The sequence below is a fragment of the Pedobacter duraquae genome (assembly GCF_004362245.1).
Classification (GTDB): Bacteria; Bacteroidota; Bacteroidia; order Sphingobacteriales; family Sphingobacteriaceae; genus Pedobacter; species Pedobacter duraquae.
Genome location: NZ_SNWM01000002.1, coordinates 980418 through 1095760, shown reverse-complemented (window position 1 = coordinate 1095760; position 115343 = coordinate 980418). Strand labels below are relative to the sequence as shown.

The window sequence follows — 115343 nt, the reverse complement described above, 5'->3', positions numbered from 1 at the left end:
ACTACCTTTTTGACGAGCGTGTTTTTGGCGGCTTCCAGGATGGCAATTCCTCCACCGCGACTGTGGCCGATTAGATAAATGGGTTGTTCGGTAAAGGTGTGGGCCGCATAGTCCATTATCGTTTCCACATCACGCAGTTCGTAGCTCAGGGTATTTGATGCGAAAGCTTCCATGTCGGAAACTTCCGAGGGTTTTTCTGAGGTTACGCCGCTGTGGGATAGGTTGAATTTGATAAAGCGGTAGCCTTTTTCAGCAAAAAATTGTGCTGTAAGGTGATGAGCGCCCCAATCTTTGAAACCTTTGAATCCATGTATGAAAATTATTGTGGCCAGGATTGTATGTGTATCGTCATATATAACATCGCCATTCAGCACTTTTCCTGCTACACCGGCTAAAATAAATTGTTTTTTCTGTATCATACCTTCTTTGAAATGCTTATTCGAAGTATAAACAAAATTTTAGTTTGCAAGGCAATAAAATAGAGCAATTTAAAATCTTTCTAAATTAGTCTTAATTACAGCATAATGACAGTGGGACAGGTTCCTGTTGTTACTTTTGTTACGCAAAAAAATAATACCCAACGCAACTTTGGAATACTTAAAGATTATTGCTTTTACGCACAAACAGATTGACCTTAAATCCTTGGGGAAATTGGTTATATGCGAGCAAACACTTGACGACAGACTAAAGAATATCCAATCGGAACTCCATATTAAAGAAATTTTCTATGTGGGTACCTGCAATAGGGTAGAGTTTATTTTCACTACGCCACAAGTAGTAGACAGAGAATTTACAGAACGGTTTTTAACGGTTCTTGATATGGGGCTTCCTGCTGCATACATGGAGAACTTTATTGATAATGTTTCTGTGTATGAGCAAGTAGAAGCTTTTAATCACCTCCTCAGAACTTCTTGTTCATTAGAAAGTTTAGTAGTTGGTGAGAAGGAAATTCTTGCACAGCTGCGCAGGGCTTATGAAGCTTGCCGCGTTGCTGGCTTTACAGGTGATTACATGCGTACAGTGATGAACCGTGTAGTGAAAACCGCTAAAGAAGTATATACACATACTAATATTTCAAAGAATCCTGTTTCTGTTGTTTCCCTCGCTTATCGCAAACTGCGTGATCTTAAGATCAGTGCTAATTCCAGATTGCTGATCATAGGTTCTGGAGAAACGAATAAAAACCTTGCTCAGTATCTTAAAAAACATAAATACTCTAATTTCTCTATCTTTAACAGGACTGTTGAAAACGCAGAGGACCTTGCCAGAGATTTGAACGGTAAGGCATATCCGCTCACTGAACTGGAGAATTTTGAAGGTGGCTTTGATGTGATTATCACTTGTACCGGTGCTACAGAGCCCGTAATTACAGAAGAGATCTATAAAAAGTTATTAAGTGGTGAAACCAACAAAAAGATAATTGTTGATTTAGCCATTCCGAATGATACAGCTCCTGAAGTTGTTAAAAATTACCCGATTCATTTTATCGAAGTAGAATCTCTTAAAGAAACTGCCCGCAAAAATATTCAGGAACGTTACGATGAGCTGGTTAATGCTGAAAAGATTATTGAAGACAACATCCGTGAATTTGACCAGGTGTTGCGTCAGCGTAAAATTGAAATCGCCATGAGTAGTGTTCCTCAGAAAATCAAAGAAATCAAGAATACTGCAGTAAATGGTATTTTTGCCGATGAGATCAGCATGATGGATGAGAACTCCAGACAAGTGCTGGAACGCGTGATGAATTACATGGAGAAAAAATATATCAGCGTGCCTATGGTAATGGCCAAAGAAATATTAGTCAACAATAGCTAAGCTAGCTTGTTATCGTCAGTGTAAATACATTATTTGCATATTATTTAACACTCTACATCTTTTAGGTTAAATTTGCGCAAAACCAATCTGAATGATTTGTTGATCTGCTAACTCTCCAACAGGAAAGTAGGTACGCAACAAACATTCCGGTCAAACATATCTAATCTGAATGAAAAGACTCATTATCGGCACAAGGGGCAGTGATCTTGCTTTATGGCAGGCAAACTACATCAAGGACAAACTCGCAGCAATCGGGGTTGAATCTGAATTAAAGATCATCAAAACGCAGGGCGATAAAATTCTTAACCTGAGGCTTGATAAGCTTGAAGGAAAAGGCTTTTTCACGAAAGAGCTGGAAGAGGAGCTCCTTGGCGGAACAATTGACCTTGCCGTGCATTCGCACAAAGATTTACCAACTACACATCCCGAAGGTTTGATTATTGCTGCTGTTCCTGAGCGTGAGGATGCTTCAGAACTACTCCTTATTCTGAAAGATTGTGTTGACGTAACCCAGAAGCTATCGCTTAAAACTGGCGCTATGGTTGGTACTTCTTCCAACCGCAGGAAGGCGCAACTGCTTGCCCTGCGTACAGATTTAAATATTGAAGATTTACGCGGCAATGTGCCTACGAGGATACAGAAATTGCGTGATGAGAATTATGATGCCATCATGCTGGCCAGTGCCGGCGTTAAAAGATTGGGGATCGACCTGAGCGAGTTTCATGTAGAGGTTTTAGAAACCACTGAATTTGTTCCTGCTCCGGCACAAGGAGCCCTGGCTATACAGATCAAAGATCAAAACACAGAATTGCTTAACCTGCTTCAGGCTTTACATCATCAACCAACGGCAGATGAGATCGGTGTAGAACGTAAAGTGCTTAATCTTTTTGAAGGTGGATGCCATATGCCTTTAGGCTGCTATTGCAAAAAGGAAGGCGAACAGTACGAAGTTTGGGTATCTAAAGCCGAAGATGCTGATGATTTTCCAGATCGCCTGTTTTTCAGGGTAGACCAATTGGATGGACTTGCTGAGCGTATCGTTGCTAAGCTAAATGCCGAAAGGAAGATGCCTGCTAAAGTATTTATCTCGAGAGAAATTGGCGAGAATAATTATTTCCGAAGAGCATTAAACAAACATAATATCGAGATTGAAGATCGTTCACTGATTCGTACATTCCCGATTGTAAATATCCTGGACCCTTTTTACCTCAAAAATATCGACTGGATATTTTTTAGCAGCAGAAACGGAGTAGAGTTCTTCTTTAAACTGAAACCAGCTTTATCCAAAAAAGTGAAGTTTGGTGTTGTAGGAAGGGGATCTGAAGATGCGCTACGTAAACATGGCCATCTGGCCGATTATGTAGGCGAAAGTGGAGATATCAAAGAGGTTGCTGATGATTTCGCTGCACTTGTTATTGGCGAAACAGTACTGTTTCCAAGAGCGCAGGATTCTTTGCAAACGATACAGAAATCGCTTTCTCCGGAAACGAAAGTAGTGGATCTTCCGATCTATGAAACGGTGATGGAGGATAATACAGATAAGACTTATGCCGACATACTTATCTTCACGAGTCCTTCAAATGTAGATGCTTATTTCGCGGAGAACCTCCTGGATCCTGAACAAAAAGTGATTGCCATTGGTAATTCAACAGGGAAGAAATTCGAGGAAATGGGCGTGACCTTTACGCTACCTTTTTCTCCCGATGAGATTGGTTTGGCAGAGGCCGTATTTGGCATTGATATTAAATAAAGAAAAGAGAGGTTGATATGTTGCACCGTCCACGTAGACTGAGAAAAAATCCTGTTGTCAGAGAAATGATTGCCGAAACCCGGTTATCCAAAGACATGTTTATTTATCCTTATTTTATTGTTCCTGGAAAGGGAGTGAAACATGCTATAGATGCTATGCCAGGGGTATTTCATTTCTCCATTGATACCTTGCTTGTTGATGTAGAGCATGGACTGAAACTTGGTATTAATAAGATCATGTTGTTTGGCGTGGGGGATGAGAAAAGCGCTGACGCAAAAAGTGCATACCATGACCACTCTCTGGTACCGGTTGCGGTAAGGGAGCTTAAGAAACGCTTTGGCGATGACTTGTATGTTGTTACCGATGTATGTGTATGTTCTTATACTACCCACGGACACTGCGGTATTCTGGAGAACGATTACGTACAAAATGATGCTACGGTAGATGTGATCGCTAAGATGGCCTTGACACATGCTCAGGCGGGTGCTGACCTGCTTGCCCCGTCAGATATGATGGACGGTAGAATTGCTGCGATCCGTAATCTTCTGGATAAGGAAAATTTTGTCAACGTAGCAATTATGTCTCACGCCACAAAGTTTGCTTCCGCATATTACGGACCTTTCAGGGAAGCAGCGGACTGCGCGCCAAGTAAGGGCGATCGTAAAGCCTACCAGATGGACTTTAGAAATGGGAAGGAAGCACTTCGTGAAGCTTTGCTTGATGAAGGTGAAGGAGCCGATATTCTGATGGTAAAGCCGGCGTTGGCCTACCTTGACGTGATCCAGAACCTAAAGCAAAATACGGACTTGCCTATTGCCTGCTATAACGTGTCAGGAGAATATGCGATGGTAAAAGCAGCCGCTCAAAGAGGCTGGATTGATGAACAAAAAGTTGTGATGGAAACAATGCATGCTTTCGCCCGTGCGGGAGCCAGCATCATTACCACCTATCACATTAAAGATATTGTAGAAAATAACTGGATGTAATGTTAGAATCATTAAAAAAAATGTTTTCAGGAAATGAAGGCGATTTACCTGTACACACAGGCAGTAAACCTGATATTTCCAGAGAGAAATCAGCAGAGTTGTATGAAAAGGCGAAGACTTTTTTTCCTGGCGGTGTTAACTCACCGGTAAGGGCTTTCAAATCTGTTTATGGTACACCACTTTTCATCCAGAAAGGTGACGGATGTTATGTTTGGGATGCGGATGGAAATCAATTCATAGATTTCTGTGGCAGCTGGGGTCCATTAATTTTAGGGCATAATCATCCCAAAATCCGTGAAAAGGTAACTGAAGTTATGCAGAATGGTATGAGTTTCGGTGCACCTACGGCATTGGAGAATGAACTTGCTGAACTTATCATCAAGAATAATAAATTTGTAGAGAAGATCAGATTTACAAGCTCAGGAACTGAAGCAGTAATGTCTGCAATTCGTCTCGCCAGAGGATATACCGGCAAAGATAAAATCATTAAATTTGAAGGCTGCTACCATGGGCACAGTGACTCACTGCTTGTTAAAGCGGGATCAGGTCTCGTAACTTTTGGTGAAACCTCTTCGCAAGGTGTTCCAAAATCTTTTGCACTTGAAACTATCGTTATTCCACTTAATGACAAAGACGCGATCAAAGCAGCTTTTGAGCAATTCAAAGATGAAGTTGCTGCGGTAATTATTGAGGGAATTCCTGCAAACAATGGCCTGCTGATTCAGGATCAGGACTATGTGGAGTTTTTACAGCAGATCTGTAAAGACAATAAGGCGCTATTGATTTTTGATGAGGTGATTACCGGGTTCAGACTTGGATTTGAAGGTGCAGCAGCACACTATGGTGTTAAACCTGATATTGTTACTTACGGCAAAATTATTGGCGGTGGACTTCCTGTAGGGATGTACGGTGCATCAGCAGAAATTATGGGACATATCTCTCCTGACGGTGGTGTTTACCAGGCAGGAACATTATCAGGCAATCCTGTTGCCATGGCTGCAGGAATCGCGCAGTTAACAGAATTGTCGCGCTCAGGTTTTTACAAAGACCTGAATGCTAAAACGACAGAATTTGCTGAGAGTATCCAGCGTTTTGCTACCGCCAGAAATTATAAGTTCAAAGTGTTTCATGTAGGATCAATATTCTGGTTTGCTTTTACGGATAAAGAAGCCATTAAAACGGCTGAAGATATTGATCCTCAAAGCATGGATAAATTTAAGGTGTTGCACCGTGAATTGCTGAACAGGGGTATTTACATCGGACCTTCTGGTTACGAAGTAGGATTTGTATCTGCTGCACATACAAAAATTGAACTGGAGAAAGCAAAACGTGCCATACTTGAAGGACTTGACGTTGTTTTCAGAAACAAGTAATAATTGGTACATTAGAAGAAAATAGACCCGAATTGAAAAAATCAATCATCATATTCTATTTCATTATGCTGTACTCGCTGGTACAGCTGATTTCCTGGGGTACTTTAGTTATCAAGCTCCAGCCATCGCGCATGGCAATGGTGATGGGGGAAGGATCAGTATTCCTTTTCCTGCTGTGCATGGGTGCTTTTTTTCTGCATCAATCTATTAAAAAAGAAGACAAGCTTCATGAGCAACAACAGAATTTCCTGCTGTCGGTAACGCACGAACTGAAGTCGCCGCTTGCCGCCATTAAACTATCTTTGCAGACAATCGTTAAGCGCGATCTGGATAAAGCGAGACAACTTTCATTACTTAACAATTCGTTAAAGGATATTGAAAGACTGGATGACCTGGTGGAAAATATGCTACTTGCGACCAAAATTGAGAACAGATCTTATTCTTTTCCTAAAGAACAATTCAACTTTTCTGAATTAATTACGAGAATTACGGACCGTTTACAGATCCATTCTTGTGGCTCGCAGCAGATGATCAGCCTAAACATAGAGCCTGATGTGATGATTACCGGCGATCCGTTTGCGTTGTCTTCGGTAGTGACCAATCTCATCGAAAATGCGGTAAAATACTCTGGGCCATGTGCTGAAGTTGCTGTTGACCTGAATACGGTGAACGGGCATCCTTTCTTAAAAGTTGCCGATAAAGGCCCGGGTATACCAGATCATGAAAAAATGCTCATCTTTGATAAGTTTTATCGGGTTGGAGACGAAAATGTGCGGAAGGCTAAGGGGACAGGGTTAGGCCTGTTTATTGTTAAAGAAGTATTACAAAATCACGACGCTGATATCAGTGTCAAAGACAATGCACCTCAGGGTGCCATTTTTGAAATCACATTTAGTTAAAAATATTATGCCTCAGAAATTAAGAATATTATTGGTCGAGGATGAAGACCATCTATTGGATGCCATAAAATTAAACCTTGAATTAGAAGGTTACAAAGTTCATGCAGTAAAAGACGGTAAAACAGCGCTTAAAGTGTTTAAGGAAGAGCGTTTCAATTTGCTCATTCTTGATGTGATGCTGCCGGAAATGGATGGCTTCCAGGTTTGCGAGACTATCCGTCTTGAAAACACTGAAGTGCCGATCTTATTTCTTACTGCCAAGAACACCAGCGAAGACCGCGTAATGGGTCTTAAAAAAGGAGCAGACGATTATTTGGTTAAGCCCTTCAACCTGGAAGAACTAATTCTTCGTGTAGGTATCCTCGTAAAACGTAGTTTGAAAGCGGACGACCTTAAAGAACTGAATTCTTATAAAATCGGTGAAAAAACAATTTACTTCAACTCTTTTGAACTAAAACAAGACGATGGCGTAGTTGTTCCTTTAACGAAGAAAGAGACTATGCTCCTGAAATTGTTAATCGAGCGTAAGAATGAAGCCGTTTCGCGCGAGCAGATACTGGAAACAGTTTGGAACTATGATGTATATCCAAGTACACGTACGATCGATAACTTTATCCTGACCTTCAGAAAATATTTTGAGCCTGATCAAAAAAATCCGGTTTATTTCCATTCAATCAGAGGCGTAGGATATAAATTCACTGATAGCCATTAATGTACAACGCTAGGGGCAGGTATATCCTGATGGCAATTATTGTTGCCACTGGAGTGATATGTCTGGTACAGAAAGAAGAACAGCTGGCGGCCCTTGCAGGCTTGATGTTGGCACTGCTGGTATGGAGTCACTTTAAACAGAGCTCTGTGGTGATAGCTTCCAAACAATTCAAAAATGGGGATTACGACCGTGCAGAGAAAAGTTTGCAGGAAGTTCCAAACCCTGACCGCCTGTCGAAAAGAAGACGCGGTTATTATGAATTTATGAAAGGAAGTATTGCCTTGAAGCGGGAGGAATACGATGAGGCGGAAAGGCATTTCCAGATTGCCAGTCGCTTTCCGATCGGTGGTAAAAATGATAAGGCCTTTGTGATGATCCATCTGGCTAACCTCGCTCTGCGGAAAAAAGATAAGACTCGAGTAATGGCTTATGTAGCCAAGGCTAAAGAATTGGTGACCACACCAAAAGCAACAGATATAATAAATAGAATAGAAAAAGAAGCGATTAGCTTATAAACAGTAAGATTTGATGAACACGTTATTTTTAGATGCCGCATTTTCGAAACCGACAGAACGTCCACCAGTTTGGATGATGCGCCAGGCAGGTCGTTTTATGCCACAATATTGGGAGATTAAAAACAAGTATTCTTTCCTCGAAATGTGCAAAACACCTGAGATTGCTGCTGATGTAACGATGTTACCTGTAGATTTATTGGGCATAGATGCAGCTATTCTTTTTTCAGATATTCTCGTTACTGCCGAGGCTATGGGGGGCGACCTGAGCTTTACTCAAGGTATAGGTCCTCGCTTTGCTAACCCGGTACGTAATCTTCAGGATGTAGACAACCTGCAGGTAGATGTGTTGGATAAGCTGCAATATGTGGCAGATGCCATTAAAGTTATTCAACAACGATTAAATGGCAGTATTCCTCTGATTGGATTCGCTGGTGCGCCGTTTACCGTAATGAGCTACCTTGTGGAAGGTGCCTCGTCAAAAGATTTTAAGACCACCAAGCTTTTGATGCACAACCATCCTGAGATTGCCCACAAGTTATTGGCTAAAATCGCTAAAGTGACGGCCGATTACCTGAATTTGCAGATCGCTGCGGGCGTTAATGCGATTCAGATCTTCGACAGCTGGGCGATGGCACTTTCCTGGAATGATTACCAGGAGTTTTCGCACAGGTATATCCAGGAGATTATTGCAAACCTGAATAGAAAAGACATCCCTGTAATTTCGTTCTGTAAAGGGAGCTCCGTGTTTGCACCGATTATGGCGGAAGCAAAACCAGATGTAATCTCTGTAGATTGGAATGCTGATCTGTTGAATATCAAAAACAGCCTGCCCATTGGCATTGCTGTGCAAGGTAACCTGGATCCACATATTTTATATGCTGATAAGCCAGTGATCAAAAAGACGATCTTACAATTATTCGAAAGAATGCGTGGTGAATCCGGGTTTATTTTCAACCTTGGTCATGGTATCATGCCAGATATTCCTTTCGACAACGTTAAATATGCAATTGAAGTAATCAAAGAATTCAAATACTAATGTCCGCTTACTATTACGTCCTGTCTGTTCATATTATCTTTGTTGTAAGCTGGATGGCGGGATTGTTCTATAGCGTACGCCTGTTTATATACCATACCGAGGCGAACGACAGACCGGAGGTAGAGAAAGTGATCTTACAGAAGGAATACGCCATCATCACGCGTAAACTCTGGAATATCATTGCTACGCCGGCAATGATATTGACTATCGCTGCAGGGATAACCATGCTCTATCTGCAACCAGGCTGGCTCAAGATGCCCTGGATGCATGTCAAACTTACGTTTGTACTGGGGCTGATCATCTATCATTTCATTTGTCAGCGGATCATGAACCAATTGAGAAGAGGCGTATTTAAAATGACTTCTTTTCAGTTGAGGCTATGGAATGAGCTCGCTACAATCTTTCTTGTGGCGATCGTATTTACGGTGGTGTTAAAAAGCGCTATCGACTGGCTTTACGGACTGGTAGGCTTAATCCTCTTCTCTGTAATAATCATGTCGGCCGTAAAATGGTACAAACACTACAGGCAAAAAAATGCTTCCTAACATGAAAAAATCGTTACTTTTTATAGTCCTTGTTTTTGCTGCAAATTTAGCGTCTGCACAATTTGATAATTCTGCGATTGAAAACAGAATCAGACCCGACAGTGCTGCAACTGGAGAAGTTCACTTTAACTTTTATAACTTAAACTTCGTCAGGAACTACGAGTATACGAATAAGTTTCATGACGGTTATACTTTGTACGGGACGCAGTTGCAACCTGAGCTGGTGTATTATGCACATCCCAATCTGGCAATTACCGCCGGCGCTTTTATCAGAAAGGATTATGGGCATAATGGGGTATATGACGCCAAACCGCTCTTCAACTTAAAATATCACAAACGTAATCTAACGTTGGTTTTTGGAAGTCTTGAAGGAAGCACACAGCACAACTATATTGAGCCGCTTTACGATTTTGAGCGGCAGCTAACCAACCCTGTGGAGTACGGTACGCAACTACTGGTAGAACGGGAGAAGTTTAAACTGGATGCCTGGATTGCCTGGCAACATCAAATTTATGTTGGTGACAATGCTAAGGAAGAAATTATCGGTGGTTTATCTACAGCAACCACTTTGAGTGATGTAAATGGATGGAAACTGAGTCTTCCTGCACAGTTTCTGGTTTTTCATCAGGGTGGACAAATTGATGTGCTTAAATCGATACCTATCAGCACCATGTTTAATGGGGCTACAGGGTTAAAGCTGCATAAAACTATTAACAGGAATGTTCGCGAGATTTATACTGATAACTACGTGGCTTTGTACAAGGACCTTTCTCCGGATAAACGCAGGGCTTTCAACGGAGGTTTTGGGCTATGGCTGAATGCAGGTGCCATTACTAAATTTGGGTCTATTGTGGCATCTTACTGGAAGGGTAATAATTTTATTTCTATTAAAGGAATGCCATTATATGAATCCGTTTCTTACAATTTGTATGATCAGGGTTATACCCAAAGCGCAAGAAATATCATATCTCTGCGTTATGCTTATCAAAAAGAATTAATACCTCACCTATATCTTGATGTGCGCTTTGAGCCACACGTGGATTTGGATAATACCGATAAACAACTTCAATTCAACCATTCTTTTTTCCTTACCTATAAAGAGAATTTCAGATTGTTTAGGGCGAAAAAATAAATATTTTCCTGCCCATGCAACCATCTTGTAACTTTCATCATCTTCTATGAACTAAACAAGCAATGAGGTTGACGCAAAATTATACGATAAACGATTTGATGGAAGGCTGCAAGGCCGGTGATCGCAAAATGCAGGAGCAGCTGTACAAGCTTACTTCAGCAAAGATGCTAGCCCTTTGCATGCGTTACGCCAAAGACCGTATGGAGGCTGAAGATTCACTGCAGATGGGTTACATCAAGATCTTTCAGAAAGTAAAGGAATACCGCGGCGATGGTTCATTTGAAGGGTGGATCAGGCGCATTATGGTAAATACAGCGATTGAAAGCTATAGAAAAAATATCAAAGCGATGAATGTGGTACCGATAGAGGATGCATACGAGCAGCCGTCGACCGGGTTTGACTTTAGCCGCCTTGGTATGCAGGATTTATTGAAGATCATTCAGAAACTGTCTGACGGTTACCGGATGGTGTTCAACATGTATGCAATTGAAGGGTATTCGCACAAAGAAATCGCTGAACTATTGGGTATCTCGGAAGGTGCAAGCAAATCGCAACTGTCCAGGGCAAGAGCAATTTTGAAAGAGGAGATTATTAAAATGGAGGGAATTAATTATGCAACATATGCAGGATAAGGAATTTGATCAGTTGTTCAAAGACCGCTTTGAAGAAGCGGAAATCCAGCCATCTCCCGCTTTATGGGGTGCTATACAGGCGGAAATTACGCCTGTATCCAAACGTCGGGCTTTCCCGGGCTGGTGGATGGCAGCGGCAGTAGTACTTGTAGGTGTAAGTGCGGGATTGCTTTTTAACAAGACTGAGAAGATTCAGCTTCAAGGTAAAGCTGTTGTTGCGACGGCAACAGAGCACACACCGATAACTGTCACTGCTGATCAATCGGGAAAAGAAGTCAGTACTGGAACAGATTTGTCGCTAGCAACAAAAAAGAATAATTCATTGGCTACTGATAATCAAATGGATAATAAAGTATTGGTTGTTTCTGAAGAAAAAAGTTTAATAACCGTGCAACCAAATGAAGGTTTATCTCATCCTCTACATATAGGAAATGAAACATTAGCTAAAGTAGATGTTGGTACTGTAAAAGAAAACACAAACACAGATATTGCAATAGCGAGTGCAGATATTCCAGCCACTACTGTGGATGCTGTAGTGAACGAGAATGACCAGGCAGAACATACCCGCATCAGAAATGTGGGGGACCTGATTAATTTCGTAGTGGATAAAGTAGATAAAAGAGAACAAAAGTTCCTGCAGTTTAAATCAGACGGTGATGACAACTCCTCACTGATAGCGATAAACATAGGTCCTTTTAAATTAAACCCAAGAAAACACAAATAAACCAATCATAATGAAACGTATCATCTTAACAGCACTCATGGTAAGCGGACTTGCAGGAGTGTTCACACAAAAAGTAAGTGCCCAGGAAGACAGCACTAAAACGAGAAAGTATAAATTTACGATGCGCTTTGGCGACGAGCCCGTGCGTAAACGTAAGGATACTGCAAGTACCACGCCGTCAAAAGGACGTTTTATGGGTGGTATTATCTTTAGCAGAATTGACCTTGGGTTTTCCAAGCTGGTTGATAACGGAAGTTACACTTTAACGCCACAGAATCAGTTTTTAGGTTATAAAGCAGGAAAGACCAGCACGTTCTCTTTTGATGTACTTCAGTTTGGTTATCGTTTTAACCAGAATTTCAAAATTTATGTAGCAGGTGGTTTCGACTGGACATTGATCAGGTTAAAACAGAATATTACTATCCAGCCAAACGGGCAAACGCTTACTTACATTAATGAGCCTATAAACTTTAGCAAAAACCGTTTTTCAAGCAGTTATGTCCACATGCCATTAAACTTTGAATTCCGTACTAAAGAAAATGACAATGGAAAACGTTTCTACTTCGTGGTAGGACCTGAGATTGGCTTCCTGCTGAACGGTAAAGTAAAACAGATCAGCGATGAACGTGGTAAACAAAAAGTTAAGGATGATTATCACTTCCAGCCGTTCAGATACGGAGGAACCGTACGAATGGGTTACGGAGGTATAGGTCTCTTCACCAAATATTACATGAACGATATGTTTGACACCCCTGCACAGGCCGGCTTGAAAAACATGTCATTCGGAATTACCTTCGGGATCAATTAGAAACACACAACACACAAATAAACCTGGTCCCGTAGCAAGCGCTGCGGGATTTTTTGTGTTAAAATCTTTTATCTTTACGGCGTGGATAATCAGATCATCAGTGTAAAGCATGTATCAAAACGGTATGCAACGGCACCCTATTCGGGTGTGAACGACATTAGTTTCGATATACAGGCGGGTCAAATTGTAGCCATCATCGGCGAAAGCGGGAGTGGCAAGTCTACACTGCTTAAATCTATTTTTGGATTGCTGAAATTAGACTCGGGTGAAGTCTTGTTTAATGGTAAACGGGTATTGGGACCTGATGAACAGCTCATCCCTGGTCATAAGGAAATGAAGATGGTTACCCAGGATTTCTCTTTGAATATCTACGCCAAAGTATACGATAATATTGCTTCGATGTTATCGAATACCGATATCAGTTCCAAGAATAGTAAAACGGTGGCGATGATGCAACATCTGCACATCGAACACCTAAGAGATAAAAAGATTATTGAATTAAGTGGGGGAGAGCAGCAGCGTGTAGCCATCGCAAAGGCGCTGGTGAGCGACACAAAAATGCTGTTGCTTGATGAACCATTTAGTCAGGTAGATGCGTTGTTGAAGAACCAATTGCGCGCAGATTTAAAGCGGATTGCTTCAGAAACCGGCGTAACAATAATTCTGGTATCACATGATCCTGCAGACGGATTGTTTCTTGCCGACCAGCTTATCCTGTTAAAAGATGGTAAATTGCTTCAACAGGGTAAACCTTCTGATATCTATAATGACCCAGCACATATCTATACGGCACAGATTCTTGGAAATGCAGTTGCTTTAACGCCTGCTGACGCAGAAAAACTTGGGATACATGCAAACCAGCAGGTCGTGTTTTATCCCGAATGGGTGGAGCTAAAAGCTTCCTGGGCCAGTCGCCGTTTCGAGGTAAAAGATGTTTATTATAAAGGTTTTTTTGAAGAACTCTTATTGGAAAGGAACGGCGTACAGATCAGGGCAATCCAGCTGAACCGTGAAGCGCATAAAAAAAACGACCACGTTCAGGCGAACATTGGTCGTTTCTTAACTTTTGATGTAGATGCAATCTAGGTTACGTTTCTTGAACTTAAAATTGTGAACTTAATCCTTACTGTTGTAGTTGGTCGCACAGGTATCGTAGATTGTGCATCAGAACTTTGGATCAATACATTTACGCCACCGCGGTATGCTTCGTAGCTATAAGCGCTCACGTTATATACAAAAGGCATTGGAATGTAGGTAGTATATGCGCCACCAGTACTTGGGTAAGCGATAGACATCACAGTACCTTCATTGCTTAAGCTGTAATCATCCAACTCAGGTAAATTGGTGTATTGGTAGGAATACGTTTTACCATCAGTACTTAGTACCCATTGTGTAGGTTGGATATCAAAAACCACCGTCTTGTTTTGTGTTTCTTGAATGATCGTGTCTTTCTTGCACGATGCCAGGCCCAGCGTGGCAATGCAAAGGAGGAGTAATAGTTTCGATTTCATATCTGTTTATATTGTGTGTACTTTTTAGATAGCAAAACTGCTGCCACATTACACGAAATATAAAATAATTCAAACAATTTATAAATCCTCCTTTGCCAGCAATTTAAACAAGATATTCAAATAGTGTTTGATCATTATTCAGCTCAATGATATCAAATTTGAATTCTTTCATCCTGACTACAAGAGATTCGTAATCTGAGGCTTCTTTCAACTCAATGCCAACAAGGGCAGGGCCATTTTCCCGGTTCGTTTTTTTAATAAATTCAAATCGTGTGATGTCATCATACGGGCCCAGCACGTTGTTCACAAATAGTTTCAGTGCACCCGGACGCTGCGGAAAACGGACGATGAAATAATGCTTCAAACCTTCAAAAAGTAAAGACTTCTCTTTAATCTCCTGCATTCTTTCGATATCATTGTTGCCACCGCTAACGATGCAGACTACAGTTTGACCTTCAATACCTTTAATCTGGTCCAGTGCGGCAACAGCAAGGGCACCCGCAGGCTCAACTACTATAGCATCCTCATTATAAAGTTTCAGAATTGTACTGCAAATTTTCCCTTCAGGGATCAACAACATCTGATCAAGCAACTCGTTACAATATTCGAAGGTCAATGCACCAACACGTTTTACTGCGGCACCGTCTACAAAACGATCAATGTAATCCAGTGTTACCGGACTGCCGTTCTTCATGGCATTGTCCATAGACGGAGCACCCTCAGGTTCCACACCAATCAGTTTCACATCTGGTTTTATACTTTTCAAGTAACTGCCCACACCAGAAGCGAGTCCGCCTCCACCAATGGGCATCACTACCATATCCAGATCTGGAAGATCTTCATAAATCTCCACGCCTACGGTACCCTGACCTTCGATAATTTTAATGTTATCAAACGGAGGCACGAAGGTCATCTGATGAGCAGTGGTGTAGATTAATGCTTCCTTCATGCAATCATCAAACGTATCGCCCACTAAAATAATTTCTATGTTAGATCCGCCAAACATCTCTGTTTGCTTAACTTTCTGTTTAGGCGTAATCTCGGGCATAAAAATCACCCCCCGGATATTCAATTTTTTGCACGAATAAGCTACGCCCTGCGCGTGATTACCAGCACTTGCGCAAACAACGCCTTGCTGGCGCTGCGTTTCAGAGAGCGTGCTGATCATATTAAATGCACCTCTCAGCTTGTAAGAACGCACTACTTGCAGGTCTTCACGCTTCAGGTAAATCTTAGCATTGTATTTTTCAGACAAGGCAGCATTGTATTCAAGCGGGGTACGCTTAACAGTATCTTTGATCCGCGCGGTGGCGGCAGTAAAATCTAATTCAACTCCTTGTTCAGTATCCATGTTATAAGAATTTATTGATGGCATCCAGATAGGCGTTTGCCGATGCTTTTACGATATCCGTGCTGAAACCATAGCCCATGTATGATTTTCCAGAATAAAAAACCTTCATATTTACCTTGCTTACGTCGTCACTTCCACCGTGCATGGCTTGAATAGTGAATTCTTTCAGCTGCACGTCTTTACCGATTACACTTTCAATAGCTTTGATCGTTGCATTTACGGGGCCGTTTCCGCTTGCGCTGGCTTCATGTTGTGTACCTTCATATTCCAGGCTGATTTGTGCTTCGGGATCTTGTATATCACCACAAACAACCTGGAGGTGACTTAGCTTATAGCCATTTTTCACAGAATCCTCGGTACCATCGCTCATCAGGAAAAGAATATCATCATCAGAAATAGACTTCTTTTGATCCGCCATAACCAGGAAACGTTCATAGACCTGATCCAGGTTAATGCGTTCCAGTTCGTAACCCAGGCGTACCAGGTGATGCTTCAAAGCATGACGGCCGCTTCTTGCCGTTAAGATAATGTCGGCCTGGTTGATACCTACATCCTCAGGATTCATGATCTCATAATTCTCTCTGTGTTTGAGGAAACCATCCTGATGAATACCAGAGCTATGTGCAAAAGCATTTTGGCCTACAATAGCTTTATTAGGCTGTACAGGCATGCGCATCATGCGACTTACCTGAGCACTGATGGCGCTAAAATGTTTGCTGTTAATGTTAGTATGTAGGTTGAGCGCATGGTGTGTTTTCAGGATCATGGTCACTTCTTCAAGTGCCGTATTTCCTGCGCGCTCACCAATTCCATTGATGGTACATTCGATCTGACGGGCACCGTTGATTATCCCGGCCAGCGTATTTGCTGTAGCCAATCCCAAATCGTTATGGCAATGTACTGAAATGATCGCCTGGTCAATATTTTTTACATTTTCTTTCAGGAACAGGATCTTTTGTCCATACTGATCGGGCAGGCAATAGCCATTGGTGTCTGGAATATTTACTACTGTTGCACCCGCAGCAATTACTGCTTCAACCATTTGTGCGAGGAAAATATTGTCTGCGCGGCCAGCATCTTCTGCATAGAACTCAATGTCTTCCACAAATTGCTTGGCATATTTAACAGCGTCAACTGCACGTTGCAAGATCTCCTCACGTGTGCTGTTGAACTTATATTTAATGTGCATATCTGATGAGCCGATACCCGTATGGATCCTCGGGCGTTTTGCATACTGCAGCGCTGCTACAGCTGAGTCGATATCGCCTTTATTTGCTCGCGTTAATGCGCAGATTATAGGCTCCGTTACTGCTTTGGATAATTCTACAACACTCTGGAAATCTCCCGGGCTGGATATTGGAAATCCGGCTTCGATCACGTCAACCCCCAATGCTTCCAGTGCTTTGGCGATCTCAATTTTTTCTGGGGTGGCCAATTGGCAGCCGGGTACCTGTTCCCCGTCGCGAAGGGTGGTATCAAATACATATACTCTATTAGGATCGTGTAGCATAATCTGGTTTTTAGCTGATAGTCTGTTGTGCGATGAATTTTAAAATTAGTTTGCCCATTTCCTGAGTGCCTAAAACCTGGTATGGATTTGTGGCATCACTGGCGATGTCATTTGTTCTGAAGCCTTCTTTTAATACCTGATCAATGACAGTCAGGATAAGCTGTGCTTCTTTTTTCAGGCCGAAGCTGATTTCGAGCATCAGGGCTACAGAAAGAATAGAGGCCAGTGGATTTGCGAGGTCTTTTCCTGCAATATCGTGTGCTGAACCATGGATAGGTTCGAAGAAACCCGTGCCATCACCTATAGAAGCTGATGCCAGCATACCCATAGAACCTGCAATCTGCGAGGCCTCATCTGTCAGGATATCGCCAAACAGGTTAGCCGTTAAAACGACATCAAAGCGTTTAGGATCCTTGATCAGCTGCATGGCCGCATTGTCAATGAACATATGTTCAGTTTCTACTTCAGGATATTCTTTAGCAATGCGCTGAACCGTTTCGCGCCATAATCTGGAGCTCTCTAACACATTTGCTTTGTCTACAGAACACAAGCGCTTGCTGCGCTGCATGGCGGCCGCAAAAGCTTTGTGTGCGATACGCTCGATTTCGTATCGGTGGTAAATCATCAGATCGGATGCGGTATTCGTGTCTTCAGAGCGGATTTTTTCTCCAAAATAAACATCCCCGGTAAGCTCCCTGAAAAACAGGATATCCGTTCCTTTAAGAATTGCCGGTTTGATACTTGAGGCATCCAATAACTCATCAAATAAAAGAATAGGACGCAGGTTCGCATACAGGCCCAGCTCTTTCCTGATTTTTAATAAACCCTGCTCTGGTCTTACTTTTAGCGAGGGGTCATTGTCATATTTAGCATGACCAACTGCTCCAAAAAGGATGGCGTCACTTTGCTTTGCTTTTTTCAGCGTCTCATCAGGGAGTGGATTTCCTGTAGCTTCAATAGCGACATGGCCCATCAGCGCCTCGTCAAATTCAAATTCATGCCCGAACAGCTCAGCTATTTTTTCAAGTACTGCTTTACCCCAGGTAGTTACTTCTGGTCCGATACCGTCGCCGGGAATTACTAATATCTTTTTCTTCATGTTAATTTTCGGTGTATAAGGCATGTTCCATCTCTACAGCGACACCCGCTTTAAGGGTTAGCCGGTGTGTGATACATGCGGGTAAACGATAGGCCAGGTGGCCAACATAAATCAGTGTCCGTGTTGGCGTACTCAATTGATCAACCAGTTTATTGAACATCCTGGTTTGTTGCTGATCGAGACCCTGACAAGGCTCATCAAGAATCAGCACCGGTGGATTTTTAACTACGGCACGTGCCAGTAATACGATCCGTTGTTTGCCCAGAGGCAATTGTTTAAGCAGGGTATGTTCTTCATCCTCGAGCTTAAAGAGGCTGAGCATCGTCCGCACTTTGTGGGCCTGCGCTGCAGTTACCGACCTGAAAAGGCCGGCGGTGTCAAAAAATCCAGAAGCAATAGCCTGGAATACCGTTGATGTAGGCTCAAAATACCATTGCAGTTCCGGAGATATAAAACCAATATTTTTTTTGATATCCCAGATACTTTCTCCGCTTCCGCGTTTCTTGCCAAATAGATAAATCTCATTGGCATAAGCCTGGGGATGATCTCCCGTTAATAAACTGAGCAGGGTAGATTTTCCAGATCCATTATGGCCACTCAATAACCACTTCTCTCCGGCATTTACCGTCCAGTTAAGTTGCTTTAACACGGCCTTGCCATTGTAACTTACGTTGATATTATTAGCATTAACGATTGTTGGAGATGGCACTTCTGGATCCAGCAAAAAATCCGGAATTGCCAGATCTGCAACTGCCGTTGTTTCCTCAGCAAAAGGTTGCATGGAAGTACTGAGTTTACCGTGCTCCATTTTGCCAAAACAATTGATACAAGACGGCAGGTCTCCATCATTGCTGATCAGGATCAGTTGCATACCTGAAGTACAGGCATCATTTAATAATCCGTTAAGATTTTTACGTGTTTGTACATCAAGTCCGGTGTATGGGTTATCAAGAATCAGCAACTGCGGTTTTAATAACAGCGCCTTGCTGAGCTGAATTTTCTTATGCTCACCCGAAGAAAGCTGAATCAGTGCGGCATCTTTTCTATGCAACAGGTTGAAGCTTTGGAGGAGTTCGTTAATCTGCTCAGGCCCTACATTAACTTTGGTTGTATAGGCCGACAGCTCCTCCCAAACGGTTGTGCTATTTTCGGCTTCGGTACTGTTATAGCGTTGTTGGTAATAGAAATTTGTGCCACCTTGCTTATCCTTAAAAGGAAACCATTGTGCTACATATAACGATCTGGCAGGCAATCGTACACTTGGATCGAACTTTACTTCTAACGTTCCCGAAACAGGAATCAATCCGCAGATTGCTTTTGCCAATACCGTCTTGCCAGTACCGCTCTCGCCAGTGATCAGCCATTGTTCGCCCTTGTGGATAGTCCACGAAAGGTTGTCCAGAATCACTTTTGTGCGAAACTGCAATTTTAGCTGATCGATATGGACGACGGGTTCCTGCATTATCCGGCTATTTTAGCTTCATAAATTTCTATGGCATCCCGTTGGTTCAGGATAAAATCGATATCGTCATAGCCATTGATCAGGCAAGACTTTTTGTATGGGTTGATCTCAAAAGTTTCCTGATCGCCGCTAGCTTCCAGGCGTACCAGTTGTGCATACAGGTCTACCAATACGCGCGTTTCAGGATCTTTAGCAACAGCTTCAAAAATCCGCTCCAGGAATCCATCAGAAACCTGTATAGGGAGTAAACCATTGTTCAGGGCATTACCCTTAAAAATATCAGCAAAAAAACTACTGATTACGACGTCGAATCCATAATCCTGGATTGCCCATGCGGCGTGCTCGCGACTGCTTCCGCAACCGAAATTTTTGCCGGCAACAAGGATCTGTCCTTTATACAACGGATTGTTCAATACAAAATCAGGTCTTTCTACTCTATTCACATCATAACGCCAGTCGCAAAACAAGTTTTCTCCAAAACCTTCCCTGGTGGTTGCTTTTAAGAACCTGGCGGGAATGATCTGGTCTGTGTCAATGTTTTCAATCGGCAGAGGCACGATGCGTGATGTTAATTCTACAAACTTCTTCATCTCTTTAATTAAGCGTAAACAGTCTCTTCTAACAATTCCCTTACATCTGTTACCCTGCCTGTTATGGCAGCAGCAGCAGCAGTGAGTGGGCTCGCTAAAAAGGTGCGTGAATTAGGGCCTTGACGACCTTCGAAATTCCTGTTGGATGTTGAAACGCAATATTTCCCTGCAGGAATTTTATCTTCATTCATGCCAAGGCATGCGCTGCAACCTGGTTCGCGGAGGTGAAACCCTGCAGCTTCAAAAATCTGATCAAGACCTTCAGCGATCGCCTGCTGCTCAATCTGTTTAGATCCCGGGACAATCCATACGGTAACATTTTCTGCTTTTTGGCGACCTTTTACAAACTCGGCCACTTCACGCAGATCTTCCATACGCGAGTTGGTACAGCTACCGATAAACACATAATCAATAGGCTTGCCTACCAATAAAGTATCACCCTCTATACCCATGTAATCCAATGCTTTTTGGAAAGAAGGCTGTTCAGAAACCGCCTGATCTGCAGTTGCAGGAATATGCTTACTGATGCCCATACCCATTCCAGGATTGGTACCATAGGTAATCATTGGTTCAATATCTTCTGCTCTGAAATTTAACGTTTGATCAAACTCAGCATCCTCATCGCTGTACAGAGTTTTCCATTTGGCAAAAGCTGTATCCCAGGCTTCACCTGTCGGCGCAAACTCGCGACCCTTCACATAGTCGAATGTAATATCATCAGGAGCAATCAATCCACCCCTGGCGCCCATTTCGATACTCATATTACAGATCGTCATCCTGGCTTCCATACTCAGTGCGCGGATGGCAGATCCAGTGTATTCAATAAAATAACCGGTACCACCGGCAGCAGAAATCTGTGCGATAATGTATAAGATAATATCTTTTGCCGTTACACCTTTTCCCAGGGTACCGTTCACTTCAATTTTCATGGTCTTCGGCTTTTGCTGCAACAGGCACTGTGTTGCCAAAACCTGCTCCACCTGGGACGTTCCGATACCAAAGGCAATACAGCCGAAGGCACCGTGGGTAGAGGTGTGACTATCGCCGCACACGATTGTTGCTCCGGGAAGGGTGATACCCAATTCCGGACCAATTACGTGCACAATTCCCTGGAAAGGATGACCCAAGCCATAAAGCTCTACACCGAATTCAGCGCAGTTTTTGGTCAGCATATCAACCTGGTAACGCGAAAGTTCTTCTTTAATCGGCAAGTGCTGATCTACTGTCGGTACATTATGATCTGCGGTAGCAATTGTTTGGGCAGGCCTGAAAACAGGCAAGCCACGGCTACGCAATCCGTCAAATGCCTGCGGACTCGTCACCTCATGTATAAAATGCGTATCAATGTATAAAATATCAGGAAAACCCGCATCGCTTTTCACGACGTGGGCATCCCAGATTTTTTCAACTAATGTTTTTCCCATAGGGGTATTTATTATTTAAGCTTCAATTTCTTTTTCTGCAGGCTGATTTTCAGGACGCAGGCTACGTACTGTTTTACCTGCACGCCACAATTCACTTTCTCTCAGTTCAGCTAGTTCTGCATCTAGTTTCTCGCGGTAGTCAGGCTGACTATTCGAGTCGATAGAGCGTTGAGATTCTTTACCTGTAGCAACACTGTTGTACAATTCTTCGAAAACAGGTTTAGTAGCATCACGGAATTTTTTCCACCAGTCTAACGCACCGCGTTGTGCCGTCGTAGAACAGTTTGCATACATCCAGTCCATACCGTTTTCAGCAACAAGTGGCATTAAACTTTGTGTAAGCTCTTCAACAGTCTCGTTGAATGCTTCAGAAGGGGAGTGTCCATTAGTACGCAACACATCATATTGTGCAGCGAAGATACCCTGAATACAGCCCATCAAAGTTCCACGCTCGCCGGTTAAATCACTATATACTTCTTTCTTGAAGTCTGTTTCGAACAGGTAACCACTACCAACAGCAATACCAAGGGCTACAACTCTGTCGTATGCTTTTCCTGTAGCATCCTGGAAAATAGCGTAGCTAGAGTTTAATCCACGACCTTGCAGGAACATACGACGTAACGAAGTACCAGATCCTTTTGGTGCAACTAAAAACACATCTACATCAGCAGGAGGAACGATACCCGTTTGCTCGTTGAACGTGATACCAAATCCATGAGAGAAGTATAATGCTTTACCTGGAGTAAGGTGTTTTTTTACAGTTGGCCACAATTCAATCTGTGCAGCATCGCTCAATAGATAGCAGATAATTGTTCCACGCTCTAATGCTTCTTCAATTTCAAATAAGGTTTCTCCGGGAACAAATCCGTCAGCAACAGCTTTATCCCAGGTTTTAGATGATTTACGTTGACCAACGATCACGTTAATCCCATTGTCTTTTTGATTCAACGCCTGACCAGGTCCCTGAACACCATATCCGATGATCGCTACGGTTTCATTTTTTAGAACTTCCTGTGCTTTTGATAACGGAAATTCATCACGTGTTACTACGTTTTCTACTGATCCGCCGAAATTTAATTGTGCCATAATTTGTATTGGTTTTTATTTTAGGTTCTTTATTTGTTAAGGTTGCAGAAATTCCTGCTATTTACATGGTGAAAATGTCTTTTGGTTTGTCGAGGAATTCGTTTTCTATCACTTCCTGTCCGGGTTCAATGCGCTCAAATTCTCTTAGCTTCGCATTAAAGCCTTCGCTGTCCTTGATGATTGCTACCCGTGCACTGCGCACAAATTCAATCAGCCCGTAAGGCTGCAATACTTCGATCAATTTATCTGTTTCCTCGCGGTGCCCCGTAGTTTCAAATACGGTGTAATCTTTACGGATCACTACTACTCTTGCGCCGTTTTCTCTTAACAGGCGCTCTACAAGTACTTTTTCAGCGATAGTATCGGTAGGGACTTTGTATAAAGCCATTTCCTGCCAGATGATGTCTTCGTTTGTGTTGAAATATACTTTAAGTACTTCCACCTGTTTCTCGATCTGGCGGGCAAGTTTCCTTACCACGTCTTCAGTTTCCTGAATTACAATATTGAAGCGGTGGATATGTTCGATCTCAGAAGGGGAAGTATTTAAACTTTCTATATTGATCTTCCTTCTTGAAAAGATAATCGCGATACGGTTTAATAGACCGATCTGATTCTCTGTATATACAGTAATGGTAAATTCCTGTTTGCCGTTTGGTTCTATATTCGAATTGCTCATTTGCTGTTTATTTAAGTCTGATTTCACTAACACTAGATCCCTGGGGTACCATCGGGAAGACATTATGTTCTTTTGTTACCATAATTTCCATCAGGTAAGAGCCTTTATGGTCCAGCATTTCTTTTAAAGAATCCACGAGTTCTTCACGTTCTGTTACTTTCTTCGCTTTGATATAATATGATTCAGCAAGTTTCACAAAATCGGGACTTTGAATGTCGACAAAGGAGTAGCGTTTATCGTTGAACAATTGCTGCCATTGACGAACCATTCCTAAAAACCTGTTGTTCAGGATCAAGATCTTTACGTCAACACCACTTTGCATAATGGTACCGAGTTCTTGCAAGGTCATCTGGAAGCCACCGTCGCCGATGATGGCCACTACCGTTTTATCGGGAGCACCAAATTTGGCACCTATCGCCGCTGGCAGGCCAAAGCCCATTGTTCCTAATCCACCACTTGTTACGTTACTGCGGGTATTGTTAAATTTAGCATAGCGACAAGCAACCATCTGATGTTGACCAACGTCAGAAACAATAATAGCTTCCCCTTTAGTCAGTTCATTAAGTTGTTGCACAACTTCACCCATGGTCAGTTCACCAGTTTCCGGGAAAAGCTCTTTATTGATCAATTCTTCACGTTCGATTTTATCAAAGGCTCTGAATTCTGCCAACCATTCCGGGTGTTCTTTTTTCTCAACAAGTGCAGTAAGCAAAGGCAATGTTTCCTTGCAGTCGCCCCAAACAGGAACATCTGCTTTCACATTTTTATCAATTTCAGCAGGATCAATATCCAGGTGGATAATTTTAGCCTGTTTCGCATATTTATCTAAGCGGCCGGTTACACGGTCGTCAAACCGCATTCCGATTGCGATCAACACATCGCAGGAGTTGGTCTGCACATTAGGGCCATAGTTTCCGTGCATGCCCAGCATACCCACGTTCAAAGGATGATCTGTAGGGATGGCGCCAGCACCTAAGATTGTCCAGGCAGCAGGAATACCGCTTTTTTCTACAAAAGCTTTAAATTCAGCCTCAGCACTACCAAGCAATACACCCTGGCCAAAAAGGATAAAAGGTTTTTTTGCTGCGTTAATGACTGCTGCGGCCTGTTCAATATATTCTTTACGGATATTTGGTTTCGGGCGGTAACTTCTGATGTGATTACAAGGTGTGTAACCCTCATAATCGAATAATTGCATTTGTGCGTTCTTAGTGATGTCTATCAACACTGGCCCTGGTCTTCCACTTCTGGCAATATAAAAAGCTTTGGCAAGAACAGCAGGGATCTCCGTCGCATCAGTTACCTGATAATTCCATTTGGTAACTGGAGTTGTAATATTAATTACATCAGTTTCTTGGAAAGCATCAGTTCCTAATAGATGCGCAAATACTTGTCCGGTGATGCACACTAAAGGTGTACTGTCTATCTGAGCATCTGCCAATCCTGTAACAAGGTTTGTAGCACCCGGACCGCTTGTGGCGAATACTACGCCTACTTTACCAGAGCTGCGGGCATAGCCTTGCCCGGCATGTGTGCCACCTTGCTCATGGCGTACTAAAATATGTTGTAATCTTTCTTTGTAGTCATACAGGGCATCATAGATGGGCATGATCGCTCCGCCCGGGTAACCGAAAACAACTTCGGTACCTTCTGCTATTAATCCTTCCAGTAAAGCAACAGAGCCTGTAACCCTCGTTGTGGTTTTGGTGGCTGTTTCCGGTTTTGCTTCTGCTTGTGCTAATTCCATTTTCTTAGTTCGTATAAGAGTTAAGATTCTTGTTTAATCTGTGTAGGCATCTGTGATACAGCCTTCACTGGCATCGCTTACCTGTTTCAGGTATTTGTAAAGCACCCCGCTTTTGACGGGTGGAGGAAGTTGTTTCCATACCGCACGGCGCTGTGCAAGTTCTTCGTCGGTAATATTGAGGTGGATGGTGTTATTTACTGCATCAATGGTAATGATATCATTGTCGTGCACCAAACCAATGTTGCCGCCGCTCCATGCTTCAGGCGTGATGTGTCCCACAACAAACCCGTGTGTTCCACCAGAAAAGCGGCCATCTGTAATCAGGGCAACAGATTTTCCTAATCCCGCACCAATAATCGCAGATGTAGGTTTCAACATTTCAGGCATGCCTGGGGCACCCTTAGGACCAACATGGGTAATTACAACAACATCGCCACGTTTTACTTTGCCACTTTGGATTCCGGCAATCAGTGATCGCTCGCCCTGAAATACCCGGGCAGGGCCTTCAAATTTTTCTCCTTCTTTTCCCGAGATTTTTGCTACAGCACCTCTTTCGGCTAGATTGCCATACAGCATCTGTAAGTGGCCTGTAGTTTTTAGCGCAGCTTCAACAGGGAAGATTATTTTTTGATCGTCAAAATCCAGATCTATAGCGTCTGCAATATTTTCTGCAAGTGTTTTACCTGTTACGGTTAAGCAGTCTCCATGAATCAAGCCTACCTTCAATAAATATTTCAGCACCGCTGGCACACCGCCGATGTTGTGCAGATCTTCCATTAGGTAAGTACCGCTTGGTTTTAAATCTGCCAGTACAGGAGTGGTGTCGCTGATACGCTGGAAGTCGGCAAGAGTTAATGACAGTCCAACAGATTTAGCCATTGCAATTAAATGCAATACAGCATTTGTTGACCCACCCAATACCATTACAGTAACGATGGCATTGTGGAAGGCCTTTTCTGTCATGATATCAGAAGGAAGAATATTTTTTTCGAGCAATAGACGGATTGCTTTACCTGCTTCCAAACATTCAGCCTGTTTCTCCGCACTTGTTGCAGGGTGTGAAGAGCTGTAAGGTAAACTCATGCCCAGCGCTTCAATGGCCGAAGCCATGGTATTTGCAGTATACATTCCTCCGCAGGCACCGGCACCAGGACAAGTGTGTTCAATAATTCCCTGATAGTCTTCTTCCGATAAGTTACCGGCCAATTTCTCACCCAGGGCTTCGAATGCAGAAACCATATTCAGGGATCTGCCTTTGTATTTGCCGGAATGGATACTTCCGCCATAAACCATGATGGCAGGACGATTTAATCTGCCCATAGCCATGATGGAACCAGGCATATTTTTATCACATCCAGGGATCGTGATTAAACCATCATAATATTGACCGCCACAAATAGTCTCAATGGAATCAGCAATAACATCTCTGGAAACCAGCGAGTAGCGCATGCCGTCTGTCCCGTTAGACATACCATCACTTACACCGATAGTTCCGAACGTAAGGCCTACCATATCATTTTGCCAAACACCTTCTTTAACAACTTTGGCAAGATCGTTCAGGTGCATATTACAGGTGTTACCATCGTAGCCCATGCTGGCGATTCCCACTTGTGCCTTACTCATATCAGCTTTTGTCAAGCCAATTCCGTACAACATAGCTTGTGCGCCAGGCTGTGTAGGATCTTGGGTAAAGGTTTTACTGTAGCGGTTCATTTCAGGAGTTTCTGACATGGCTTATATAATTACTTCGTAGTTTTGTTTTTCTAACACTAGACATTTATAGGTGCGCTGGATTGTAGCGCCGATGCTTTCCGTCCATTTTAATGGGAATACGGTATCATCTACAGATTTTAGTCCGACAATTTCTGCCGCTGTTCCACAGAAGAAAGCGCTATCTGCAGCTTTCAGATCTGCGACTGTTAATTCTTTCTCTACACATTCAAGGTCCAATTTCTTACAAAGCTGGATTACTGTTGCACGGGTGATACCCGGAAGGATATGGCCGAGGGGAGGTGTAAATAGTTTTCCGCCTTTTTCAACGAAGATGTTTGCTCCAGGGGCTTCTGCGATATTTTCATTCATATCCAACAGGATAGCTTCATCAAAACCACGCTTCTTGGCTTCAGTAGTTGCCAAGATAGAGTTTACATAGTGGCCGCTGATCTTAGCTTCCATATGTGTGGATTTTGGATTTGGACGTTGGTAACTTGAGATGCAACATTTTAACTGTTTATCGCCAAAGTAAGCTGCCCAATCCCAGGCACAGATCATGATGTTTGCCTTTTCAGGGGCGATCAACGACATGTTTGAATCGGAATATACTAAGGGGCGGATATAAGCGTCTTTCATGTTATTCATTTCCAGAAGCTTATAGGTTTGTTTAATCAGGTCATCAATATCCCATGGAAACGGAATGCTTACCAGATCGCAAGACTGTTTCAATCTGTTATAGTGTTTCTTTGCCTTAAAAATGCGGGTGCCATTGTGGGTGTTGTAGGCCCTTATGCCTTCGAATGCGGCAAACCCGTAGTGCAGGGATTGCCCGTACAAATCGATCTGGGCGGTTTCCGACTTCACGAAATCTCCGTTCAGGTAAAGTACAGTGTTTGAATTATAGTATTGCATCTGGTTTGGTTATGGTTAGTTTTGATGTTTCATTAAAAAAGCGCCTCTGGTTGGAGGCGCTCTGGATATCTTATTTGTTAAATACTCATTTACAGCGCCTTGTTCTCCTGAAGAATCAGGAGAAGAATGAAGTTAATAATGACATTAACTGAGCTTGTAATTGAAGTATACATATGCTTTATTTTCTTTGTCTTGTTTATAAAACCAATTTAGTTTTTGGTTCACATACTGTCAATAGCAGAATGAAAATAATTGAAATAAGAATATTATTTTGAGTTATTGAGGTAAAGCAGTTTTATGTATTGTTTGATGCTGGTATTTGGTACATTAAAAGGTCTGCTGTATACCAAATATGATATTGGTATTCGGTTCATATATTATGCTAGCATTGCAAATAGTGAACAATTCTGCCTAAAATTCAAGTTTGGTCTAAAAAACTGCTTTAAAATAACAGTTTTTTGGAGGCTATATATCTTGATGAAACATGCTATTTCAGAATAACATGGGTAGCGGTAAATGTTAAGGTCATAAGAATTACATGATTCAATCCATTCTTCGGCTAGTTCTAAAAATCTTTTAAATTTGGGTATTGATTAATCACACAAAAGAATCAAGTATATGAAAGGTTACCGTTTAAATATTTTAGCAGCGTTGCTGATTGGATCAGTGGCAGCGCATGCACAAAACAACAAGTCGGCAGATGGGATATACCATAACGCTGATGATTTTAAAAATCAAAAAGTGGCCGAGGAATTAGGAAGTGGCGATAAGCTGCAAACCAATAGATTTTTTGGTGGGTCACAGGTTAAAGTAGTTCGTGATGGACAGCGCAATACACTGGCGAAAGATGATTTGTTCGGCTACCGCCAAAACGGAAAAGACTACAGATTTTACAAAAATGGAGAATACCAGATCGCGGATACTGCAGGATTCTACTTATATAAGCGGAATGAGTTTACTGCTGGTCGGAAAGGGCAGGTGCCACAAACTGTATATTATTTTAGTAAGTCGGCCACAAGTCCATTATTGAAGCTTACCATTGGAAATTTAAACAAAGAATACCAGGAAGAGACAAATTTCCGCTATGCATTGATGGATTACTTCAAAACAGATGCACAGTTGGCTAACTATGATGCACAGTTGAAAACCTATCAGCTGAAATATATTTATGCCCAGCACAGCAAACCGGCAGTTGCAAAGTAAAATCATTAAGCATAAAAAAAGAGCCTGCAAAACTTTGCAGGCTCTTTTTTTATGCTTAATGATTTGGAATATTAGGCTACACCTTCGGCTAAAACAACGATTTTGTTTTTCAACACTTCTACAACGCCACCTTTAATAATAAAGGTTTGTTCTTCAGTTTTGCTTTTAATCACTACAGGTCCGTCTTCCAGGGTGGAAATAATCGGAGCATGGTCTTTCAGGATTTGAAAAGAACCCATTGTTCCGGGAACAGTAACAGCTGTTACTTCGCCTTCGTAAACCTTTTTATCTGGTGTTAATATTTCTAAATTCATAACTATGCGTTAGCTTCAGCTAATAATTTTTTACCTTTTTCAACAGCTTCTTCGATGCTACCTACAAGGTTAAATGCTGCTTCAGGATACTCATCAACTTCTCCGTCCATGATCATGTTGAAAGCTTTGATGGTATCTTTAATATCTACAAGAACTCCTTTTAATCCCGTAAACTGTTCAGCTACGTGGAAAGGCTGAGATAAGAAACGTTGAACACGACGTGCGCGGTGAACGGTAATTTTATCTTCTTCAGATAACTCATCCATACCAAGGATGGCGATGATATCCTGAAGTTCTTTATAACGTTGTAAAATTTCTTTCACACGTTGTGCAGTATTGTAGTGCTCATCACCTAAGATTGCTGGAGAAAGGATTCTTGATGTAGAATCCAGAGGATCCACAGCAGGATAGATACCAAGCTCAGAGATTTTACGTGAAAGTACAGTAGTAGCATCTAAGTGGGCAAATGTTGTTGCCGGTGCAGGGTCAGTTAAATCATCCGCAGGTACATATACCGCCTGAACGGAAGTAATAGATCCACGTTTAGTTGAAGTAATACGCTCTTGCATCAGACCCATCTCAGTAGCCAATGTTGGTTGGTAACCTACTGCTGAAGGCATACGACCTAGAAGTGCAGATACCTCAGAACCAGCCTGAGTGAAACGGAAGATGTTGTCAACGAAGAAAAGGATATCTTTTCCAGCGCCTTCACCATCACCATCACGGAAATATTCAGCAACGGTCAGTCCTGATAAAGCCACACGTGCACGTGCACCTGGGGGCTCATTCATCTGTCCGAATACCAATGTTGCTTTAGATTCTTTTAATTTTTCAGTGTCAACTTTACTTAAGTCCCAACCACCTTTTTCCATAGAATGAAGGAAGTCGTCGCCATAGTTGATTACGCCTGACTCGATGAACTCACGTAAAAGGTCATTACCTTCACGAGTACGCTCACCAACACCAGCAAATACAGAAAGACCAGCGTAAGCTTTGGCAATGTTATTCACCAGCTCCATAATCAATACTGTTTTACCTACTCCGGCACCACCGAACAAACCAATTTTACCACCTTTAACATAAGGCTCTAACAAATCGATTACTTTAATACCAGTATACAGCACTTCAGATTCAGTAGACAATTCGTCGAAACGCGGAGGTGCATTGTGAATTGGTCTGCTACCTGTTTTATCAACGGCGTTGATTCCATCGATCGCATCTCCAACCACATTAAACAGACGGCCTTTAATTTGATCACCAACAGGCATTTTGATAGGAGCACCTGTGTCCAATGCTTTCATTCCACGAACTAATCCGTCGGTAGAATCCATTGCAATTGCACGCACGCGGTCTTCACCAAGGTGTTGTTGAACTTCTAAAACGACTTTCTGTCCGTTTTCTTTTTCAATCTCTAATGCAGAGAAAATCTGAGGTAAATGAGCATCGTCAGCAAAACTCACGTCAACTACCGGTCCTATAATCTGCGCTATCTTTCCAATGTTAGGCATATATTGTTTTGGGTAAAATTATAAATATCAATTTGTTAAAGACCCTTTAAAGGCCCTGCAATTTGGTCTGCAAAGTTAAGAGATTTCCGGTCAAATTGTATATATAAATAAAAAGTTTTTCCACAGTTTTTTAATCCATATTTTAGCTAGCGTAAAGCAAGGCTTATAGGGGCTTAAAAAGGGCATTTACTATGTTTTGATCGCTTTTCAATTGTTAAAAAAAACAAAGTTGCGTTGTATGAAAAGAATATTGGTTACCGGGAGTAACGGGTTGCTGGGACAAAAAATTACGGAGAAGATTATAGCCGAAGGACAGTTTGATCTGATTGCGACTTCAGTTGGACCCAATCGTTATCCTGTAACTGAAGGATACACCTATGCAGAAATGGATATCTTAAATCCTGAAAATGTAATACGGGTAGTGGAACTCCATCAGCCCGATGCGATTATACATACTGCGGCGATGACTAATGTAGATACTGCCGAAGTACAGCAGGAACTGGCTTATGCTTTGAATGTAGCAGCTGTGAAAACGTTGGTCGATGTTTGTTTAGCGCACAATATCCAGCTGGTGCATTTGTCGACCGACTTTATTTTTGATGGGGCGGAAGGCCCTTATGATGAAATGGCTGCGCCAAATCCTTTAAGTTATTATGGTAAAACTAAACTCGAGGCAGAAGAAGTTATCAAGAATTCGCAATGCCGCTGGGCTATCTTGCGTACGATTATCGTATACGGCATCGTGAATGATATGAGCAGGAGTAACATTGTGCTCTGGGCTAAGGGGGCACTCGAAAAAGGAGATCCAATCAATGTGGTAAACGATCAATGGCGTATGCCAACTTTAGCCGAGGATCTTGCAGATTGTTGTTTGTTGGCTGTAGAGAAAGATGCTTACGGCGTTTACAACGCTTCGGGTAAAGATATGATGAGCATTGCTGAACTCGTGGGTCGTGTTGCTGATTTTTGGGGCCTGGATAAAAGCCTGATTAACGAAGTGAGTGGCGCAACGCTGAATCAATCTGCCCAACGACCTGCACGTACAGGATTTATTCTTGACAAGACCATTAACGACCTCGGTTATCAACCACATAGTTTTGAAGAAGGTCTGGCGATATTAGACCAGCAAATGACAAAATCCTAAACAGACAGATCTATATTTACCGAAAACTAAAACATCACATTATGGCATTAAAAGCTGGCGACAAAGCCCCCGATTTTAAATTATACAGTTCAGAACTCAAAGAAGTTAGTTTAAGTGATTATCAGGGTAAGAAGCTGATCATTCAATTTTTCCCAATGGCGTTTACTGGCGTGTGTACTACGCAACTCTGCACTATGCGCGATAGCTTTGGTTATTATGAAGGTATGAATGCTGCCGTGGTGGGTATCTCTGTAGATTCGCCTTTTACACTAGCAAAGTTTAAAGAAGAGCAGTTTTATCAGTTCCCGTTGCTTTCGGATTTTAATAAAGAGGTATCTACATCATATGGGGCCTTATACGAACAATTCGCTTTCGATTTGAAAGGTGTCTCTAAAAGGGCTGCTTTTGTGATCGATGAAGCCGGAATTGTAATTTATGCTGAGGTATTGGAAGATGCAGGTAAACTTCCTGATTTTGATGCTATTAAGCAATTGATAGAAGGATAAGCCATTAACAAGGATTAAAAATTGATAATTTTTTTCAATAAAAATTGGGAAATTCAATTTCAAATCTTACTTTTGCAGTCCGATAACAATACGGAAATGCATTCGTAGCTTAATTGGATAGAGCACCTGACTACGGATCAGGAGGTTAGGGGTTCGACTCCCTTCGAGTGCACAACAAAATAAAAGCCTTAGAGAAATCTGAGGCTTTTTTTATTGTGTTTTTTGTCTCGAGGGGGTCTAACGTAACCGGGTTCAATTCAAGCGTGGTTAGGGATACGAAAAATGTTGCGTTAACTAGTTTTCAGAGTGATTCAAAAATCATTCAGCTTAAATCCTATCCTTGTCTGTGGCGGAGCGGGCTTTTGATGTTTATCTAGTAACTCATCGAGATATCGGAAAACAATCTCCATATTCTTATCTTGATTGTCAAGCTTGTTCTTGATCTTTTCAATTTCTAAACGAATCTCCGTATTGTCAGCGAGCATCAGTCTCAATTTGGAGAAGATGCGTATGATTTGAATATTAACAAGAATTGCGCGTTCGCTATTTAATATACTTGATTAGCATGGCAACTCCCTGCTCTGTGAATGCGAAGGGTGTTGCTGGACTATATTTGGCCGTTTCCGTAAGGTTATCACAATTTGTGATAACCTCTTTCCATTCCTGTTTCGTTAGTTGGAACATAAAATCGTCTGGAAATCTCAACTGATTCCGTTTCACCGCCTGCTTCAATGCTCTCGTTTCAACTTGGTACATTATAGCTAGATCTATATCTAACATTATTTTTTGCGCTCTGATAAGGTAGATTTTTTCTAATACAACCTGATCAGACACTAAAATTTTATGAATTGATGTACTCATATATTGTTATACTACTTGTCACATACCCGTTCTTTATAAAGCTATAACGAATTGTTATACAAGTGGTAACTTATTTCTAAATATTGCGGTGTTTGCTCTTGATAACCAGTTTTTTCATATAACACTTTCGGGTTCTGATCTCAGCATGTCAGGGAATATTTTCTTTGTGACATATTTGATATGACGGGATTATTTTAAATTCCGTTCTTTCAGCAATGCTTCCAGTTCTTCATTTTTCTTGGAACTGTTGAAAAATTTATACGCCAAAAACAAAGGGATCAACGTTAAAAAGCTTAAGCTGTGTTTCACGATACTATAAACGACAATCCCAATCATAAATCCAATCAGCACAGCATTGATTATGGAGTTTGATTTCATCTTCTTCGCTTCGTCTAACAGTTCTTGATCTGTAAATTCTGATAGTTTTTTTTGCATTGTCTGTGATCAGTTGTTGTAGTATATAAAATATTAGCGAGTCTTGTATAAAGCTCAACTCAAATGTACAAATTATCTAATCTCAGTAATAGAGATCAAAATGAAATGATGCAAGAATGCGACTGTGAGTTTTTGTCTGAATTAGAACTGTTGTTTCGGGAAATTAATCAGCATAGGTTACCGGGCTACACTGCGCAAACTTTACCGGAGCATTGAGTTTAAACTGATAATTCTTTACGAAAGCATTTAGTAACTCATCAAACGCAGCTCTTTTTTCATCCGAAATCGGATGTAAATCCCCAGGTTTCTGGATGAAATTATAAAGGAAATAATCAATTTTACCATTGGGCTGAAAGTAAATCCTATTAAAGCATTTTGTTGGATGCTCCCATTTAAAATTATTTTCATGAAGGTATTTTCCCAGGTCCTGAAGCAATGTGGTATATGCCGATATCAGTTTTTTCTGCTCCTCCGGACTTACAAATACAGCTTTTTCAGGATTCGTATCCACGGCACTTTTATAAATACTGTCCAATTTTCCAATCGTTAAACCTTGCTTTTCGGCTTTTTGAAAGGTAATGGCTAAAGGTCGTTTTTGTGCCGATGCAGCCGAAAGACACAACAATAAGAAACACAGAATAACACTTGACTTCATAAAACTAAATTAATAGTTAATGAGGTGAATTCAAAATTCTAAATTGAATTTTATTACTTATCTCAAAACTCCCCGGCAATTTGTTTTGACGGCCGGGGAGCTGTTAAAATTAATGCTGGTCAATCCAGTCGAGGATTTCAGCTACTGTATCTGTGAAAAAAATCCTGTAGGTGTCTTCTGTTCCATAACCTATATGCGGGGTAGCTAGTACGTTGTTTAATGTTCTGAAAGGATGATCAGCAAGCAGGGGTTCCGTATCGTAAACATCTAATGCCGCACCGGCAATTCTTTCTGTTTGCAGTGCTTTGATCAGGTCACCTTCGTTAATCAGCGGTCCCCGTGACGTATTGATGAGGTATGCTGAGGGTTTCATCATGTTAATATCGGTACTTGTAACCATGTCTTTAGACCGCGGGCTAAGGACAACATGTAGCGTTATAAAATCTGATTCGTTGAATAATACTTCTTTAGTAGCTAGTTTTGCACCTGCTTCAGCCGCTTTTTCTTCAGTTAGATTGGGACTCCAGGCTAGGACATGCATACCAAAGGCGTTGGCGTAGTTGGCGATCTTGATCCCAATATTTCCAAGACCAACGATGCCTATCGTCTTTCCAAAAAGATCTGTGCCTACTGTTTGTTGCCAATTACCGCTACGGAGACTCTGATTTTCCTGAGGGATTTTTCTGGCAATCGCCATCAGTAATGCCCAGGTAACTTCTGGGGCACCTGTCCAGTGATAGCCAGTATTCCGTATCTCTACTCCAGCTTCTTTGGCGGCTTCTAAGTCGATAGATGCATTCCGGATTCCTGTAGAAATTACCAGTTTGAGATTTGGCAATCTTTGAAAAATGCTTTTTGTAAGGGGAGTTCTTTCCCGCATGACAGAGATGATGTCAAACGGCCAGAGCCTTTCAATCAAATCTTCCTGATCACTAATATGATCGTTGAAGACTGTAATGTCTGCGTTTTGTGTGATTGCCGACCAATCAGCCATAGCGAGGGCTATATTTTGGTAATCATCTAAGATGGCTATTTTAAGTTTAGAGTCCATTTTCTGCGTTTAGATTTAGCTGTCAAACTATTGCTTACGCTCCTGTTAAACGTGCTATAATACAAAGAACACCGAATTTTAGGAGATAGTTGGCTAACAGCTCCAATTTTATAATCAAATGACATCAAGGACAAGGGCGGCTTTACTCAGTTTAAGGAGATCGTATAAGCCATAATGCCGACATACGAGGGGTCTAAACTTGACAGACACGGCATCCATGCGGCCTTAACGCGCCCAACAGCCGGGTTAATGCCGCGTCAAGGGCGCGTTAACCCCCCGTTTGTGCCCCGTTTGCCTATAATTTGTCGATAACGTTTTATAAGCTTTCTAATACTTTGTCTTATACTGGTTTTACTTGACGTATTTAGCGTGTTATTTTTTTATTTTACTGCTTTTACTTGTCAACTGGGATTAGTTTACAGTAAAAAAGTAGATTACTGAATAGGGTTTACGCTATTTTACCTGAAAGTTTTTTTGTCTTTATCAGCTCGTTGCTGAGTTCGCCGATATATGATCCGGTGTTTTTCCGTAATTTCCTGGATGCCTTCAACGTCATTTTTAGAATGTTATTCTGTCGGATTAAATCTTTTTGAGATATTGAGCAGGGGTAAGTACTTGACCTAAGTTAAAACGTACGCAATTAGAGCCCGTAGAACTACTTTATCAGCCTCAGTTCTCTGTATTTAAATTAATAATTATATATTTGCAGCCGCTGAAAAGATTGCCTTGTTAGGAGATGAGCGCAAAATTCTAAGTAATTTGAATTATTGATTGGGTTATTAAACGATAACACAAAAAAACGGTTTGCAATAACGAAGGCTTTGTATGGCAAACTACTAAATCAACTGAAAAGGCCTTTCTGCCTCCGGGCAAAAAAGGCTTTTAATTTTTAAAGACAACCCGAATGCTGAATTTTGTTCTCTTTGGCCCACCGGGTGCAGGCAAAGGCACCCAATCTGAAAAATTGATCGAGAAATATCAATTGATCCACATCTCTACAGGTGACCTGTTCAGGGCACATATCAAAAATCAAACACCACTAGGGCAAAAAGTAAGTCAGTTTATCGCTGACGGGCAACTGGTTCCTGATGGGATTACGATTGATATGCTGGAAGAGGAAGTAGATAAAAATCCAGATGCTAAGGGTTTTATCTTTGACGGGTTCCCAAGAACAATTCCACAGGCGGAAGTTTTGGATGAGTTCTTAGCGAGTAAAGGAAGCGGCATTGCAGGAGTTATTGCATTTGACGTAGACCAGGAAGAGCTTACAAAAAGGGTAGCTATCCGTCAGAAAGAAAGCGGCAGGGTTGATGACCAGGCAGATAAAATACAGAAACGCATTGATGAGTACTTCAACAAGATTATTCATGTTTTGCCTTACTATGATGCACAAAATAAATTGACGAGAGTAAACGGTATTGGTAATATCGACGAAATCTTCAATACAATCTGCGCAGTTGTAGATAAATACTAATTACACTTAACATGTAAATAGCGGGACGATTTTTTTCTTCCCGCTATTTGTATGTAATACACATTGATCAAAAGGTTATGTCACAAGGTTCCAATTTTGTAGATTACGTTAAAATTTGCTGTCGCTCCGGAAAAGGAGGGCCAGGTTCTGCACACTTGCACCGTGATAAATTAACCTCTACGGGTGGACCCGATGGGGGAGATGGCGGTCGCGGTGGTCACATCATCCTTAAAGGAAACCCACAGTTCTGGACTTTGCTCCACCTGAAGTACCGTAAGCATATTATTGCCGAAGATGGCCTTAGTGGCTCGAGTTCCACCAGCACCGGTAAGTCTGGTAAAGATGAAATTCTCGAAGTTCCCCTGGGTACCATTGCCAAGGATGCTGAAACGGGCGAAGTCTTATTTGAAATCACTGCTGAAGGAGAAACAAAAACATTGACTCCGGGTGGTCGCGGTGGTTTAGGGAACTGGCATTTCAAAACATCTACCCAACAGACGCCACGCTTTGCCCAGCCAGGTGAAGCAGGTATTGAGAAGTGGATTGTATTAGAACTTAAGGTTCTTGCCGATGTTGGCTTAGTAGGTTTTCCAAATGCTGGTAAATCAACATTGCTGTCAGTCGTTTCCGCAGCAAAACCTGAAATTGCCGATTACCCTTTTACTACACTTGTTCCAAATCTTGGTATAGTCGCTTACCGTGGTGGTAAATCTTTTGTGATGGCCGATATCCCGGGGATTATTGAGGGCGCATCTAAAGGTAAAGGTTTAGGATACCGCTTCCTGCGCCATATCGAGCGAAATTCTGTATTATTATTTATGGTGCCTGCTGATACCAGCCGTACCATCTCTGAAGAGTACGCCATCCTGAAATCAGAATTGCAGCAATACAATCCTGAGCTTATGCAGAAGCCACACGTCCTTGCAATTACAAAGTCTGATATGCTGGACGATGAATTAATGGCCGAAATGAAAAAAGAACTTCCTGCTCATTTGCCGTCGATCTTTATTTCTTCAGTTGCTCAGAAGAATCTTGCTGAGCTGAAAGATATGCTCTGGAAAGCGATTGGTGCTTAATTAGTAACTTTTTTTCTCCTGTTTTGATATGCCCCCTTTTCATTTTGGAAAGGTCAGGCAGGGTCATGGGTTTTCTCTAAAAATTTATTTCGGCTTCCAGAGTGCTTTTAAGTGTGTTTTTCTGGTTATTGCTTAAGGTAGGCATTCCTTGTGCTCGGTGCTGGCAAAGAATATCAGAACCATGGAAAATCAATTGATCTTCATTCGTATCGCTACTTTGAGAGATTATAAATATGTTAATGAAATCATAAAAGAAACCGCAGCCTCAGCGTTAGTTAGAGGATCTGGAATTGCGCACCGTACACCTGAATCCATCATTCAGAAGATGAAAGAAGGAAGAGCTGTAGTTGCCGTCACAAGTACTGAACAATGGGTAGGCTTTGCATACTACGAAAGCTGGGATAACGGCCGTTTTATTTCAAACTCCGGATTGATTGTTGCGCCTGAATTCAGAAAGCTTGGGGTAGCAAAGGCGATCAAGGAAAGGATCTTCAGGCTCTGTAGAAGAGCTTATCCGGAGGCAAAGATTTTTAGCATCACCTCTGGTGCCGCTATCATGAAAATGAATAGTGAGCTGGGATTCAAGCCTGTCGTTTATCAAGACATCACTCAGGATGAGCAATTTTGGGAAGGATGCAAACAATGCGTTAATTACGATATCCTGAGCCAGAAAAAGAGATGTAACTGTTTATGTACAGCGATGGTCTTTGATCCGCTGGAAATCGCTAATATTGTTGAAAAATACCAACCATGCAGTCAACCGTACTCATTATCGACGATGAAAAAAAGATCTGTAGCCTTTTAGCACGGATTATAGAGCTCGAGGGCTTTACTGTTTTTCAGGCTGCAACGGGTAAGGAAGGATTAAAAATCCTTGGGTCGCAGGACATCAGTGTGGTAATTTCTGATGTTAAGCTCCCTGATATCAATGGTATCGATTTGGTTAAACAAATCAAAAAGATTAAACCATATGTCGAGATCATTAACCTAACCGCATTTGGAACTATATCTGACGGGGTAATGGCCATTAAAAATGGAGCTTTCGACTATATCACCAAGGGCGATGATAATGATAAAATTATCCCGCTGGTTTATAAAGCTATGGAAAAGGTGACGCTCCAGTTCAGGGTTTTTGAGTTGGAGGGTAAAATCCAGAGGCAGTTCAATTTCGAATCGATACTTGGACACTCAAAGGCTATCCAGGAATCAATTAGTCTGGCGCGCAAAGTTGCCGCGACAGATACTACCGTACTCCTTCTCGGCGAAACGGGAACTGGAAAAGAAGTTTTTGCCCAGGCTATTCATCAGGAAAGTCTGCGTAAACTTAAGCCTTTTGTTGCCCTTAACTGTAGCGGATTTAGTCCGGAGTTATTGGAAAGTGAGCTGTTCGGCTATAAGGCAGGGGCTTTTACAGGTGCTGTACGTGATAAAAAAGGACTTCTTGAAGAAGCAAGCGGTGGTACATTATTTTTGGATGAGATTGGTGAGATGAACCTCGACCTGCAGGCTAAACTACTACGTGTACTCGAAAACCAAACTTTTATTAAGGTAGGTGACACGCACACCAGCCAGGTTAACGTCCGGATTTTAGCCGCCACAAACAGAAGTTTGAAGGAAGAAGCGGATGCAGGTAAGTTTAGACTTGACCTCTATTATAGATTATCGGTTTTCATTATACCGTTGCCGGCTTTGCGTGACAGGAAATCCGATATTGAGCTGCTGGCCATGCATTATCTTAAATTTTTTGGTCAGAAGGTGAACAAGCCCAAGCTGAGTCTGGATGAAAAATTGTTGAAGCTTTTGATCAACCACAACTGGAAGGGAAATATCAGGGAGTTGAAAAATGTGATCGAGCGATTGGTAATTCTATCTGATGGAGATGTGCTGGGTACAAAATATCTTCCCGTTGAGTTTTTTAGCAATGTAACTGAACTGAATTCTTTTGAAATGGCTGCGGTAGAAAAACATCATATCCAAAAAGTACTGAGTCATACCCGGGGAAATAAAACAGAAACAGCGAGACTTTTGAATATTGGACTAACCACTTTGTACCGTAAAATAGAAGAATATCAGATTACGGAAAACCTGTAGTTGTAAAGCCTAGGTTTTTTTAGGTTTAGTCATATCTTCGTCATCAAGGATATTAAAAGCGGTGTATATTGATTTTACCGCATATTTTATCGCAAAATCTGGAAAATGAAAGTATTACTGATCGAAGACGAACCTGATTTAATGTCTGTAGTTGTCCGCGGACTAACCGAGGCAAATATGGATGTAAGTGCTGCCGCGGATGGCATAACCGGACTGGAAATGGCTGTACGCCACCAATTTGACCTCATCATCCTGGATGTAATGCTGCCAGGCATGAATGGGGTACAAGTGTGTAAAGAGATCAGGAAAGTAAACGATAATGTGGCTATATTAATGCTGACTGCATTGTCGAGCACAGAAAATATTGTAACCGGGTTAAATAGTGGTGCTGACGACTATCTGGTAAAACCATTCAAGTTTGCTGAGCTGGAAGCAAGGATCAGGACTTTGGTAAGGCGGAGTCAATCAACCCCGGCACCTAAAAATATGATTACGGTAGGCGATCTGGAAGTAGATGTTATGAGCAGGACTGTAAAAAGAAATGAAAAATCCATTTCACTGACCGCAACGGAATATCGTTTGCTGGAATATTTTGTAAAACACCAGAACATGGTTTTGTCCAGGATTCAGATTTTGGAGAGTGTGTGGGATATCGACTTTAACATGGGAACCAATGTTGTTGACGTGTATGTAAATTACCTGCGCAAAAAGGTAGATAGCGGACATGAACAAAAGCTCATACAAACAGTCTTTGGCCGTGGATATATGTTGAAATTCTAAATCATGAAGCTACAGACAAAAATAACGCTGGTCTTCTTTTCCATTACCACGATTGGTTTGGTATTGATGAATGCGGCCATTTTTTATTTTGTGTCTGAATTCAGTTTTGACGATTTCTTCAAAAGGTTGGAAGCCAGGGTAAATCTGGCTGCAGAAATTAAGATCCATCCCGACGAAAATTCTATTCCTTACCAGGAAGTACGTAACCGTTACCTGGAGAAATTGCCGCAAGAGCGGGAGTATATTGTAAAGCTTGATGAATACAGGCGGTTTGAAAAGCCCCTGCCACTATCCACTTCTTTTTATAAAGCTATTCTTGCCAACAGAAAGGCGCGCTATAGCGCTGGAAATCACTTTTATGCCGGTGGGTTTTTCAATACTGCCCATGGCCAGTATATCGTGATTATTGCTGCAGAAGACCCTTATGGTTTCAAAGAATTGGAAGAACTGAAACGGGTACTACTGGTTATTTTTGTTATCGCAATAATATTGACGTATGTGGCTGGTAAGGTCTTTTCTTTCTATACCGTTAAACCCGTAAGGGCAATCATCAAACGCGTACAGAATATTACCGCAAACAACCTGCACTTACGTTTACCGGAAACAAAAGGTAAGGATGAGATAGCAGAAATGGTACTTACTTTTAATGACATGCTGAACAGGCTGGAGACGGCCTTTGAGACACAAAATAATTTTGTGAGTAACGCTTCACATGAACTGCGGACGCCGCTAACCATTTTGACTAGTGAAACCGAACTGCTTACCGGCATTGACGGACTTCCTGAGCCTGCACAGCAGTCGGCAAAAGCAATACTTTCCCAGGCAGAGAAGCTTGAGCATATTTTAAGCAGCTTACTCGGACTTGCTCAGAGCGGCTTTAATGGAAAAAAGCAAAATTGGGAAGTTATCCGTATTGATGAACTGGTAATGCATGTTGCCAATGCTGTAAAGAAAATCGAGCCAGAGGGGGTGATCGACCTTAATTTTGATGAGTTGCCAGACGATGAGAGTCAGCTGCTTACTTCAGGAAATGTAAACCTCCTGCAACTGGCATTAAGCAATATCGTACTGAATGCCTGTAAATATTCTAACAACAGCCCTGTGGAGATCAAAGTCTTTGTAGAGAATGGTCGGATTGTGATCGCGGTGTCCGACAAAGGGATCGGGATTCCTGACGACGAGCAGCAACATATCTTTGAGCCATTTTTCCGCGCTTCCAATACCAGTGATTTTGAAGGACATGGTATCGGCTTGCCGCTCACATTAAATATTATCAGGTTACATAAAGGCACTATTGGCATCCGCTCAGAACAGGGAATTGGTACAGAGATCCAGATTCTGCTTCCTATACATTCTAATTAGATTCTAATCCCTGTCTTATTCCCTTTTAATAAGTCTGAGGTACTATTGCATAAGTAAAAACAAGTTTAACCTTTTAAACATTGCCTTATGCGAAACATCCTCGTTCCAACAGACTTCAACGTATCCTCTTTTGATTGTTTTCCTAACATCTGCAAACAGCTGGATCTGGAAGAGATCAGCTTTGTATTTGTTCATGTGTTTAAATTATCAGACTCGATTACGGATCTGCTGATGTTATCCAGGCGGAGCCGCGACTTCGAGCAGATCAGTGACGATTTCTTCGCTGGTGCTACAGCAATCAAAAAAGCGTATCCACAGATTAAATCAATTAAAATAGAATTCTTGTATGGCGCTACCTTGAACATGTTCAGGGATTTCCTGGAAGTACATGACATAGACACCGTGCTTGAGCCAGCCTGCTGCTTTTTGGGCAAAATCCATAAAGCAAGTATCGATCCCCTGGTATTGATCCAAAAATCGGGTCTACCGGTGCTGACACTCCGTAAAGATGTCAAACTTCAAAAATCAGCAGTACCCGCTACTGTTGAACAAGAATTGATGGAAGCCTAATTAAAACATCTGACCTATGCTATTGAAAGAAAATATTCCAATTAGTTACATCTTCGGAAAGATCTGGAGAGAGACTACGTTTGTTACAATTTATGCTGTATTGATTGCAGTGTTGTATAACAGCTATCATTTCACGAGAATCTCGATCCCCATTGCCGTGCCAACCATCCTGGGTACTGTAATTTCCCTGCTTTTGGCTTTTAAATCAAATCAGGCATACGACCGCTGGTGGGAAGCACGGACCATCTGGGGAGCGATTGTAAACGATTCCAGAACGCTGACGCGTCAACTGCTGACCTTTGTGGACAACCGCTATGATACCGTAGAGGAGCGTGCTTTTTGCGAGCGTATGGCCAAAAGACAAATGGCCTGGTGTTATGCACTTAGTCGTCACTTACGTGGACAAGATGCTTTATACGGATTACAGCGATTGGTTTCTAAAGAAGATATGGAAGTAATTAAAAATTATCACAATGTTCCATTGGCGCTATTAGAATTGCAGGGTATGGATGTACGGAATGCCTTTAAACTGGATTGGATCAATTCTTTTCAACAGGTAGAACTAGACAATACCTTAACGCGTTTTTCCAATGAAATGGGTGGCTGTGAGCGGATCAAGAATACCATCTTCCCGGCAACGTACAGTGTATACATCCACTTTTCTGTGATGCTGTTTATCTTACTGCTGCCTTTTGGACTGATCGAATTCTTTGGAATTGTTGAAATTCCATTGGTGATTGCGATTGCCAGTTCATTCTTTTTAATAGAAAAGATGGCCATTCATCTGCAAGATCCATTCGAGAATAAGCCTACAGATACACCAACTAGTACCATCTCCAGAAATATTGAGAGAGACCTGAGCCAGATGTTAAAAAACAACTTTAATCAAGATGAAAAACTACCTGCTGGCGGACCAATAAAATCAAAGTTGTTCTACATTCTTTAATACCCTATCTAACCAGATATTCATTTTCAAAATGATAAAACCCTTCCATAATGGAAGGGTTTTTTTGGTTTATAATCCCTTGCTATTTTAGTTATCTTCTTTTATCTGTTCATAATCAGCGTCTTGCTGATTTTTTGCTTTTGGTGGTATGGCGATTGGCATTAGCCATTGAAAATAAAGCAATATGATCACACTAATTCTCCTTCTCACCCTCCTTATTCTGAGCTGGGTTATTTACAAATCAATCGAGTGGTTCGAAAAAATCTAAACCTTATGATGATCCTCCTAGTGATCGCCGTTGCGGTATTCCTGTATATGGTTTACGTACTGATCAAACCCGAAAAATTTTAAAAGCATTACGCATTTATTAATCAAACAACAATGAACACAGAATTATTAGGAACAGTAGCCACCTACCTGCTTACGCTGGTAATTGCTATACCCCTGGGCATCTACCTCGCAAAAGTATTTGCCGGAGAAAAAGTCTGGACAGACTTCCTCAAACCTATTGAGAACGGAATATATAAGCTGTCCGGAATCAATATCAAAGAACAAATGAACTGGAAACAGCACATGAAAGCGCTGATGACCGTCAACCTGGTTTGGTTGGTATACGGTTTCTTTATGTTACTTTTTCAAGATAAGCTCCCCTTAAATCCAGATGCAAATCCTGCGATGACGCCGGATCTCGCTTTTAATACGGTCATCAGTTTTGTGGCCAACTGTAACCTGCAGCATTACTCTGGTGAAAGCGGCGCGAGCTACTTCATCCAACATTTTGTCTTTATGTTTCTGCAGTTTGTTAGTGCAGCAACAGGCATTGCAGCCGCTGTTGTGTTTTTCAAAGCCTTTCGAGATAAAACAACCAACGCTCTGGGTAACTTCTGGGAATTCTTTGTGAAAGCAATTACCAGGTTGCTTTTGCCGTTATCGCTTGTTGTTGCATTAATTCTAGCTTTTAATGGTACCCCTTCCAGTTATGCAGGTAAAGATCAGTTTATCTCCCTTCAGGGTGATACCGTAAATGTTTCCCGTGGACCGGCTGCAGCATTTGTTGCAATTAAACACCTGGGAACAAATGGTGGAGGATGGTTCGGAGCCAACTCAGCCCATCCTTTAGAGAATCCGTCGTACCTAACCAATACTGTAGAGCTGATCGCACAGGTAATTATACCTATTGCGATGGTTATCGCTTTTGGCTATTTCATCAGACGTAAAAAATTAGCCTGGACAATCTTTGGCGTAATGACAATCGGGATGCTGATGTTGCTCATTCCAATGATGAGTAGTGAGCTCGGTGGTAATCCGGCAATAGCCAAAATGGGTGTTTCACAGCTTACCGGTGCCATGGAAGGCAAGGAAGTGAGGTTTGGACCCGCGATTTCAGCTTACTGGAGTACAGTCACCACCATCATATCTACTGGTTCGGTAAACAGCATGCACGATAGCACAATGCCGATGAGCGGTACCTGGCAATTGCTGGGCATGATGATCAACTCCTTTTACGGAGGTTGTGGTGTGGGACTGCTCAACTATTTTATTTATCTGATTATAGCAGTATTTATTTCCGGATTGATGGTAGGACGTACCCCTGAATTTCTGGGCCATAAAGTTGAAGCGCGCGAAATTAAGATTGCAGCACTGATAACTTTACTAAGTCCGTTTATGATTCTTGCGGGAACAGCTATTGCAGCGTATGTATTTACAACACATGGCGATGCTGCCTGGGCAGTGCAGCCTAAAGCCTGGTTAAATAATCCTGGATTCCATGGGTTTTCCGAAATGTTATATGAGATCACTTCATCAAATGCAAACAATGGTTCTGGTTTCGAAGGCTTAGGTGATAACAATATGTTCTGGAATGTAACTACGGGCATTATTATTCTATTGGGACGTTTTCTTCCAATTATCGGCCCAGTAGCTATTGCCGGTTTACTTGCCACTAAAAAATTCATTCCTGAATCTGCAGGAACCTTAAAAACGGATACAAAAACCTTTGCTATCATGACTATGGCGGTAATTCTGGTATTGAACGCTCTGTCTTACTTCCCGGCGCTCGCTTTAGGTCCATTAGCAGAATATTTTACGCTTTTTAATTAATACGATAATGAACAAATCAAATAGATTATTTGAACCCGCTTTAGTGCAAACTGCGCTAAAACAATCTTTCATCAAATTAGATCCAAGGGTGATGGTCCGCAATCCGGTCATGTTTACCGTAGAGGTTGGAACGCTAATTATGGCGTATGTAACCATTTATTCGCTCAACCATACCGGTCAGGGATCTGCCATTTATAACTTCTTTATTTTTCTGGTGCTGCTGCTTACGGTGCTGTTCGCCAATTTTGCTGAAGCTATTGCCGAAGCAAGGGGTAAAGCTCAGGCTGATAGCTTGAGAAAAACAAGAGAGGAAACTCCGGCGAAATTTATCTTAGCAAACGGAAGTATCGAAATGCGTTCTTCTAGTCAGTTGAAAAAAGGCGACGTATTTTTCTGCGAAACAGGAGACACCATTCCTACTGACGGTGAGATTATCGAAGGTATCGCTACCATTGATGAATCAGCGATTACTGGGGAATCTGCTCCAGTGATCCGTGAATCCGGTGGTGATAAGTCGTCCGTAACCGGTGGTACTAAAGTGCTGTCTGACCAGATCAAAGTGCGCGTAAGCACCGAGCCAGGCGAAAGTTTCCTGGATAAGATGATTGCTTTGGTAGAAGGAGCATCGCGCCAAAAAACACCTAACGAGATCGCCTTAACGATCTTGCTAGCCAGTTTCACCATTGTCTTCATCATTGTCTGCGTAACCTTGAAACCCTTTGCAGACTATGCCAATACGCCGATTACCATTGCAGCACTAATTTCTTTATTTGTCTGCCTGATCCCAACTACGATAGGTGGTTTATTATCTGCTATTGGTATTGCAGGAATGGATCGCGCTTTAAGAGCCAACGTGATCACTAAATCAGGTAAAGCTGTGGAGACTGCAGGTGATATCGACGTCTTATTACTGGATAAAACCGGGACCATCACTATTGGTAACCGTAAGGCGACAAACTTCTCTGCTACTTCCGGTGCTGATAAAAATCAATTTCTGGAAGCTTGCGTGCTGAGCTCTCTTGCTGATGAAACGCCAGAAGGTAAGTCGATTATAGAGCTGGCAAAAAGTATGGACGATAAACAAATGAGTGTGGCACCACAAGGATCTGCCTTCATTAAGTTCACTGCCGAAACCCGATCAAGTGGATTGGATACGCTCGACGGCAGAAGAATCCGAAAAGGTGCTTTCGATTCCATTAAAAACATTGTTCAAAAAGCAGGAAATGTTTTTCCGGCGGACATTGAAGAAATGGTAAAACGTATTGCTTCTAACGGTGGAACACCATTGGTGGTTTCGGAAAATGAAAAAGCTTTGGGCGTTATTGAGTTACAGGATATCATCAAACCAGGGATCAGCGAACGTTTTGAGCGTCTACGCAAAATGGGTGTTAAAACAGTGATGGTTACGGGTGATAATCCATTAACCGCCAGATATATCGCTGAAAAAGCTGGTGTGGATGATTTTATTGCTGAGGCCAAGCCTGAAGATAAAATGAATTACATCAAAGACGAGCAAGCGTTAGGAAAACTGGTAGCGATGATGGGCGACGGTACCAATGATGCGCCGGCACTTGCACAGGCGGATGTTGGTGTAGCGATGAACAGTGGAACTCAGGCTGCGAAAGAAGCGGGTAACATGGTGGATCTGGATAATGATCCAACCAAACTGATTGAAATTGTTGAGATCGGTAAGCAGTTGCTGATTACCAGGGGAACGCTGACAACCTTTTCAATTGCCAACGATGTTGCTAAATATTTCGCCATTGTACCTGCATTATTTATTGCCTCGATACCTGCGTTGCAAAGCCTGAACATTATGGGACTGCATAGTCCGGAGAGCGCAATCATGTCGGCAGTAATCTTCAACGCGATCATCATCCCGATCCTGATCCCGCTTGCGTTGAAAGGTGTTGCCTACAAACCAATTGGTGCAACGGCTCTGCTACGCAGAAACCTGTTTATTTACGGTATAGGTGGTGTTGTTGCTCCCTTTATCGGCATCAAACTCATTGACATGGCAGTAGGGCTGCTGGTTTAATCTTTTTAATACATAGAAATCATGAAAAAATACCTCATACAATCTATCCGCCTCACTGTAGTGCTCATTATCCTGTTATGTGTTGCTTACCCATTATTTGTTGCCTTTGCAGGTGGGTTTGCTAAAGGAAAGGGAGGTGGCGAGAAAGTGCTGCGCAATGGTAAAGTAGTTGGCTATGCCTTATTGGGACAGTCGTTTACCAAGCCTCAATATTTCTGGGGACGTCCATCAGCTGTAAACTATAATGCTGCCGGTTCCGCAGGATCAAACAAAGGACCTTCCAATGCTGAGTACCTGGCTGTTGTTCAGGGCAGAGTTGATACTTTGCTGAAATACAACCCATCTTTGAAAAAAACAGATATCCCTGCTGATATGGTTACAGCCTCGGGAAGCGGACTTGATCCGGATATTTCTGTGGACGGAGCAATTATACAAATCAAACGTGTGGCTGCTTACCGTAAACTTGATGAAAGGACTGTCGCCAAACTGATAGTTGAAAACACCCAACACCCATTTTTAGGCATGTTTGGCCCTTCAAAAGTCAATGTATTGGCGCTTAACGTTGCGCTTGATGACCTTAAAAAATAATAAATAACCAATCCCCGGTCGGCCGTCCGACTAAAGCGTTTGCCTGATGGCCGAACCGGGTTCCCTATCAACAAGAAATGAAAAAACTGATTTTATTTGGAGCAGCATGCGTGCTCTCCCTGAATGCGATTGCCCAGGAACAAGCTAAATTTAAAGTAACCGGATACCTGGAAACCTATTATGGGTATGACTTTAATAAGCCTGCGGATAACAATAGACCTGGATTTATCTACTCGCATAACCGACACAACGAAGTAAACCTTAATCTGGGATTCATCAAAGGTAGTTATGATGATGGCATGTTAAGAGCCAATGTAGCGCTGATGGCTGGTACCTATGCCAATGCAAACCTTGCTGCCGAACCTGGCGTGCTTAAGAATATCTATGAGGCTAATGCCGGGATAAAACTATCCAAATCTCATAATCTTTGGGTTGATGCGGGTATTTTTTCTTCGCACATCGGCTTTGAAAGTGCAGTTTCTAAAGACTGCTGGGTTTTGACAAGAGGGATCTCATCAGAGAATACACCTTATTATGAGTCGGGTGCAAAAATCACCTATGGAACAGGCGACGGCAAGTTTATCGCCACAGCTTTATATTTGAACGGATGGCAAAGAATTACCCGTCAAAATGCAAATTCCAAAGCTGCGGGTGGTTTGCAGCTAACCTGGAAACCAACAGATAAGGTGACCTTAAATTATAGCAACTACCTGGGTAAGGAAGGAGCTGATAGTGTTGGTGTTACCAGATTTTACAACAATTTTTATGGAATTTTCCAGTTGAGCAGCACCTTTGGGGTAACACTTGGATTTGATTACGGCATGCAGCAGGAAGCCAAAGGAAGCGATACCTACGTTCATGTGATATCTCCAGTGGCCATTGCGCAGTATAAATTGGCACCTAAATGGGCAGCTGCAGCACGCGTAGAATATTATGAAGATCAAAAAGGGATGTTGATTGCAACGGGTACACCTAATGGCTTCAAAACAACCGGTTATTCGCTCAATCTGGATTATGCTCCAGTTTCTAATGCGGTAGTGCGACTGGAAGGTAAGGTTTATGATAGCAAAGACCAGATCTTTACACGAAATGCCGCTCCGGTAAATAACAATGCAACACTTACAGCAAGTCTGGCGATTTCTTTTTAAATCAATAAGGCCATGGTAAAGAGACACAGACCTCAAAAAGGGAAACCGAAACTTGCTGCATATGTTAAACTCAGCCTGATTTTACTTTCATTGGTTGGCGTTGTCTTTATCCTCGCTGAACTGGTAAACAAAGGCAGTCTGGTGATTAAATGGTAAATTTAAATACAATGGACGATAACAAGGAAAGTTCGGTCAGGCAATTTCTGGAGCTCCTCAAAAAATCAAAAAGGGGAAAACTGAAAATTTATATCGGCATGAGTGCCGGTGTGGGTAAAACCTATAGGATGCTACAGGAGTCGCACAGCCTGCTGCGGGCAGGAATAGGTGTGCGTATCGGCTATATCGAAACACATCAACGGGTCGAAACGCATGCTTTATTGGCCGGGCTTCCTGTAATTCCCAGAAGAAAAATCTTCTATAAGGGTAAAGAGCTGGAAGAAATGGATGTTCAGGGTATTCTGAACATCCATCCCGAAGTTGTGATTGTGGATGAACTGGCACATACCAATGCTGAAGGCAGCAAAAATGCCAAGCGTTGGCAGGATGTGTGTGATTTACTCGAAGCAGGAATCAGCGTGATCTCAGCAGTTAACATCCAGCACCTGGAAAGCATCAATGAAGATATTGAGCAAATTACGGGCATTGCAGTTACGGAAAGGATTCCTGATAAAATCCTGGAGCTTGCTGATGAGATCGTGAATATAGACCTGACAGCCGATGAGTTGATTACCCGTTTAAAAGAAGGGAAAATTTACGACCAGAGTAAAATTGAGCGTGCACTGAATAATTTCTTTCAACCTGAGCGGATTCTGCAACTGCGTGAGCTTGCCCTCAAGGAGGTTGCGCATCAGGTAGAGCGGAAGATCAGTATAGAAATACCCAGTCAGATTAAGCTGCGTCCGGAACGTTTTTTGGCTTGTATCTCTTCTAATGCTGAAACAGCAAAAGTGGTGATTAGGAAGACAGCGCGACTGGCTTCTTACTACCGTTCGCCCTGGATTGTGCTCTATGTACAAAGCAGCAAAGAAAACGGGGATAATATCCGACTTGATTTGCAGCGGCATCTGATCAATAATTTTAAACTGGCAACGGAGTTAGGTGCAGAAGTTATAAAGGTTAAAAGTGACGATGTAACGCAAAGCATCATTCAATTGGCCAAAGAAAAAGAAGTGACAACGATCTGCATTGGCAAGCCTCACCTCAATTTGTTTCAGGTGATCATGCGAACCGCTATATTTAACCAATTATTAAGGAGCATTGCCGAACGGGATACTGACCTGATCATTTTAAGTTAAAATCATGAAAATAAAAACCAAACTCCGTTTAGGCTTCGGATTTCTGTTCGTTGTTGTACTCTTTTTCGGGGCCATATCACTGTTCTATCTGAACGAAATTTCGGGAAGTGCTAAAGTTATTCTGAAAGACAACTACAAGACACTGAAGTATACTGGTGCTATGCGTAAGTTGCTGGATGAGCACGACCTGCCTTTGCAGCAAAGTTTGATTGCTGATTTTAAGGCGCAACTGGCATTAGAACAGAAGAACATCACCGAAAAAGGTGAAAAAGAGGCTGTTGTACATCTTGAAAATACCTTTAAAACCTTAGAGAGTTCTGCTAGCTTAGCCGCACAGCAACGCGCAGTACGTATTATTCGAGCTGAGCTAAGGAATATTGAAGCTTTAAACATGAATGCTATTGTGCGCAAAAATGACGTAGCGCAAGCCTCCGTTAAGAAAGCAACACTATATCTCGTGTTCACTGCCTCACTCAGCATTTTAGTCTTATTTACCTTTATTGTCAACTTTCCGGGATTTGTTGCAGACCCGTTACAGGAATTTTCTGAGGCGATTAAAGCGATTAGCAGAAGGAACTATAAGCAGCGACTGGAGTTTAATAATAACGACGAGTTTACCGAATTGGCCGCCGCGTTTAACGGTATGACGGTACTACTTAACCAATGGGAAAATAGTAACCTCGCAGAAATCAAATCAGAAAAGCTAAGGATCGAAGCGATCATCGAACAAATGGATGACGCGATTATCGGGCTAAATGATAAAAAAGAGGTGCTATTTTTTAATAAAGTAGCAGGGCAATTACTTAACCTGAATCAGCAGCAAATTGTGGGGCAGAATGCAGAAAGCCTGATGCAAAAAAATGAACTCCTGAAGCGGATCCTTGAAAGCAAGAACAGTCAATCTAGCCTGAAAATCTTTGCTGATGAAAAGGAATCCTATTTCCAGTTGGCGAGTAAGGAGATTGTAATACCCAACTTTGAAGAACAGGAGAAGCAGGTGTTGGTTGCTTCGGGTGTATCTGCAGGGAAGGTCTATGTGCTTAGAAATATCACGCAGTTTAAAGAACTTGATGAAGCTAAAACCAATTTTATCGCTACAGTTTCTCATGAATTGAAAACACCACTTTCATCAATTAAGATGAGTTTAAAATTGTTGAATGATACCAGAGTAGGGGATTTAAACCAGGAGCAGACTGCCCTGGTAGAACATATCAGGGAAGATAGCGACAGGCTCCTGAAGATTACAAGTGAGCTGCTGGACCTGGCACAGGTGGAAACTGGTAACTTGCAATTAAACTTTGTAAAATCTGATCCGAGGCAGATCATTGATTATGCTATTGCTGCGGTTAAGTTCCAGGCAGAACAAAAGTCGATACAGCTGGAATTGATCAGCACAACTGGTTTAGGAATGGTGTATGCTGACGTCGAAAAAACAGCCTGGGTACTCGTTAATTTTCTGTCTAACGCTTTGCGCTATAGCGCAGAAAAATCCAAAGTGGTTATACAGGTATCCGAACAAGATAAGCAGATTGAATTTTCTGTTCGTGATTTTGGAAAGGGTATTGAAGATCAATATCAAAAACGTTTATTCGATAGATACTTCCAGGTGCCGACAGATGGAAACAATAAGTCAGGGTCGGGACTCGGCTTAGCAATATCCAGAGATTTTATTGAGGCTGAGCAGGGAAGGATCTGGGTTGAGAGTGAGCTTGGTGTGGGAAGCAAATTTTGCTTCTCGCTGCCAGTTGCAGAATAAAAATGCCCCCAAGTATTTCTTACTATTTGGGGGCATCGTAAATTCTGGATAGACTGTTTGATTTTTATTATAACGCAGTTACGCGTACTTCAATATTACCGCGGGTAGCCTTAGAGTAAGGGCAGGCTTTATGGGCTTTATCGGCCAGTGTTTGCGCTTCTTCTGTACTGATTCCGGGGATATGAACATCCAGTTCTGCAGAAAGTGCATATGCATTTCCATCTTTATTAAAAGACACCTGCACATTTACCGTTGCCTCTGTAGTATCGACGCCAGCAGTCTTGGCTACTGAGCCTAGAGCACCCAGGTAGCATGGGCCCCAGGCTGCTGCAAATAGTTGTTCGGGATTGGTTCCGCCACCTTGTCCACCCATTTCCATAGGTGTGCGGATATCAAAGTTTAAAGTACCGTCGCTAGATTTGATATGGCCATCGCGGCCACCGGTTGCTGTTACTTCAGCAGTATATAACTTTTCCATAATAGTATTCTGAATAGGGTAGTATAACAGATGAGCATCTGAATAGTTTGATGTTGTGTATACCAGATTGGAATTCTGATAAAAATTATCCGTGTAAATTTGAAATACGTTAATAATCAGCTATTAACTGGTTTTGTCCGTTAATTTTTGGTAACTTTTGAAAACTAATTAAGGTTATATCTGTTTACAGAGCAAATATGAAAGATAAATCAGCCACTTCAGGAAAAGGAAAATCAGATCTGCAGTTATTTATTGCCAAATTTGATCCCAATAAATTCAAAAGTCTAAGTAACGGTATCGAAATAAGGGGTGTTGTAGAGTTAGAGAAGACAATTCTAGCTGCGAAGTCCCTGATAGAACGTTTGGGTTACAACCTGGAAATCGTGAGAACAGCATCTATGGCAGCATACGGTGCTTTTGAAGTACGCGAACTCGCTGCTTAATCCTGATGGATAAAATTAGCTGGGGTGTAATCGGCTGTGGTAATGTTACAGAGGTTAAAAGCGGGCCGGCGTTTAATTTAGTGCCCAATTCAGAACTCATAGCAGTAATGCGTAGAGATGCAGCCAAGGCTGCAGATTACGCTGCCCGTCATCATGTTCCCAAATGGTACTCGGATGCTGCCGAATTAATAAACGACCCAGCTATAAATGCAATTTATATTGCGACGCCTCCTGCTTATCACGAAACGTATGCGCTCCAGGCTCTTGCTGCTGGAAAACACGTCTACGTGGAAAAACCTGTAACATTAAATGCTGCATCTGCGGCGCGTATTGCCGGAGCAGCAAAAAATGCAGTTGGAAAGTTAAGTATAGCACACTACAGGCGCGAACAGCCCATGTTTCTGAAAATTAAGAAGCTGCTGGCTCAGGGAATTATTGGCCCGATCAGATTTGCACAATTGCAATTATTTCAAACTAAATCGAATGATCTGATTGCTCCTTCAGAAAGTAACTGGAGGATGGAGCCAACGTTATCTGGCGGCGGACTATTTCATGATCTGGCACCACATCAGTTAGATTTGATGATTCATTTCTTTGGCGATATTAAAAAGGTCCAGGGCCTGTCCTTATCTCAGGATTCTGAATTTGGTGTTGATGATCTTGTAAGTGGACAATTGTTATTCGAGAACGGGGTGCTTTTTAATGGGATCTGGTGTTTTACGGTCCCTTGTGGGGAGGAAAAGGATATTTGCGAAATTACCGGGGAGAAAGGAAAAATCTCTTTTGCCGTATTTGGCAATGAAATCTCTGTTACTGTAAACGGCGAAGATGAATATTTTTCTTTTGAGCCACTGATCCATGTACAGCAGCCCATGATTGCAAAAGTTACCGACTATTTTTTAGGAAATGCCGATAACCCTTGCACTATTGAAGAGGCCATTAAATCTATGGCAATCATGGATATATTTACTGCTTAAAAAATTACGGAAGACAATTCTCGGTTCTTTTTAAAACGACGTTGTCATCATACTTTAAGGCCTTTTGATCTTTGAAAACAGATTTATTGCCTTTCGTCTCAGCGTCTCCATATCCTTCAACCATACCACCATCAACTTTCTTAAAAGCAACTTGTCTTTCTGATGTGGCGCCTTCAGAGTTAAACGTATAGTCTGCTACGAGTATACCATCATTATACTGACCGGTAAAGGTTCCTTTATTCTTGTCTTTTTCAGCGAAATTATAAATCAGACTTCCCTCAACCGCACTTCCATTGACAGATGTAACTGCCAATTGAATGGTGTCTTTTTTTATAACGGCGATATAGCAACCTTTTAATGGCGTCTCTATTGAGTCTGTAACAGTTGTTGTTACCTGTTCAACGGTTTTTTTCTCACTTGTGCCCGACGTGCAGCTCGATAAAATGGCGCCGCTGAGTAGGAGCGAGGCCAGGATTGTTTTATTTGCGTTTTTCATGGTATGTGTTTTCCAAAACCCATGCCAGATTGCTTTTTTGATAAGAGAACCTAACTTGACGGCCTAACCAGCTGGATTACTAACCATATTCGGAGCGTAACATGTTGCGTAAAAGGAACTATTTTTTGTACAAATTATAAATATATTTACTGATCTATAATTGATATGAAATCTGATCTTGAAGAACTGATCTTAGCTTACGAGCAGGAAAAAGCTGAACTTGAGCGGGATATTGCCAGGGATATTGCTGAAAGTGAATTTGAATATACTGCGTATAATCAGAAGGCGCTTTGGCGGGTAAATCGCAAGCTAGAACTGTTAAAAGACTTTCATAATCCCTATGCTTCGCGCATAGCTGAACAGGAACGGCGCATAACTTACCTTAAGAATTTTAGAAATAGTGCTGCAAACAAGTATGGTATAAGCGTTGAGCATAATATTGCTGAAGCTGAAGCCAAGATTCTGGCCATGAAACAAACAGTTCCTGAGCATTACTTTGACGGTCAGGAAATTGACGATGCACTTTTTAATCTGGTAGAACGTGGCAAGCCTTTTAAATTTTACTTCAAAAGTCGCCTGGATATTTACGCAAGGTTTCAGCTTAAGGACGCAATAATCATAATTACCTTAGGTTTCGATCAAACTGAAGAGATTGATCTTAGTGATCCTTTGATACACATGAAAAAGCTCAGCTCTTTGGGCTTTAATTTCATTAACAACCAGTGGGTTTCTGAATATCCGGTAATTCATTTTAAGGACGCCTGGGGGCTCAAAATTTTGCTTGCCAGAATGGTTTACGATGTTTTCTACCAAAACAGAGATTGGGATTCGGCAAGAATAGTGTACGAGTGATCCCTACATGCCTTTTGATGCATTGTCCTGCATAAACATATCGCTCATCTGTGCATACAATTCTGGGTGTTTGTGTTTAAACTGCTCTGGTTTTTCGAAGAAATATTCTGAAGCTACCGCAAAAAACTCCGCTTCATTTGTAATTGCGTACGGGTTGATGTCTGATTTGCCTTTTTCGATTTTTTGCATCTCCTGGTGTATCATTTTAAGCCAGGGTGCTGCATACTCATGTTTCAACAGCAATTCCGGGGTGCCATCCGTTGCGCCGTCCGACTTATCGATCAGGTGGACGAACTCATGGATCCCTACATTTTCTTTTCCTGCGGAAGCAGAAAATCCTTTCTGTAATGCTGTACGTGATAATACCATCTGGCCATTCATGTATCCCGAGCCCACCATACCGAGGATACTCCTTTCGGCACCTTCAAACTGAAAATCCTGGTCGAATGTGTCTGGGTATAAAATAACGTTTGTGAGATTTCTATATCTAAAGTCGCTAAAGCCAAAAATAGGAATGACCCCGCTAGCTGCAACTAACAGCCTGTCTGTGTCCGTAATATCTGTGCCTACGCCTTCAATTTTTACCTGACTCAAAAAAGCGGTAATAAGCGTCTCAAACCTGATCTTTTCCTCAGGGTTCAGATCCCGATAGTAAGGAATTGATGTTTCAAGCGATGAGGGAAGATTTTTTATAATCCCATCGGGCAAGGTGGTATTGGATTTTTGTTTTCTAAGTAAAAAAAAGCTCACTAATAAAGCTAAGGCAACAAGAACTAAGGTAAGCAGCATATCGTTTTTATTAAGCGTTAAGGTTACGCAATTATTGGCGCTTCCAATTGATCAAGTGCATTTAAAATTATTTTACAAACCTTCCGGATTTCTTTTTCATTAATGATCAGTGGCGGCGCTACACGTAAAGCTGTTTCACAATGGAGGAACCAATCAATAATGACGCCGGCATCACTACATAGGCGACTTACTTTCTCAACCTGATCAAAGGTGTCGAGTTGTAAGGACAGCATCAGGCCTTTCCCTCTTATCTCGCGAATAGCAGGGTGTACCAACAATTCGCGGAAGAGTTGTTCCTTATCATCAACCCCTTCAACCAATCGGTCTGTCAAGATAACCTCAAGGCTGGCAAGTCCGGCGGCGCATGACACCGGATGACCACCAAAAGTAGTGATATGACCTAAAATTGGATTTTCGGCCAGCACAGACATTACTTTTTGATCAGCAATGAAAGCACCAACAGGCATGCCTCCGCCCAATGCTTTGGCCAGTAACAGGATGTCTGGAACAATACCGAAATGTTCAAAGGCGAAAAGTTTTCCTGTTCGTCCAAAAGCTGCCTGGATCTCGTCAAGGATAAGTAAAGTACCGGTTTCCGTACAACGAGTTCTCAGCTTTTGCATGTAATCCTTTGTCGGAAATCTAATGCCAGCTTCGCCCTGAACGGTTTCAATAATTACGCAAGCAGTTTTTGTTGTGATCTTAGCGAGGTCTTCTGCTTCACCAAATCTGATGAAGCTAACATCGGGGAGTAAAGGTCTGTAAGCTTGTTTGTATTGTTCATTCCCCATCACACTCAATGCACCATGGGTACTGCCATGGTAAGCGTTTACGCAAGATATAATTCCCGATCTGCCGGTATACCGTTTAGCAAGTTTTAAAGCTCCCTCGGTAGCTTCAGTTCCTGAATTTACAAAATATACGTTATTAAGGCTTGGAGGAAGGACGGAAACAAGTTTTGCAGCGAACTTAACCATGGGGCTTTGGATATACTCACCATACACGGTAAGGTGGAGGTATTTGTCCAATTGTTTCTGGATGGCTTTTAATACTGCGGGATGCCTGTGGCCGATGTTGCTGACAGCAAATCCGGATACCAGATCAATATATGATTTTCCTTTTTTATCATAAATATAGATTCCATCGGCATAATCTATCTCCAGCATTTTTGGTGTAGTAGACGTTTGCGCAGTATTGAGAAGAAACAGTTGTTTGTTGGAAATCATGGAAGGGTAGTTAAAAACATGACAAAATTAGGTAAATTTCGCTCAGCTTTGACCATCGCAGGGTAAAACCAAATTGCTGATGGTTTTGTTATACCACTGTTTAAATTAAATTCCATGGCAAGCTTCTCAGATATTATTAAATCAGACAAACCAGTATTGGTAGACTTTTCGGCCGAATGGTGTGGCCCCTGCAAAATGATGGCACCAATCTTAAAACAACTTAAAGGAATGATTGGCGAAAGCGCAACGATTTTAAAGGTCGACGTGGATAAAAACCCGGCAGTTTCAAGTGAATATCGCATTCAGGGCGTGCCAACGCTGATTTTGTTTAAAGGGGGTGAAGTTAAATGGAGGCAGAGTGGGGTTGTGCAGGCTAGTCAGCTCAAAACACTGATCGACGGAGTACTTTAAATAGTTTTTGAAGTGTGATAATTATGCCCGAAATGGGTATTTATTTTCCCGGATTGCGATACGGGGGTCTTTTCTGCTGCGCGTCAATTTTTTCTGTTGAATATTTCACACAACCGGAAGCTATGAAATTTCTGCGTGCTCAGGCCATCCCTTTTAATCACGACTTTCCTTTATTTTAATATTATGATACGTCCACGTTAAAATTCTTTGCCAACGTATTTCTACGTGCATTGGGGTAGCTTTTGAATACTATTTTCTAACCTGCTTTTTTTTGCTTTAAAGAAAGTCTGAAACTTGGCCAATTGATGGCTATCTGATTGACAATAAGTTTAAAGAGCTACGTGCCAGAATTCTGTTTGTTGGTTTGCATTTTGTCTTACGCCTGCCGGATCGTGTGGGAGAAACTGTTTGACTAAGACTTAACAACCAGGAATTTGTGAATACTTTTACTTTAAGGCTATTTCTAAAAGCTACTATATTTATTTTAATAAGTTGCGGGGCTACGGCGTTTGCCCAAAGCATTACTCCGGGTACGATTACAGGATCACCATTTTGCGCAGGTTCAAATATCTCGGTTCCGTTTAGCTCCAGTGGTCTGTCCTTTTATAGTGACAACACTTTTTCCTTGCAGCTTTCTGACGCAAGCGGGTCATTCAATTCAGCAACTACGATAGGATCTAACAGAACCCAAACAACGGGTACAATTGTGGGAACAATACCAAGTACCATTACTTCGGGAACAGGATATCGTATCCGCGTAACATCAAGTAATGCCGGGTTTACTGGATCTTCCAGTGCAGCATTCGCTATTAACGGTGCGCCAAATGCACCCACAGTTACGAACCCTGCTGCATACTGTCAGTTTGCAACAGCAAATTCCCTGGCGACTAACGTAACCGTACCGGTTGGAACAACAGCCTACTGGGTTAGCGGAAACACAGCTACATTTACTACCTCCGAAGCATTTGATGGTGGTGGATATACACAGGCAAGCGATAACAAACGAACCAACTTTACTACTAGTGTTGCCAACACAACAATTATCTCTATTGACTATTTTATTCCAAGTTATCAGGGGGTTGCCGGTTTGGTTTTAGGGTTATACGATGCTAATGGTAATCTGATCACGCTGTCAGGCACCAATACCAACTATGCTAACCAACCAGGAGTTACTAAAATAACAAACCTGTTTAATTATACGCTAGCCGCTGCAGGATCGTATAGTATTGGGATCTATTCCGGTGGTGGAACAATATCATCTGAGAACTTTAGCGGCCCGGTTACTCAGGGTAGTTTAACGATGACATCTGCACCAAGCGGCAGACTTTTTAACAATATAAAGTATACTGTAACAGCAGCAAGTACCACACCACCAACAGTTTCGACGGCAACGACTGGAACTACAACTTATGGGGTGATGCTTAGGAATGCTTCCGGTTGTAACAGCCCGGTTTCAAATATTACGGTAACGGTAAATGCTTTGCCTACAGTTTCCGCGATCAGCGGAACATCTGCAATATGTGTCGGTTCAGGAACGACGTTTACAAATGCTACCTCTGGTGGAACCTGGAGCAGCAGTAATACTGCCATCGCCACTGTCAACTCTAGTGGCATAGTTACCGGTGTGTCTGTAGGAGCGGCAACCATAAATTATTCTGTAACGGCAAATACCTGTACCACTACACAAACGTATCCTGTTAACGTCTACAAAGTTCCGACAGCCTATACCGTTACAGGTGGTGGATCTTATTGCTCGCCGGGATCTGGTGTTGCAGTGGGACTGTCAAATTCTGAAACAGGAATGTCTTACCGCTTAATGTTAGATAATGCTATGGTGGGCAGTGCTGTGGCAGGCAATGGTTCAGCGATATCCTTCGGCATACAAGCAGGCATTGGAAATTATACCGTTGTGGCAGTAAATAGTGCAGGAACATCTTGTACACAAACAATGAACGGTTCTGCAACGATTTCCTTATCAAATGCGCCAAGTCCGCTTGCTGCGTTAAATGCACTTCCGCTAGCATCGAACTGGTTTGCCAACAATCCTTACAGCAATGTGAGTACAGATGGTGGATCAGGTTTATTCATCGCAAACACCGGGTCAGAACTTAGATTTGGTTACTCCCAGAACTATAAATCCCAAACAATCTGGTTATCTGAAAATGCTTCGGCAAGGTCTTTCGCTATTACTGCCGGACGATCCTATGTGGTGACGGTCGACTTTAAAAATAGTGGATTAAGTGGTAATAATCTTGCAAATAGCCTTGTTGCGGCCTTTGGCTCGCAAGTCATGCCTACGGGAAGCACATCAGCTAAACCAACAACGGTGTCTAACGAACCTTCATCAAGTGCCCTGGGATCAAGCGCCTATGTTAGCTTGTCTTTTACTATCACAGCAAGTTCAACGATTTCGAATGCATTCTTGTTTTTTACCCTGAACTTACCTGGTCAGCCGGATGGATCGCCAACGTTTGCCATCAAAAATTTAAAAATTACACCAGTTACTGATGCTATTTGTTCTGGGTCGGCAACGGCATTTACTTCTGGTCAAAATTCAGGAACCTATGCCTGGTATACAACAGAAACTGGTGGAACAGCAATATCCGGAGCTACAGGCAGTACGTATACTACCCCCGCTCTGACCAACACAACCCTGGTTCCCATAACTTACAGCTACTATGTGTCTGCTGTGGGGAGCTGTCCGAGTGTACGTGGAAGGTTTGACGTTGTAGTAAACCCGGTAGCTAACTTAACAACCACACAAACTTCACAAGCCTGTTCAGGCACGGCATTTACTTTTGTTCCTTCGGGTGTGCCTGTGGGTACAACCTATAAGTGGACTGCTCCTGTAATGAGCTCCGGAGTTACTGGTGGCTCTGCGCAAACGGGACAAGCATCATCAATCAGTCAGACGTTATCCGGCTCAGTCGGAGGTACGGCTACCTACACCGTAACGCCATTATCAGGAGCTTGTCAGGGTACAACTTTTACACTTGTTGTTACACTAACAAACACGACTTACATCTGGAAAGGTACCACGAGCAGTGTGTGGACTGACGCCGGCAACTGGACTTGTGCCGGCGTGCCACCTGCTAATCCGGTAAATCAAATTATCATTCAGGATGTTGCCAACAAACCTGTTTTAAGCGCGAATACAGTTGTTCAGGATCTCACACTTCAGGGGAATACAACACTGACAATAGGGGCATATGCACTGACGATTAATGGTGCCCTGAACGGAGCAACAAATTTAGTAGGTTCCAGTGCTTCTTCTTTAGCTATTGGAGGATCAGGTAATATGACACTTGGTTTTAATCAAGCTACAACAGCTGCGAGAACCCTTGCTAATTATACGCAAACCCGTGGAGCCACGGTAACGCTCGCTAACTCATTATTAATCAACAATACGGTTACGCTGACCGGCAATTCAAATGTTCTGGCATCTGCTGGAAACTTAACATTACTTGCTCCTACGGCTACCAGCAATGCCAACATTGGACCTTTAACAGGTACCTCCGCAGTAACCGGAGATGTGAATATTCAGATTTGGATTACCGGGGGGGCAACAAAATACCGCAGTACCAGGATGCTGTCCTCGCCAATAAACGATGCAGGTACCAATAAAACATTTTTTCAGCAACTCCAGAACTTTATGTTTATTACCGGGCCCGGTAATACAGCGAATGGGTTTGATCTTGGTGGTGCAAGTCAGCCCAATGCAGTTACGATGACGATGTACAATGAAACAAAATTACCTGCTGTATCGGCATTCGATGTGGTACCCAGTATTTTGACCGCAAATAAAAGCAGCATTGCGAAAGGGTATTTTCTGTTTTACAGAGGAAACCGCACAACTAATGCGAATGCCAAATTGAATGCGACGGCAAATGTATACGCGGTTCCGGAAACGCAATTGATGACCTTTGTCGGTCCCATAAATGCAGCTAACGTTAGTCCGATCTCTTTCCCGGTAACCAATTCAAATATTTCCGGCGATAGTTATAACGGCTATAATGCTTTAGGTAATCCTTTCCCATCGGCAATTTCATGGACTAAGTTGCAGGCAAACAACAGTACAATCCTGAGTCCTAATATCGTATCTATCATTATGCCTGATGGATTGGGTTTGGTAACAGTGAGTGGGGGCGTAGTGGTTAATAATCTGGATAACGTTAACGCCATGTTCATCCAGCCCGGTCAGGGCTTTTATGTCAAAGCAAATTCGTCGGGTAATGTAGTATTCAACGAAAATATTAAGGATGCGAGTATCTATAATGCCGGAAAGTTACTGGATGTTGAACCCAATACTGCAGTTGCTAATGTCGCCATTAAAACTAAGACCTCCGCGTGGGCAACAATTAACACGATTTCCGCGGTAAATAATACTGTTGCTACAGGAAACGAGTTGCTTAGAATTAACCTCGCTGATGACGAGAACATGAATGAAACCGCAGTGGTGTTTAAGGATGGAAATCTCGCTACTTATGGACAAGGAGATGCAATCTTTTTCTCTGGGAATACCGTAAGTATATCTACAATGACAAGTGATAACTATCAGATGTCAATTAATTTTATGCCTAAGCTTGACGAAGTACCCAATTTGAAAATAGCTGTTAACAGTACTGTAAGTGGCAACGTAAAGCTTAACTTTACTGACCTTAGTGCTGTGGCTACAAAAGCGGTCTATCTTAAAGATAATTATCTGAATAAGTCTGTCCAGATTACGACGGCACAATCGAGTTATCCTTTTTATATTGATAAAGCGGTAGCTTCAAGTTTTGGAACGGAGCGCTTTGTGCTTGATTTTGAAGAGCCTGTTTCGCCAGTTAAGTTAACGAGTTTTACCGCTGTTAAAAATGCGGCCAGCGTTGCCTTAAAATGGAGACCTGCTGCTGCAAGTACAAATACCTTTGAGTTAGAGCATGCTACTGATCTGGCTCATTTTTCTGTGATTAATACGGTTCAGGGTAATGGAAGTGCAACTTATGCCTATACAGACACAAAACCAGTAAAAGGAGATAACTTTTACCGCCTAAAAGAAAGTAATCCATATGGGGTTTCTCTTTATTCTGAAATATTAACTATTAACTTTGCAGAAGCCCTGGCTACCGATAATACGAAGTTGTTTACCATATACCCAAATCCTACAGCGAGAGAGCTCAATGTTAACTTTAAAGAGGATCTGCCAGTACAGCTAACAATATATGATTTAAAGGGAAAGCCTGTTTTGAAGGATACTTTCGAAGCGAAACAATTGATTAAAGAGAATATTAGTACACTTTTGAATGGCTTATACTTTGTGGAGCTGACAGACTTAAAAACTGGCAAAACCATAGGTGTTTCCAAGTTCTATAAATTATAGCCCGTGCCCGAATTTAAATTTATTATCCGACGACTTACCCTGCTCTTCATTCTTTTTTGTATTTCTAATTTGCGGGCAAATGCCCAGGCCTGCGACCCTGCAGTAGACCCTTTTTGCAGTGTTGACCCGGATAGTCCGGATGTACCCTTAGACGACCATGTGGTTTACCTGATGGCTGCGGGTCTGCTTATCGGAACAATTTATCTGCGTAAGCAGAACGCGAACAAAATATAAAACAAGCGGCAGTAATGGCTGTTCAAAAAGTTAATAGTCTTTTGAATTATCTTTTTACAAAGAGGGATTTGAATACTACCTTTCCGGTTTGCGAGTCTTTGACTTCGGCAATATAAACCCCTTCTTTTAAATTATTTACCGAGGTTTTTATCGGCTCATCTGAGCCATACAAAACTGTTTTTACTGGTTTGCCAGATAAGTCGAATATCGTGAGCCTCGCTTTTAGCGCTTCTAAATTGATACTGATGACGTCACTAGATGGATTTGGATATATACGGATAAGAGAACCTTCATTTTTGCTATAATTTAGGCTTCTTATTTCGGAATATACAGAACTCTCATCCTCAAATACTGTTTTTATCCGGTAGTAATTAAGTCCGCTTAAGGGTGATAGATCTGTGAAGCTATACGACCTTTTGGTGTTCGAATTTTGTGATGCCGGTATTGATGAAAGGTTGGTATAGCGCATACCATCTGAAGACCTCTCTACTTCAAATCTGTTTGTTGCCTGTTCCAGGTAGCTTATCCAGTTGAGGTCTGCGGTATTTCCATTTTTCTTTACAACAAAAGAACTCAGATTTATAGATTGTGGATCAGGTTCTTCCAAAACCAAAGTAAATCTTTCAGCTCCATAAGTTGCCGAAATTGTCCGGTCGATGGAAAACGTGTAAACAGGACTAGATTTGATGTCTGTTTCGGTATTTGAGTAGGCGTCTCTAAGTTTAGCCTTATAACGTCCTATTGTAGTTATATCGCTGAAATTCAATGTCATGTTGCCTGTAGTGGTAGCGTTTACATTTAACTTTACGGTTTTAACCTGACTGATCTCTGGTATGAAATTAATTGCATTGCTTTTCCCATCCAGACTTAATGTCGAAAGGGTTACAGTACCTCCGGCGGCGAAATACGCTGCATCATTTTCATCGAAATTGGGATCCATACCCGCTTTGAAAACAATAGCTGTTTCATCGGTTACCAGGGCAGCATCTTTTAACTGAATATGGAGTTGTATTGCGTCGTCAGTTGAGTTTGCACTTCCCGGATTTACCGCGCTTAATGTTCTTAGTTTGATTGTTTCTTGTCCGTCTGGTATTGAAAGTAAACGGTTTGGCACGCTGGTAACAGCCTTATAATTTTCGGAAAAAGTAAACGCACTCGTTCCTGCGGTCGTTTTTCTGGTGTAAAATCCCTGGCCGGGTTGAATGTATTGCGCTGCCAGGGCATCGCCGGTATTCACTACACTCACTGTAGTACCTACTTTCTTTCTTGACATCATGGCACCTCCAGGTTGTATGACCCTAAGTTCATTGGCAATGCCTGTACCGGGATTGCCGGCAACTACCAGGTCCCAGTCGATCGTAGCCGCATACGGGTTGCCCAACACATTGTAACCATTATTGGCATCATTGTTATTATTTGTGTTCCTAATTGTCACGCTGACATTACCCTGGTTAAGCGGTCCGGTAAACACTGCTGGAAAGCTTTCCGGTACATAATTGGCGGAAAGTTTAATAGAGTTTGCTGCTCCTGCAGTAGTATAGTTAGTCCTATCGCCCCTGAAAAAAAACAGAAAGCCTTCACCAGCAGGAGCCAAAGGGACAGCACCAGTTTTGAGACTTGGTATGTTTATAAATTGTGCAGCGCTGAGTAAAGCTGGTTCATTATACTTTGTAAGTACTACAGCAAATGGCTGTGCAGTGTTACCCGGATCAAAGCCATTTGCAGCTCCACCCGGTCCGGTAACAACTATATTTTTTTGCAGCTGCTGATACGTGCTATTTCCTGAAGTAAGTAGTGATGTCTCGTTGATTGCGGAGGAAAACATACGTGTGCCACGTTTCCCAGCTCCGCCTGTAAGCCAGGTCTCTACGCTTACGTTTCCGGCAATCGCCGATGTTCCTGTTAGCGCCGCAACATTTGAAATTGTGGTTGCTGTAGATTTTAAGGTGAGGATAACGGGACTTAGAATATTTAATTTGGTGTTGTTAGTCAGACTCAATACTCCAGTAACATCGAGTACTCCTGTGTTTAAATTGACCGTTCCACCTGCCGTATTGTTTCCTGTCAGGTTAACCAATGTTGTTTTTGTTGTTGTGCTATTATAATCCTGCGTATTACTTATCCCATTAAAAGTCAGAGATCCTGCGTTTCCGGTAATAATCCCGCTGTTATATACGTTACAACCAACGCTTAGCATTTTTGCATTTAAATCCAATGTAGAGCCGCTGGCAATGGAAAGGCCATAAACCGATAAAGGATTGCTCAATAGGACTGATTTCGAAGCGGGAATAATCACAGATACTTTGCCCGTTGCTGCTGGCAATTCTATCAGGTTCTGGGTATTGGTAGTCCAGTTGGCTGCGCTAAAAGGATCGTTACCATACGTGCCGGCAAAAGTATAAACCAGTCCTGGATAGCTCGATGCAGCTTTACCTTCTGCCTGCAGGGCACCAATTGCTGCGATCGACGCTGATGTTCCGCCGCTTGTTGTAGGGTTATTCTGATTTCTGTATTCCGTTCTGATCCAGTCAGCAGACTTATTGAGATTTGAAATGCGGATTTCATCAAGCGTGCCATTAAACCAGAATTGGTTACCGCCTTCACCAACGCCAAAGCTGAGTACAGTCCCTGTTCCCGGAGCGGCAATGCCTGTTCGTTTTTGCTTCTCCTCACCATTCACGTACATCGTTAAGGTTTGTGTTGTTGTTCCTGAGTAGACGCCTTGGACGTGATACCACGTGTTTGCAAGCACGGTTTGGGAAGTTCCTGTAACGTTGGCTAATCCGTCTCTATTCGGTGTTCCATCATTTTGATTCTCAGGTTTAGCACCATTGAGACCCATTTTGTAGCCAATCCCACCGCTTGTTTGGTTACTGATAATTTTCTGATCAGATGCAGGTGCTGCGGTGTTTATCCATGCTGAGAGTGTAAAAGGAGTTGAGGCCAGGGCGTATGCAGTATTTGCTGCGGCAACAATCTTTTGGTCTGTCCCGTTAAAGGTAAAGGCTTTTCCTATTTTTCCGGTCGACACAAAATTAGCTGACGACATTGTTGACGATACGGCTGCAGTTAGCGCCGATGTAGTGGCATCGTTTGTTGTACCTGTATATGTATTCTCGTCGAAGTGAAAAACAGCTTTATAGTCGCTGGGCCAAGTGCTGGAAGTCACGTTCACATCAGGTGTAGCCTTCCCAAATAACATGTTAACCAGGAGGTTGGATGCATTGCTGATGGAAGGTAGCTTTAACCAAACCACTAACGTGCCCGTTGTTGGGTCATACGTATCGATATCAAAATTTAGAGCTGTACCTGTGCTGCTCGTAAAAGTAATATCCGCACCTATATTGGAAAGCACTTTTCCAGTAGCGTAGCCGGTTGTTGTGAGGTTGCATAAAGCTGTATTTAGCTTCAGGTCGTTATCCTGAATGCTTAGTAAGTAAGGGAAATTTGTTAACGTTGCTGTTCCGCTAACAATGTTTTTTGTATTTAGCGTAATGGTTTTTTTATAGGCATAACCGTTGAAGGCGGCTGCCGTGCCCACCTTTATTTCGTCGGAAGTAAGCTCCCGGTTTGAGATCTGGATGTCATCAAGGGTTCCGGTAAAATAATCCGAAGTGATAATACCGACAGGTGTGCTCGTTCCCGACAATCCCTCTAAAGAGTTGGTATTGTTTCCCTTCCAGTTAGTAAGCGCATCGTATCCGAAGCGCCAATATCCCTGAATCCCCTGTGCCGCGGTAGTTGCGGCGCTTGCTGCCTGAAGCACACCATCAACATACAGCTTCATCCCTGTGGATGATAGCGTTGCAACTACATTATGCCATACATTGTCATTATAACTGGAAGCGGTATTGATAATCTTTATTGCGTTATCGTAAACGCCAAAATAGAGTTTACCCGCATCGCTCATGTAAATATGCTTATCAAAAGTGGCATTTGATCCGGTTTGATTACCTCCAAAGCCAATCAGTTTCCCTCCAGTCGCAGTATTTGTTTTAAACCACAAATTCAGGGAAAATGCAGTCGGAGCAGGGTAGGCTGTTCCGCCCTGATACATGTAGTTTGAACCACTAAAATAGTATGCGCTATTTGCTGCACCAAATCGATCCAGTGTCAAAGCAGGAGCAGCCACAGAAACAGCATTTCTAGCCCCGGAGATTACCTCATTGGAATTTCCATTGAACGGATAATAGAGCACGAGTCCAGAGGTAGCTGTACTAACCGTTGCCTGGGTGCCTGTAAGTGGTGCTGCGTTTAAGCTTTCCCTGATTGAGTAGGTTCTGAAATAATAAGTAGTTCCTGCGGCGAGGCCTGTAGCATTGAATGTTGTCGCGCTGGCAGATGTTTTTCCAACATAGCTGAAAGTAGTATTGTCTGTAGATCGATAAATAGCAAAGCCGGCATCGTCGGCGCTATTGTCTGTCCAGTTTAGCGTGATCGAAGTACTGGTTACATCAGTAAAAAACAGATCGGTGGCTGCGGCAACGGCAGAAGGAGTGAATGAATAAGACTGGTTATTGCCTGGATTTGGTGTGATGGTGGTTGTCTCTGTTGCGGAGCTAACAGTTGGCGCCGTACCGGAATTATTTAGCGATAGGAAAGACCCGGCACTGGTGGCAGAATTGCTGTTGATACCAATGGATGCCGAGACATTTGTGGTGGCAGCATTAGGTCTGTTATAAAAAAACTGTATCGTTCCAGACGTTTCTGACAGCCTGATTTGCATCGGGAAAACATTTACCCCAGCCGAGGTACGGATGCTTGAATACTGAACGGTGAATATTCTATTGGGAGCAGTTCCACTGGTTTGGTAGGAAACCAATCCGGCATTGTCCAATACCATATCGTCCCAAAAAGGCGCCAGCATTGGTCGCTGACCGGTAGCGAGATTATTCAGGAGCTGATAATTATTGTCGGGCACCACATCATTGCCTAAAACCAGGAATCCATTGGTAGCTGCAGAGATCGTCGTGTACCTGGAACCCATGTACCAAAAATCAAAACCAATTGGTAACGCATTATATGCACCATTATTTAAATCGCCGGTCAGCGTGCCCGCCACTGCTGGCGCAGATAGTGCAGAATAGGTCGAAATTGAAGCGTTAAAAGCGTAATTGGTCATATTTTGACCGTAAACACTTGTAGATATGGAAATGAACAGGAAGAGAAAGAGCTTGATTAGTAGTGTGTTATTAAAGGATGTGCGCATTGATAAATTTAAAATAGCTGCTGGCAAATATAGGCTCTATGCCCTGTTAAACGCTGTTTTGTCTTCAATAGCTACGTATTGGGCTGACGATCAGATGTGGTTTGGTCAAATAAATATTCAGTCTGTTCATTTTTAGCACTGTGTTCATATCGTTCATAAATGGTCTGAATGAATCAATAACAGACGATTCTTGTTAAAATTGACATCAATCATCCTGCTGCGCCAAAATGTTATCAACACGAACGTTGGCGAATGGCTTACAGATGATGTTTAGTTGAGCTTGATGCATTTTAATCTGTGAGTCGTGAAGAAAAGGAAGTGGATTTTTAGGTTTTTATCTGTTTTTGTGATTTTAGCATTCCCTGTATTTGCTGTTGCTCAGGACTGTACGCCTTTGGATCCTTCCTATCCCGATTGCCTGGATCCGGATAGCCCGGTGCCAATTGATGATGGCGTGATTTTGCTACTAATTGTTGGCGTTTTATTTGGTTTTTGGTATGTGCGGAAACAAGTTGCAAACGCAGCAAATTAGCGGTTTTAGCAGCTGGGACGATCATTGTTGGTTTGCTAATTATACCTAATATTCACTGTTCACTCTGTTCATTTCAGACCGTTAACATTCAAGTTGTTCATCTACATGCGTCATAGAACCCAATTGAAGTATTTAGGTTAAACTTGAGTAAATCAAACATTTACCTATGTCTTTAAGTGTCCCTAAAATAAAGATTTTATTGTGCTCGACGGTATTGTTGCTACTCGTTTCTTTTGAATGTTCGGCTCAAATTACATTGTATTATTATCGGTCGGCACGAACAGGAAATTGGAATGGAACAAATACATGGGAACGTTCATTATTAGCTCTAACGGGATACAGTGCTACAAGTACTCCGCCAAGTAGTGCTAACGCTACTGCAATTGAAATTCAGGCAGGTCACGTCGTTACTGTTACAGCAACTACTGATGGAAAAGAAGTTACTGTGAACGGAACACTAACAATAAATCCATCAATAACATTTACGATTGTTGATGTGATCATTGTTGATGATTTTACAGTTTCGTCTACCGGGACATTAAATGTTAATGGCACGCTCCAGAATCCAGGGGGCACGGCTGTTATAAATGGCACGGCAACAGTGGGGGCTACTGGCATATTTAATAACACGGCTCCTGGTACAGTAAATTTTAATGCTAATTCGAGCACTAATATTAATGGGGTGTTATCTAATAATGCAACTATCACTTCTACAGCTGCTACGCTCAACTTTAATAACGGAGGAAGTTACGTTCACCAATATACAACAACCGCTGGCGCTGTTCCGATAGCAACCTGGAACGATGGTTCAACTTGTGAATTCAGAGGCTATACAACTTCGGGCACTGTAGCTGCAAATTTAAATCAAAGTTTGTATAATGTGCGTTGGAATTGCGCTAGCCAGTCAGTTCCCATTCAGGTTAATTCAGCATCTGGTAGTATCCGCGGAGACCTAATTGTGAATACTTCTGGATCGAGCAACATTAGTTTCTCCGGTTATACGTTTACTGCACAACGGGACTATTTACAAACCGGAGGCACTGTAAACTTGACAAGTACGACGGGGAATACCACCATGAACATAGGGCGCAACTTCTCTCAAAGCGCCGGAACGCTGAATCTAACCACAGGTACTGGAAATGCGATTTATAACGTTGCAGGAAATTTTACTATGACTGGGGGAACGCTTAATAAAGGAACAGGTGCTGGAACCGGTAATTTCAATTTCAATGGTACTACCCGTCAAATTTTCACTAAAAGTTTACCTGCTACAGCAGTAATCACTGGAGCCTTGAATTTTACCGTGAATGCCAATGCGATTGTAGATTTCAATACTTCAATATTGGACGGATCTACTGGTACCTTTACTTTGTCGTCAACAGGTACATTGATCACCGCAAATACCCAGGGGATTGCTCAAACTGGAGGAAGCGGTTCTATTCAAAGTACGGGTACCAGGTCATTTTCTCAAACTGCTAACTACTGGTACGATACCAATGTTGCACAGATTACAGGGAGTGGGCTGCCCGTTGCGGTAAACAACCTTACCGTAAGCAAAGTATCTAGTGGCGTAACCCTGACTCCGGGAACGCAGCTCACTGTCAATGGTATCTTGACCATGACCAGCGGTTTCTTTGACTTGACTACTGTTCCATTATTACTTGGAATAAGCGCCACAACCGCTGGAACGGGAATGTTAATTACACAAAATACTTCTGCACTACCCATCCCTACAGGCAAGACCTGGACTTTTGGTGTCACTTACAATGCTAATGCCGGTTCTCAGACATTAGTTCCCGGAACTTTTGGGGGATTGACGATGAGCAATGCTGCGGTAAAAAACGGACAGCCAGGCGCTTTAACTATCACCGGAGATTGGAATTCCAGTGGAGGGAAATTAGACTTTACTACAAACAGTACCGCAGTTACGTTTAGCGGTGCCGGTGCTCAAACCATTACTGATACTGGATCAGACGGAGGAAATGGTGTTTTTTTTAATAGTCTTACTGTATCCGGATCAGGAACCAAGACACTTGTAGGTACAACAAACGGAAAATTTTCTATCACACCAACTGGCTTATTGTCTATGAGCGGTACTGCGGTGTTGGCCGCAGGAGGGGTTTTGTATTTAAAATCCAGCGCTGCAGGTACAGCAAATGTAGGACAACTCTCAGGAACAAGTATCACGGGGATAGTAAATGCAGAAACATTTTTAACAGGTGGGGGAGTTGCCGCGAATCGCGGGACAAGGATGTTGTCGGCCTCAGTAACTGCATCAACCATTTACAGCCAACTTAAAAATACAATATTTATCACTGGGCCGGGTGGTGCAGCAAATGGATTCGATCCCGGTGGTACCGCTCAGCCGTTCGCTGTCACTTTAACGAAGTACGTCGAAAGCAGAACGAGTATCCCTGCTCAAAGTCAATTTCAAAATGTACTTACTTTATCCGAAGCAGCACCGGCTGCCGGAAATTGCTTCTTCGTTTTTTTTAGGGGAGCACGTGATGCCAGTGGCTCTGCAAGTTCAAAGCTGAACCTCCCATATGGTTCGCCAGAAAATGTGGTTACCAACTTTGCAGGATCCTTAAATCAAGGTTCTATACCTGTTTCACTTTCTTACACTCCATATCCCGTAGCTAACAATGATGGATATGATGGTTATAACGCGGTAGGCAACCCTTATCCGTCTGCGATAAATTGGGTTAACGTAACGCGTACGGCGAATATAGACAATATGGTTACTGTGATCCGTCCCGGCGGAGGTATGACTACTTATAGCGCGGGAGTGGTAACTAATGCCGCGCCAGTATTAAATGGACCTGTTCCGGGGACGAGTACAACAGCCTTTATTATCCAGCCGGGCCAGGGATTTTACGTGAAAGCACGGGCTACCGGGCAGACTTTAACCTTTACAGAAGGTGCAAAGGTGACTACTCAAAGCCCAAATCGATTGCTAGATGCGCCAGATGATAGCAAAGTCGTAGTGCTTAATAAAACGATGGATGTATCACCAGCAGTTAGTGCTGCGACGGGTGCGACTTCTGAAGTCCTTAAAGTTTTAAAAATATCTCTTAAAGACGCAACAAATACAGACGAAACTGCCTTGGTATTTAAGCAGGGATATCAGGATAATTACGGTACGGATGATGCCACCTATTTTTCCGGTAGCACAATCTCGCTCGCCAGCCTTACTTCGGACAAATTACCGATGGCGATCAATTTTATGCCAGAGCTAACAAGTTCTACAGAGATCAAATTATCGGTAAACGCAACTGCGACGGGACCGGTATCGTTGAACTTCAACGATATCTCCGGTGTAGATGGAAAAATCATGTCGCTGAAAGACAGTTATCTGAATACTACAACAAAAGTAGCAGCTAATGGTGCCATTTATAATTTCTCGATTGATCGTAGCATTCCAGCCTCATTTGGTACAGAACGCTTTACGTTAATTTTCGAAGATGAGAAATTGCCTCCGGCAGCACTGTTAAGCTTTACTGCAGAAAAGGAGATGTCGAGCGTTAAACTAAAATGGATGGCGGCAAGTTCTACGCTCGACACCTTTGTTGTTGAGCGCTCAGTGGAGGGTACAAGCTTTTCTCAAATAGCCACTATGGCTGGTGGGAATATATCTACAAAGACATTCGTGGATCAAAAGCCGTTATCAGGAAAAAATTACTACCGAATTGTGCAGGTTGATGACCTGAATCATAAAACCTATTCTCCATCATTGATGGTGAATTTTGAAGATGTGCTGAACATAACGGCTAAAGCTAGTTTTACAGTTTATCCAAATCCGGTTGTCAATGAGATTCACGTGGCGTTGAAAGAAAAAGGACCTGTTCAGGTAAATGTGTATAATTTAACAGGTAGGCTGCTTACTCAGAAAGCTTTTGGGGAAGATGATACCGTCAGCTTAGACGTAAGTACGTTAATGAAAGGAATGCATGTGCTGGAAGTCAAATCAGCTGGGGATAATTCAGTAATAGGAACTTCGAAGTTTTTCAAAAACTAGCTGATATTACGAATTTTTATTTTGGTAGCAGGAACACCCTGATAGATTGTGTACGCTTCAAGGTTTTTTGATGCAGTGGAATTAGCAGTTAGCACAGCATGGGAAAATGCTGTTACACCTGGTAAAATCGTTGATTTGGCGCCGATCCAAACGCCATCTTCGAGCACGATAGGTTTTGTGATCAAATCAAAATTTCTTGAAGTATAGTCGTGATTTCCAGTCATCAGCATTGCCTGCTGAGACACACAAACATTTTTTCCTATAGTTACCTGATCCAGATTCTCAATATAGCAGTCGGCCAGCCAGGAATGGTCGCCAAGACTGAGTTTCCAGGGGTACCTGATGTGGATGTAGGGTTTAATACGTACATCATTTCCGATAGATGCGCCGAAACTCCGTAATAGAAAGACTAAAATATTACTGAATGGGATAAGCCCGGATTTAAAAAAAAGCATACTGGTAAAATACCATAACACGACTTTTATTGGAGAGGCACCGATATTAAAATCTTTTTTGTCAAACGCTTTTTTGAGCTGAGTCTGTTGCATTCTTTTTGGCTGAGGTGTTTGTCCAGAGATATATGCTTATCATGATGATGATGTAGATGCAAATATTAAATATAGTATGGTGATCAATACGGCCGAAGTGAAGGCGGTACTCTTTCCAGTACAAGGAAAGTAAGATAAACCGAAGGATGTTTAGGGCTTGTATGCCAAGTAATCCAAGGATCAGAAAAGTAATCTTAGATTTAATAGCTTTTGGAAAAGCAATTACAAAGGCAGCAAAGAAACTCATGACTCCATAACCCAAACAGGTATAGATTAATCGAATTCCTGCATGGTGTTCCACAATTAACCGGGTATTGTTAGTGAATACCTTATAACCCATAGCCGTTAAAATTTTTGCCGTCGACCCGATATAAAACTCCCTCCAGAAATCGATGTAGTTTAAGTGCTGGTCTAAAAAGGGACTGTAGGCTCCTCCCGGGGCTATCAAGCCTATAAAGAGCTCATTAAAGCCATAAAATAGCACAAACAGACCGAGGAAGACCACAATGAACCTATTGGGCCTATCCTTCCAGAAATGAGCAATGGCAGTTTTTACCTTATTCAATTTTGTCGGCTATTAGTTTTCAAAATTGCCAATTTTTCTTCAATTTTCACATCTACAATCATCCTGAACCAGAAACCTTGTAGAAAATGAAATAGTATTCCAATCCTGCCGTCAAGAAAACCAAGTTTGAAAGTCATCCTATATCCAAAATATAAGAAAGGTCTTAGATATCTGGGTAAACGCCACCACATCCGCTTTAACCACGCTTTTCGTTGGTCGGGTGATCCAAAGAATGCTGGTTTTAATGTTTGTGTTCTCAACAGTTGGATGCGTTCTACTTCTTCTTCAGCTAAAAGATCACTATACCTGTTGTGCTTGGCTATCCAAAAGCCGATATCATTTTCTTTTATATTCTCCTCCAGGATATAGCCTTTTTTCCAAATTGTGGAATCACCTTCTATGATAAAACGATGATCCATGTTTTCATTTAAATCTGAGTATCCTTTTCCATACCTGAACATTTTGAGCAGATAAATTGGGGAATAGCCGCCATGTTTAATCCATTTTCCTTTAAAATAGTACTTGCGGTTAAAATATATGCCGTTGATCGATCTGTAATTTTCATCTCTGAAATCAGCAAGGAGCTGATAGAGCTCAGGGGTTACAATTTGATCAGCATCCAATCCGATAACCCAGGGTGTACCGATGTCAAAGTGGTTGAGGGCGGCGTCCCATTGTTTGGGATGGTTTTCGAAAGGTTGATATGCGGTAATGACTCCGTATTCGCGACAGATTTCCAAGGTGTGGTCGGTACTGCCTGAGTCCATTACGTAGGTTTTCGCATCCAGACCCGCTATGGATTGCAGTAGCCTGGGCAAATTTTGCGCCTCATTAAAAGTCAAAATTATGAATGTGAAATCAGCCATTTGTTAAGATACGGTTGTAAAGGTCGATATATTGATCCACAATTTTTATTTCGTTAAAATCACGTCTGATGATAGCGGGTGCTCTTGATCTGATTTTATCCAGTTGAGATTTATCAGCATGAATCTGTTGTAAAGTGTGGGCAAATTCTTTCGGGTTAAGTTTCGATATCCAGCCCAATTGTTGTTCGATAATGTATTCTGATAACCCAACCCGATCTGATAGTAGTACCGGAGTGCCAACAGCCAACGATTCTATGACGACATTTGCAAAATTTTCATTGTGAGATGGAAGAACAAGCAAGTCGTGGTTTTCCATTACGCTAAATTTATCTTCGTCTGTAATGTGCCCCTTCCAGGAAATAAACTGGCCGATATTTAATTCGCTGGCAATATGTTTTAAGTTATCAACATAAGATGCTGTTCCTGATCCTGCGATAGCTAACTGCCATTCAAAATTAACCTGACTCAAGGCTTTAAACAATATATCCAGGCCCTTTTTTTCTTCAATCCGTGAGAGAAATAATAATTGAAGAGCGCCGTCAGCAACTGATCTTGCAGCTTGTGGCTCTTGAGGGAAGCGTACAAAATTTGGAATTACGGTGATGCTTTTTGGTTTAATGATTTTTAGAAGATCCTGTTTTTCTTTAGCACTTGTTGCATGTATATGGCTGTATTTTAACAAAGACTTGCCAAGTAAACTGTGTATGATATGTTTCATTCCAGTATTTCTATTGCCCAGGGTATAGGTGGTTAACATTCCCCTTGGCGATAACAATACTGCTACTTTTCTGCGTTTTGCAATCCAGCAAGAAAATATAGTTACAAGATTCCACCAGGAATGAATATGCACAATCGTTTGGTGGGATCGACTTAGCTTCAGCGTTCTATCCAGTGTTTTTAGCAGGCTGGGAGAGAAATGGGTAGGATCGCCAGTCATTCTGGGATGATAATGGACAGGAACACCATCAATAATCCGAGACCCCGCAGGCAATTCCGCAGCTCCATTTGCAGTTGTTGTCAATACTGTTACTGGTGTTTCGGCCTTAACCAGTTCTTCACATAATTTAGATACCGACATAGTCGGGCCCCCATAATAGTATGCTGGCTTATAAGAAGGACTGATTTGTATGTTCTTCATCAGGGAGGGTTCTAACCAGGATATTTTTTTGTTTAAGCAGATTAAAAAGTACAACCAACAGGATATAACCGTATAGGATATTATTCAACAGAAATTCCCAGTTATTGCCGCGCCAGAGTTGTTGAAAAATGCCATTAAAAACAATAATACATCCCATTTCATAACCGCCAAAAAGAGATTCCGCCTGATTGCACAGCCATTGCGTGAGGTATCCATAGATTAACATAGATACAAAAATGCCGAACACTCCTGCGCTCAGATATCCATCTACAACAGGTCTGGTTTTAGCAGATACCGACGAGAGCCTGTTTGCTACATTGGATTCGTACACGCGTTCCATTGAAACCTGCTCCGTGTTTGGTTTTCCCGACCAGAGAAATCTTGGAATCAAAGCATAAAAGGAATCTTTGAGAATCTCAAATCCGTAGTATGGATGTGCCGAAGGAACGTGTTCCACATACTGTGTAAACATGTTGATCTCGCTTAGCCTGTTTGTGAGAAACTGCCAGTTCGTTTCGTGGATGTCATTGATATTATCTTCATTAGTCAAGACATCATAGGCATCATCTCTGGCTTCTTCTGCAGTCGTTTCTCCCGACCAGGACTGACTTCGTATTGTATTTGCTAACGTTGGCAAGATATATAATAACAGACATATCAGAGGAATGGAGATCAGGAGAATGAATTTCTTGTAGTATGGAAACAATAAAAAGACCAAAATAAGCAGGTTGTTGATTACGCTTTCTTTGTATCCTGATAAGGTGGCCGCAACCAGGTTGAAAAGAAATACGCCACCACCTATGGCAACCAAATTTGGTCGTTTCTTTACTATTCCTTTCACGAGCGTTAATGATCCCGCAAATAGGGACATGAAAATGAACATGTAAGAGAATTGAACTACTGCAGATATTCTGGATAACACGATTCCAAGAAGGTATGAAAATCCGCAAATCTGAATAAGGATCTTATCAGTGTCTACTTTGAAAATATATTTTATTTTGAGATCCAGCTTTGTTGCCCAGATTAGGCCTGTTACTAACGCCACGTGTGCAACCAGACAATAACGCTGGCAGGCAGCAATGTTCTCTGTAAGTGCATTGGGGATAAAAAACTGGCCATTGACCCTGCTGAAATATTGGTATCCCAGGTGATCCATAAAGAAAAATATAGACGTGGAACACATAAATCCGGCAAACACCAGTTGAGTCAGAACGATCGGGCGCATGATCTGTTTGCTTAAAGGAAGGTCGAGCTGTATATATTTTACCGGCGATAAAATAGTCCAATAAAAGATCATGAAAGTCCCAAGCCATGAAATCAGATAGGAGGTTACCGGGCTAAACTGGAATATATACGCAAGCAGTACCGGAAAATAGATGGGCAGCAGAATTTTTTCTTTCGAAATGTTTGCAAACTGATTGTTAAACATGTGCTATAATTTCTTTAACCTGCGTTTCAAAATTCCATTTTTTTATTTTAATTGCCGAGACTTCACCCATTTTTTTTAATAAATGCTTACCCTGTGTCAGCTCTTCTAATTTACGCTTCAAATCTGTGGGATCATTAACGTCGAAGACCTTCCCGTTTGTATCATCTACAAGGTCGGCAGCGGCTCCGGTGCAATTGGATGTAAGAATGGCTTTTCCGGCGGCCATTGCTTCATTAATTGCCAGTCCCCAGGTTTCTCCGGGGCCTTTTGATGGGAGGCAAAATAAGTCACATGCCTGGTATAATGCCGGCATCTGCGGTTGGTTCTGAAAGGGCAGAAAATGTATTTTACGATTATTTGACGCTCTGGCTTTGTTTTTAAGCTCCTGCTCTAACATTCCACTCCCAGCAAACAGGAGCTCAACGTGTTCATTATCAAGTGACAGAAAGGCGTCAATCAAGGCCGTCGGATCTTTCTTGGGCTCTAATTTTCCTGCAAAAAGTACAAGAATAGCGGATGACGTAATTCCAAGGCTTTCCCTCAGATCCATTGCCTCTTCTGCCCTTGGATCAGCAAACCTTTCATTATCTATAGCGTGAGGGGCAAAGCTAAGTTGAGATTCTTTTATGCCATATTTTTTGAAGTACTGTTTATTTTGCATTCCTACATACAGTGCATGGTCAACGTGCTTGTAGACCCATGTCAACAGCAAGGACTTCAGTGTTAATTTCCAGAAAGGGAGCCGGTCTGTTAGTGTTGAGTCGCCACGAAATAGAATAGAAATCTTATTTTTAAAATGCCTGAGCACTTTAAGGTGATCTTTATAAGCCCAGCCATAAACTAACAATACATCAGGATCGAAATCTTCAATTCTGGCCAGGATATTTGTGCCTGCAACACCGTTGAAGTGATGCGAGCCCGGGTCTTTTGCTGGATTTTCTATGAATTCAAAATTATAGCCCTCCAGTAAAGGTAAGTGCCATTCAACATGCTGCCGAAACCCGTGATCGTAAACCGCCTGACTTTTCCCTGCCGTATAAAATACTTTCAACTCAAGTTGAGCTGCCAATAGCTTAAATACCGGCGCGTAATACTGGATAGGGTGGGTTGTTACGATCGCTAGCTTTTTCAAATATTTATAACCTTGTTAAACAGATTTACTTGTTTCAGTGTCATTTCTTCGGCAGAATATTTTTTGAATTCCTCCATTTTAATCTTGTTTTCCGGTAGCTGTCCGTTAACAACGCTGGTCAGAAAGTTAGCCATTCCTGCTATGATTATTTCTTCATTTTGATCAAATGTGAATACCGTACCGGCATTGCAGTTACTGATAATCTTACCCGCGCTACTATTTTTGTGGAATACAGCTAATAATGGTTTTTCAGCCATGATATATGGATAGATCTTTGATGCTGAGTAGTTCTGATCGTCGGATCCTGGAATAAATAAGCCAGATGCCTCTTTCAAGGTGTTTAGCGTTTGGTAATACGGAATTCTATCGGTGTGTTCCGTAATATAGACATCCATTCCAGCTGCTACCGCTAATGGTTTAATGGTGGGTATACCTTTTCCATCAGGGGCGTAACTCGTTCCTATAAAATGGAAGTGAATTTGGTTTGGTGAGAGTCTGCTATGTTCGATAGCCTTTAGTAACAGTCGCAGAGCCGGTTCTAAATCATGCCCCCCCCGGCCAATGTATACGATATTTACTAATCCTTTCTTGTTTAAAAAGGTTTCTGTTTGATTATTATTTGCTGCAATATCGAAATCTTTTTTAAATGCTCCAAAGGTTATAACTGCCTGAGGAATATGCTGAAGGTTGGGGTATCTTATAGTTAAGATGTCCAGATATCCACCAGACACGCTAATCAGTCCACCTACTTCTTTCATTGCAATGGGCTCCAGAAATTTGTTGAGGGAGTATGAAAACCAATATTTTGGCGGGCGCTGGTTTTTTGGTTTATCCTGATAATAATCGGAATGCCATAGATCCTGCATGTCTATTACATAGGGAATCCCAAAACGTCTCTTCCAATATGCGCCTAATGTTAATACCGGAAATTGCGTAGTAGAGAAATAGATAAGATCAAACTGACGTGTTGAAAGTAACATGTTTACCTGTTGGTAATAAAACCACATCGCCCTTAAAGCAATGCTGCCCAAACCTATTTTGCTTGTCCATTTTTTTGCAAAGCCTTTAATTTTATGAACGGTGATATCATTTGGTAATGATTCCATCAACAAGTTGTCTAACGGAAGATCAGAAAATTTCTCGTCTACAGTTACCACTTCAGCTTCCCAGCCATATCTGCTAAAATAGGGGAGGCTCATTCTGATCCTTTGCATATCCGCGGCGTTGGTGGGTGCAAAATATGGACTGATAATTAAAGCTCTATTTTTCAATCAATGTTTGCCTGATGCAGGTGATGAATTTTTTGTGCTCTGTTTCCCAGTTAACCAATTCCTGACCAAGCATATAGTTGTTTTTTTTTGTATTGTTTAATGCTTCGAGGTCCGCAATATAACTTTGAATAACTTCTGAGAGGTGTAGGGAGTTATCTTTTTGATAAAGTTTCCCGATAGTAGTATGCTGTTCAAAAAAACTTTTTTGTGCCACCGTGTCACTTGCTATCATAACAAGACCACATTGGAGGTAGGTGAAAAATTTGTTTGATAACGCATTCTCGTTGTTGACGGAAAAACCGGGCTCTGAGGCAATGCCAATATCAAATTGTTGTGCGATCCTGAAAATATCTTCCGGGGCTACTACATCATGTATTTTAATTTTGGTGTATGGGATGTTTGCATCGTCGGCTTGTTTATACAAACTCGCCTGGTATTCCGGATTTACTTTTCCCATTAAGTGCAACTCAAAGCTGTCTTTCGGTAATAATCCCAGTGACTGAATAATATTTTCGAGCCCTCTGTTGGACCCAATGGTTTGCGAAAACCAGAATAGCTTTACTGGAAGATCCGCTGTATCCCTGGGTTCAGCCGGTATTAGCGATCTTTGAAAAGTATTTAGAAGGGTAACTGGATGGAGTTGTGGGTAAAGTGTTTTGTATAATGCAGCTATTTGCGGACTGCTTGTAGTTAACTGTGCAGTCTTTGGCAAGTACTTATCTTCAAGCTGTTTTTTTGTTAAATATTCTCTGCTCAAGACAGTAGTATTTGTCTCTTGCCTGTGGAAATCCTCTGCATCAAATCCGAACAACGAATTATGTTTTTTTGCTGCTTCGAACGCAGCCGGGAGTGCTCCTAAATTGTGAGCAATATAAAGATCTGCTTTTAGTGCTTTCGCTTCCTTAATCAGAAAAGCTGTGCTTCGTGCCTGCGCGTATTTTGTTGGCAGAAAAGATGCATATAATCTGCTGATCCTGAAGAATAACCTACTGAATAGATAAGTCCATTTTTGATGCAGCGGATCGCCCCCAACTCGAATTGCCTTCCACGATTTGTTTTTAAGTAGCATTTCATCGTGATAGGTTGCCCAGGCTGTCCAATAGGCGTAGATTAACGTTACCTGAAATCCTGCCTCCGAAAGGGAGTCGGCTTCCTTAACTATTCTTGGATTTGTACTGGGCTGACCGGATGTAATCAAAACGATTCTCATGTTAATCATTCAGGAATTCTGCCCATGCCTCGAGATTTATATTTTCATATCCCGCTTGTTTAAGCGGGAAGATGCCTTCAGAAACGGCTTTGATGATTCCCGGTAGCAATTGCATAAACAGATCTCCTTTTTTATCAGGATGCAGGATCCATGCATCCGATGTTTTCAAAACCATGCGTTTACCTCCTTTTGCGCCAACAGATCTGAACAGAATGATTTCAGGATCAAGTGGAAAAGCTCTTTTGAGGTATTTTCTCAGTAGCAGTTCAACTAATAATTTGCCGCTTATCAATGGGAAATATTGTGCTAATCGCTCCTTGTTGAGCAAAAAATGGCGTGTGGAAAAGAAATCATTAAGCCAATATCTATTGTGAGATTCATTAGGTCTGCCTTCCTGAAATGATGGCAAATCCATCAAATCCTGAGTAGGAGGTGTTAATCTTGGTACTGCTGCTACACAATCCTGATCCTGCTGCATTAAGTTAAGCGCTTCTTTTACCCAGTCGTAGCCCTTCGTTTGATGCACCAATATATCGCTGTCATAATGTAAAACGAATTTAGTTTTTGTAAGTTCAATACCTGCCCAATAGCTCATGTTGGCTGTTCCTCCAGCACCATGTGTACAGTCGTATACACCGCGGAGGTATTTTTTTGACAACCTTTTTATCAAGGGATCTTTGGGCTTAAGATAGTAGACAGAGGAAAAAAAGCCCTTGGCCTTAAAACTTTCTGTTATTTCTATCAATTGTTTAACACGGTTGTTAAAAGCTGCTAAAGGGAATTTTACATCTGGGTCTAGTAACGTCGTTTTTTGGGGTCTGCAGCAGTCTACGATCAGTAGCCGGTTCTTAACTTGCCGATGATTGGCTAACAAAAAGGGAATAGTCTGTTCCGCATACCCTAAATCACCAGGCGAAATATTGATCTGCAGGGTTACATCATTCAAATTATATTTTTGCTCAGTCATGCTATTCTTCGTTCGTAGAGTGCCAGATATTGATCTACAATTGTGTCTGCTGAAAATCTATTTTCACAACCTTTTCTGATGGCAGATCTGTCTAATCCGGCAAGTAAATCGGTTTTTTCGATCAGGTCTTCGGCTGTTATTCCGGTATACCCATTTAAGCCATTTTTGATAACTTCTGGAATAGCACCATGATTCAGCGCAAGCACGGGAGTTCCGCAGGCCATTGCTTCTATCATCACAATTCCGAATGGTTCGTTCCATTGTATCGGCATTAATAAGGCTGATGCATTGCCAAGCAGAACATTTTTCTGTGAATCATTAACAGCGCCTATGTAAGTGATTTGTTTACCCAGATGAGGTTTGATTTCCTGATCAAAATATGTTTTATGTTCATTTGGTATATTCCCGGCAATAATCAGCGTTCTGTTCGTCTTTAAAGCTATCGATATAGCGGTATGAGGTCCTTTTATCGGCTCTATCCTTCCCAGAAAGACCAGTGGTGCATCAGTTGCGACAGAGAATTGAGGCGTATAAGTAGTTAAGTCTATTCCGTTGTATACCGTTTCTGCCAGTGCAACCGGCGTAATTTGATTGGTTATGTAATTACTGCATCCTGTAAATGATAGTGATCCAAGTCGGGCTAATTTCATAGCCTTTTTAATTTGACCAATCGTAGGCTCTCGTTGATAGCTCATGATTTTCGGTATTTTCGTGCCCAGGATAGGCGCTAAATAGGAGAGTCGACCGAAGCTGTGAACGATGTCTTGTTTGTCACGGATTAAACTCCTGTTAATGCTCAGCATATTGGATGCCAGTGCCTGAAGACCTGTAGTACTATTATTTTTATAAGGAATGAGTCGGCAAGGAACCTTGGAATCAGCATGTGCAAAGAGTGTAACTTCGTGGCCACGCTTATGAAGGCCGGTTACAAGCAGATCTACAATGCGCTCTATTCCGCCATAAAATTCTGGTGGAACCGGTATTCCCGGATCTGCAGTTATTGCAATCTTCATCTGTGTTTCAATTTCTTAACTGTTTTCCAGCCTATCAGGTTGGCAAGAAACTTACTGTAACCACCGAGGGATATCTTTAACGAGGAACCGCCAAAGGCGTTGATCTTTTGTTCAGCTTTTTCCATTAGATCCATTTGCGCGGGATAGTAATTGAAGATAAAGGTTTGCCATATATTCGCACAAAGTTTCTCGACGTTCTCACTCTTATCTGAATTGTAAAGGAGCGTTGTCACACCATCCAGCGCAGCGTATGCTGATAAGAGATGTTCCCGTGACACCTGACCCGACAGTCCGCCGACTCCAGATCTATAGTAAAGAACCGAGGTACTACAGAAAACGATAAGCCCAGCATTGAGCATCAGCCTATTAAAGAATTCGGTGTCGTCCAGTAGGTTCAGTTCTTCATTCCACAAACCTGATTTATCGATCAGTTTTCTCGGAATCAGAAATATTCCAGGTTGAGTCATCGGCTCGCCACGTTCCCAGGCGCTAAGGATCCAGTTTATAGGTGTTAAAGTTTGCCAACATGCCTCTGTACTCAGCTTAAACGTTGATAAGTCATTGCCGTAAAAGCGGCCCCATTTGCCAGAAATGATGTGGTCATCAGAATCAACTAGATTGACCTGATCTTGAATCATCTCAGGGTTGATCAGGTCGTCGCCGTCAATGAACTTGATCAGCGCTCCACGCGATTCCCGGAACGCTATATTCCGCGCTGCGGCTGCCCCTTTGTTTTCCTGTTCAATCAGTCGAATCCGAGCATCTGTGTTGCACCAGGTTTGGATCACTGCACTTGAATTATCGGTAGAGCCATCATTCACAATAATGATTTCAATATTGTGGTAAGACTGATTTACGATAGATTGCAGGCAAGGCCCTATATACTCGGCGCAGTTATAGGCAGGTATGCAAATTGATACCAAGGGGTTATTCAAGTCGTATACTTAGTAAATATTGTGTTTTTTCTTTAGCCTTTCAAAGAGGCAATCTGAATGATAAGATCCGTTTTTATCAAATTTGTTGTAATTCCAAACCTCATTCCAGAAATGTACAGCGTGGGCATTTGAGGTAATTCTTCTTCCATCCATGGAGTTGGGCTTAAGCAAGGGCCTGCTATATTCTTTAATGCGGTTTTTTAGAGACATTTTTCCAAGAATAAACTCCCCTACAAAGCGCCACCCGATTGGATTAAACGTTTGGTAGGGAACACTGTGGTGTTGCAGTCCCAATTCTTTAACTATGTTTTGAAACATAAAAATGCCCGCCGCTCCAAACGGCATCGTTTTAGTATCAAGATCTGATATATAGTCCATGCATTTAACGAGAAATTCGCTGTCGGCCTTTGATTTAAAAACGCAATTGTTAATCAGGGAACCGTATTCGCCTTCGTAGCTGGTGCAGAAAACTTCATCAGCTGTAAAATTGAAGGGCTTGAGACATATTACATCCATATCTACCCACCAACCGCCGTTCTTTTTTACCATCATTATCCTGAACAAGTCGGCAAAACCGGTTACCGATCCCTTGCCCCAACCTTCTTTATTTCTGAAAATCATTTTTTCGGGAGCGATGCTTCTGGCATCCTTGATCATAGCATTCTTAGGTGCATTTTTTATCTCTTCATAGGCGTAAAGATGAAACTCGTGCCCATGATCGATAAAAGACTGGATACAAAGACGTTCTACGTTAGATAGTTGGCCGCCGATCCATAAAGACTGGATGAGATTAGGATTTAAATGTTCTTCCATACGTCGATAAAATATTCTTTTTTAGACAGGTCCACATAGTGATGCAGGATACCATTCTTATGTTTAATCAGTTGCTCATCCGGATTCACAATATATTGGTTGTCGGCAAGAATAGTCGAAGGACGATCTCCAATGATCATCGCTGTTAATGCCTGCTCCAGATAATATGAGGTACCTTCCCTGGATTCCAGAATTTTAATCCATTCATCTATTTTCTGCCATTCAATATAATCGCTATTCAAGCCTATTACCCCTACGTTGACTAATTCCGGCAACTGTTTACCCGATAATTCTTTCAAAATCAAATCAGTATAGCCGTAGGATGGCATGCAGTCTCGCATATATAAAGGTGAATCTGGTTTTTCAATCCAGGACAGGATTTCTTTTGGCTCAGTCCAAAAAATCATATCAGAATCCATAACTAATTTCCAACTGTTCCCTGGTAATGTATGTATATCAGTTAATTTTCTGATGTGGGGATAAACCTTTCTTTTTTCAAGTAATGCAGTACATGAGCGTGGTATGTGTTGAGCAAGATTTTTCTCGATTAGTTCGGCACTAATGATTTCAGCATTTGGCAGCAGTCTTTGCACAAGTTCAGTTAAGTCGGCATCGAAGGTTCCGTCGTCGATCAGAATAAATTTGAAATGTGCACCAGCTGTTTTTGCCAATGAGCGTATGCAAAAGAGTGTTTGATAGAGGTAATTTTTTCCCGTTAGAAAATGAATAGGCAGACCATCTGCGTATGAGGTAACAGGTTCTAGCGCAAGCGCGGCCTTCTTCATTCGTTTCATACCTCGCTGCATTTTCAGGTATATTTTAATACCTCCCATACGTTGGATAATGTTTATCCTGGATCTGGGGTATCGGTATAAGAAGTCAATGATCGACTGCACGCTTATGATATAATTTTCTTTTGATCTTACCTAGATCCGCTCTGACCAGTTTTCCGTAAACTATTCCTTTTCGTTCTACATATTGAAACATCAGGATAGCAAATACACTAATTATGGCATACACCACAAGATCATAGATTATGTTGGCTGCAAGATTAGTTTTGGTATATTCATTCCTAAATCGACTAAAAATGAAAATTCCTATCGGAACATGAAGTAGGTATACCGAGTAGGAGTATTTTCCAAGCCTTGAAATAGAATTCTCACGAATGGCGAGGAAGTTGCTTGATAAAATCAGGATAAAACTAATTACTGCTGCAACTGCGTAAGCGATGTTGCCCTGAACGATAAATTTAAGATAAAGGCCACATAAACTTATAATTAGTAACAGTAGGGAACAAGCACGCTCAGCGCGATTCGATCCGTGTAAGAGATAATAGATCACGATACCCAGACTAAAACCAGGCCATTGATCTAAGAAAAATAGTACGCCTATTTTCTGTATGGGGGTTATTAAGGAAATAATTGATATTATTAGTAGTAAATAAATAGAAATACCTTTTCTAAAGATTAATACTCCTGCTATGAGGAGGTAGAACAGTAGTTCACAGGTAAGTGACCAATATACCATGCTCATCGTTTTTACTGCGGAGAATGGTGCTGTCAGCATTGTAATGTTCGCCAATAGCTCAGTAGCTGATTGCGGAATGTTATGCACAGAGTTAGTTCCTGTGTAAAGTTTCTGAAAGATAGCCGCGGCCAAAACTACAAGTAAACTCACCCAATAAGCGGGAAAAATTCTGAAGAATCTTTTCAGACTAAAATCTATCCAGTCTTTTGAATGGTAAGTAGACAGAAGTATACAATAACCGCTGATCACAAAGAAAATTGGAAAGCCTGTCCAACCATAAGAAATGACATGTCTATACCAATTTTCTACTGGGGCTAATTCCAGATTTAAGTGGAAGATGGTAACTATAAAAGCTGCAAAAAAGCGGAGCAAGTCAATCATAGCATTATGGCCTTTCATCTTCGCTTTTGATAAAAAATGCGTCCCGCCAAATAAGATGTCTAACATTGCTTGGGTAATGTCTGCCAATGCTGTTCCCAATTTTTGTAGGCTTGAGATCCTGATTGTCTGAAGTAAAGTTTCTGATGATATCTTCTTTCCAGATGATTCCCTGTGATTGACTTGCGATATGTGCGAAAATAGTCTGCTCTGTTAGGAAATTATAGTGTGGATGAATTTCTGAAAGCAACTGATCCAGCTTGTATTTTTCATATATGTTTTTCCCGGATACATAGAGTAGTCCTGCATTAAACTTACCAAGCATAGCTGTGTTTGTATGTAGTTTATGGACAAGTTCATCATGGTATGCGGCTATATTGTCTTCTGATCCGCCACACTGTATACCGTCAGTATACTCCGGAATAAACGGACTTAGATCTTTGAAAAATAACACATCACTGTCAATCCAGATAGTGGGATAAAGTTCCGCATGGTGCAGAATGACAGCCATTTTTTTTCCGAATGGGTTAGCAGATGCATATGCCGCGATCGATGTTCTATTTTTCGTTTTATGATAGGCAATACTGTCAGCCCAATTCTGTACTGCGAGTTCGCCTTTCCAAAAAGAGATTACTTTTTCTATTTGCTGAAGCGATAAAGACCCGTCGCTTACTATTGTCAGTTTTGGCAGTTTATCCCAGTTTCTGGCAATAGATAAAACTGAAATTTTAAGCAGGTCTATGTGGTTTTTTCCAGTCATCATGAGCACATTGATATCTGACCGCTCTTTACGTAATGTTTTATAGTTTTGAAAGATAAGTAACCTTTGATACAGTATAGGGAGTCGATATGCCAAAGAGTTTTTTATTTTAGAGAACATCTTTTGTTGCTAAGCCATCAAAAGATCCGCATGCCCCACGCCATTTGATATAATTTACTTTATTGCTCCATGCGCTGTAAGTTATAAATGCTTTGATTTTTCTCAAAGGTAAAGACCATACCGAAATTTCTGGCCATGGGTTAATGTGATGCCTTTTCAACACCGTCATCCAAGATTTATTCGATTGGTTAATTAAACGTGCTAAATAACTGGTTGTAGTCCTTGAATCAGGAATGAGGTGATGAAGTATAAGTTCTGGAAAATAGCCAGTCTGCCAACCAGCTTTGAGTATTTCAAGAACAATATCATTATCTCCACTGGAACCAAGCATTTTTCCGCTGCGGTCAGCGATCACGGTTCCCGCTTTATTTACCTTATCTATATAGTTTTTCAATGCCGATTTTCGAACTATCATTCCCGCCCCAATAGGAGCTGTCGCGGGATAGGTATGATCCCAGGAATTTAAGATTACGGTATTCCCCAAATCGCGCAGGGCGAGATTGTGGTAAAAGGCTTTTATCCAGTCTTTTGGCTGGGATTCAAATATGGGAATGCTTTTTCCACCGATAGCACCAAGTTCTGGTTGCTGTTCCATAATGTCTTTCGCTCGTTTTAAATAATCCGGATGAAGTACATTATCATCGTCGACCATAACAATTAGCTCAGCAACGGCCAGGTTGAATCCCTTCAGTCTGCCGTAAGTCAGGCCTTGTAATTGCTCTACAACACATGTGTACTGTGGATGCCAGTCTATCAGGATACTAAGGGATGGTGATGAGTTATTATCAACTATAATAAGTTCCCATTGGTCTGCAGAGAGCGTTTGATTCTTGAGCGCTGCTAAAGTTTGATTTAGCCGTTCTAAATCAGGATTGAATGTCGTGATAATAACCGAAATCAGCTTATCCATTCCGATATCCTATAACTCTTGCTGGTACACCAACTGCAATAGCATAGTCAGGTAGGCTTTTGTTAACAACAGCGCCAGCACCTACTACACATCCATTTCCAATACTTACGCCGCCAAGAATCTTAACTCCTGCGCCAAGCCAAACGTCGTTCCCAATTTTTACAGGTAACCTGATATCTCCCTGAGATCTGATAAGGGTATTTCTGTTCGGTATAGTATGATTCGAACTTAATATACAGGTGTGCATTGCAATTAACGTGTTCTCACCAATTTGGACATCTCCATGCCCGTATATACAGACATATTCCCCCAGGAATGTATTGCTTCCAATGGAAATATGGCCCCCATAAGCCCGTAGTACAACACCTTTTGATAATTGACAATTGTCATTCAAGACGATATCTCCTTTTTTGCCACTATAGCCGCGAGCCAATATTTGTCCGAACTCTAACTGTACATTCGTGCCAATTTTAATTCCGGTAGCGCGCAATATGCTTTTGTATAAAGTATTGATCAGCTTAAACATGAAATGTTTCTATTAGTTCAACGAGCTTCTCGTATCCTGCTCCGCCACTCTGAAAATCAAGATACATAATTCGGTGCTTAAGTTTGCAGGTTGACGAAAGTCGATCATAACAAGGTTGAAAAGGATAGTTGTCAGGATATAATTCTATAACCTCAGTATCAGGCCTGCAGAGATAAATATTACTTAGGCCTGCACCATGAGGAGCGATAACCACGGAAGCTTCCTGCATAGTTTTTATCGTTTCCTCAGCAGTCAATATCGAAAGATCAATGCGATCAATGTCAGGGAATTGGCGAAGGAATCTATCTTCCCATATAATCTCCCGCGATCCGGATCCATGTCTTGTAATCCAGATCGATCTGCTCGCGAGGGGGTCAGTAACAATGTTCTCTACGCAAAATAGTTGACGCAGCCCCTTTACGCACCATTGGTTAATCATCTGATCGTTCACCAACTTATTAGTAAATATAAGTTGTTCACATTTGTAATGCGCATGACTATCGATCCAAATAACTCTTTTCAAATCAACGCCCGCCCGTACGAGCCATTTTTGTTTCCAGCTAGCCTCTGGACCATTAATAAGTATATGATTTGCCACATCCATTACATCAGAGAACAGGTGCATTTTTGAAAGTGATTCAAAGAGGAAATGATAAAATCCAAGCTCTGCTCCAGGAGCCAGCAATGAAATGGTTATGCCATCAAGTGTGGCAAGCCCGGGGAAATTAAGTAACCTGGTGTAAGGAGATAAACTTAAATTGGTGTTCCAATCTTTCGTTGATTCGTTAATAAATGCTCTGTGGATACCGTCATATATCAAACCCGTGTGTCCAATTACAAATCCGTTCGAAAGACTGAAAACAATCCTATCTGGATTCTTAAAAATGCCTGTCTTTTTAAATCTATCCTGATTGTTTTTATGCCTGTAAACAGGAGTTCCATACAGGCAATTAATTGGTTTTAAAAAGACACTAACATCACCGGGTTCCTTTTTTATAAAATAGGTATATGACTCTGGAACGTCTACCTCTTCACCAATAGGTACCTGAGCTAAATCTTCAAATCTTACGATTTTATATGGATTTCCAGTGAAAAAACGGATCCAGAGATATTTGATCAGAGTTTTACCTAAGTTTAGCATTACGTGGTCTGCTTTGTGATAGATGAGGTTATAGCGATACTATCCTTTCTTAAAAAGTATTCTTTTATCCTCGGTTGCAACTTTAGTTCAGTAAGAAAAGCTGATACTAGCGTGATACAAGACCATGCAGTCAGCCCAACAAAAACTAATACAAATCCCGATAGGTACTTGCTTAGCATATCACTTAGATAAAATGCGATAGGAAAGTGAAAAAGATAGACTGCATAAGATATTTTACCTGCAAATTCGAATTTTAAAAATTTTCGGACATCGATTTTGTAGGCTATGGTCGCTAGAGATAATGCAAAAAGGACTATCCCGACTAGCCAGCCGGTTTTAGGGTTTTCCAGGTGTTTGAAATGATAAAGTAGAAAAATTTGAAACGCCGGGCCAATTATGGCTATCCACTGTATTATATTTTTAAATCGGATCTTTTGTTGAATAATACTTAAAAATAGTAACGTACATACCGGAAGAAATAGCAGGTCATTCGGTGCAAGTTGCGGTTCTCCAGTAGATAAATGCTTGATGATAAGATCATAAATAAATCGTCCTGTATCCAGGGAGGTAATAGCTAAAAGTAGTAAAAAATAACTTATAACAGGTTGTTCAGGGGGTGATTGCTGAGAGCGCAACATTGAAATAAGTAGACCGGCCTGCCAAAATACTGCACCTGTGATTATGGCATTTAAAGTAGGATCTTTAGTTATAAATTGTGCCAGAATGGTAAACGCAAGGAGCGAAAACATATAATTGCGTATCCGATTATGTATAAGCCAAAGTATTGGGAAAATCAGATAGTAAATAACCTCGTAACTCAAAGACCAGAGCACGACGTTGGAGGAATAGCTTTTTAGCAAAATACCTTGCAAAAAGAAAAAATGTCCAAATAGTTCAGACTTATTTAAGTAAGGATATAAGCAAGCTATAGATAACAGGAGTGCAATTAAGTAAATCGGATATATCCTGACTAAACGTTTAATCAAATATGTTTTTAGGTTTTTTACGGATAATGGAATATCTAAATGGTTAATGCCAATTACATATCCTGATAACAGAAAAAACATCAGGACGGCTGCGTGGGCAAAATCAAGAACAGATAGCCACCTGGGGAAATCATAGTTTTTAAGGTTAAAAAAATTAAAACTGTATAAATGCGCTATTGCAACATTAAAAGCGCATATACCTCTCAAGCCTTCCAGCTTTCTGTCGAATTTAAGTGCGCTAGTTTTAATGATAATGTTTTCTAAATGCAAACTGCAAATGCAGTAATCTAAGTTCTATTCTAAGACTACCGGGTAAAATATTTTTCAAAAATCGCCATAACAGGCTACGTGCTACAGGTACCTTTACAGCAGATTTTTCACTTAGCTGCAATGCTCTTTTGGCCGCTCTACCTTCGCCAGAGAGGAGGAGCCTTGCGGCTGTTGACTGTGCCTGCTGTCCGATTTCCTGCTGGATAGCGTATTCAGTGAATTGTTGCTGGTAGTTTTCGAGCAATTTAAGCCTGTTTAGCCAACCTAAGGTTTGATCGCTGCTGGCAGAATTAGCCGTTCTGAAAGCAATGCTGAGCACTTCTTCAATTACATAGAATCTGACAGCCTTTGAGGCAAGACGAACATGTAAATCTGCATCTTCCCATATTCGCAGGTCACTATTAAATCCACCAACTTCTGTAATCTTACTTTTTCTATATAAGCCATTAATGCCGCCTATAGGATGTGAGATTGTATATTTTAGCGGATCATGATTGATCTGCGAATTGTCGTATTTCCAGTTCATTACCAACTCGTTTGTAAGTCTGTCCCGCCAGTCAACATTGCAAAGTATAACGTCGTGCTGATCGATCTCCGCTAAGACAGCGGTTTTAGTAAGGTAGGAGGGAACCATAGCATCATCGATATCATGAAAATGAATCCAATCATGTGACGCATGTGTTACTAACATATTTCTGGCATACGCCGGGCCCATATTCTTTTCACCTGAGATCACCCTATGCCCCTTAGACATAAGAAGGTTTTTGGTTTGATCTGTGCTGGCATCATCATAAAATATTACTTCGTCAAATGAACGATCCAGCAGCGATAGATTCATTAAAAAGCGATCTATATAATTCGCTGCATTAAAGCAAGGTACAAGCAATGAATAACGCCCCGTCAAGAAATATGAGTTAAAATGTGAACAAACTGATTCAGCTTCCGCCAGATTTTCTGCGAAAAAATAAGGTAATTCCAATTTTTGACGATGCCATGTGCAGATGCGCTGCAGATTAATAAATGATCATTTCTCCAGGCACTGTCCATTGACGGGTTCGATGTCTTCGCCAAATCATGCACGTTTGCAGTTGACAAAGGTGTTGCGACCAATCTTTTTTTCTTACCATGGACCATTCTTAGCCATAATTCGTAATCAAGTGAACATTGCAAATCTTCCCATATGGGCTGGTGGATGCTCTTTTTCCAGAAGCAAGAGGGCTGAAATAATCTGGATACCCGGATGAAACGATCGATAAATCGTTCCACTTTAATTAATTCGTCGCGCTGTTCCTGAACATAACGGTTGATCCCATATCCATAAACAAAGTCTGCATTTGTATCTAAAAATTTGTTGATAACGACACTAAAAGCATTGAGGCTATAAAAGTCATCACTGTTAATCCAGGCGAAATAAGCACCTGATGAGATGCTGAAACCCTTATTAATGGCGTGCCCTTGCCCATTGTCTTTTACGCTTCGCCAGTAACTTATCCAAGGGCTATACTTTTCAAGTATATCTTTGGTATGATCAGTACTGCCACCATCCATGACAATGTATTCCAGGTTTGGATAATTTTGAAGTAGCACAGACCTGATAGTCTGCTCCAGAAATGCACCTTGATTATAAGATGGAGTAACAATGGTAATTTTAGGCCAGTTAGCTTTCTTTTGAAATACTTCTGCGTCGGTTTGTATGGTCCAGGGCCATCCAGATTGATCAATATCAGGAACAGGAAGTACGCCTAATAATCCATTGGGTTCGGTAGGAACAACATGCAATGGGATTTCAACACCGGCCTTTAATAACGATGCCCGGTATAACTTTAGATCAGGTAAATTGATAGAAGAGGACACGTATTAATTTTATCTATTTGATGAACGGCTGCCAAGTTGCCCAATCATATTTTTTATAAGCATGACAGCCAAAAGGCAATTTGTCACCTAATTTACGTAGTGATTTTGCAGGTTCAATTTCTACAGAAAATTTCAATGCAATCTCGTCTGAGGGTAACCTAATAAGGGGTGAAAAGATATTTCCCCAATATCTAAAAAAACCGTCTTCATTATTCGGACCCCATTTTTTCACAAGCTTACGGCCGATTTTTAAGAACCAATAGCATGTCCTCGTTTTCCTTAAGGACAATCCACCGTTGCCAACGTTCTTGATTTTTTGGTTAAATATCTTTAAAATTTTGGCGTATCCTTTCAGAAATTGAACCTGCCCGGTTGCGTTTTCATGTGCTTCATTTGGAGCGCCGATAAAATCGTAATTTTCCCTACACCAATATAGCAAGTCGTCCCTAAAAACATAGGCATCCAATTGGTGTATGAGGATAAATTCGTAGTCTAGAAATCTCTTGTAAAACCCTGGAGAAAGCATCAATTGATTGTAGCCGGAAATATCACTGAAGTATTGATCGCCAAATTTATAAATTGAATAGGCTTCGTTGCGGCAAAATTGTCTGTAGAATGAGAAGTCTAAACACTCGGGTGCGATAAAAATTATAGGGTGCTGATGCAAAATTTTAAAAGCCTGTTTTAGAGAACTGATCTCGTCTTCATCCAAACTGTTTTTATAGATCGGAATTATAACAGCTACTTTATGCTTTTGCGCCATTCCCGTTTCTGATTAATCTTCTGATGATGCCTTTTATCTGCTGCCAACGGAATTCCCTGGACGGCGAGATAATTATCTGGTAACGCTCTAATGCATCAGCTTTTTTATGTTCAAAAACGCTGTGCGGATGACTGGAAATCTTTAAATGGTGCTGTGCCATTTTAGATTGCCCGGAATTTTCGTCCAGGGTATGTGTCGCATCTTTGCCGAATCCGATATTAGATATCAAATTGTGCCAGGGTGTGATGCTGAGGCCTTTATTTTTCCATATCCAAAACATCCATTGGTAATCCCAGGTATCAAATCCGTTTTGTATCAGATGAAAGTTCTGGATCCAGCGCTGCCGCTCGCGCTTTTGAGAGAATGTGGAACTTACAACGTGTTCAAATTGTTCGCTACTTATCCCCGTTAGCTCTATATGATATAAATCCCATGCTCTTCGCCATGTTGCCCATCCCCATACGTGAACATACTTGGAGAAATAGTAGTCGTTAGTATCCAACGGCTTCGGTTGAAAACTGCAGCCATTAATCATCATTACCTTAGCGTTTGATTGGTAACGTTCAAGCATTTCCGCGCTGAACTCAAAGAAGCTCTCGTTTGGCAGGCAGTCGTCTTCCAGTATAATACCACTTTCAACATGCTCAAAAAACCAATTGATGGCAGTTGATACCGCGTATTTTGTCCCAACGTTATGCTCATTAAATCGCAATTCAACTGTACATTCCCAATCGATCAGCTTAACAATCTCCCTAACCTCGGCGCAACGTAGTTTGTCAGTTTCGTTTCCAGCTCTTGGCCCGTCGGCCGCAATATAGAGCTGAGTCGGTTTTTGTTTTCTGATCTCCGCAAATACAATGGCGGTCTGCTCAGGTCGGTTAAACACTAAGAAAAGTACGGGTGTGTTATAACTCAAACTAATCGATCTTTACACTCTGTAACAAAAAATATTGCACATAAAGTCCATATCATAGAATATCTCCCTATTGATGAAAGGGAATTTCTTGGGGTAGGCTTGCTGTATATAATACCTGAAGCCGGCTCTCTTTAAGTGAGCCAGTATTGTGTCCAGTGTTTGTTCCCCGTCCATAAAGGAATGGTATTCTAAAAAGAGGAATTCTACTCTATTGAGTTCCTCTGCAAGATCGGGGATTAGTGCTGTTTCGTGACCTTCAATATCAATTTTTAAGAACTCTATCTTTTCATGTTCTTGCAGAATAGTTTTCAGTCTTACTGCTTTCACCTGACTGGATGTATGATTTGCTGTATGCGCAACAACTTTTCCAGAATGTCCACCCTCCAGCCAAAAATCTAACATAGCATCAACATCTGATACTGCTTTATTTTCACAGTTCACATCCTTGAATCCAAATGACCTGACATTTGCAGAAAGTGCTGCATATATATTGGGATCTGGTTCAAAAGCTATTATTTGAGCGTTCGGATATTTTAATTTGAAATAGATGGTGGCGAGACCGATGTTAGCGCCACAGTCGATAATCAATGGAGAAGGGGTATGGCTTTCAAAATTGTAAATCTCATCGATAAATATTTCATGATAAGATCCAAGAAATGTGTCTGCGTCCACTACGGTGAAAGATTTTTTTAAAAAGCTAAATGTTGCTGGTTGGTAGCGATCAAGTTTTTTAAGCATGCGCTGATCTTTTGCAGGAACAACTTTATCAAGCTCTGATACCCTGAATACCTTTTTGTAAATTTTTGCCGGTATATTTTTTATATTCATTTGCTGGGGTAAGTTCCTTTGCTGTTAAGAAAGGATCTTTTTTAAAACTTCAAGGTATCCATGGCCATACTTGCGGTCAGGTTCCAGATAATTTCCTTCTGCCCATTCATTCCATGATTTTACAAATAATAACTTTTTGTCTTCTGGTTTAGACGATAGTAATTGAATGGCGTTTTTCAAATGTTCTTCAAAGAGCTGGGGTGTTGAATGATGAAAAACCATGCCATTGATTCCTGAACGCGCTGTGTTATCCCAATTCGGAATTACACAAGGATATGCATCATAGTCAAATGTTTTTTTAGAGGTTAAAAATGGTATAACATCTTCATAATTATAAGTTTGAACAGGTTTTTTACGCAGTTTTCTATAGGCCCTGGTAAGCCATCCCTTTTTAATGATTTGATTTTTGTATTTTCTGTAAATGATGTTTTTTGTTGGCGGTAACCCTCGATATAAATTCCCTACCAATACAAGATTAACCGCGTCGCACCCGTGTTGTGTGGGATCCCAGTCTTCATAACCAGTATTTGCTACAATATAGAGTCCTTTCAGTCCATTCTGAATAGCCAATGACCTGAAGAGATTTGTAAAATAGTTTATGTCTGGAATCTGCTCTGGCGCATTGATGCAAAAAAGCGGCTTGCCATCAACAAGAATGTAACGCCTGTCACGAAAGGCTGTCAGCAAGTAATTAAAATAATCAATGTAATCCTGCTCCCCAGGATAAGTCTGTTCGATAAGGATCTGATCAGGATTTCCGTGCCATATGCCTGACCAGGTTTCGTTGGCCCAGGCGAGACAAAATGGAAAATCCGGATGACCACTTGCTATCACTTCTGTTATTGGTCTTTCCAGGATCTTGCGGCCATTACCGAACCAATAGTGCCAATAGCAAAATCCTTCAATGCCATATGCAGCAGCCATTGCTGCTTGCGCTTCGCGAATCTCGGGCACTCTTAAATCATAAAACCCAAGATCAGCAGGAAGACGAGGTTGATAATGACCTTTAAAAAATGGTCTGGCCTTTGTAACGTTGGTCCATTCGGTAAACCCTTTTCCCCACCATTTATCATTTTCTGGAATGGTATGGTACTGGGGTAAGTAGAATGCTATTGCACGTGCTTTGTACTCAGACATTTTTGTTGACAACGGCTTTAAGTTTATGATAGGATTTAACCAGTATCGGTGGGCATAATAAGATCGTTAGTTTCTTGACGAAATGCTGCTTTTTTATTGGTTCGATTTTCCTGAGCTTATGTTTAGCAATAAGCGTATAAAAATTGTCGTCAAGGAGCTTTTGATTACGCATCATGCTATTGTTATGCAGCCTGATCAAAGTGTAGCTATATAAATGATAAATATGGTGAAATCTGTACCCCGCATAGTTACATCTTAAATGAAAATCCCAGTCTTCAAGTGCGCTAAGTGATTCGTCAAAATAACCAATACCATCGAAGAGTTCGCGTGGATAAAGCGGAGCTGAGATAACAAAAGGATTTCGAGAGATTAATAGTTCGTGTTGACGCTCAATTGTATCTGACTTCTTTATTTCAATGTGGCCGACAAAATTATCACGACCAATGATCCTCGGCGACTCAGGACTTCCGTCTTCAAAGTAGCGCATGCTGGAATACATAATGACCTGCCCGGTCGCTGCGTCAGAACAATAGTATGCAACAGCATTTTTTAACTTATCCTTTTCAAGGAGATCATCGGCATCCAATAACTGAATATAAACACCGCTGCTGTTTTTAATCGCCGTATTTCTTGATGCAGACAGACCTTGATTTACAGTCTCCATGTAAATAAAACGAGTATCCTTTTTTAAATAGCTGTCGGCGATGAAAGAGGTCTCATCGGTAGATCCATCATTGATAATGACGCATTCCCAATTTGTATAAGATTGCTGTAGAATGCTGTCTAATGTATAACCAAGAAAGATTCCTTGATTATAGCATGGAACTATGATGGATACCAGTGGAAAATCAGCTGCCAAGTGTGGGTAGTTTATAAAGTACTGCAGCAGCAGTAATCGGGTTATTAATAAACATTTTTTAAAATGGTATTATTGATTAGTTTCCTTATCAGCTTAAATGGTAGGAAATAACTCAGCAAATAAGGTAAAATATATCGATTTGTTGGCCTGAGCCCACTAATCAGAATTCGTAACCGCGAAGTCGATGCATCAGTTGAGTTGTAAAGCCAATATTTGATCTTTTGAAGCAGACTCCGATCAACTGATTCTGCGTACTCTGGATGAGCGTGCAGAAATTCTTTAATAACTAATATTGTGTCGTACAACACCCGTCTGTCGCCCTTTGTAAGTGACTCATCATGTATGCGGTACGCGGATAGCGGTTGATCAATTGATTTGAACGAACAGCCTGTATTAAGTAATTGCAACCAGAGATCATAGTCTTCGGCAATATAAGAGCTCTTAAATCCCTCTGTTTTGAAATATGCATTTTTCTTTAATAATACTGTCAAAGTGGGAATCCTATTTTGTGTCAGAAAAGATTTTATACCTTCCGGGCCATAGTATTCTCCATGAACTATGCCGATGTGTTCTCTGGAATCAGAATCATATGTTTCAGAGAACATGAAAGCATCAGTAAATAATAGGTCGACACCACTGTTTAGCAAGCCTGTTACAGATATTTCCAGTTTGGATGGGAGCCAAAGATCATCAGCATCTAAAAATGCCAATAGATCTCCGTCACTAATTTTAATCGCACTATCACGCGCTGATCCAGGGCCGCAGTTTTCTTGGTGTAAGTATCTAATTCTTTCATCCTGCGCCATCTTTTGTTTCACTATATCTGATGTCGTGTCAGTTGAACCGTCATCAATAACTATCAACTCCCAATTTTTAAAGGTTTGATTGATTACACTATCAATGCTTTTTTCAATATGTAATTCAGCATTGTAAGCAGGCATAATGACCGAGACTTTACTCATTCCTTCTAAAAAAAACGGTATTGACAGTCTTCGCTATCATCGTGTAGTTTACGCTATTCATATACAACGTTAATTCGCTTTCAAAGGATTCTTTTAATGTCGAAAAGAGGTTCTCAGTAAGGACGAACTGAGGGCTGTATTTTATCCAGTTGTTCGACTTTAGGACCTTGAGATCATACCCTTCGACGTCTATATTCAAAAAGTCAATATGCGTAGTACCAAGTTTGGCTAGGTGGTCATCTAGTATTCGTTCAAGCGTTACAGTATGTAGTTTTACTTTTTTGATAAGCTTTACGTCGGGATAATTTAGAAATTCAGCAACATTTTTTTCATCGAAGGTGTTGAGCTCCGGTTTATTGAATATGTGGAAATCAAATTCTCCTGCTAAGTCTGACACCGGTTGCTCAATGTTAATGTCGTATGGTCTGATTTTATTAAATTGCTTCATAGAATCAGGTTGGGCATCTATGTTAATTCCCCTCCAGCCTTTTAAATAAAAATAATAGGTATTGCTTATAAAGGTGGGATGATGAGCCCCAACATCGATATAAATTCCATAGCTTTTTTGGCCGATAAACCTTTCAAGTAGCCTGTCTTCTCCTTCCTGAGAAAATATCAAAATGCTTGACGAATGCGCATAATTTACTATCCTTCGTTTCAAGAAACCAGGAATAATGGCTAATAGACAATTAATCAATAAAGTTTTCAAATCCAATTACCTTTGATGAGAAACGTTAATTTCGATGTTTGGTGCCCATGATGTTGATTTGGATAGAAGTTGCCAGGTTCCACAACTAATTCTGCTAAAGGATCCTGTGGGTGGTCTGAGATCTGCGATCTGACCTTTATAAGCCCTCTTATGTGATAGATTCGATTACTTAAATAGTTACCCTCGAATTTAAATAATATAGTATGTACGCCTGGTGATAAGTCGTAAGTCCGGCCTTGAAAACTGCTGTATAGCACCGAATGCATTGTGTCCTGATCGTCATGGACTGAAAACCCGATGTCAATGTCTTTACTATGTGACTTAACATCGATCAAAAATCTAAAATATAGATCATCACCTGTCGTTACATAAGGATGTTTTATTCCGTATTGATCAACAATATCTAAACCTAAAAATATGACTTCGCCACTTCCCGTTCTCTGAGTATTGGTATTAAGTATTTTAAGATTAGGCGTGTATGATTTGTGATACTGGTCAACAATCACCTCTGTGACATCGTTCAGTGCAATAATACCATTGTTTAACAAAAGACTATTCCTGCAGAGGTTTCGGATCGCCGTCATGTTATGACTTACAAATAAAACCGTTCTTCCTTCCCCCTTACTTACATCGTTCATTTTGCCCAAACATTTCTTTTGAAATTCCGCATCCCCAACTGCCAATACCTCGTCAACAACTAAAATCTCAGATTCCAGATGAGCGGCAACGGCAAATGCCAGGCGAACATACATTCCTGATGAATATCTTTTTACGGGCGTATCGATATAGCGCTCAACTCCAGAAAAATCTACAATTGCGTCAAAATGTTTTTTAATCTCGGCTTTGCGCATACCCAGAATGGATCCATTCAAGTAGATGTTTTCACGTCCGCTCAGTTCAGGATGAAACCCGGTACCTACTTCAAGCAAGCTGGCAACTCTTCCCTTAATTTTAATGGATCCTGTTGTTGGCGCGGTTACGCGACTCAGGATTTTCAGCAATGTGCTCTTCCCGGCACCGTTTCTACCTATTATTCCTACAGCATCTCCTTGCTGCACATCAAAATTGATGTCCTTTAAACTCCATACAATATCGCTGGTACCTCTAATGCTTCTATCATTGGTTTCCCCAATCCTCATAAATGGATCTTCTTTACCGCGAACTTTAGCCCACCAGCGCTCAAGATCTCTGCTTATTGTTCCTGTGCCAATTTCACCGAGTTGGTATGCTTTAGATAAATTCTCAGCTTTAATTACAGTACCCATTTTATACAGTATCGATAAATGTGCGTTCAACGCGATTAAAAATAATTATACCAGCCAACAGGATCAGCGTTGTAAATAGTGTCGTAATGCCAAGCGATAGTAAAGTAAATGTTCCCTGACCTAAAAACCCGTATCTGAATGCTTCGATCACAGACGTCATTGGGTTGTAAGAAACCAACCATACATAAGCCGGATATTTTTCCTTTACTACAGATAATGGATAAATTACTGTGGTTAAATACATCATCAATTGAATTCCAAACGTTATCAAGAAGCTAAGGTCACGATACTTGGTCGTCAGTGCAGATATGATCATGCCCAATCCCAATCCCAGCATGGCCATCACCAGCAACAAAAAAGGAAAAAGGAATAAATAACCATTTGGATGAAACGTTGCTCCTTTAAACCAATATATGCTCATCATCATAAAGAATAGCAGCATTTGTACCGCAAACCGAATCAGATTGGATACAACTATACTCAGCGGTACAATTAGTCTGGGGAAATAAACCTTACCAAACAAACCGGCATTGGTAGTGAAAACTGAAGAGGTCTTTGTTAAACAATCGGCAAAGTAATTCCAAGCCGTAATACCAGCCAGATAGAATAATGGCTGCGGCAGTCCATCAGTCGGAATTGCAGCGAGGTTGCCAAAAATGAACGTATAAATTAAAGTAGTGAATAACGGCTGTATAAAGAACCATAACGGCCCTAATACAGTTTGTTTATAAAACGATACAAAATCTCTGCGCACCATCAGAAAAAGTAAATCCCTGTAATGCCAAACATCCCGCAGTTTCAGATCAAGCAGGTTGCCCTCTGGTTTAATTTCAAGATCCCAGTGTTCTTCTTCAGTCATGTGTGGGGTTTAATAAGTGTTCCACTTTAGTTTGATAGTGGTTATAATGAAAGGCATCCAGCGCCTTCTTCTGTACCTCCAATGAACGGCTTTTCTTTTTATCTGCTGTCAGGTAACCAGTAATGGACTGTTTAATTTCATTTATCGATTCAGGATTTACCAAAATTCCTAAGTCACCATCTATGAGCGCATCAGTGCTTCCATCCTGATTGCCTGCAATTATTTTACATCCACAGGCGGCTGCCTCAACGAATACTATCCCAAAACCTTCTTTGCGACTCGGTAGCAAAAAGATATCAGCCAATAGGAAATGATCTGTCAATTCCTCATCTGGTATATAGCCAACCATCACAACATGATCATCCATCTTTACTTCGGTAATGAGTGCTTTGATCCGTGCCAACTCCTGACTATCAGCTTTCCCGCCGATCAGGTATTTTAAACTTGGATAGTCTTTCACCAATGCAGGCAAACAACGGATAACCATGTCATAACCTTTATAGAGCTCGTGTGAATTTAGCCGCGTGATACTCAGTAAAATCGGTTGATCGGCTGATAAGTCATATCTTTCCAACAAATGCTCAGGCTTCTCAAATCGCTCGGGAATTTGTGTAAAAGGATCCAGGCAATTGTTCAGTACATTGATCTTATGGGGAGCAATGCCATGCTTGTCTTCCAACTTTTTTTTTGTGTACTTGCTCACCGCCCAGATCTCCACATGATGCTGTAAGAATATTTTTTTCCACCCCTTGATATCCCGCCAAACCTCTGTGCCATGGGCAAGCATGATAATTCTCTTAGACGGTGCCAGCAGTTTTACTAAAATAACAACGGGCAGCAAATGAATATGACTGAGGATAATTCGCTTACTTCTAAATGCATGCCAGGTAGCGACTACTCCAAAAAACGCTTTTCTATAGCCAAAGCCTTTAAAGTACTTTCTTGGAATATATCTTTCGTCAACATCATTACATTGGTCACAAAGGGAGAACATGCGTAGTGTTTTAGGGGTATCTTCAGGTGTCTTTCCATCCAGCAACACTTTGGCCATACTTCTGCACACTTTCTGGATGCCACCAGTCTGACTAAAAGCTTCGAGTGTAAGAAACAGCGTGTTAATTGCCATTGAATACCTGATAAAGTGCAAAGGCTTTCGACCAATGTAATTTTCCTTTTTTAAATTTAAGGATCAGTGCCTTTGCATATGCATTCTGATAATTGTCTGTATTCGTTATTTTATCATTTTGCTTCAGCCATGCCATAAACGGGAAGGTAAATCCCATCTTGGGTCTGTCCCAGATTGCTCTGGGCAATAGATTGATAAAACTTTTTATTAATAATTCCTTAGGTCGTTCCTGCTCAAACTTAAGCGCCGGGTCGATCTTCCTCAATGTACTAAGTAGATTCTGATCCAGATAAGGTAAGCGTATTTCCAAACCATGACTCATGCTCATCACATCTGTGTCTTTCAGCAGCTGGTTTTGCATGTATAAGTTTGTTTCTATCCATGAAGCCTTTTCTCCGTCCGTCATTTCTGAAAGGTCGCAAGATAGGGGTAGATCTTTGAGTAAAGCAACTACACGTTCCTCAGGCATGTTAACCAGCTTCGCAATCACATCGGGCGTAAAAAAACCGCGCAAACATAAATATTGACCTATTGGATTAGCAAAGCTTAAATAACAGAGCCTTCTGATGCGCAGTGAGGGTGCAAATTTGAGGAGCCCCAGAACGCTTTTCGGCATTTTCTGTAATAAGTTGATGATCTTCATTTTTCTGAACGAAGGATAGCCGCCAAACATTTCGTCTGCGCCAACACCAGAAAGCACGGCTTTAAATCCTAATTCACGTGCATACTTGCTGACAAACCAGGAATTGATGCAATCGTTGCTCGGCTGATCAATGGCTTTCATGATCTGTTCAAAATTCTGCTCAAAATCGTTATCCGTAACCATGCAGGTAGTATGCGCGTTGTCAAGTAAATCAGTTATGATTTTCTGATACTTCTGTTCGGAGAACTCCACTTCGTTGAAGTTGATCGACAAAGTGTGTAACTGCGAGCTGGATGCTTCTTTAGCAAGTAAAGTCAAAATGCTGGAATCTATGCCACCACTCAGAAATACACCGATTTTAGCGTCAGCTAGCAGGTGACTGCGTACTGCAAGTTTGAGGTCTTCGCTTACAGAGCGTTCAGCTATATCGTCTTCATGGATCAAAGTTTGATTTATATCCCGCTGACAAAATCTTTGTAGAGTTATACTAACTGTTTTGTGGGAAATAGTTAGAAAGTGGCCTTTTGGCAGGGACTTTACAGAATGTAAAGTTGTAAAGGGTTCAGGGATGTGGCCAAATGCCAGAAAGTACACCTTCCAGTCAGTGTCTTCTTTGAAATCGTAATCCGTTGCTTTGAAGGCCTTGATTTCCGATGCAAACACGACCCTGCCGCCAGAGTCGCTGTAATATAACGGCTTAATTCCTCCGGGATCCCTAACCAGATATGAAATACTACGTTTATGGTCGTATAGACAAAATGCAAACATGCCCTGTAACTTCCCAAAAACTGCTGGTCCCCATTTGGCAAAGCCTGCCAAAATTACTTCGGTATCAGTTCCCGTCATAAATGGATATTCGGTTAACTGAGATTTGAGTTCCAGGTAATTATAAATTTCGCCATTATAGGTAATAAGAAATTGCTTTGACGCATCTGCCATGGGTTGATGCCCGGCTTCTGTTAAATCAAGCAACGCAAGTCTACGGTGGCCAAAAGCAAAACCTATTTCGCCTAAAAAATCAATGCCTTCACCATCTGGGCCACCATGTGCCATCGCATTGCACATCATCTTCACATTAGCAAGGATTGCTTGCTGTGGTTCTGAAGGTGAAATAATCCCTGAAATTCTACACATGCTCTGGTGTCTGTATACAGCTTCGCCCTTTCAGTCACATCGACTTTTTTCAAAAGGGGCTAAACATCCCAAATTTATAATGGCTGTATAAAAGCCATGGATGTTTTAATATGTATGGAATACCCCAGGTTTTGCAACCGCAGGATAATACTCTTTTTATTTTTAATAGATACGAGTTCAGCCAGCATTCCTTGAAATGGGCCGGCATGAACTAAAACCTGTTCTCCTGCAGCAATTTCAAAATCGAATAGCTCAAGTTCCGATTCTGTTGCTAGCAGTAAACGCAAGTCCTCAATCTGCTTTTCCGGAATACTAGCAATATTCCCCGAAAAATAGACGAACCGAGCCACGCCCGATGTCATCAGCACTTCAGCATGTTCTTTTGCCGACAAATACGCAAACAGATAGGATTTTATTAAAGGCTCTTCAACCTTCTTTTTGCGGTCACTCCATTGCTTTACCGTTACTTTTAGTGGTAAATAAGCCTCAATCCCTTTACGCTGCAACTCACTATACGCCTTTTTCTCTGAGCGCGATTTTGTGTAAATGGGGTACCATCGGTAAACACTATCCATCATAGCCTATTTCTTCCAAAATTGCCACCACTGCTTCTGTTGCTCGCCAGAGAAATAATCGTTGTTATATGTATATCCCGACTGGTCGGAGTAATAATAATAATTGGCGTAGTTACTCGTCGTATAGTTTGTAGAGTAATACCTGCTATGCAAAATGTCATTATCAAACGCATTCAGGATAATGGAGATGTTGGATAGACTGAACTCTTTAGACAACCGTTCAGGAACGGAGGCGGCGTAGTATCTGGAAACCCCGGATCTGATTACGAAGATGTTGATGTCGGATAACCTGATCAGTGGAATTCCATCTGAAACAAGTCCGACCGGTGCCGAATCGATAATGATGTAGTCGTACTTTGTTCTCAGTTCTTCCAGTAAATCCTGCATCACCTGCGAATACAATAGTTCGGACGGATTGGGAGGGACCGGGCCTGCCGGGATAAAATCCAGATTTTCTACCTCAGTCGGAAAAGTGACCTTTTCAAGACTGGTATGTCCCGATAAATAATTACTCAGTCCCTGGAGGTTACTGGTCTTAAATGTATGGTGCAACTTTGACTTTCTTAAATCAGCGGCGATGATGATTACTTTTTTCTCGATCAGACTCAGCGTGCTGGCCAGATTTACAGATGTAAAAGATTTACCTTCTCCAGAAATCTCTGAGGTTATGCAAATTACCTTACTTTTTTTATCAGGTGCCAGGAATGAAATGTTAGTCCGTACTGAACGAACAGATTCTGCAAACAACGACTTCGGGTTTTTGATCGAGAGTATTTCTCTATTATTTTCATCCACCTTTGAAGGGTATTTTCTGATGATCCCGATAATCGGGATGTTGGTCAGACTTTCAATGGTTTCCTTGTCAAATATAAATGGGTTCATTAACCGCACCAGAAAAATCAATCCAATTCCAGAAAGTAAGCCGAACATCAGAGCTGTTGTATAAGCGCTTTTTGGAATAGGGGAGATCGGTACGTTGTTATATGCAGCTTTGTCAACAATAACCGCTCCCGGTGTTACCGCCGCCTTGCTGATCTGAGCTTCGAGTTTCTTCTCAGATAGATATGCGTAGACCTTTTGATTTACCTCAAAATCAGATTGCAGATTGATGAAATCTTTCTCTGCCTTAGGGATGGTATTGAAACTTTGCCTGATCGCACCGGTTTGCTGATTCACGTAATCAATCGCCCGTTTATTCTTTTCACGCTGTCCCTTTACATTGCTTACAAATGCAGACTTGACCGTGAGCATCTGCTTTTCTATTTCCTGTACCGCCGTAGAAGTAGGTTTGTAGGTAATCAATGCCTCCTGTTTCTTAAGCAACAAGGCGTTGTACTGACCTACTAAACCGCCTAAAAGTGGATCGGTAATGCCCTGAAGGTTGTAGTTAATCGCATTTACATTGTTGTTATTAACGATATCGCGTTCCAGCTGATCAATCATTAAACGCTGTAACTGGAGCTCGCTTTTTTCCTTTTCAAGTTCCTCAAGTTGTTTAGTTACCTGCGTAGATGGGCCACTGATATCAAGCATCTTTGCATTGATCTTGAATTTCTCAAAGTTGTTGCCAGATGCCTTCACTACCAACGACATGTTACGCTGCAGTGTATCAATAAAATTAATTGTTTGAGTGGCAGATACCGTGCGTTGGATCCTGTCATACTTAACATATTGTACAAGGATTGCATTTAATATATCTGCAGCAAAATAAGGGTTCTGATCAACTTGTGTAAGGGTAAGGATATTGGTGCTTTTGTTTTCACTCATCGATAGTCCACCGTTTACTCTGCCAACAAAATCTTCAGGTGCGTTAAAGTGAAATAGGTAAACACCATCATCTCCTTTAGTGTATAAGCTGTTTAAGATTTTGAATTTCAAATTCCCAGCCGAAATCAGCTCCCCGGTTTTATATACATGGGATACTTTCTTTCTACCGTCGTTGAAACTTAGTAAAAATGAGTTTGCCGACTTAGACTCATACTGAAAGGAGGTTTTATTAATGTTTGTGGAGTCCTGTTCAACTACTACGATATCCAGTGGCTTGTCAGGATAAGTCTCGAAGGTCCTAACCCTGCCTTTTAAATAAAATGAAATGTGATAATCCAATTCACGAACAGCATTCGTTAACACATCTTTAGATCTGATGACAAACTGCTCCGACTGCATCTTATTTGTACGGTCATACACATTCCGGACGTTTAACAATTCCGATATCTCAGAACGTTTTTCTTCAAACTTAAGCGAGGCACCAGTCGCAAATGTAGCTGGCGTATACCAAAGGTTAATGTAGGCAATCAGTAGGGCAATGGCAACGGTACTTACAATCCAATACCACCTGCTCAGAATGATTTGAATAATCTTTCCGTAATTAATTTCCTGTTGCGTATTTAAGCCCGGAGGGGCTTTAGGTATACCTTGGTTTACCATTATTTAGATAAATTAATGATCAACAGTATTGTGCTAATCGCAACGAGTCCAACTTGTAATAAAGTAGAATAAGCCTGCACATTCTGTGAATTGGCTACGACACGTTTGGGTTCTACGTAAATGATATCTTTAGATTGCAGTTTCAGTTTATTGTTTTTAAGAAACGCATAATCCTCCATATTTACAATGATAATCTCTGGATTTGCCCTGTCGCCTCGAAATATCTTTACCATTCTTTTATTGGCAGTGGGTAGCAGTCCGCCAGCATCACCCAACAAATCAATCAGCTCGTAATCTTCTCGGGTGATCACAAACTTGCCCTGTCTGCCAACATCTCCCATCAGCAGTACATACTGATTACTTATCCGCACATCGATCAACGGCTTTTTAAGCTCTTTAGTCTCATAAGCTTTCTGTATTTCAGCAGCCGCCTCAAGCCGATTTAGACCTGAAACTTTAACATCGCCAATAATAGGTAAGAGTACCGACCCATTTGCTTTAACCCGAAATGTAGTGTATGAACTATTGCCCTGATTATTCGCCTCAGAATTCCCTTTTACAAGAAGCGAAATATCCTGCAGGTTGCTGATTGCAAGTTCATCTTCGGGTTGAATCTTATTATAATAGCCCTCTGTGCTTGTCTTATCATTAACCACATAGACATTTTTAACAGTATCAGTATCGAAGGGAGTTTTTAGAATGGCGTTTCTGCCTTTGTAGGAGCAACCCTGTGCAAAAAAGAGAATCACTGAAAATGCGGAGAGGTACCAGAAGATTGCTGCTTTGCCTGTAATCATCAATGCGTTGTAAATGGGTTACTATTGTTAATGTATGCGAGTTTCGCTTATTTTGTGGGATTTCTCTATACAAATCTATTATTTTTCTATGAAAGTAAGTATCGTGACAGCCGTTTACAACGCTCAGGAATACATTGAGGATTGCATTCAATCTGTCATTTCTCAGAAAAATGTAGATATTGAGTACATCGTCATCGATGGAAATTCGACAGATAATACCGTTGACATCATCAACAAATACGCATCCCAAATTGATGTTTTACGTTCTGAGCCCGATCAGGGCATGTATGATGCATTGAACAAGGGAATTGCACTGGCCACAGGAGATATTATCGGAATCCTGAATTCAGACGACCTTTTTGCAAACACTGATATTCTTGTTCATGTTGTTCAATATATTCAATCGCAACAAGCAGATGCAGTATTTGGCAACTTGAATTACGTGAAACGTGACGATATCGCGCAAATTACCAGAAAGTGGATTTCGAATCCTTTTAACAGGAGAGATTTTAAAACTGGCTGGATGCCTGCGCATCCGACGTTATTTGTCAAAAAAAGCTGTTTTGAGCAATTTGGTGGGTATTCCCTGGATTATGGAACTGCGTCCGATTACGAGCTCATACTTAGATTTCTGTATAAGCATCAAATTAAAGCTGTTTTCATCGATAAGTTACTGGTAAATATGAGAACCGGTGGTTTAAGTAATGGTTCTTTTAGGAAACTATATTTAGCTTTTATTAATGATTATAAGGCAATTGTAAATACCGGTTTCCGATTTCCTTTGTTCATTTTGTTCTGTAAAAAAATCAGGAAAATAACGCAGTATTCCTGAAGGTTTTGAGATTTGGCTGGTAATATTATTATATGTTATTTTACCCATACAGCGGTTTAAAGGCACATAATTTGGAATTTTTAACAGGAATTAATTTACAGTTTTTAGGGATAGTCGGTCTGTCATTTTTCATTACAGCCGTGGCTATTCCCTCTGTTATGCATATATCTGATCGCTACAAATTATACGACCAAAAAGATTTTTATAGAAAGGATCACGCTGGAGAAATATCGAGATTGGGGGGGATAGCGATATTCTGTGGATTTATGATCACCCTCCTCATGTTTGCAACATTGCTAAATACCACTACCCCTAATTTTTTAATCATAGCCTGTCTGATCCTATTTGGCGTTGGCCTGAAAGATGATATATATGGCGTTAACGTAAGCACTAAATTTGGTCTTCAGTTTATTGTTGCGCTTATTCTGGTGACTTTCGGTGGATATCGCCTCAGTAGTATGTATGGCGTATTTGGTATTACAGATATGAACCCGTTCTGGGGCTCAATCTTTACTATTGCCGTGATTATTTTTATTAACAATGCCTTTAATCTGATTGACGGCATAGATGGGCTTTCCAGTACCATAGGCATCATCGTTAACCTCACTTTTGGGATATCATTTGTAGTTTGCAGGGATTATACTTCTGCATTTGTCGCCTTCTCGCTTGTAGGAGCCATCGCTGGATTTCTTGTTTACAATCATGCGCCTGCTAAGATATTTATGGGCGACACTGGGGCCTTGATCATAGGATTGGTTTCCGTTGTACTCGCTATCCGTTTTATTGAGCTTAACAGATTTAACTATGTTAGTAACCCTGATTTCACAGCCGGACCGGCCGTTGCAGTTGCCATCCTGATTGTGCCCGTGTTCGATTCATTGAGAATCTTTACTATTCGTATTTTGAAAGGCGTTTCTCCTTTTTTAGGTGATAATAACCACATACACCATCGGTTAAAACAGCACGGCTTCTCAACAAATCAAACGGTGTTGATTCTTGCCGCGTTCAATATCATCATGATTGTGTTCGCGGTATACATGCAAAATATGGGGAATTTCGGACTAATCAGCGTGATGATTACAATTTGTGTGTTGTTTAACGTGTTGCTGACTTACAAGAAAGGCAGAAAGAAATACCGTCATTACAAAATCTCCGATATTTTGTTCAAAGATACGATCAATTTTAGAAAAGGGATTCTATAAACTGTTTGCTGTCTTAGGCAAATAGCTGCAACAAATACACTGTCACTTTGTTTATCAGCTACGTTTCAACGTTCTGACGATAACTATGATGGACTATTTATATCTTCTCGGCACCTGTATTGGCATTTTTATTTTAGTTAGTCTTGGTTTCCGGGAAAAACCGCTGCGGACAAAATTAATCTACACCCTCGGGGTTATCGTAACTGTTATTGTGGTCTTTGCTGTAATCATGTATATCGGCTGGAATTATGGTGACGGAGGAGATCGTGGGAGGAACAGGGCACCAGATGTCAAAAAACTTCATATTATCAATACCAGTGATGCCTCAAAATATGCCGTACTTTCTTATAGCTATAAAATTGCAGATGAGAAAAAGGGGACAAGCGATACTTTATATGTCGGCAAATCATCAGAAAACCAGACTGCAGTATTTCAACTCCCACTGGAGACCGGAGATACAGCCTTTCTCACAGATTTTAAGCTTGAAATTATGGATCCTGATTACCATACCCTTAAAACATATACTGAAAAAGAATTTTTTCGACAAAGCGAAGCCATGCCTTCTTCAATAAATAAGCGCAATGCAGATTTGTGGGTGCTTAAAGTCAAATAAAAGTGATTGTTAATAAGTTGAGAGTTCAAGAGTGGAAACCTGATTGGTGTGGATATTTTTCCAGGTGCCTAAAATACTTTTATTATTAATCCAGTTTGCTGAGATCTCAGCTTTTACGCTAACTGCTGGAACAGTTGTTTCATGCAATTCCTCTTCACTGAGTTTCAAACGGCCATTTTTAAAGTTTCCACTCAATTCTATAGGTTGTTTATATTTATCATACCAATATTTGGCGGATAAAGATCCGTCTGGATAAATTTTTTCAATGAGCATCGTAATCGCATATTTTTTGTTGATAAACCCTTTAAAAAGCTTACCTGCTGGTGTATCGGCAAGCTTATCTTCTGTACTACCGTTTATAATCTTTTTGCCCGAACTGGAAAGATATCCTGATAGTTGTTTTATCGAGAACCGTTCATAAAATGTTCCCAACTCATCGATGGCCATTAAAGCGTGATTGGAACACCGGCCCCTCACAAATGTGATGCTATCCTTCTCCAAATAGAAAGAATAATACTCCATGTTATTGTTTTCAATTCCATCCAGGCATTCATTGTACATGTCCAATTGATCGGTGTCATCTTGAGTACTCTTTTTGTTTTCTTTAATAGTCGCTTTTATCTCCACAACATAGTCAGTAATCTCTTTCTTTATCCGTTGGTTCAGGATTTTTTCCATAGACAGCGCCCCGGATTCGTTGAAAATGTTGTTGAGCAATATTGGATCTCCTGTTTGGAGGTCAAAATTCTCGTAAGCCGTAAATGCCTCGGGATAAGCCCCTGTAGACTCACCATAGATTTCGATACTCAGCAGGTTATTTGGGGTTTTCAGCCGCCGCCACTCAAAAAAAAAGACGTAACTCCGCTTGGCATCAGGTTCGTACATCACATTTTCAAATGGATGTTTCTTGAAAATACCAGGTACATGATCCAGATATTTCATTTGTAAAAATGTGTTTATTTTTTCGGCAATCTTTGGATGTTCGGGCGATTTTACAACAGGGAATTTATTGCCCTGGTAAGCGGGTTTAATATCGGTAATTACGACTTTCGTGGTTTGCGAAAATCCGGCAAATGTTAAACAGACCAGTAGGATTAAGAGCGTGTGTTTCATGATAAATTAAAATTAGGGATTACAGTTTATATGCAAATACCGCGCCGATAGCCCATAAAAAAGGCGCAAAGGTGATTAATCCATTTGCGCCTTTTCATCAATAAATGAAATCTATTTGAGTACTTCTACGTCAATAAAACTGTCGCCAAATACCGTATGTGTTGCTTTAATGTAGTCCGAAGCCTCAGCTTTATATGGATTTGGAACAAATTTCTGAGGGTTGCGTGCGAACAACGGAAAGGCTGTGCTTTGAACCTGGATCATAATCTTATGGCCTTTTTTGAACGTGTGTAATACATCCTGTAAACTAAAGTTAACTGCCGTTTTTTGATTGGCAACAAAGGCCTCAGGCTTCTCGAAACTATTGCGGAAACGCCCCGGCATAATTTCCGAACGCACCATCTGCCAATAATTACTCATCAGGATGTTTTTGTTGGGCAGGTAAGGATGATTAGGCTCGTCGCCAGGATAAACGTCGATCAACTTTACAATCCAGTCTGCATCAGTACCTGTTGTAGCTACCTGCAATTTAGACATGATTTCACCACCAAGGGTAATATCTTCGGTAAGTACTGCCGATTGGAAAGTTAATACGTCTGGCCTGCGACCGGCGAAACGCTGATCTTCACTCATATAATTATGTGGTGTAAAACCTTCGGTAGTAGTATTGTCTTCGGTATATGGAACCGGTTTCAATGGATCACTAACAAAAGAACTCGATCCAGAACCATTAGGTTTGCCAAAGCTCAATACGCCATCCGCGTTTAAATATAGTTTTTCATGCGTGGCCGCGGCAGCCGGCCATTGGTCAAATGTTTGCCAAACCTTTTTGCCTGTATCATACATATAGGCATTTGGTAGTCCTGAGTTTTTATCACCCTTCCCTTTTAGGAAATGGTTGAAAAACTTTGCTTCAATATTTTTTTGATAAAAGGTAGCTATGCTATCGCCAAAATATACATTGCTATGTAAAGTATGCCCTGTTTCTCTAGACCATCTTCCATGACCAAATGGACCCATAACAATAGTGTTGTATGCATTCGGATCTGATTTTGCAATTGCACGATGGATTGCTAAGGGACCGGTCAAATCTTCTGCGTCATACCATCCACCAACAAGCATCACCGCAGGCATTACTTTTTTGTAGTGCTTTGGCAAGCTTCTTTTTTGCCAGAATTCATCATAACTCGGGTGGTTCATGGTTTCCTGCCAAAAGAAATTATCCTTGTACCATTGGTCGAAGTTCTTCAGTGGCCCAACATCCAGCAAGAACTGATAGCCGTCTTTTGTAGTTGGCTTGATGTTCTGGCTGCTATACCATGCTTTGCTGGTAGTGTCTGTTTTCTGAACGCCAAATACTGGAAAAGTGAAAATATAGCTTTCCAGGAAAGATCCATTATGGTGGAAATCATCAAAGAAGAAATCCGAAATCGGCGCCTGTGGAGAAGATGCTTTTAACGCAGGATGGTTAGACAAGATGCCTGCGGCAGTGTAGAAACCTGGATAGGAGATACCCCACTGTCCAACTTTTCCATTATTGCCGTTAACATTTTTAACTAGCCAGTCAATTGTGTCATAAGTGTCTGAACCTTCATCAACGTCTTTTTTACTTTTTTTATCGTCGATAACGGGCGTCATGTTGGTAAATACGCCTTCACTTTTATACCGGCCACGTACATCCTGGTAAACGAAGATATAACCTTCTTTCATGATGATTTCTGAAGGCCCCAGTTTCGCAGGGAATTTATCCTCGCCGTATGGTGCTATGCTGTAGCATGTTCGCTGCATAATTACCGGATATTTTTTATCCTTAGAAGCATCTTTCGGACTATAAATAGCCGTAAATAGCTTCGTCCCATCACGCATGGTGATGTAAAGTTCCTTTTTAGTGAAGTGATCTTTGACATACGGATCAGGCGCAGCCCCGCGTTGTGCAAACAGCACACTGCTACAGGCCAAAAGCTGAATAAATAAGGTTAGTTTTTTAATCATGGTTGTGAATTTCAGTTTGATAACTCAATATTAAGAAAATTTATAGGCAACTTGTTCTTTTGAGGTTCGTTTTGCGAGCATATATCGGATAACTATCGAATCTAATCAGTAGATCCAAGGCATTAATGAGTTTTTGTACTTTAAATAAAATTTCTTTACTTGTAGCCAAATTGCAATGCCTAGTTGCACCATCGCTAGTTGTATAATGCGATATTTTTGAGCGTAAACCAAATATGAAAAGTAACCAGACAACAATAGTTGATATTGCCAACGAGCTTAAAATATCTAAATCTACC

At 41.4% G+C, this 115343-nt stretch carries 105 protein-coding genes, 1 tRNA gene and 1 pseudogene (2 of these 107 cut by a window edge); 46 read left to right on the top strand and 61 right to left on the bottom strand.

The window, feature by feature from the left end:
• On the bottom strand, positions 1 to 419 hold the 5' portion of the coding sequence (locus CLV32_RS10750; protein ID WP_133555249.1) for an alpha/beta hydrolase family protein. 415 nt of this gene lie to the left of the window's left edge; only the first 419 of its 834 coding nucleotides appear in the window; it begins with the start codon at positions 417 to 419; its stop codon lies off the left edge, out of view.
• A 169-nt stretch (positions 420 to 588) separates the two neighbouring features.
• Here CLV32_RS10750 and hemA point away from each other — a divergent pair, with 169 nt between their 5' ends.
• The 14 genes from hemA to CLV32_RS10680 all read left to right on the top strand — a co-directional run bounded on the left by hemA (position 589) and on the right by CLV32_RS10680 (position 14013).
• Positions 589 to 1815: a glutamyl-tRNA reductase gene (gene hemA / locus CLV32_RS10745; protein ID WP_133555247.1), complete on the top strand. Its 1227-nt coding sequence runs from the start codon at positions 589 to 591 to the stop codon at positions 1813 to 1815.
• A 169-nt stretch (positions 1816 to 1984) separates the two neighbouring features.
• Entirely contained in the window at positions 1985 to 3565 is a 1581-nt protein-coding gene (hemC, locus tag CLV32_RS10740; RefSeq protein ID WP_133555245.1) for a hydroxymethylbilane synthase, read from the top strand.
• Between the two features lie 17 nt (positions 3566 to 3582).
• Complete coding sequence (hemB, locus tag CLV32_RS10735) at positions 3583 to 4551, top strand: porphobilinogen synthase (protein WP_133555243.1); 969 nt, start codon at positions 3583 to 3585, stop codon at positions 4549 to 4551.
• Positions 4551 to 5924 (top strand): glutamate-1-semialdehyde 2,1-aminomutase, encoded by a 1374-nt coding sequence (gene hemL / locus CLV32_RS10730; protein WP_208110984.1) that lies wholly within the window; start codon positions 4551 to 4553, stop codon positions 5922 to 5924. Before hemB ends, hemL begins: the two co-directional genes overlap by 1 nt.
• A gap of 32 nt (positions 5925 to 5956) precedes the next feature.
• Positions 5957 to 6823: a sensor histidine kinase gene (locus CLV32_RS10725; protein WP_133555241.1), complete on the top strand. Its 867-nt coding sequence runs from the start codon at positions 5957 to 5959 to the stop codon at positions 6821 to 6823.
• A 7-nt stretch (positions 6824 to 6830) separates the two neighbouring features.
• Entirely contained in the window at positions 6831 to 7535 is a 705-nt protein-coding gene (locus CLV32_RS10720; protein ID WP_133555239.1) for a response regulator transcription factor, read from the top strand.
• Positions 7535 to 8050 carry a tetratricopeptide repeat protein gene (locus CLV32_RS10715; RefSeq protein ID WP_133555237.1) on the top strand — a complete coding sequence of 172 codons (516 nt, stop codon included), beginning with the start codon at positions 7535 to 7537 and terminating at the stop codon, positions 8048 to 8050. The genes CLV32_RS10720 and CLV32_RS10715 overlap by 1 nt, the downstream gene beginning before the upstream one ends.
• Before the next feature lie 13 nt (positions 8051 to 8063).
• Entirely contained in the window at positions 8064 to 9086 is a 1023-nt protein-coding gene (gene hemE / locus CLV32_RS10710; RefSeq protein WP_133555235.1) for a uroporphyrinogen decarboxylase, read from the top strand.
• The gene (locus tag CLV32_RS10705; protein ID WP_133555233.1) at positions 9086 to 9631 is read left to right on the top strand and encodes a CopD family protein; all 546 of its coding nucleotides are present in this window, start codon (positions 9086 to 9088) and stop codon (positions 9629 to 9631) included. The genes hemE and CLV32_RS10705 overlap by 1 nt, the downstream gene beginning before the upstream one ends.
• A 1-nt stretch (position 9632) precedes the next feature.
• A complete protein-coding gene (locus CLV32_RS10700; protein WP_133555231.1) occupies positions 9633 to 10763 on the top strand; it encodes a hypothetical protein in 1131 nt (376 codons plus the stop codon).
• A gap of 62 nt (positions 10764 to 10825) precedes the next feature.
• Complete coding sequence (locus CLV32_RS10695) at positions 10826 to 11395, top strand: RNA polymerase sigma factor (protein ID WP_133555229.1); 570 nt, start codon at positions 10826 to 10828, stop codon at positions 11393 to 11395.
• A complete protein-coding gene (locus CLV32_RS10690; protein WP_133555227.1) occupies positions 11385 to 12119 on the top strand; it encodes a hypothetical protein in 735 nt (244 codons plus the stop codon). Before CLV32_RS10695 ends, CLV32_RS10690 begins: the two co-directional genes overlap by 11 nt.
• Positions 12120 to 12129: 10 nt before the next feature.
• Positions 12130 to 12927 carry an outer membrane beta-barrel protein gene (locus CLV32_RS10685; protein WP_133555225.1) on the top strand — a complete coding sequence of 266 codons (798 nt, stop codon included), beginning with the start codon at positions 12130 to 12132 and terminating at the stop codon, positions 12925 to 12927.
• 81 nt (positions 12928 to 13008) lie between these two features.
• Positions 13009 to 14013: an ABC transporter ATP-binding protein gene (locus CLV32_RS10680; protein WP_133555223.1), complete on the top strand. Its 1005-nt coding sequence runs from the start codon at positions 13009 to 13011 to the stop codon at positions 14011 to 14013.
• Here the strand turns inward: CLV32_RS10680 and CLV32_RS10675 are convergent.
• From CLV32_RS10675 to CLV32_RS10620, 12 genes are all read right to left on the bottom strand, one after another.
• Positions 14010 to 14438, bottom strand: coding sequence for a hypothetical protein (locus tag CLV32_RS10675; RefSeq protein ID WP_133555221.1), 429 nt, complete (start codon positions 14436 to 14438; stop codon positions 14010 to 14012). The two genes, CLV32_RS10680 and CLV32_RS10675, sit on opposite strands and share 4 nt — an antisense overlap.
• Before the next feature lie 103 nt (positions 14439 to 14541).
• Positions 14542 to 15789 carry a threonine ammonia-lyase IlvA gene (gene ilvA / locus CLV32_RS10670; RefSeq protein ID WP_208110983.1) on the bottom strand — a complete coding sequence of 416 codons (1248 nt, stop codon included), beginning with the start codon at positions 15787 to 15789 and terminating at the stop codon, positions 14542 to 14544.
• Position 15790: 1 nt separating this feature from the next.
• Positions 15791 to 17299: a 2-isopropylmalate synthase gene (locus tag CLV32_RS10665; RefSeq protein WP_133555217.1), complete on the bottom strand. Its 1509-nt coding sequence runs from the start codon at positions 17297 to 17299 to the stop codon at positions 15791 to 15793.
• A gap of 10 nt (positions 17300 to 17309) precedes the next feature.
• A complete protein-coding gene (gene leuB / locus CLV32_RS10660; protein ID WP_133555215.1) occupies positions 17310 to 18398 on the bottom strand; it encodes a 3-isopropylmalate dehydrogenase in 1089 nt (362 codons plus the stop codon).
• A 1-nt stretch (position 18399) separates the two neighbouring features.
• Positions 18400 to 19860 carry an ATP-binding cassette domain-containing protein gene (locus CLV32_RS10655; RefSeq protein ID WP_208110982.1) on the bottom strand — a complete coding sequence of 487 codons (1461 nt, stop codon included), beginning with the start codon at positions 19858 to 19860 and terminating at the stop codon, positions 18400 to 18402.
• Complete coding sequence (leuD, locus tag CLV32_RS10650; protein ID WP_133555211.1) at positions 19860 to 20450, bottom strand: 3-isopropylmalate dehydratase small subunit; 591 nt, start codon at positions 20448 to 20450, stop codon at positions 19860 to 19862. The genes CLV32_RS10655 and leuD overlap by 1 nt, the downstream gene beginning before the upstream one ends.
• Positions 20451 to 20458: 8 nt before the next feature.
• Positions 20459 to 21874 (bottom strand): 3-isopropylmalate dehydratase large subunit, encoded by a 1416-nt coding sequence (gene leuC, locus CLV32_RS10645; RefSeq protein WP_133555208.1) that lies wholly within the window; start codon positions 21872 to 21874, stop codon positions 20459 to 20461.
• Positions 21875 to 21889: 15 nt separating this feature from the next.
• On the bottom strand, positions 21890 to 22960 hold the full coding sequence (ilvC, locus tag CLV32_RS10640; protein WP_133555207.1) for a ketol-acid reductoisomerase: 1071 nt from the start codon (positions 22958 to 22960) through the stop codon (positions 21890 to 21892).
• A 61-nt stretch (positions 22961 to 23021) separates the two neighbouring features.
• Complete coding sequence (ilvN, locus tag CLV32_RS10635; protein WP_133555205.1) at positions 23022 to 23636, bottom strand: acetolactate synthase small subunit; 615 nt, start codon at positions 23634 to 23636, stop codon at positions 23022 to 23024.
• 7 nt (positions 23637 to 23643) lie between these two features.
• Positions 23644 to 25383: a biosynthetic-type acetolactate synthase large subunit gene (gene ilvB / locus CLV32_RS10630; protein WP_133555203.1), complete on the bottom strand. Its 1740-nt coding sequence runs from the start codon at positions 25381 to 25383 to the stop codon at positions 23644 to 23646.
• A 33-nt stretch (positions 25384 to 25416) separates the two neighbouring features.
• On the bottom strand, positions 25417 to 27114 hold the full coding sequence (ilvD, locus tag CLV32_RS10625; RefSeq protein WP_133555201.1) for a dihydroxy-acid dehydratase: 1698 nt from the start codon (positions 27112 to 27114) through the stop codon (positions 25417 to 25419).
• 3 nt (positions 27115 to 27117) lie between these two features.
• Positions 27118 to 28008: a branched-chain amino acid transaminase gene (locus CLV32_RS10620; RefSeq protein WP_133555199.1), complete on the bottom strand. Its 891-nt coding sequence runs from the start codon at positions 28006 to 28008 to the stop codon at positions 27118 to 27120.
• Positions 28009 to 28626: 618 nt separating this feature from the next.
• On the opposite strand from CLV32_RS10620, the gene CLV32_RS10615 reads away from it, so the two are divergent.
• Positions 28627 to 29211 carry a hypothetical protein gene (locus CLV32_RS10615; RefSeq protein WP_133555197.1) on the top strand — a complete coding sequence of 195 codons (585 nt, stop codon included), beginning with the start codon at positions 28627 to 28629 and terminating at the stop codon, positions 29209 to 29211.
• Positions 29212 to 29282: 71 nt separating this feature from the next.
• On the opposite strand, the gene atpC is transcribed toward CLV32_RS10615, so the two are convergent.
• Entirely contained in the window at positions 29283 to 29525 is a 243-nt protein-coding gene (gene atpC, locus CLV32_RS10610) for an ATP synthase F1 subunit epsilon (protein ID WP_133555195.1), read from the bottom strand.
• 2 nt (positions 29526 to 29527) lie between these two features.
• Positions 29528 to 31033: a F0F1 ATP synthase subunit beta gene (atpD, locus tag CLV32_RS10605; protein ID WP_133555193.1), complete on the bottom strand. Its 1506-nt coding sequence runs from the start codon at positions 31031 to 31033 to the stop codon at positions 29528 to 29530.
• Positions 31034 to 31271: 238 nt separating this feature from the next.
• On the opposite strand from atpD, the gene CLV32_RS10600 reads away from it, so the two are divergent.
• The 3 genes from CLV32_RS10600 to CLV32_RS10590 all read left to right on the top strand — a co-directional run bounded on the left by CLV32_RS10600 (position 31272) and on the right by CLV32_RS10590 (position 32855).
• Positions 31272 to 32177, top strand: coding sequence for an SDR family oxidoreductase (locus CLV32_RS10600; protein WP_133555191.1), 906 nt, complete (start codon positions 31272 to 31274; stop codon positions 32175 to 32177).
• 41 nt (positions 32178 to 32218) lie between these two features.
• On the top strand, positions 32219 to 32683 hold the full coding sequence (locus CLV32_RS10595; RefSeq protein WP_133555189.1) for a redoxin domain-containing protein: 465 nt from the start codon (positions 32219 to 32221) through the stop codon (positions 32681 to 32683).
• A 98-nt stretch (positions 32684 to 32781) separates the two neighbouring features.
• Positions 32782 to 32855 (top strand) — tRNA-Arg (locus CLV32_RS10590).
• 139 nt (positions 32856 to 32994) lie between these two features.
• Here CLV32_RS10590 and CLV32_RS23330 read toward each other — a convergent pair.
• From CLV32_RS23330 to CLV32_RS10570, 5 genes are all read right to left on the bottom strand, one after another.
• Entirely contained in the window at positions 32995 to 33168 is a 174-nt protein-coding gene (locus tag CLV32_RS23330; RefSeq protein WP_243732283.1) for a hypothetical protein, read from the bottom strand.
• Between the two features lie 58 nt (positions 33169 to 33226).
• Positions 33227 to 33439 (bottom strand): ORF6N domain-containing protein, encoded by a 213-nt coding sequence (locus CLV32_RS23325; RefSeq protein WP_243732282.1) that lies wholly within the window; start codon positions 33437 to 33439, stop codon positions 33227 to 33229.
• Positions 33440 to 33733: 294 nt separating this feature from the next.
• Positions 33734 to 33979: an FUSC family protein gene (locus CLV32_RS10580; protein ID WP_133555187.1), complete on the bottom strand. Its 246-nt coding sequence runs from the start codon at positions 33977 to 33979 to the stop codon at positions 33734 to 33736.
• A gap of 163 nt (positions 33980 to 34142) precedes the next feature.
• Positions 34143 to 34634, bottom strand: coding sequence for a hypothetical protein (locus CLV32_RS10575; protein ID WP_133555184.1), 492 nt, complete (start codon positions 34632 to 34634; stop codon positions 34143 to 34145).
• A 109-nt stretch (positions 34635 to 34743) separates the two neighbouring features.
• Positions 34744 to 35685 (bottom strand): D-2-hydroxyacid dehydrogenase family protein, encoded by a 942-nt coding sequence (locus tag CLV32_RS10570; protein ID WP_133555182.1) that lies wholly within the window; start codon positions 35683 to 35685, stop codon positions 34744 to 34746.
• Positions 35686 to 36589: 904 nt separating this feature from the next.
• On the opposite strand from CLV32_RS10570, the gene CLV32_RS10565 reads away from it, so the two are divergent.
• The 16 genes from CLV32_RS10565 to CLV32_RS10495 all read left to right on the top strand — a co-directional run bounded on the left by CLV32_RS10565 (position 36590) and on the right by CLV32_RS10495 (position 52909).
• Positions 36590 to 37159, top strand: a complete 570-nt coding sequence (locus tag CLV32_RS10565) for an adenylate kinase (protein WP_133555180.1) — start codon at positions 36590 to 36592, stop codon at positions 37157 to 37159.
• A gap of 77 nt (positions 37160 to 37236) precedes the next feature.
• Entirely contained in the window at positions 37237 to 38235 is a 999-nt protein-coding gene (gene obgE / locus CLV32_RS10560; protein WP_133555178.1) for a GTPase ObgE, read from the top strand.
• A gap of 181 nt (positions 38236 to 38416) precedes the next feature.
• Complete coding sequence (locus tag CLV32_RS10555) at positions 38417 to 39040, top strand: GNAT family N-acetyltransferase (protein WP_133555176.1); 624 nt, start codon at positions 38417 to 38419, stop codon at positions 39038 to 39040.
• Positions 38986 to 40326 carry a sigma-54-dependent transcriptional regulator gene (locus CLV32_RS10550; protein ID WP_133555174.1) on the top strand — a complete coding sequence of 447 codons (1341 nt, stop codon included), beginning with the start codon at positions 38986 to 38988 and terminating at the stop codon, positions 40324 to 40326. Before CLV32_RS10555 ends, CLV32_RS10550 begins: the two co-directional genes overlap by 55 nt.
• A 105-nt stretch (positions 40327 to 40431) precedes the next feature.
• Positions 40432 to 41106: a response regulator transcription factor gene (locus CLV32_RS10545; RefSeq protein ID WP_133555172.1), complete on the top strand. Its 675-nt coding sequence runs from the start codon at positions 40432 to 40434 to the stop codon at positions 41104 to 41106.
• 3 nt (positions 41107 to 41109) lie between these two features.
• Complete coding sequence (locus CLV32_RS10540) at positions 41110 to 42468, top strand: sensor histidine kinase (protein ID WP_133555170.1); 1359 nt, start codon at positions 41110 to 41112, stop codon at positions 42466 to 42468.
• An 87-nt stretch (positions 42469 to 42555) separates the two neighbouring features.
• Entirely contained in the window at positions 42556 to 43038 is a 483-nt protein-coding gene (locus CLV32_RS10535) for a hypothetical protein (protein WP_133555168.1), read from the top strand.
• 16 nt (positions 43039 to 43054) lie between these two features.
• A complete protein-coding gene (locus CLV32_RS10530; protein ID WP_133555166.1) occupies positions 43055 to 43984 on the top strand; it encodes a bestrophin family protein in 930 nt (309 codons plus the stop codon).
• 273 nt (positions 43985 to 44257) lie between these two features.
• On the top strand, positions 44258 to 44335 hold the full coding sequence (gene kdpF / locus CLV32_RS23470) for a K(+)-transporting ATPase subunit F (RefSeq protein WP_133555593.1): 78 nt from the start codon (positions 44258 to 44260) through the stop codon (positions 44333 to 44335).
• A gap of 30 nt (positions 44336 to 44365) precedes the next feature.
• A complete protein-coding gene (gene kdpA, locus CLV32_RS10520; protein ID WP_133555164.1) occupies positions 44366 to 46084 on the top strand; it encodes a potassium-transporting ATPase subunit KdpA in 1719 nt (572 codons plus the stop codon).
• A 7-nt stretch (positions 46085 to 46091) separates the two neighbouring features.
• On the top strand, positions 46092 to 48122 hold the full coding sequence (gene kdpB / locus CLV32_RS10515) for a potassium-transporting ATPase subunit KdpB (RefSeq protein ID WP_133555162.1): 2031 nt from the start codon (positions 46092 to 46094) through the stop codon (positions 48120 to 48122).
• Between the two features lie 21 nt (positions 48123 to 48143).
• Positions 48144 to 48710 (top strand): K(+)-transporting ATPase subunit C, encoded by a 567-nt coding sequence (locus tag CLV32_RS10510; protein WP_133555160.1) that lies wholly within the window; start codon positions 48144 to 48146, stop codon positions 48708 to 48710.
• A 77-nt stretch (positions 48711 to 48787) separates the two neighbouring features.
• Entirely contained in the window at positions 48788 to 49858 is a 1071-nt protein-coding gene (locus CLV32_RS10505; protein WP_133555158.1) for a porin, read from the top strand.
• 12 nt (positions 49859 to 49870) lie between these two features.
• A complete protein-coding gene (locus CLV32_RS23090; RefSeq protein WP_166641929.1) occupies positions 49871 to 50014 on the top strand; it encodes a hypothetical protein in 144 nt (47 codons plus the stop codon).
• 11 nt (positions 50015 to 50025) lie between these two features.
• Positions 50026 to 51153 (top strand): sensor protein KdpD, encoded by a 1128-nt coding sequence (locus CLV32_RS10500; RefSeq protein ID WP_133555156.1) that lies wholly within the window; start codon positions 50026 to 50028, stop codon positions 51151 to 51153.
• Between the two features lie 4 nt (positions 51154 to 51157).
• Complete coding sequence (locus CLV32_RS10495) at positions 51158 to 52909, top strand: HAMP domain-containing sensor histidine kinase (RefSeq protein WP_133555154.1); 1752 nt, start codon at positions 51158 to 51160, stop codon at positions 52907 to 52909.
• Positions 52910 to 52976: 67 nt separating this feature from the next.
• Here CLV32_RS10495 and CLV32_RS10490 read toward each other — a convergent pair whose 3' ends face one another.
• Entirely contained in the window at positions 52977 to 53387 is a 411-nt protein-coding gene (locus CLV32_RS10490; RefSeq protein ID WP_133555152.1) for an organic hydroperoxide resistance protein, read from the bottom strand.
• A gap of 197 nt (positions 53388 to 53584) precedes the next feature.
• Here CLV32_RS10490 and CLV32_RS10485 point away from each other — a divergent pair, with 197 nt between their 5' ends.
• Positions 53585 to 53830, top strand: a complete 246-nt coding sequence (locus tag CLV32_RS10485; protein ID WP_133555150.1) for a hypothetical protein — start codon at positions 53585 to 53587, stop codon at positions 53828 to 53830.
• 5 nt (positions 53831 to 53835) lie between these two features.
• A complete protein-coding gene (locus CLV32_RS10480) occupies positions 53836 to 54807 on the top strand; it encodes a Gfo/Idh/MocA family protein (RefSeq protein WP_133555148.1) in 972 nt (323 codons plus the stop codon).
• Positions 54808 to 54811: 4 nt separating this feature from the next.
• Here CLV32_RS10480 and CLV32_RS10475 read toward each other — a convergent pair whose 3' ends face one another.
• Positions 54812 to 55303, bottom strand: coding sequence for a hypothetical protein (locus CLV32_RS10475; RefSeq protein ID WP_133555146.1), 492 nt, complete (start codon positions 55301 to 55303; stop codon positions 54812 to 54814).
• Positions 55304 to 55468: 165 nt separating this feature from the next.
• Here CLV32_RS10475 and CLV32_RS10470 point away from each other — a divergent pair, with 165 nt between their 5' ends.
• Entirely contained in the window at positions 55469 to 56155 is a 687-nt protein-coding gene (locus CLV32_RS10470; RefSeq protein WP_133555144.1) for a hypothetical protein, read from the top strand.
• 3 nt (positions 56156 to 56158) lie between these two features.
• Here the strand turns inward: CLV32_RS10470 and CLV32_RS10465 are convergent, their stop codons facing one another.
• Both CLV32_RS10465 and CLV32_RS10460 read right to left on the bottom strand, forming a co-directional pair.
• Positions 56159 to 56944 (bottom strand): M90 family metallopeptidase, encoded by a 786-nt coding sequence (locus CLV32_RS10465; RefSeq protein WP_133555142.1) that lies wholly within the window; start codon positions 56942 to 56944, stop codon positions 56159 to 56161.
• Positions 56945 to 56967: 23 nt separating this feature from the next.
• Complete coding sequence (locus CLV32_RS10460) at positions 56968 to 58170, bottom strand: aspartate aminotransferase family protein (protein ID WP_133555140.1); 1203 nt, start codon at positions 58168 to 58170, stop codon at positions 56968 to 56970.
• A gap of 114 nt (positions 58171 to 58284) precedes the next feature.
• Here CLV32_RS10460 and trxA point away from each other — a divergent pair, with 114 nt between their 5' ends.
• The 3 genes from trxA to CLV32_RS10445 all read left to right on the top strand — a co-directional run bounded on the left by trxA (position 58285) and on the right by CLV32_RS10445 (position 64177).
• Complete coding sequence (trxA, locus tag CLV32_RS10455) at positions 58285 to 58581, top strand: thioredoxin (RefSeq protein WP_133555138.1); 297 nt, start codon at positions 58285 to 58287, stop codon at positions 58579 to 58581.
• A gap of 436 nt (positions 58582 to 59017) precedes the next feature.
• Complete coding sequence (locus CLV32_RS10450; RefSeq protein WP_133555136.1) at positions 59018 to 63943, top strand: Ig-like domain-containing protein; 4926 nt, start codon at positions 59018 to 59020, stop codon at positions 63941 to 63943.
• A gap of 3 nt (positions 63944 to 63946) precedes the next feature.
• Entirely contained in the window at positions 63947 to 64177 is a 231-nt protein-coding gene (locus tag CLV32_RS10445; protein ID WP_133555134.1) for a hypothetical protein, read from the top strand.
• A gap of 46 nt (positions 64178 to 64223) precedes the next feature.
• Here CLV32_RS10445 and CLV32_RS10440 read toward each other — a convergent pair whose 3' ends face one another.
• Positions 64224 to 69386, bottom strand: coding sequence for a DUF2341 domain-containing protein (locus tag CLV32_RS10440; protein WP_133555132.1), 5163 nt, complete (start codon positions 69384 to 69386; stop codon positions 64224 to 64226).
• 304 nt (positions 69387 to 69690) lie between these two features.
• On the opposite strand from CLV32_RS10440, the gene CLV32_RS10435 reads away from it, so the two are divergent.
• Together CLV32_RS10435 and CLV32_RS10430 are read left to right on the top strand one after the other, a co-directional pair.
• The gene (locus CLV32_RS10435; protein ID WP_133555130.1) at positions 69691 to 69918 is read left to right on the top strand and encodes a PID-CTERM protein-sorting domain-containing protein; all 228 of its coding nucleotides are present in this window, start codon (positions 69691 to 69693) and stop codon (positions 69916 to 69918) included.
• A gap of 166 nt (positions 69919 to 70084) precedes the next feature.
• Positions 70085 to 73936: a T9SS type A sorting domain-containing protein gene (locus tag CLV32_RS10430; RefSeq protein ID WP_133555128.1), complete on the top strand. Its 3852-nt coding sequence runs from the start codon at positions 70085 to 70087 to the stop codon at positions 73934 to 73936.
• Here the strand turns inward: CLV32_RS10430 and CLV32_RS10425 are convergent.
• From CLV32_RS10425 to CLV32_RS10255, 34 genes and pseudogenes are all read right to left on the bottom strand, one after another.
• Positions 73933 to 74484 carry a WcaF family extracellular polysaccharide biosynthesis acetyltransferase gene (locus tag CLV32_RS10425; RefSeq protein WP_133555126.1) on the bottom strand — a complete coding sequence of 184 codons (552 nt, stop codon included), beginning with the start codon at positions 74482 to 74484 and terminating at the stop codon, positions 73933 to 73935. The two genes, CLV32_RS10430 and CLV32_RS10425, sit on opposite strands and share 4 nt — an antisense overlap.
• Positions 74453 to 75915: pseudogene (gene xrtY, locus CLV32_RS23515) on the bottom strand (exosortase Y). Before xrtY ends, CLV32_RS10425 begins: the two are co-directional and overlap by 32 nt.
• Positions 75908 to 77053: an XrtY-associated glycosyltransferase XYAG1 gene (locus CLV32_RS10410; RefSeq protein ID WP_133555119.1), complete on the bottom strand. Its 1146-nt coding sequence runs from the start codon at positions 77051 to 77053 to the stop codon at positions 75908 to 75910. The pseudogene xrtY and the gene CLV32_RS10410 overlap by 8 nt, the downstream one beginning before the upstream one ends.
• Positions 77022 to 78482: an exosortase Y-associated Wzy-like protein gene (locus CLV32_RS10405; RefSeq protein ID WP_133555117.1), complete on the bottom strand. Its 1461-nt coding sequence runs from the start codon at positions 78480 to 78482 to the stop codon at positions 77022 to 77024. Before CLV32_RS10405 ends, CLV32_RS10410 begins: the two co-directional genes overlap by 32 nt.
• Complete coding sequence (locus CLV32_RS10400; protein WP_133555116.1) at positions 78475 to 79614, bottom strand: glycosyltransferase family 4 protein; 1140 nt, start codon at positions 79612 to 79614, stop codon at positions 78475 to 78477. The genes CLV32_RS10405 and CLV32_RS10400 overlap by 8 nt, the downstream gene beginning before the upstream one ends.
• Positions 79611 to 80828, bottom strand: a complete 1218-nt coding sequence (locus CLV32_RS10395; protein WP_133555114.1) for a glycosyltransferase family protein — start codon at positions 80826 to 80828, stop codon at positions 79611 to 79613. Before CLV32_RS10395 ends, CLV32_RS10400 begins: the two co-directional genes overlap by 4 nt.
• A 46-nt stretch (positions 80829 to 80874) precedes the next feature.
• On the bottom strand, positions 80875 to 82095 hold the full coding sequence (locus CLV32_RS10390; RefSeq protein WP_133555112.1) for a glycosyltransferase family protein: 1221 nt from the start codon (positions 82093 to 82095) through the stop codon (positions 80875 to 80877).
• 1 nt (position 82096) lies between these two features.
• Entirely contained in the window at positions 82097 to 83062 is a 966-nt protein-coding gene (locus tag CLV32_RS10385) for a hypothetical protein (RefSeq protein ID WP_133555110.1), read from the bottom strand.
• On the bottom strand, positions 83059 to 84075 hold the full coding sequence (locus tag CLV32_RS10380) for a glycosyltransferase (RefSeq protein ID WP_133555108.1): 1017 nt from the start codon (positions 84073 to 84075) through the stop codon (positions 83059 to 83061). The genes CLV32_RS10385 and CLV32_RS10380 overlap by 4 nt, the downstream gene beginning before the upstream one ends.
• Entirely contained in the window at positions 84072 to 85010 is a 939-nt protein-coding gene (locus CLV32_RS10375; RefSeq protein WP_133555106.1) for a glycosyltransferase family 2 protein, read from the bottom strand. Before CLV32_RS10375 ends, CLV32_RS10380 begins: the two co-directional genes overlap by 4 nt.
• A gap of 9 nt (positions 85011 to 85019) precedes the next feature.
• Positions 85020 to 85823 (bottom strand): glycosyltransferase, encoded by an 804-nt coding sequence (locus CLV32_RS10370; protein ID WP_133555104.1) that lies wholly within the window; start codon positions 85821 to 85823, stop codon positions 85020 to 85022.
• Positions 85808 to 86617: a glycosyl transferase gene (locus tag CLV32_RS10365; RefSeq protein ID WP_133555102.1), complete on the bottom strand. Its 810-nt coding sequence runs from the start codon at positions 86615 to 86617 to the stop codon at positions 85808 to 85810. Before CLV32_RS10365 ends, CLV32_RS10370 begins: the two co-directional genes overlap by 16 nt.
• Positions 86618 to 86702: 85 nt before the next feature.
• On the bottom strand, positions 86703 to 87797 hold the full coding sequence (locus CLV32_RS10360; protein WP_133555100.1) for an acyltransferase family protein: 1095 nt from the start codon (positions 87795 to 87797) through the stop codon (positions 86703 to 86705).
• Entirely contained in the window at positions 87736 to 88608 is an 873-nt protein-coding gene (locus tag CLV32_RS10355; RefSeq protein WP_133555098.1) for a hypothetical protein, read from the bottom strand. The genes CLV32_RS10360 and CLV32_RS10355 overlap by 62 nt, the downstream gene beginning before the upstream one ends.
• The gene (locus CLV32_RS10350) at positions 88598 to 89518 is read right to left on the bottom strand and encodes a glycosyltransferase (RefSeq protein WP_133555096.1); all 921 of its coding nucleotides are present in this window, start codon (positions 89516 to 89518) and stop codon (positions 88598 to 88600) included. The genes CLV32_RS10355 and CLV32_RS10350 overlap by 11 nt, the downstream gene beginning before the upstream one ends.
• Positions 89511 to 90044, bottom strand: a complete 534-nt coding sequence (locus CLV32_RS10345; protein WP_133555094.1) for an acyltransferase — start codon at positions 90042 to 90044, stop codon at positions 89511 to 89513. Before CLV32_RS10345 ends, CLV32_RS10350 begins: the two co-directional genes overlap by 8 nt.
• On the bottom strand, positions 90037 to 91185 hold the full coding sequence (locus tag CLV32_RS10340; protein ID WP_133555092.1) for a glycosyltransferase family 61 protein: 1149 nt from the start codon (positions 91183 to 91185) through the stop codon (positions 90037 to 90039). Before CLV32_RS10340 ends, CLV32_RS10345 begins: the two co-directional genes overlap by 8 nt.
• Positions 91185 to 92378, bottom strand: a complete 1194-nt coding sequence (locus tag CLV32_RS10335; RefSeq protein WP_243732294.1) for an acyltransferase family protein — start codon at positions 92376 to 92378, stop codon at positions 91185 to 91187. Before CLV32_RS10335 ends, CLV32_RS10340 begins: the two co-directional genes overlap by 1 nt.
• A gap of 37 nt (positions 92379 to 92415) precedes the next feature.
• A complete protein-coding gene (locus CLV32_RS10330) occupies positions 92416 to 93327 on the bottom strand; it encodes a glycosyltransferase family 2 protein (protein WP_262711520.1) in 912 nt (303 codons plus the stop codon).
• A 14-nt stretch (positions 93328 to 93341) separates the two neighbouring features.
• On the bottom strand, positions 93342 to 94295 hold the full coding sequence (locus tag CLV32_RS10325) for a glycosyltransferase family 2 protein (protein WP_208110980.1): 954 nt from the start codon (positions 94293 to 94295) through the stop codon (positions 93342 to 93344).
• A gap of 13 nt (positions 94296 to 94308) precedes the next feature.
• Positions 94309 to 95058, bottom strand: a complete 750-nt coding sequence (locus CLV32_RS10320; RefSeq protein ID WP_133555086.1) for a DUF5672 family protein — start codon at positions 95056 to 95058, stop codon at positions 94309 to 94311.
• The gene (locus CLV32_RS10315) at positions 95042 to 95974 is read right to left on the bottom strand and encodes a nucleotide-diphospho-sugar transferase (protein ID WP_133555083.1); all 933 of its coding nucleotides are present in this window, start codon (positions 95972 to 95974) and stop codon (positions 95042 to 95044) included. Before CLV32_RS10315 ends, CLV32_RS10320 begins: the two co-directional genes overlap by 17 nt.
• A 12-nt stretch (positions 95975 to 95986) precedes the next feature.
• Positions 95987 to 96802, bottom strand: a complete 816-nt coding sequence (locus tag CLV32_RS10310; RefSeq protein ID WP_133555081.1) for an FkbM family methyltransferase — start codon at positions 96800 to 96802, stop codon at positions 95987 to 95989.
• Positions 96803 to 96826: 24 nt separating this feature from the next.
• Positions 96827 to 97939: a glycosyltransferase WbsX family protein gene (locus CLV32_RS10305; RefSeq protein WP_133555079.1), complete on the bottom strand. Its 1113-nt coding sequence runs from the start codon at positions 97937 to 97939 to the stop codon at positions 96827 to 96829.
• Entirely contained in the window at positions 97932 to 98798 is an 867-nt protein-coding gene (locus CLV32_RS10300) for a glycosyltransferase family 2 protein (RefSeq protein ID WP_166641926.1), read from the bottom strand. The genes CLV32_RS10305 and CLV32_RS10300 overlap by 8 nt, the downstream gene beginning before the upstream one ends.
• A gap of 44 nt (positions 98799 to 98842) precedes the next feature.
• Positions 98843 to 99760 carry a glycosyltransferase family 2 protein gene (locus CLV32_RS10295; RefSeq protein WP_133555075.1) on the bottom strand — a complete coding sequence of 306 codons (918 nt, stop codon included), beginning with the start codon at positions 99758 to 99760 and terminating at the stop codon, positions 98843 to 98845.
• A complete protein-coding gene (locus CLV32_RS10290) occupies positions 99753 to 100421 on the bottom strand; it encodes an FkbM family methyltransferase (protein WP_166641925.1) in 669 nt (222 codons plus the stop codon). The genes CLV32_RS10295 and CLV32_RS10290 overlap by 8 nt, the downstream gene beginning before the upstream one ends.
• A 44-nt stretch (positions 100422 to 100465) precedes the next feature.
• Positions 100466 to 101734 (bottom strand): ABC transporter ATP-binding protein, encoded by a 1269-nt coding sequence (locus CLV32_RS23320; RefSeq protein ID WP_133555071.1) that lies wholly within the window; start codon positions 101732 to 101734, stop codon positions 100466 to 100468.
• A 1-nt stretch (position 101735) separates the two neighbouring features.
• Entirely contained in the window at positions 101736 to 102593 is an 858-nt protein-coding gene (locus CLV32_RS10280; protein WP_133555069.1) for an ABC transporter permease, read from the bottom strand.
• Entirely contained in the window at positions 102586 to 103719 is a 1134-nt protein-coding gene (locus tag CLV32_RS10275; RefSeq protein WP_133555066.1) for a glycosyltransferase family 4 protein, read from the bottom strand. The genes CLV32_RS10280 and CLV32_RS10275 overlap by 8 nt, the downstream gene beginning before the upstream one ends.
• Entirely contained in the window at positions 103709 to 105496 is a 1788-nt protein-coding gene (asnB, locus tag CLV32_RS10270) for an asparagine synthase (glutamine-hydrolyzing) (protein WP_133555064.1), read from the bottom strand. Before asnB ends, CLV32_RS10275 begins: the two co-directional genes overlap by 11 nt.
• Positions 105497 to 105570: 74 nt before the next feature.
• Positions 105571 to 106074, bottom strand: a complete 504-nt coding sequence (locus CLV32_RS10265; RefSeq protein ID WP_133555062.1) for a UpxY family transcription antiterminator — start codon at positions 106072 to 106074, stop codon at positions 105571 to 105573.
• Positions 106075 to 106077: 3 nt separating this feature from the next.
• Positions 106078 to 108498 carry a polysaccharide biosynthesis tyrosine autokinase gene (locus CLV32_RS10260; RefSeq protein ID WP_133555060.1) on the bottom strand — a complete coding sequence of 807 codons (2421 nt, stop codon included), beginning with the start codon at positions 108496 to 108498 and terminating at the stop codon, positions 106078 to 106080.
• Positions 108498 to 109295: a polysaccharide biosynthesis/export family protein gene (locus tag CLV32_RS10255; RefSeq protein WP_133555058.1), complete on the bottom strand. Its 798-nt coding sequence runs from the start codon at positions 109293 to 109295 to the stop codon at positions 108498 to 108500. Before CLV32_RS10255 ends, CLV32_RS10260 begins: the two co-directional genes overlap by 1 nt.
• 88 nt (positions 109296 to 109383) lie before the next feature.
• Between CLV32_RS10255 and CLV32_RS10250 the strand changes: the two genes are divergently transcribed.
• From CLV32_RS10250 to CLV32_RS10240, 3 genes are all read left to right on the top strand, one after another.
• The gene (locus tag CLV32_RS10250) at positions 109384 to 110127 is read left to right on the top strand and encodes a glycosyltransferase family 2 protein (RefSeq protein WP_166641924.1); all 744 of its coding nucleotides are present in this window, start codon (positions 109384 to 109386) and stop codon (positions 110125 to 110127) included.
• 158 nt (positions 110128 to 110285) lie between these two features.
• Positions 110286 to 111329 carry an MraY family glycosyltransferase gene (locus tag CLV32_RS10245; protein WP_133555054.1) on the top strand — a complete coding sequence of 348 codons (1044 nt, stop codon included), beginning with the start codon at positions 110286 to 110288 and terminating at the stop codon, positions 111327 to 111329.
• An 85-nt stretch (positions 111330 to 111414) separates the two neighbouring features.
• Entirely contained in the window at positions 111415 to 111942 is a 528-nt protein-coding gene (locus CLV32_RS10240) for a hypothetical protein (RefSeq protein WP_133555052.1), read from the top strand.
• Between the two features lie 9 nt (positions 111943 to 111951).
• Here CLV32_RS10240 and CLV32_RS10235 read toward each other — a convergent pair whose 3' ends face one another.
• Positions 111952 to 113055 carry a hypothetical protein gene (locus CLV32_RS10235; RefSeq protein ID WP_133555050.1) on the bottom strand — a complete coding sequence of 368 codons (1104 nt, stop codon included), beginning with the start codon at positions 113053 to 113055 and terminating at the stop codon, positions 111952 to 111954.
• Between the two features lie 111 nt (positions 113056 to 113166).
• Positions 113167 to 115047 carry a CocE/NonD family hydrolase gene (locus CLV32_RS10230; RefSeq protein ID WP_133555048.1) on the bottom strand — a complete coding sequence of 627 codons (1881 nt, stop codon included), beginning with the start codon at positions 115045 to 115047 and terminating at the stop codon, positions 113167 to 113169.
• A gap of 233 nt (positions 115048 to 115280) precedes the next feature.
• Between CLV32_RS10230 and CLV32_RS10225 the strand changes: the two genes are divergently transcribed.
• Positions 115281 to 115343, top strand: partial view of a LacI family DNA-binding transcriptional regulator gene (locus CLV32_RS10225; protein ID WP_133555046.1) — the 5' end (the start) only. The gene runs 963 nt beyond the window's last position; the window shows 63 of its 1026 coding nt (coding positions 1–63); it begins with the start codon at positions 115281 to 115283; its stop codon lies off the right edge, out of view.

Excerpts from the sequence above, each read along its gene's own strand:
- hemC (WP_133555245.1), top strand. The coding sequence starts at position 1,985 with ATGAAAAGACTCATTATCGGCACAAGGGGCAGTGATCTTGCTTTATGG.
- hemB (WP_133555243.1), top strand. The coding sequence starts at position 3,583 with ATGTTGCACCGTCCACGTAGACTGAGAAAAAATCCTGTTGTCAGAGAA.
- hemL (WP_208110984.1), top strand. The coding sequence starts at position 4,551 with ATGTTAGAATCATTAAAAAAAATGTTTTCAGGAAATGAAGGCGATTTA.
- CLV32_RS10720 (WP_133555239.1), top strand. The coding sequence starts at position 6,831 with ATGCCTCAGAAATTAAGAATATTATTGGTCGAGGATGAAGACCATCTA.
- CLV32_RS10715 (WP_133555237.1), top strand. The coding sequence starts at position 7,535 with ATGTACAACGCTAGGGGCAGGTATATCCTGATGGCAATTATTGTTGCC.
- hemE (WP_133555235.1), top strand. The coding sequence starts at position 8,064 with ATGAACACGTTATTTTTAGATGCCGCATTTTCGAAACCGACAGAACGT.
- CLV32_RS10705 (WP_133555233.1), top strand. The coding sequence starts at position 9,086 with ATGTCCGCTTACTATTACGTCCTGTCTGTTCATATTATCTTTGTTGTA.
- CLV32_RS10700 (WP_133555231.1), top strand. The coding sequence starts at position 9,633 with ATGAAAAAATCGTTACTTTTTATAGTCCTTGTTTTTGCTGCAAATTTA.
- CLV32_RS10695 (WP_133555229.1), top strand. The coding sequence starts at position 10,826 with ATGAGGTTGACGCAAAATTATACGATAAACGATTTGATGGAAGGCTGC.
- CLV32_RS10690 (WP_133555227.1), top strand. The coding sequence starts at position 11,385 with ATGCAGGATAAGGAATTTGATCAGTTGTTCAAAGACCGCTTTGAAGAA.
- CLV32_RS10685 (WP_133555225.1), top strand. The coding sequence starts at position 12,130 with ATGAAACGTATCATCTTAACAGCACTCATGGTAAGCGGACTTGCAGGA.
- CLV32_RS10675 (WP_133555221.1), bottom strand. The coding sequence starts at position 14,438 with ATGAAATCGAAACTATTACTCCTCCTTTGCATTGCCACGCTGGGCCTG.
- ilvA (WP_208110983.1), bottom strand. The coding sequence starts at position 15,789 with ATGGATACTGAACAAGGAGTTGAATTAGATTTTACTGCCGCCACCGCG.
- CLV32_RS10665 (WP_133555217.1), bottom strand. The coding sequence starts at position 17,299 with ATGCTACACGATCCTAATAGAGTATATGTATTTGATACCACCCTTCGC.
- leuB (WP_133555215.1), bottom strand. The coding sequence starts at position 18,398 with ATGAAGAAAAAGATATTAGTAATTCCCGGCGACGGTATCGGACCAGAA.
- CLV32_RS10655 (WP_208110982.1), bottom strand. The coding sequence starts at position 19,860 with ATGCAGGAACCCGTCGTCCATATCGATCAGCTAAAATTGCAGTTTCGC.
- leuD (WP_133555211.1), bottom strand. The coding sequence starts at position 20,450 with ATGAAGAAGTTTGTAGAATTAACATCACGCATCGTGCCTCTGCCGATT.
- leuC (WP_133555208.1), bottom strand. The coding sequence starts at position 21,874 with ATGGGAAAAACATTAGTTGAAAAAATCTGGGATGCCCACGTCGTGAAA.
- ilvC (WP_133555207.1), bottom strand. The coding sequence starts at position 22,960 with ATGGCACAATTAAATTTCGGCGGATCAGTAGAAAACGTAGTAACACGT.
- ilvN (WP_133555205.1), bottom strand. The coding sequence starts at position 23,636 with ATGAGCAATTCGAATATAGAACCAAACGGCAAACAGGAATTTACCATT.
- ilvB (WP_133555203.1), bottom strand. The coding sequence starts at position 25,383 with ATGGAATTAGCACAAGCAGAAGCAAAACCGGAAACAGCCACCAAAACC.
- ilvD (WP_133555201.1), bottom strand. The coding sequence starts at position 27,114 with ATGTCAGAAACTCCTGAAATGAACCGCTACAGTAAAACCTTTACCCAA.
- CLV32_RS10620 (WP_133555199.1), bottom strand. The coding sequence starts at position 28,008 with ATGCAATACTATAATTCAAACACTGTACTTTACCTGAACGGAGATTTC.
- CLV32_RS10615 (WP_133555197.1), top strand. The coding sequence starts at position 28,627 with ATGAAAGGTTACCGTTTAAATATTTTAGCAGCGTTGCTGATTGGATCA.
- atpC (WP_133555195.1), bottom strand. The coding sequence starts at position 29,525 with ATGAATTTAGAAATATTAACACCAGATAAAAAGGTTTACGAAGGCGAA.
- atpD (WP_133555193.1), bottom strand. The coding sequence starts at position 31,033 with ATGCCTAACATTGGAAAGATAGCGCAGATTATAGGACCGGTAGTTGAC.
- CLV32_RS10600 (WP_133555191.1), top strand. The coding sequence starts at position 31,272 with ATGAAAAGAATATTGGTTACCGGGAGTAACGGGTTGCTGGGACAAAAA.
- CLV32_RS10595 (WP_133555189.1), top strand. The coding sequence starts at position 32,219 with ATGGCATTAAAAGCTGGCGACAAAGCCCCCGATTTTAAATTATACAGT.
- CLV32_RS23330 (WP_243732283.1), bottom strand. The coding sequence starts at position 33,168 with ATGCTCGCTGACAATACGGAGATTCGTTTAGAAATTGAAAAGATCAAG.
- CLV32_RS23325 (WP_243732282.1), bottom strand. The coding sequence starts at position 33,439 with ATGTACCAAGTTGAAACGAGAGCATTGAAGCAGGCGGTGAAACGGAAT.
- CLV32_RS10580 (WP_133555187.1), bottom strand. The coding sequence starts at position 33,979 with ATGCAAAAAAAACTATCAGAATTTACAGATCAAGAACTGTTAGACGAA.
- CLV32_RS10575 (WP_133555184.1), bottom strand. The coding sequence starts at position 34,634 with ATGAAGTCAAGTGTTATTCTGTGTTTCTTATTGTTGTGTCTTTCGGCT.
- CLV32_RS10570 (WP_133555182.1), bottom strand. The coding sequence starts at position 35,685 with ATGGACTCTAAACTTAAAATAGCCATCTTAGATGATTACCAAAATATA.
- CLV32_RS10565 (WP_133555180.1), top strand. The coding sequence starts at position 36,590 with ATGCTGAATTTTGTTCTCTTTGGCCCACCGGGTGCAGGCAAAGGCACC.
- obgE (WP_133555178.1), top strand. The coding sequence starts at position 37,237 with ATGTCACAAGGTTCCAATTTTGTAGATTACGTTAAAATTTGCTGTCGC.
- CLV32_RS10555 (WP_133555176.1), top strand. The coding sequence starts at position 38,417 with ATGGAAAATCAATTGATCTTCATTCGTATCGCTACTTTGAGAGATTAT.
- CLV32_RS10550 (WP_133555174.1), top strand. The coding sequence starts at position 38,986 with ATGCAGTCAACCGTACTCATTATCGACGATGAAAAAAAGATCTGTAGC.
- CLV32_RS10545 (WP_133555172.1), top strand. The coding sequence starts at position 40,432 with ATGAAAGTATTACTGATCGAAGACGAACCTGATTTAATGTCTGTAGTT.
- CLV32_RS10540 (WP_133555170.1), top strand. The coding sequence starts at position 41,110 with ATGAAGCTACAGACAAAAATAACGCTGGTCTTCTTTTCCATTACCACG.
- CLV32_RS10535 (WP_133555168.1), top strand. The coding sequence starts at position 42,556 with ATGCGAAACATCCTCGTTCCAACAGACTTCAACGTATCCTCTTTTGAT.
- CLV32_RS10530 (WP_133555166.1), top strand. The coding sequence starts at position 43,055 with ATGCTATTGAAAGAAAATATTCCAATTAGTTACATCTTCGGAAAGATC.
- kdpF (WP_133555593.1), top strand. The coding sequence starts at position 44,258 with ATGATGATCCTCCTAGTGATCGCCGTTGCGGTATTCCTGTATATGGTT.
- kdpA (WP_133555164.1), top strand. The coding sequence starts at position 44,366 with ATGAACACAGAATTATTAGGAACAGTAGCCACCTACCTGCTTACGCTG.
- kdpB (WP_133555162.1), top strand. The coding sequence starts at position 46,092 with ATGAACAAATCAAATAGATTATTTGAACCCGCTTTAGTGCAAACTGCG.
- CLV32_RS10510 (WP_133555160.1), top strand. The coding sequence starts at position 48,144 with ATGAAAAAATACCTCATACAATCTATCCGCCTCACTGTAGTGCTCATT.
- CLV32_RS10505 (WP_133555158.1), top strand. The coding sequence starts at position 48,788 with ATGAAAAAACTGATTTTATTTGGAGCAGCATGCGTGCTCTCCCTGAAT.
- CLV32_RS23090 (WP_166641929.1), top strand. The coding sequence starts at position 49,871 with ATGGTAAAGAGACACAGACCTCAAAAAGGGAAACCGAAACTTGCTGCA.
- CLV32_RS10500 (WP_133555156.1), top strand. The coding sequence starts at position 50,026 with ATGGACGATAACAAGGAAAGTTCGGTCAGGCAATTTCTGGAGCTCCTC.
- CLV32_RS10495 (WP_133555154.1), top strand. The coding sequence starts at position 51,158 with ATGAAAATAAAAACCAAACTCCGTTTAGGCTTCGGATTTCTGTTCGTT.
- CLV32_RS10490 (WP_133555152.1), bottom strand. The coding sequence starts at position 53,387 with ATGGAAAAGTTATATACTGCTGAAGTAACAGCAACCGGTGGCCGCGAT.
- CLV32_RS10485 (WP_133555150.1), top strand. The coding sequence starts at position 53,585 with ATGAAAGATAAATCAGCCACTTCAGGAAAAGGAAAATCAGATCTGCAG.
- CLV32_RS10480 (WP_133555148.1), top strand. The coding sequence starts at position 53,836 with ATGGATAAAATTAGCTGGGGTGTAATCGGCTGTGGTAATGTTACAGAG.
- CLV32_RS10475 (WP_133555146.1), bottom strand. The coding sequence starts at position 55,303 with ATGAAAAACGCAAATAAAACAATCCTGGCCTCGCTCCTACTCAGCGGC.
- CLV32_RS10470 (WP_133555144.1), top strand. The coding sequence starts at position 55,469 with ATGAAATCTGATCTTGAAGAACTGATCTTAGCTTACGAGCAGGAAAAA.
- CLV32_RS10465 (WP_133555142.1), bottom strand. The coding sequence starts at position 56,944 with ATGCTGCTTACCTTAGTTCTTGTTGCCTTAGCTTTATTAGTGAGCTTT.
- CLV32_RS10460 (WP_133555140.1), bottom strand. The coding sequence starts at position 58,170 with ATGATTTCCAACAAACAACTGTTTCTTCTCAATACTGCGCAAACGTCT.
- trxA (WP_133555138.1), top strand. The coding sequence starts at position 58,285 with ATGGCAAGCTTCTCAGATATTATTAAATCAGACAAACCAGTATTGGTA.
- CLV32_RS10440 (WP_133555132.1), bottom strand. The coding sequence starts at position 69,386 with ATGCGCACATCCTTTAATAACACACTACTAATCAAGCTCTTTCTCTTC.
- CLV32_RS10430 (WP_133555128.1), top strand. The coding sequence starts at position 70,085 with ATGTCTTTAAGTGTCCCTAAAATAAAGATTTTATTGTGCTCGACGGTA.
- CLV32_RS10425 (WP_133555126.1), bottom strand. The coding sequence starts at position 74,484 with ATGCAACAGACTCAGCTCAAAAAAGCGTTTGACAAAAAAGATTTTAAT.
- CLV32_RS10410 (WP_133555119.1), bottom strand. The coding sequence starts at position 77,053 with ATGAAGAACATACAAATCAGTCCTTCTTATAAGCCAGCATACTATTAT.
- CLV32_RS10405 (WP_133555117.1), bottom strand. The coding sequence starts at position 78,482 with ATGTTTAACAATCAGTTTGCAAACATTTCGAAAGAAAAAATTCTGCTG.
- CLV32_RS10395 (WP_133555114.1), bottom strand. The coding sequence starts at position 80,828 with ATGCAAAGGATCAGAATGAGCCTCCCCTATTTTAGCAGATATGGCTGG.
- CLV32_RS10390 (WP_133555112.1), bottom strand. The coding sequence starts at position 82,095 with ATGAGAATCGTTTTGATTACATCCGGTCAGCCCAGTACAAATCCAAGA.
- CLV32_RS10385 (WP_133555110.1), bottom strand. The coding sequence starts at position 83,062 with ATGACTGAGCAAAAATATAATTTGAATGATGTAACCCTGCAGATCAAT.
- CLV32_RS10380 (WP_133555108.1), bottom strand. The coding sequence starts at position 84,075 with ATGAAGATTGCAATAACTGCAGATCCGGGAATACCGGTTCCACCAGAA.
- CLV32_RS10370 (WP_133555104.1), bottom strand. The coding sequence starts at position 85,823 with ATGGAAGAACATTTAAATCCTAATCTCATCCAGTCTTTATGGATCGGC.
- CLV32_RS10365 (WP_133555102.1), bottom strand. The coding sequence starts at position 86,617 with ATGAAACGAATGAAGAAGGCCGCGCTTGCGCTAGAACCTGTTACCTCA.
- CLV32_RS10360 (WP_133555100.1), bottom strand. The coding sequence starts at position 87,797 with ATGTTAGACATCTTATTTGGCGGGACGCATTTTTTATCAAAAGCGAAG.
- CLV32_RS10355 (WP_133555098.1), bottom strand. The coding sequence starts at position 88,608 with ATGTTCTCTAAAATAAAAAACTCTTTGGCATATCGACTCCCTATACTG.
- CLV32_RS10350 (WP_133555096.1), bottom strand. The coding sequence starts at position 89,518 with ATGGATAAGCTGATTTCGGTTATTATCACGACATTCAATCCTGATTTA.
- CLV32_RS10345 (WP_133555094.1), bottom strand. The coding sequence starts at position 90,044 with ATGTTTAAGCTGATCAATACTTTATACAAAAGCATATTGCGCGCTACC.
- CLV32_RS10340 (WP_133555092.1), bottom strand. The coding sequence starts at position 91,185 with ATGCTAAACTTAGGTAAAACTCTGATCAAATATCTCTGGATCCGTTTT.
- CLV32_RS10320 (WP_133555086.1), bottom strand. The coding sequence starts at position 95,058 with ATGGCGCAAAAGCATAAAGTAGCTGTTATAATTCCGATCTATAAAAAC.
- CLV32_RS10310 (WP_133555081.1), bottom strand. The coding sequence starts at position 96,802 with ATGAATATAAAAAATATACCGGCAAAAATTTACAAAAAGGTATTCAGG.
- CLV32_RS10305 (WP_133555079.1), bottom strand. The coding sequence starts at position 97,939 with ATGTCTGAGTACAAAGCACGTGCAATAGCATTCTACTTACCCCAGTAC.
- CLV32_RS10295 (WP_133555075.1), bottom strand. The coding sequence starts at position 99,760 with ATGAGTAAAGTCTCGGTCATTATGCCTGCTTACAATGCTGAATTACAT.
- CLV32_RS23320 (WP_133555071.1), bottom strand. The coding sequence starts at position 101,734 with ATGGGTACTGTAATTAAAGCTGAGAATTTATCTAAAGCATACCAACTC.
- CLV32_RS10280 (WP_133555069.1), bottom strand. The coding sequence starts at position 102,593 with ATGACTGAAGAAGAACACTGGGATCTTGAAATTAAACCAGAGGGCAAC.
- CLV32_RS10275 (WP_133555066.1), bottom strand. The coding sequence starts at position 103,719 with ATGGCAATTAACACGCTGTTTCTTACACTCGAAGCTTTTAGTCAGACT.
- asnB (WP_133555064.1), bottom strand. The coding sequence starts at position 105,496 with ATGTGTAGAATTTCAGGGATTATTTCACCTTCAGAACCACAGCAAGCA.
- CLV32_RS10265 (WP_133555062.1), bottom strand. The coding sequence starts at position 106,074 with ATGATGGATAGTGTTTACCGATGGTACCCCATTTACACAAAATCGCGC.
- CLV32_RS10260 (WP_133555060.1), bottom strand. The coding sequence starts at position 108,498 with ATGGTAAACCAAGGTATACCTAAAGCCCCTCCGGGCTTAAATACGCAA.
- CLV32_RS10255 (WP_133555058.1), bottom strand. The coding sequence starts at position 109,295 with ATGATTACAGGCAAAGCAGCAATCTTCTGGTACCTCTCCGCATTTTCA.
- CLV32_RS10250 (WP_166641924.1), top strand. The coding sequence starts at position 109,384 with ATGAAAGTAAGTATCGTGACAGCCGTTTACAACGCTCAGGAATACATT.
- CLV32_RS10245 (WP_133555054.1), top strand. The coding sequence starts at position 110,286 with ATGCATATATCTGATCGCTACAAATTATACGACCAAAAAGATTTTTAT.
- CLV32_RS10240 (WP_133555052.1), top strand. The coding sequence starts at position 111,415 with ATGATGGACTATTTATATCTTCTCGGCACCTGTATTGGCATTTTTATT.
- CLV32_RS10235 (WP_133555050.1), bottom strand. The coding sequence starts at position 113,055 with ATGAAACACACGCTCTTAATCCTACTGGTCTGTTTAACATTTGCCGGA.
- CLV32_RS10230 (WP_133555048.1), bottom strand. The coding sequence starts at position 115,047 with ATGATTAAAAAACTAACCTTATTTATTCAGCTTTTGGCCTGTAGCAGT.